The sequence below is a fragment of the Bradyrhizobium sp. SSBR45G genome (assembly GCF_030159255.1).
In the GTDB taxonomy this organism is placed as follows: domain Bacteria; phylum Pseudomonadota; class Alphaproteobacteria; order Rhizobiales; family Xanthobacteraceae; genus Bradyrhizobium.
This window is the reverse complement of record NZ_BSCT01000021.1, coordinates 1-113,633: the sequence shown is the minus strand read 5'-3', so window position 1 is coordinate 113,633 and position 113,633 is coordinate 1. Positions and strand designations below refer to the sequence as shown.

The 113,633-nt window shown below is 66.5% G+C and carries 101 protein-coding genes (1 of these 101 running past the window's edge); 34 read left to right on the top strand and 67 right to left on the bottom strand.

Going from position 1 to position 113,633, the window contains the following annotated elements:
* From QQL87_RS22840 to QQL87_RS22830, 3 genes are all read right to left on the bottom strand, one after another.
* Positions 1-889, bottom strand: partial view of a sensor histidine kinase gene (locus tag QQL87_RS22840; protein ID WP_284420881.1) — the 5' portion only. Its footprint begins 1,223 nt before the window's first position; the window shows 889 of its 2,112 coding nt (coding positions 1-889); it begins with the start codon at positions 887-889; the stop codon falls past the left edge of the window.
* A 343-nt stretch (positions 890-1,232) separates the two neighbouring features.
* On the bottom strand, positions 1,233-1,598 hold the full coding sequence (gene dksA, locus QQL87_RS22835) for an RNA polymerase-binding protein DksA (RefSeq protein ID WP_170323279.1): 366 nt from the start codon (positions 1,596-1,598) through the stop codon (positions 1,233-1,235).
* A 229-nt stretch (positions 1,599-1,827) separates the two neighbouring features.
* Entirely contained in the window at positions 1,828-2,439 is a 612-nt protein-coding gene (locus QQL87_RS22830; protein WP_284420882.1) for an NAD(P)-dependent oxidoreductase, read from the bottom strand.
* A gap of 145 nt (positions 2,440-2,584) precedes the next feature.
* On the opposite strand from QQL87_RS22830, the gene QQL87_RS22825 reads away from it, so the two are divergent.
* Entirely contained in the window at positions 2,585-2,959 is a 375-nt protein-coding gene (locus QQL87_RS22825) for a winged helix-turn-helix transcriptional regulator (RefSeq protein WP_284420883.1), read from the top strand.
* A gap of 66 nt (positions 2,960-3,025) precedes the next feature.
* Here the strand turns inward: QQL87_RS22825 and QQL87_RS22820 are convergent, their stop codons facing one another.
* Positions 3,026-3,439, bottom strand: a complete 414-nt coding sequence (locus tag QQL87_RS22820) for a flagellar assembly protein FliX (RefSeq protein ID WP_284420884.1) — start codon at positions 3,437-3,439, stop codon at positions 3,026-3,028.
* Positions 3,440-3,709: 270 nt separating this feature from the next.
* On the opposite strand from QQL87_RS22820, the gene QQL87_RS22815 reads away from it, so the two are divergent.
* The 4 genes from QQL87_RS22815 to QQL87_RS22800 all read left to right on the top strand — a co-directional run bounded on the left by QQL87_RS22815 (position 3,710) and on the right by QQL87_RS22800 (position 6,391).
* Positions 3,710-4,834, top strand: coding sequence for a flagellar basal body P-ring protein FlgI (locus QQL87_RS22815; protein WP_284420885.1), 1,125 nt, complete (start codon positions 3,710-3,712; stop codon positions 4,832-4,834).
* Positions 4,834-5,250, top strand: a complete 417-nt coding sequence (flgJ, locus tag QQL87_RS22810) for a flagellar assembly peptidoglycan hydrolase FlgJ (protein ID WP_284420887.1) — start codon at positions 4,834-4,836, stop codon at positions 5,248-5,250. The genes QQL87_RS22815 and flgJ overlap by 1 nt, the downstream gene beginning before the upstream one ends.
* A gap of 51 nt (positions 5,251-5,301) precedes the next feature.
* Entirely contained in the window at positions 5,302-5,787 is a 486-nt protein-coding gene (locus tag QQL87_RS22805; RefSeq protein ID WP_284420889.1) for a hypothetical protein, read from the top strand.
* Between the two features lie 217 nt (positions 5,788-6,004).
* A complete protein-coding gene (locus tag QQL87_RS22800) occupies positions 6,005-6,391 on the top strand; it encodes a hypothetical protein (RefSeq protein WP_284420890.1) in 387 nt (128 codons plus the stop codon).
* A gap of 74 nt (positions 6,392-6,465) precedes the next feature.
* On the opposite strand, the gene QQL87_RS22795 is transcribed toward QQL87_RS22800, so the two are convergent.
* The 4 genes from QQL87_RS22795 to QQL87_RS22780 all read right to left on the bottom strand — a co-directional run bounded on the left by QQL87_RS22795 (position 6,466) and on the right by QQL87_RS22780 (position 10,962).
* A complete protein-coding gene (locus tag QQL87_RS22795; RefSeq protein WP_284420891.1) occupies positions 6,466-6,834 on the bottom strand; it encodes a hypothetical protein in 369 nt (122 codons plus the stop codon).
* Positions 6,835-6,863: 29 nt separating this feature from the next.
* Positions 6,864-7,229: a flagellar biosynthesis regulator FlaF gene (flaF, locus tag QQL87_RS22790; RefSeq protein ID WP_284420892.1), complete on the bottom strand. Its 366-nt coding sequence runs from the start codon at positions 7,227-7,229 to the stop codon at positions 6,864-6,866.
* A 384-nt stretch (positions 7,230-7,613) separates the two neighbouring features.
* Positions 7,614-9,185 (bottom strand): DUF1522 domain-containing protein, encoded by a 1,572-nt coding sequence (locus tag QQL87_RS22785; protein WP_284420894.1) that lies wholly within the window; start codon positions 9,183-9,185, stop codon positions 7,614-7,616.
* A gap of 232 nt (positions 9,186-9,417) precedes the next feature.
* Positions 9,418-10,962, bottom strand: a complete 1,545-nt coding sequence (locus QQL87_RS22780; protein ID WP_284420895.1) for a flagellin N-terminal helical domain-containing protein — start codon at positions 10,960-10,962, stop codon at positions 9,418-9,420.
* Between the two features lie 386 nt (positions 10,963-11,348).
* Between QQL87_RS22780 and flbT the strand changes: the two genes are divergently transcribed.
* On the top strand, positions 11,349-11,810 hold the full coding sequence (flbT, locus tag QQL87_RS22775) for a flagellar biosynthesis repressor FlbT (protein ID WP_284420896.1): 462 nt from the start codon (positions 11,349-11,351) through the stop codon (positions 11,808-11,810).
* Between the two features lie 200 nt (positions 11,811-12,010).
* Here flbT and QQL87_RS22770 read toward each other — a convergent pair whose 3' ends face one another.
* The 10 genes from QQL87_RS22770 to QQL87_RS22725 form a co-directional block, all read right to left on the bottom strand.
* The gene (locus QQL87_RS22770; protein WP_284420897.1) at positions 12,011-13,558 is read right to left on the bottom strand and encodes a flagellin N-terminal helical domain-containing protein; all 1,548 of its coding nucleotides are present in this window, start codon (positions 13,556-13,558) and stop codon (positions 12,011-12,013) included.
* Between the two features lie 332 nt (positions 13,559-13,890).
* Positions 13,891-15,399 (bottom strand): pyridoxal phosphate-dependent decarboxylase family protein, encoded by a 1,509-nt coding sequence (locus QQL87_RS22765; protein WP_284420898.1) that lies wholly within the window; start codon positions 15,397-15,399, stop codon positions 13,891-13,893.
* Positions 15,396-16,586 carry an ATP-grasp domain-containing protein gene (locus QQL87_RS22760; RefSeq protein ID WP_284420985.1) on the bottom strand — a complete coding sequence of 397 codons (1,191 nt, stop codon included), beginning with the start codon at positions 16,584-16,586 and terminating at the stop codon, positions 15,396-15,398. The genes QQL87_RS22765 and QQL87_RS22760 overlap by 4 nt, the downstream gene beginning before the upstream one ends.
* 52 nt (positions 16,587-16,638) lie before the next feature.
* Entirely contained in the window at positions 16,639-18,267 is a 1,629-nt protein-coding gene (locus QQL87_RS22755) for a hypothetical protein (protein WP_284420899.1), read from the bottom strand.
* A gap of 10 nt (positions 18,268-18,277) precedes the next feature.
* On the bottom strand, positions 18,278-19,081 hold the full coding sequence (locus QQL87_RS22750) for a hypothetical protein (RefSeq protein WP_284420900.1): 804 nt from the start codon (positions 19,079-19,081) through the stop codon (positions 18,278-18,280).
* Between the two features lie 92 nt (positions 19,082-19,173).
* Entirely contained in the window at positions 19,174-21,045 is a 1,872-nt protein-coding gene (locus QQL87_RS22745) for a flagellar protein (RefSeq protein WP_284420901.1), read from the bottom strand.
* A 15-nt stretch (positions 21,046-21,060) separates the two neighbouring features.
* Positions 21,061-22,923: a flagellar hook-associated protein FlgK gene (flgK, locus tag QQL87_RS22740; protein WP_284420902.1), complete on the bottom strand. Its 1,863-nt coding sequence runs from the start codon at positions 22,921-22,923 to the stop codon at positions 21,061-21,063.
* Positions 22,924-22,967: 44 nt separating this feature from the next.
* On the bottom strand, positions 22,968-24,770 hold the full coding sequence (locus QQL87_RS22735) for a flagellar hook-basal body complex protein (RefSeq protein WP_284420903.1): 1,803 nt from the start codon (positions 24,768-24,770) through the stop codon (positions 22,968-22,970).
* A 297-nt stretch (positions 24,771-25,067) separates the two neighbouring features.
* Complete coding sequence (gene msrB / locus QQL87_RS22730; RefSeq protein WP_284420904.1) at positions 25,068-25,571, bottom strand: peptide-methionine (R)-S-oxide reductase MsrB; 504 nt, start codon at positions 25,569-25,571, stop codon at positions 25,068-25,070.
* 93 nt (positions 25,572-25,664) lie between these two features.
* Positions 25,665-27,092, bottom strand: a complete 1,428-nt coding sequence (locus QQL87_RS22725) for an NAD(P)/FAD-dependent oxidoreductase (RefSeq protein ID WP_284420905.1) — start codon at positions 27,090-27,092, stop codon at positions 25,665-25,667.
* A 105-nt stretch (positions 27,093-27,197) separates the two neighbouring features.
* Between QQL87_RS22725 and QQL87_RS22720 the strand changes: the two genes are divergently transcribed.
* Both QQL87_RS22720 and QQL87_RS22715 read left to right on the top strand, forming a co-directional pair.
* Positions 27,198-27,737 carry a SixA phosphatase family protein gene (locus QQL87_RS22720; protein ID WP_284420906.1) on the top strand — a complete coding sequence of 180 codons (540 nt, stop codon included), beginning with the start codon at positions 27,198-27,200 and terminating at the stop codon, positions 27,735-27,737.
* A 51-nt stretch (positions 27,738-27,788) separates the two neighbouring features.
* Positions 27,789-28,214 (top strand): universal stress protein, encoded by a 426-nt coding sequence (locus QQL87_RS22715; RefSeq protein ID WP_284420907.1) that lies wholly within the window; start codon positions 27,789-27,791, stop codon positions 28,212-28,214.
* Between the two features lie 310 nt (positions 28,215-28,524).
* On the opposite strand, the gene QQL87_RS22710 is transcribed toward QQL87_RS22715, so the two are convergent.
* Both QQL87_RS22710 and QQL87_RS22705 read right to left on the bottom strand, forming a co-directional pair.
* Positions 28,525-29,112: a YdcF family protein gene (locus QQL87_RS22710; protein ID WP_284420908.1), complete on the bottom strand. Its 588-nt coding sequence runs from the start codon at positions 29,110-29,112 to the stop codon at positions 28,525-28,527.
* A gap of 86 nt (positions 29,113-29,198) precedes the next feature.
* Positions 29,199-29,789, bottom strand: coding sequence for a hypothetical protein (locus QQL87_RS22705; RefSeq protein WP_284420986.1), 591 nt, complete (start codon positions 29,787-29,789; stop codon positions 29,199-29,201).
* Positions 29,790-29,837: 48 nt separating this feature from the next.
* Here QQL87_RS22705 and QQL87_RS22700 point away from each other — a divergent pair, with 48 nt between their 5' ends.
* Positions 29,838-30,278 carry a hypothetical protein gene (locus QQL87_RS22700; protein WP_284420909.1) on the top strand — a complete coding sequence of 147 codons (441 nt, stop codon included), beginning with the start codon at positions 29,838-29,840 and terminating at the stop codon, positions 30,276-30,278.
* A 71-nt stretch (positions 30,279-30,349) separates the two neighbouring features.
* Here QQL87_RS22700 and QQL87_RS22695 read toward each other — a convergent pair whose 3' ends face one another.
* Positions 30,350-30,856, bottom strand: a complete 507-nt coding sequence (locus tag QQL87_RS22695) for a YciE/YciF ferroxidase family protein (protein WP_284420910.1) — start codon at positions 30,854-30,856, stop codon at positions 30,350-30,352.
* 399 nt (positions 30,857-31,255) lie between these two features.
* Here QQL87_RS22695 and QQL87_RS22690 point away from each other — a divergent pair, with 399 nt between their 5' ends.
* Together QQL87_RS22690 and QQL87_RS22685 are read left to right on the top strand one after the other, a co-directional pair.
* Complete coding sequence (locus tag QQL87_RS22690) at positions 31,256-32,347, top strand: lysylphosphatidylglycerol synthase transmembrane domain-containing protein (protein WP_284420911.1); 1,092 nt, start codon at positions 31,256-31,258, stop codon at positions 32,345-32,347.
* Between the two features lie 107 nt (positions 32,348-32,454).
* Complete coding sequence (locus tag QQL87_RS22685) at positions 32,455-34,404, top strand: SGNH/GDSL hydrolase family protein (protein WP_284420912.1); 1,950 nt, start codon at positions 32,455-32,457, stop codon at positions 34,402-34,404.
* Positions 34,405-35,090: 686 nt separating this feature from the next.
* Here QQL87_RS22685 and QQL87_RS22680 read toward each other — a convergent pair.
* Positions 35,091-35,696 (bottom strand): DUF2147 domain-containing protein, encoded by a 606-nt coding sequence (locus tag QQL87_RS22680; protein ID WP_284420987.1) that lies wholly within the window; start codon positions 35,694-35,696, stop codon positions 35,091-35,093.
* A gap of 171 nt (positions 35,697-35,867) precedes the next feature.
* Entirely contained in the window at positions 35,868-36,896 is a 1,029-nt protein-coding gene (locus tag QQL87_RS22675) for an NAD(P)/FAD-dependent oxidoreductase (protein WP_284420913.1), read from the bottom strand.
* A gap of 176 nt (positions 36,897-37,072) precedes the next feature.
* Here QQL87_RS22675 and QQL87_RS22670 point away from each other — a divergent pair, with 176 nt between their 5' ends.
* Positions 37,073-37,540 (top strand): acyl-CoA thioesterase, encoded by a 468-nt coding sequence (locus QQL87_RS22670; protein WP_284420914.1) that lies wholly within the window; start codon positions 37,073-37,075, stop codon positions 37,538-37,540.
* Positions 37,541-37,586: 46 nt separating this feature from the next.
* Here QQL87_RS22670 and QQL87_RS22665 read toward each other — a convergent pair whose 3' ends face one another.
* Together QQL87_RS22665 and QQL87_RS22660 are read right to left on the bottom strand one after the other, a co-directional pair.
* Positions 37,587-37,907, bottom strand: a complete 321-nt coding sequence (locus tag QQL87_RS22665; protein ID WP_284420915.1) for a 2Fe-2S iron-sulfur cluster-binding protein — start codon at positions 37,905-37,907, stop codon at positions 37,587-37,589.
* An 84-nt stretch (positions 37,908-37,991) separates the two neighbouring features.
* Positions 37,992-38,336 (bottom strand): Hpt domain-containing protein, encoded by a 345-nt coding sequence (locus QQL87_RS22660; RefSeq protein WP_502871205.1) that lies wholly within the window; start codon positions 38,334-38,336, stop codon positions 37,992-37,994.
* Between the two features lie 409 nt (positions 38,337-38,745).
* Here QQL87_RS22660 and QQL87_RS22655 point away from each other — a divergent pair, with 409 nt between their 5' ends.
* Positions 38,746-44,514, top strand: a complete 5,769-nt coding sequence (locus QQL87_RS22655) for an apolipoprotein A-IV repeat region-like domain-containing protein (RefSeq protein WP_284420917.1) — start codon at positions 38,746-38,748, stop codon at positions 44,512-44,514.
* Positions 44,515-45,128: 614 nt separating this feature from the next.
* Here the strand turns inward: QQL87_RS22655 and QQL87_RS22650 are convergent.
* From QQL87_RS22650 to QQL87_RS22640, 3 genes are all read right to left on the bottom strand, one after another.
* Positions 45,129-46,007, bottom strand: a complete 879-nt coding sequence (locus QQL87_RS22650) for an MlaD family protein (protein ID WP_284420918.1) — start codon at positions 46,005-46,007, stop codon at positions 45,129-45,131.
* A gap of 153 nt (positions 46,008-46,160) precedes the next feature.
* The gene (locus QQL87_RS22645; protein ID WP_284420919.1) at positions 46,161-46,931 is read right to left on the bottom strand and encodes an ABC transporter ATP-binding protein; all 771 of its coding nucleotides are present in this window, start codon (positions 46,929-46,931) and stop codon (positions 46,161-46,163) included.
* Position 46,932: 1 nt separating this feature from the next.
* The gene (locus QQL87_RS22640; RefSeq protein WP_284420920.1) at positions 46,933-48,066 is read right to left on the bottom strand and encodes an ABC transporter permease; all 1,134 of its coding nucleotides are present in this window, start codon (positions 48,064-48,066) and stop codon (positions 46,933-46,935) included.
* Positions 48,067-48,224: 158 nt separating this feature from the next.
* On the opposite strand from QQL87_RS22640, the gene dgcA reads away from it, so the two are divergent.
* On the top strand, positions 48,225-49,220 hold the full coding sequence (gene dgcA, locus QQL87_RS22635) for an N-acetyl-D-Glu racemase DgcA (protein ID WP_284420921.1): 996 nt from the start codon (positions 48,225-48,227) through the stop codon (positions 49,218-49,220).
* Here the strand turns inward: dgcA and QQL87_RS22630 are convergent.
* Entirely contained in the window at positions 49,202-50,389 is a 1,188-nt protein-coding gene (locus tag QQL87_RS22630; RefSeq protein WP_284420922.1) for an MFS transporter, read from the bottom strand. The two genes, dgcA and QQL87_RS22630, sit on opposite strands and share 19 nt — an antisense overlap.
* Positions 50,390-50,464: 75 nt before the next feature.
* On the opposite strand from QQL87_RS22630, the gene QQL87_RS22625 reads away from it, so the two are divergent.
* Positions 50,465-52,060, top strand: a complete 1,596-nt coding sequence (locus tag QQL87_RS22625; protein WP_284420923.1) for a hypothetical protein — start codon at positions 50,465-50,467, stop codon at positions 52,058-52,060.
* A 159-nt stretch (positions 52,061-52,219) separates the two neighbouring features.
* On the top strand, positions 52,220-53,941 hold the full coding sequence (locus QQL87_RS22620) for a caspase family protein (protein ID WP_284424123.1): 1,722 nt from the start codon (positions 52,220-52,222) through the stop codon (positions 53,939-53,941).
* A gap of 10 nt (positions 53,942-53,951) precedes the next feature.
* Here the strand turns inward: QQL87_RS22620 and QQL87_RS22615 are convergent, their stop codons facing one another.
* The 5 genes from QQL87_RS22615 to QQL87_RS22595 form a co-directional block, all read right to left on the bottom strand.
* Positions 53,952-54,941, bottom strand: a complete 990-nt coding sequence (locus tag QQL87_RS22615) for a threonine ammonia-lyase (protein ID WP_284420925.1) — start codon at positions 54,939-54,941, stop codon at positions 53,952-53,954.
* 46 nt (positions 54,942-54,987) lie between these two features.
* Positions 54,988-55,800 carry a UDP-2,3-diacylglucosamine diphosphatase gene (locus QQL87_RS22610; protein WP_284420926.1) on the bottom strand — a complete coding sequence of 271 codons (813 nt, stop codon included), beginning with the start codon at positions 55,798-55,800 and terminating at the stop codon, positions 54,988-54,990.
* Positions 55,801-55,992: 192 nt separating this feature from the next.
* Positions 55,993-57,411 carry a pyruvate kinase gene (gene pyk, locus QQL87_RS22605; protein WP_284420927.1) on the bottom strand — a complete coding sequence of 473 codons (1,419 nt, stop codon included), beginning with the start codon at positions 57,409-57,411 and terminating at the stop codon, positions 55,993-55,995.
* 156 nt (positions 57,412-57,567) lie between these two features.
* Positions 57,568-58,641 carry a tartrate dehydrogenase gene (locus QQL87_RS22600; RefSeq protein ID WP_284420928.1) on the bottom strand — a complete coding sequence of 358 codons (1,074 nt, stop codon included), beginning with the start codon at positions 58,639-58,641 and terminating at the stop codon, positions 57,568-57,570.
* A gap of 21 nt (positions 58,642-58,662) precedes the next feature.
* Positions 58,663-59,958, bottom strand: coding sequence for an MFS transporter (locus tag QQL87_RS22595; protein WP_284420929.1), 1,296 nt, complete (start codon positions 59,956-59,958; stop codon positions 58,663-58,665).
* Positions 59,959-60,081: 123 nt separating this feature from the next.
* Here QQL87_RS22595 and QQL87_RS22590 point away from each other — a divergent pair, with 123 nt between their 5' ends.
* Positions 60,082-60,999, top strand: a complete 918-nt coding sequence (locus tag QQL87_RS22590; RefSeq protein WP_284420930.1) for a LysR family transcriptional regulator — start codon at positions 60,082-60,084, stop codon at positions 60,997-60,999.
* Between the two features lie 240 nt (positions 61,000-61,239).
* Here QQL87_RS22590 and glgX read toward each other — a convergent pair whose 3' ends face one another.
* The 3 genes from glgX to QQL87_RS22575 form a co-directional block, all read right to left on the bottom strand.
* Positions 61,240-63,477, bottom strand: a complete 2,238-nt coding sequence (glgX, locus tag QQL87_RS22585) for a glycogen debranching protein GlgX (protein ID WP_284420931.1) — start codon at positions 63,475-63,477, stop codon at positions 61,240-61,242.
* A 76-nt stretch (positions 63,478-63,553) separates the two neighbouring features.
* On the bottom strand, positions 63,554-63,829 hold the full coding sequence (locus QQL87_RS22580; RefSeq protein WP_284420932.1) for a DUF3606 domain-containing protein: 276 nt from the start codon (positions 63,827-63,829) through the stop codon (positions 63,554-63,556).
* 797 nt (positions 63,830-64,626) lie between these two features.
* Complete coding sequence (locus QQL87_RS22575) at positions 64,627-64,875, bottom strand: DUF3551 domain-containing protein (protein WP_284420988.1); 249 nt, start codon at positions 64,873-64,875, stop codon at positions 64,627-64,629.
* A 241-nt stretch (positions 64,876-65,116) separates the two neighbouring features.
* Here QQL87_RS22575 and QQL87_RS22570 point away from each other — a divergent pair, with 241 nt between their 5' ends.
* Entirely contained in the window at positions 65,117-65,668 is a 552-nt protein-coding gene (locus tag QQL87_RS22570; RefSeq protein ID WP_284420933.1) for a hypothetical protein, read from the top strand.
* Here the strand turns inward: QQL87_RS22570 and QQL87_RS22565 are convergent.
* From QQL87_RS22565 to QQL87_RS22550, 4 genes are all read right to left on the bottom strand, one after another.
* A complete protein-coding gene (locus tag QQL87_RS22565) occupies positions 65,617-66,165 on the bottom strand; it encodes a cytochrome b (protein ID WP_284420934.1) in 549 nt (182 codons plus the stop codon). The two genes, QQL87_RS22570 and QQL87_RS22565, sit on opposite strands and share 52 nt — an antisense overlap.
* Positions 66,166-66,268: 103 nt before the next feature.
* Positions 66,269-67,693, bottom strand: a complete 1,425-nt coding sequence (locus QQL87_RS22560; protein WP_284420935.1) for a sensor histidine kinase — start codon at positions 67,691-67,693, stop codon at positions 66,269-66,271.
* Positions 67,690-68,355 carry a response regulator transcription factor gene (locus tag QQL87_RS22555; protein ID WP_284420936.1) on the bottom strand — a complete coding sequence of 222 codons (666 nt, stop codon included), beginning with the start codon at positions 68,353-68,355 and terminating at the stop codon, positions 67,690-67,692. Before QQL87_RS22555 ends, QQL87_RS22560 begins: the two co-directional genes overlap by 4 nt.
* Positions 68,356-68,661 carry a PepSY domain-containing protein gene (locus QQL87_RS22550; RefSeq protein WP_284420937.1) on the bottom strand — a complete coding sequence of 102 codons (306 nt, stop codon included), beginning with the start codon at positions 68,659-68,661 and terminating at the stop codon, positions 68,356-68,358.
* 337 nt (positions 68,662-68,998) lie between these two features.
* Between QQL87_RS22550 and QQL87_RS22545 the strand changes: the two genes are divergently transcribed.
* The gene (locus QQL87_RS22545; protein ID WP_284420938.1) at positions 68,999-69,232 is read left to right on the top strand and encodes a hypothetical protein; all 234 of its coding nucleotides are present in this window, start codon (positions 68,999-69,001) and stop codon (positions 69,230-69,232) included.
* Positions 69,233-69,267: 35 nt separating this feature from the next.
* On the opposite strand, the gene arsB is transcribed toward QQL87_RS22545, so the two are convergent.
* Genes arsB through QQL87_RS22530 form a run of 3 tightly spaced genes read right to left on the bottom strand, consistent with a single transcriptional unit; the run spans position 69,268 to position 71,183 of the window.
* Positions 69,268-70,296: an ACR3 family arsenite efflux transporter gene (gene arsB / locus QQL87_RS22540; protein WP_284420939.1), complete on the bottom strand. Its 1,029-nt coding sequence runs from the start codon at positions 70,294-70,296 to the stop codon at positions 69,268-69,270.
* A gap of 4 nt (positions 70,297-70,300) precedes the next feature.
* Complete coding sequence (locus QQL87_RS22535; protein WP_284420940.1) at positions 70,301-70,828, bottom strand: arsenate reductase ArsC; 528 nt, start codon at positions 70,826-70,828, stop codon at positions 70,301-70,303.
* A complete protein-coding gene (locus tag QQL87_RS22530) occupies positions 70,821-71,183 on the bottom strand; it encodes an ArsR/SmtB family transcription factor (protein WP_284420941.1) in 363 nt (120 codons plus the stop codon). The genes QQL87_RS22535 and QQL87_RS22530 overlap by 8 nt, the downstream gene beginning before the upstream one ends.
* Before the next feature lie 152 nt (positions 71,184-71,335).
* Here QQL87_RS22530 and QQL87_RS22525 point away from each other — a divergent pair, with 152 nt between their 5' ends.
* The 4 genes from QQL87_RS22525 to QQL87_RS22510 all read left to right on the top strand — a co-directional run bounded on the left by QQL87_RS22525 (position 71,336) and on the right by QQL87_RS22510 (position 76,035).
* Positions 71,336-71,653: an ArsR/SmtB family transcription factor gene (locus tag QQL87_RS22525; RefSeq protein WP_284420942.1), complete on the top strand. Its 318-nt coding sequence runs from the start codon at positions 71,336-71,338 to the stop codon at positions 71,651-71,653.
* A gap of 64 nt (positions 71,654-71,717) precedes the next feature.
* Entirely contained in the window at positions 71,718-73,076 is a 1,359-nt protein-coding gene (locus QQL87_RS22520) for an FAD-dependent oxidoreductase (protein WP_284420943.1), read from the top strand.
* 27 nt (positions 73,077-73,103) lie between these two features.
* Positions 73,104-74,291 (top strand): MFS transporter, encoded by a 1,188-nt coding sequence (locus QQL87_RS22515; protein ID WP_284420944.1) that lies wholly within the window; start codon positions 73,104-73,106, stop codon positions 74,289-74,291.
* Positions 74,292-74,460: 169 nt separating this feature from the next.
* Positions 74,461-76,035: an EAL domain-containing protein gene (locus tag QQL87_RS22510; RefSeq protein ID WP_284420945.1), complete on the top strand. Its 1,575-nt coding sequence runs from the start codon at positions 74,461-74,463 to the stop codon at positions 76,033-76,035.
* A 31-nt stretch (positions 76,036-76,066) separates the two neighbouring features.
* Here the strand turns inward: QQL87_RS22510 and QQL87_RS22505 are convergent, their stop codons facing one another.
* Positions 76,067-76,486, bottom strand: coding sequence for a CHRD domain-containing protein (locus QQL87_RS22505; protein WP_284420946.1), 420 nt, complete (start codon positions 76,484-76,486; stop codon positions 76,067-76,069).
* A 168-nt stretch (positions 76,487-76,654) separates the two neighbouring features.
* Here QQL87_RS22505 and QQL87_RS22500 point away from each other — a divergent pair, with 168 nt between their 5' ends.
* Positions 76,655-77,311, top strand: coding sequence for a TetR/AcrR family transcriptional regulator (locus QQL87_RS22500; protein WP_284420947.1), 657 nt, complete (start codon positions 76,655-76,657; stop codon positions 77,309-77,311).
* Between the two features lie 3 nt (positions 77,312-77,314).
* On the opposite strand, the gene QQL87_RS22495 is transcribed toward QQL87_RS22500, so the two are convergent.
* Complete coding sequence (locus QQL87_RS22495; protein WP_284420948.1) at positions 77,315-78,040, bottom strand: GntR family transcriptional regulator; 726 nt, start codon at positions 78,038-78,040, stop codon at positions 77,315-77,317.
* A 194-nt stretch (positions 78,041-78,234) separates the two neighbouring features.
* Between QQL87_RS22495 and QQL87_RS22490 the strand changes: the two genes are divergently transcribed.
* The 4 genes from QQL87_RS22490 to QQL87_RS22475 are packed head-to-tail and all read left to right on the top strand — an operon-like array spanning position 78,235 to position 82,954.
* The gene (locus QQL87_RS22490) at positions 78,235-79,125 is read left to right on the top strand and encodes a VOC family protein (protein WP_284420949.1); all 891 of its coding nucleotides are present in this window, start codon (positions 78,235-78,237) and stop codon (positions 79,123-79,125) included.
* A gap of 35 nt (positions 79,126-79,160) precedes the next feature.
* Positions 79,161-80,711: a bifunctional 3-(3-hydroxy-phenyl)propionate/3-hydroxycinnamic acid hydroxylase MhpA gene (gene mhpA, locus QQL87_RS22485; protein ID WP_284420950.1), complete on the top strand. Its 1,551-nt coding sequence runs from the start codon at positions 79,161-79,163 to the stop codon at positions 80,709-80,711.
* A gap of 34 nt (positions 80,712-80,745) precedes the next feature.
* The gene (locus QQL87_RS22480; RefSeq protein ID WP_284420951.1) at positions 80,746-82,071 is read left to right on the top strand and encodes an MFS transporter; all 1,326 of its coding nucleotides are present in this window, start codon (positions 80,746-80,748) and stop codon (positions 82,069-82,071) included.
* Positions 82,072-82,102: 31 nt separating this feature from the next.
* The gene (locus tag QQL87_RS22475; RefSeq protein WP_284420952.1) at positions 82,103-82,954 is read left to right on the top strand and encodes a fumarylacetoacetate hydrolase family protein; all 852 of its coding nucleotides are present in this window, start codon (positions 82,103-82,105) and stop codon (positions 82,952-82,954) included.
* A 176-nt stretch (positions 82,955-83,130) separates the two neighbouring features.
* Here the strand turns inward: QQL87_RS22475 and QQL87_RS22470 are convergent, their stop codons facing one another.
* The 11 genes from QQL87_RS22470 to QQL87_RS22420 form a co-directional block, all read right to left on the bottom strand.
* Entirely contained in the window at positions 83,131-84,714 is a 1,584-nt protein-coding gene (locus QQL87_RS22470) for a DHA2 family efflux MFS transporter permease subunit (protein WP_284420953.1), read from the bottom strand.
* A complete protein-coding gene (locus QQL87_RS22465) occupies positions 84,711-85,982 on the bottom strand; it encodes an HlyD family secretion protein (protein WP_284420954.1) in 1,272 nt (423 codons plus the stop codon). Before QQL87_RS22465 ends, QQL87_RS22470 begins: the two co-directional genes overlap by 4 nt.
* A gap of 172 nt (positions 85,983-86,154) precedes the next feature.
* Entirely contained in the window at positions 86,155-86,844 is a 690-nt protein-coding gene (locus QQL87_RS22460; RefSeq protein ID WP_284420955.1) for a YoaK family protein, read from the bottom strand.
* Between the two features lie 18 nt (positions 86,845-86,862).
* Positions 86,863-88,281: an alginate export family protein gene (locus QQL87_RS22455; RefSeq protein WP_284420957.1), complete on the bottom strand. Its 1,419-nt coding sequence runs from the start codon at positions 88,279-88,281 to the stop codon at positions 86,863-86,865.
* A 14-nt stretch (positions 88,282-88,295) separates the two neighbouring features.
* The gene (locus QQL87_RS22450; RefSeq protein ID WP_284420959.1) at positions 88,296-89,186 is read right to left on the bottom strand and encodes a glyoxalase; all 891 of its coding nucleotides are present in this window, start codon (positions 89,184-89,186) and stop codon (positions 88,296-88,298) included.
* Positions 89,187-89,212: 26 nt separating this feature from the next.
* Complete coding sequence (locus tag QQL87_RS22445; protein WP_284420960.1) at positions 89,213-89,638, bottom strand: DoxX family protein; 426 nt, start codon at positions 89,636-89,638, stop codon at positions 89,213-89,215.
* A 1-nt stretch (position 89,639) separates the two neighbouring features.
* On the bottom strand, positions 89,640-91,517 hold the full coding sequence (locus QQL87_RS22440) for an amidohydrolase (protein ID WP_284420962.1): 1,878 nt from the start codon (positions 91,515-91,517) through the stop codon (positions 89,640-89,642).
* Positions 91,514-91,801 (bottom strand): XapX domain-containing protein, encoded by a 288-nt coding sequence (locus QQL87_RS22435; protein WP_284420963.1) that lies wholly within the window; start codon positions 91,799-91,801, stop codon positions 91,514-91,516. The genes QQL87_RS22440 and QQL87_RS22435 overlap by 4 nt, the downstream gene beginning before the upstream one ends.
* A 12-nt stretch (positions 91,802-91,813) precedes the next feature.
* Positions 91,814-92,458: a hydrolase gene (locus QQL87_RS22430; protein ID WP_284420965.1), complete on the bottom strand. Its 645-nt coding sequence runs from the start codon at positions 92,456-92,458 to the stop codon at positions 91,814-91,816.
* A gap of 35 nt (positions 92,459-92,493) precedes the next feature.
* Positions 92,494-93,006: a hypothetical protein gene (locus QQL87_RS22425; RefSeq protein ID WP_284420966.1), complete on the bottom strand. Its 513-nt coding sequence runs from the start codon at positions 93,004-93,006 to the stop codon at positions 92,494-92,496.
* Positions 93,007-93,021: 15 nt separating this feature from the next.
* Positions 93,022-93,846, bottom strand: a complete 825-nt coding sequence (locus QQL87_RS22420) for an alpha/beta fold hydrolase (protein WP_284420967.1) — start codon at positions 93,844-93,846, stop codon at positions 93,022-93,024.
* Positions 93,847-93,987: 141 nt separating this feature from the next.
* On the opposite strand from QQL87_RS22420, the gene QQL87_RS22415 reads away from it, so the two are divergent.
* A complete protein-coding gene (locus QQL87_RS22415; protein WP_284420968.1) occupies positions 93,988-95,037 on the top strand; it encodes an AraC family transcriptional regulator in 1,050 nt (349 codons plus the stop codon).
* Positions 95,038-95,065: 28 nt separating this feature from the next.
* Here QQL87_RS22415 and QQL87_RS22410 read toward each other — a convergent pair whose 3' ends face one another.
* Positions 95,066-95,521 (bottom strand): nuclear transport factor 2 family protein, encoded by a 456-nt coding sequence (locus tag QQL87_RS22410; protein ID WP_284420969.1) that lies wholly within the window; start codon positions 95,519-95,521, stop codon positions 95,066-95,068.
* 41 nt (positions 95,522-95,562) lie between these two features.
* Positions 95,563-96,363, bottom strand: a complete 801-nt coding sequence (thiD, locus tag QQL87_RS22405) for a bifunctional hydroxymethylpyrimidine kinase/phosphomethylpyrimidine kinase (RefSeq protein ID WP_284420970.1) — start codon at positions 96,361-96,363, stop codon at positions 95,563-95,565.
* Between the two features lie 121 nt (positions 96,364-96,484).
* Between thiD and QQL87_RS22400 the strand changes: the two genes are divergently transcribed.
* Positions 96,485-96,730 carry an Lrp/AsnC ligand binding domain-containing protein gene (locus QQL87_RS22400; RefSeq protein WP_284420971.1) on the top strand — a complete coding sequence of 82 codons (246 nt, stop codon included), beginning with the start codon at positions 96,485-96,487 and terminating at the stop codon, positions 96,728-96,730.
* Between the two features lie 350 nt (positions 96,731-97,080).
* The gene (locus tag QQL87_RS22395; RefSeq protein ID WP_502871203.1) at positions 97,081-98,148 is read left to right on the top strand and encodes a helix-turn-helix domain-containing protein; all 1,068 of its coding nucleotides are present in this window, start codon (positions 97,081-97,083) and stop codon (positions 98,146-98,148) included.
* On the opposite strand, the gene QQL87_RS22390 is transcribed toward QQL87_RS22395, so the two are convergent.
* Positions 98,102-100,609: a bifunctional diguanylate cyclase/phosphodiesterase gene (locus QQL87_RS22390; protein ID WP_284420972.1), complete on the bottom strand. Its 2,508-nt coding sequence runs from the start codon at positions 100,607-100,609 to the stop codon at positions 98,102-98,104. The genes QQL87_RS22395 and QQL87_RS22390 overlap by 47 nt on opposite strands.
* A gap of 237 nt (positions 100,610-100,846) precedes the next feature.
* Here QQL87_RS22390 and QQL87_RS22385 point away from each other — a divergent pair, with 237 nt between their 5' ends.
* Complete coding sequence (locus QQL87_RS22385) at positions 100,847-102,007, top strand: ABC transporter substrate-binding protein (RefSeq protein WP_284420973.1); 1,161 nt, start codon at positions 100,847-100,849, stop codon at positions 102,005-102,007.
* A 21-nt stretch (positions 102,008-102,028) separates the two neighbouring features.
* Here QQL87_RS22385 and QQL87_RS22380 read toward each other — a convergent pair whose 3' ends face one another.
* The 7 genes from QQL87_RS22380 to murJ all read right to left on the bottom strand — a co-directional run bounded on the left by QQL87_RS22380 (position 102,029) and on the right by murJ (position 111,484).
* Positions 102,029-102,949 (bottom strand): c-type cytochrome, encoded by a 921-nt coding sequence (locus QQL87_RS22380; RefSeq protein WP_284420974.1) that lies wholly within the window; start codon positions 102,947-102,949, stop codon positions 102,029-102,031.
* Between the two features lie 179 nt (positions 102,950-103,128).
* A complete protein-coding gene (locus QQL87_RS22375; RefSeq protein WP_284420975.1) occupies positions 103,129-103,578 on the bottom strand; it encodes a c-type cytochrome in 450 nt (149 codons plus the stop codon).
* 130 nt (positions 103,579-103,708) lie between these two features.
* The gene (locus tag QQL87_RS22370) at positions 103,709-106,018 is read right to left on the bottom strand and encodes a xanthine dehydrogenase family protein molybdopterin-binding subunit (RefSeq protein ID WP_284420976.1); all 2,310 of its coding nucleotides are present in this window, start codon (positions 106,016-106,018) and stop codon (positions 103,709-103,711) included.
* A 192-nt stretch (positions 106,019-106,210) separates the two neighbouring features.
* Entirely contained in the window at positions 106,211-107,176 is a 966-nt protein-coding gene (locus QQL87_RS22365) for a DUF1775 domain-containing protein (protein ID WP_284420977.1), read from the bottom strand.
* Between the two features lie 59 nt (positions 107,177-107,235).
* Entirely contained in the window at positions 107,236-109,410 is a 2,175-nt protein-coding gene (locus QQL87_RS22360; protein WP_284420978.1) for a TonB-dependent receptor family protein, read from the bottom strand.
* A 41-nt stretch (positions 109,411-109,451) separates the two neighbouring features.
* Entirely contained in the window at positions 109,452-109,838 is a 387-nt protein-coding gene (locus tag QQL87_RS22355) for a DUF2946 family protein (protein ID WP_284420979.1), read from the bottom strand.
* A gap of 116 nt (positions 109,839-109,954) precedes the next feature.
* On the bottom strand, positions 109,955-111,484 hold the full coding sequence (gene murJ, locus QQL87_RS22350; RefSeq protein WP_284420980.1) for a murein biosynthesis integral membrane protein MurJ: 1,530 nt from the start codon (positions 111,482-111,484) through the stop codon (positions 109,955-109,957).
* Positions 111,485-111,730: 246 nt separating this feature from the next.
* Here murJ and QQL87_RS22345 point away from each other — a divergent pair, with 246 nt between their 5' ends.
* Complete coding sequence (locus QQL87_RS22345; protein ID WP_284420981.1) at positions 111,731-111,955, top strand: hypothetical protein; 225 nt, start codon at positions 111,731-111,733, stop codon at positions 111,953-111,955.
* A gap of 423 nt (positions 111,956-112,378) precedes the next feature.
* Complete coding sequence (locus QQL87_RS22340) at positions 112,379-112,651, top strand: hypothetical protein (RefSeq protein ID WP_284420982.1); 273 nt, start codon at positions 112,379-112,381, stop codon at positions 112,649-112,651.
* Positions 112,652-113,633: the final 982 nt, after the last annotated feature.

Here is a 113,633-nt window from a genome sequence, read left to right as displayed (position 1 = left end):
TGACCGTCGAGGAGATCGCTTGCGCGAACACGCCCTGCTTGATGCCGACGCCGACCGTCCAGTCGCTGAGCTGCGGATGCGCATTGGCGTTGATGACGCGATCGCCCTCGATCGAGGGAAACTCGGTGATGCCGGCCGCCTTGGCATTGGCCCGCCAGCCCGCCGACGCCGGCTGGCCGGTGGTGGTCGCATTCTTGGGGATGCGCGAGACGTAGCGCCCGCTGCCATCAATGATGCCGACCAGCCAGTCGGCCGGCAGCTCCTGCTGGGCGAGCAGCCGCGTATAGTTCGAGGCCGGCATCGAGATCGACAGGCAACGGAACGGCTGGCCATCCTTGAACACCGGAACGTCCACGGTCGCGACCCACTCGCCCGAGTTCGGCCCGGTGAACACGTCCGAGACTGACGGACGCCCCGATTGGAACGCGCGGTCCTGCGAGCGCTGGCCTTCCGCGGTGCGCGTGCCGAGCGGCGTGCCGGGCACGGCCAATGTATTGAGCAGCAGGCGGCCATTGGCGTCCGCCACGATGATCCAGGCGTCGCCGCTCACCAGCCCGACCCTGCGCGCCTCCGCCTCGAACGCGGTCAGGTCATCGGCGCTGAGATCGGGTGATTTGGCCAGCACCTCCGCCAGCGCGACGTGGCGCCGCAACTCGGCGTCGACTGCGCCGGAGATGGTCTGGGCGGCATAGACGAGGCCGCGCCGGATCGACGCATCTGCGGACTGCGCCATCGAGGCGATGACATAGGCGATCAGCCCGACGCAGGGCAGGAACAGGATGCCGGCCAGCAGCAGCAGGCGCCCCTTGATGCTCAGCGCGCCATAGGAGCGCTGCAGCGTTGCCAGCGCGCCGCCGAGCAGGCTCCTCTGTGTCTCCAGCTCGCGCATGATCCCCCACGGCGCTGTTCCCCATGGGAACAGCGACCAATTCCGCAGGCGAAAAAAAGTTCCGGCCTATCGAAAATGGCGGCGCCGGGTGTGGCTGTCGCAACGCACCGGGGCCGGCCGCTCAAGACCGGCGCGTTGCGATCGCGGGCGCGGACACCGGCGCAATCGAGGCCTCATCCGGCAGACGAACTCTCATCCGGGAGACATGGCGGCCCTCGCCGGACATGCGACGTCCGGCTCAGCTTGCGCTGCGCGAGCCATGAGGCGTTCAGCCGACATGGGAATGTGCGGCCGCACCCGGCGAGCGGCCGCAGTTTTCCGCTCATCTGGTCAGCGCCGCGACCTACTCGTCGCGATAGACCTTTTCACGCTTTTCGTGGCGTTCCTGCGCCTCGACCGACAGCGTCGCGATCGGACGGGCTTCGAGCCGCTTCAGCGAAATCGGCTCGCCCGTCTCTTCACAATAGCCGTAGGTGTTGTCCTCGATGCGCTGGAGCGCGGCGTCGATCTTGGAGATCAGCTTGCGCTGGCGGTCCCGGGCACGAAGCTCGATCGCCCGGTCGGTCTCCGACGACGCACGGTCGGCGAGGTCGGGGTGGTTCACGTTCTCCTCCTGCAGAGCCTGCAGGGTGAGCTTCGATTCGCGCAGAATCTCCTCCTTCCATGCCAGCAGCTTGGCGCGAAAATAGTCGCGCTGGCGTTCGTTCATGAAAGGCTCTTTTTCGGAAGGTTTGTAGTTCTTCAACTTTTCCAAGGTCAGCCCATCTGTACGTGCTGGCGCCGGTCTCGGCACCGGCGGACGGAATACGCCCGTTCGCGGGCGCGTTATATAGCGGGCTCTTGTGACAGACAATATTTCCATCGAGACGGGCGTCCCGCCGCCTGGGCCGTTGCACAGGCAATTTTGGCCTGGAACGGCGGAACGCTGCGGGCTGGGGTCAGTAGCCGACCGTGAAACGGGCCCGCCGGTGTGCCGGACGCTCGATTTCGTCGGCCATCGCAACCGCGAAGTCCTCGAAGGTGATGAAGCTCCTGCCGTCGGCATCGACCAGCAGCTGGTCGGTTCCGAGCCGGAACTTGCCCGTTCGGGCGCCGAAATCGATCATCGCGGAGGGGGACAGGAAGGTCCAGTCGAGCTCCTTCTCCTGGCTGAGACGGTCCAGGAACGCCGCGCCCTTCTCCGCTTCGGCCTTGTAGATGGCGGGAAAGCCCGGCGTGGTCACCAGGCGGACGCCCGGCGCGACCTCGAGCGACCCGGCGCCGCCGACCACGAGGTAACGCGATACGCCGGAGTCCTTGGCCGCCCCGATCAGGGTTTCGACATCGCTGGCCGAGAAATGGATCGAGCTGATCGCGACGTCGTGGCCGGACCAGAGCCTGGCCAGCGCGGCGCGGTCGTTGGCATCGCCCTGCACCGCGGTGACGTTGGCGTGCTTTTCGATCTTGTCGGGGTTTCGCGCGATCCCGGTAACCTGGTGGCCGCGGCTGGCCAGCTCGGCGGTAATGCGGGATCCGGCACGGCCGGATGCACCAGCGACGGCGATCTTCATGGGGAAGCTCCTTGGTTCGAGATCATTCATTCGGACAGCGGGCCCTGGACGGCACCCTCCTGGTATCCGATAGTGACTAGATAGCTGAGGGAATGCTGGTGTTAAGAGCGCACTTTGAGATCACCAGGTCACGCCGGAGTAACCCATGAGAGCTGGCAACGTCTATTCGGCCGCGTGCCCCACGCGTCAGATCCTCGACCGTGTCGGCGACAAATGGGCCGTGCTGATCCTGATCCTGCTGCGCAACGAGCCGTTGCGCTTCAATCAGTTGCGTCGTGCCATTGAAGGCATCTCGCAGAAGATGCTGTCACAGGTGTTGAAGAGTCTCGAGCGCGACGGGCTGGTGCGGCGGCGCGCGATCGCCACCGTGCCGGTGACGGTCGAATATTCGATCACGCCGCTCGGGCTGACGCTGGCCGCGGCCGTCGATCCCTTGCGCGACTGGGCGGAGCAGCATCTGAAGGAGGTCGCTGCCGCACAGCGGCGCTACGATGCGCAGCAGACCTCGAAGGCGGCGTAGCCGGCTCTATCTTTGCCCGCGCACGATCCTTTGGGAAAACCGGTGTCCACCGCTCCGGATCATACGTCAGCCCTGACCGGCCTTGGCGAGCTCGACCTCGACGCGCAGCTCGATCTCCGACAGGATCGCATCGAGCCCGGGATCGCCGGACGTCTGCTTCATGTCGGCTGCGGCGTCGCGCAATCGCAGCGCCATGGTGGCGTCGAGCTTGCCGGACAACAGCGAGATCTTGAGATCATCCAGAACGTCCAGCGCGCGCTTGCCGCGCTGGACCGAGCGCTTGCGGCGCTCGGCCGGCTCCTCCTCGATGCCCTGCAGCGCGAGCAGCGCGTCGATGTTGGCCGTCTGCTTCGGTGCGAGCGTCGCGCGGGTGTCCTGGGTGGTGCCGACATCGGGCAGCTTGAAGCCGCCCGACGAGGTCTTCCGCGTGGAGCTGGTCGACGTGTTCAACGTCGTGCCGTTCGGTCCTGAGATGCGCATCGGTGGCTCCCCGCAAGCTTTGCGTGTCGGTGCGGAGATTGGCCGCGTCGTGGTTAACGGTGCGTAAATGGCCCGGCAAATTCTGCCGGGGCGGCAGCTTCGTTCCTCCGGAGTAACCCCGGATCGCAACAAGGCTCGTGATTGATTTCACACTCTTTCAACGAGTTAGCCAGGAGCATCGCCCTGGCACGGCCCTCGCATAGTTAATGCCGATCATACGGTCATGGGAGTGGCCGAGTGATCTCTTGAAGAGTTCGAGGGGAGCATAGGATGCGACGCGTCCGACTTACGCGCCTGTTTCAGGTCGCCTGCGCCGCCATGCTGGCGCTGGCCTCTACTGCCATGTCCGCGCATGCGACCTCGCGGATCAAGGATCTCGCCAATATCGAGGGCGTGCGCCAGAACCAGCTGATCGGCTACGGCCTTGTGGTCGGCCTCAACGGCACCGGCGATACGCTGAACAACATCCCGTTCACCAAGCAGTCGCTGCAGGCGATGCTCGAGCGCATGGGCGTCAACATCCGCGGCGCCACGATCCGCACCGGCAACGTCGCCGCCGTGATGGTGACCGGCAACCTGCCGCCCTTCGCCACCCAGGGCACGCGCATGGACGTGACGGTGTCGGCGCTCGGCGACGCCAAGAATCTGCAGGGCGGCACCCTGCTCGTCACCCCGCTGCTCGGCGCCGACGGCAACGTCTATGCGGTGGCGCAGGGCTCGCTCGCGATCTCCGGCTTCCAGGCCGAAGGCGAGGCCGCCAAGATCGTGCGCGGCGTGCCGACGGTCGGCCGCATCGCCAACGGCGCCATCATCGAGCGCGAGATCGAGTTCGCGCTGAACCGGCTGCCGAACGTGCGGCTCGCGCTCCGCAATGCCGATTTCACCACCGCCAAGCGCATCGCGGCGGCCGTCAACGACTTCCTCGGCGTCAAGACCGCCGAGCCGATCGACCCGTCGACGGTGCAGCTCAGCATTCCGCCGGAATTCAAGGGCAACGTCGTCGCCTTCCTGACGGAGATCGAGCAGTTGCAGGTCGATCCGGATCTCGCCGCCAAGATCGTCATCGACGAACGCTCCGGCATCATCGTGATGGGCCGCGACGTCCGCGTCGCCACCGTCGCCGTGGCGCAGGGCAATCTCACCGTCACGATCTCCGAGAGCCCGCAGGTCAGCCAGCCCAATCCGCTGTCGCGGGGACGGACCGTGGTCACGCCGCGCACCAGCGTCGGCGTCACCGAGGACGGCAAGAAGTTCGCGATCGTCAAGGACGGCGTGTCGCTGCAGCAGCTGGTCGACGGCCTCAACGGGCTCGGCATCGGCCCGCGCGACCTGATCAGCATCCTGCAGGCGATCAAGGCCGCCGGCGCGATCGAAGCCGACATCGAGGTGATGTGATGGCCACCTCTTTCGTCGACTCCTACAACGGCCGCGTCGCGCTCAGCATGCCCCACGCGGCCGCCGTGACCGCGCCGCGCGCCGATCTCGATCTCGCCGACGCGCTGACCAAGGTCTCGCCGAAGGCGCAGGCCAAGGCCAAGGCCACGGCGACCGATTTCGAGGCCATGTTCCTCAACTCGATGTTCTCGCAGATGATGAGCGGGGTGAAAGGCGACGGTCCGTTCGGCGATACGCCCGGCACTGGCGTCTGGCGCTCGATGCTGACCGAGCAATATTCCAAGAACTTCGCCAAGGCGGGCGGCGTCGGCATCTCCAACGACGTCTTCCGCACGCTGATCCTGCAGCAGGCCAAGAGCAGCAGTTCGAGCAGCAGTTCCAGCACCAGCCAAGCATCAACGCAGGCAGCACCGTAAGCGTAGGCATCGCGGGGGTCCGTACCGCCCCACGCTGAGAGGAGTTTCGAAATGACCGCACAGGGCCAGGCGAAGAGAACGACATATGCGGCCGCCGCGAGCGCCGCGGAGGCGCGCGCGCTTGCCGACGAGATGGTCAAGGTCATGAGCGAGCTGATCGCCGTCATCGAGCAGGAGACCGAACTGGTCCGCGCCGGCAAGCTCAGCGAAGGCATGGCGTTCGGACCGAAGAAGACCGAGCTGTCGCGGCACTACGTCAACACGGTGGGCCGCCTCAAGGCCAGCCAGGCGTTCATGAAGCAGACCGCGCCGGAGCTGCTCGCCACCCTGCACCGTCACCACGACACGTTCCGGGCGCTGCTGCAGGTCAACCTGACCGTCCTGGCGACGGCGCATGCGATCTCGGAGAAGATCGTGCGCGGCGTCAATGCCGAGGTCCAGCGCAAGAACGTCCCAAGCACCTATACGGCCGGCGGACGCCGCGCCGCGCCCGGCGCGCGCCACCTGACACCGCTCGCGGTCAGCCGGACTCTCTGACCCGGCCCCTCTGACCCCGACGCCTCCGACCCCGACGCCGCGCAGCCTCCGGAAGGCTGCGCGGCTCTCGGCGTTTAACGATCGGATAAGCTTAAAAGGCCGGCGCGAATCACAACCTGCCGTTCATCGTACTTCCTAACATAACGTTGATTGGTGATCGGCATAGTTGCAAGCGGGATGGGTTGGGAATTGACTCGATGGCCATGAGGAGGCTGCCATGAGTTCCGATTTCAGCGTGAGGCCGGTAGGGACACCTGTGTCCGCTCCGATCATACAGCCGTCGAACCAGGCGGTGGCGAACGCTGTTCCGACGGACCTTCCTCCGAGTCAGACCGTCACGGCGGCCGATGCCGGCACGCCGGTGCGCAACGACGTCCAGTTCAATGTCGCGAACGATCTGTCGGTCTCGCACCAGGCCTATTACGACCGCGCCGCCGCGGCGCTGGTGTTCCAGGTCGTGAACCGGAAGACCGATCAGGTCGTGAATCAATATCCGGACGAGGCCGTGCTGCGCCGCCGCGCCTACTTCAACACGCTCGATCTGCAGAAGGACCTGCAGAGGGAAGATGCGCATCGCGTCGCGGCTACCGACCGTACGGCCTGATCGCAACGCAGGCCTTCGGCAGACATTCAGCCGCCCCGGCAGGTCGCCGGGGGCGGCTGTTGCCGTTGGGCAGATCAGTTGCTCTGGGTGGCGTAGGCGGTGTCGAGATAGGTCTGACCGGAGGCCGCGTCGGTGACCACGTTCTTGATCTGGGCCTTGCCCTTGGCCGTCAGCGTGAACTTGGTATCGCCGACCCTGAACGAATTGTCCTTGATCAGCACGTCCTGATACTTGCTCACGCCCTCGCTCTGGTAGCGAACCTTCGCGCGAAAGCCCTCGACGTTGGAAACCGACACCGTGAAGGACTTGCCGTTGGCGTATTGCCCGCTCCAATTGCCCTGATAGCGGGTCGGATCGACCGCAACGTACTTGCTGTTGCTGCGCGCCGTGCTCAGCACGTTCGATTTGTAGGACGCTGACAGGATGCTGGTGATATCGGCCATGGCGATGTCTCTCCTGCCTGCGCGGCCGATCAGCTGCGTCCGGACAGGCCGGCAGCGATGTGGCAGTTGATGTCGATCAGCGACTTCAACTTCGCCGGATCCGGATCCATCTGCATCTCGATCGTCTGCTTCATCACGAACACGCCGATATTGGCGATGTTCTGCCGGATATCGAGCGGATTGGGATTATCTTCCATCTCCATCGCGCTCATGAAGATCGTCCAGAGGCGGCGATTGAACAGCAGCGCCTTGTACATGCTGCGATCGGGGCCGTTCCAATTGGCCTGGACTTCCTGCAGCTGCCGAGCCGCTTTCAGCAATGCTTGCGCTTCGATCTCCCGTGGTGATGCCGTCGTTTGCGACGTGCGTGCATAGGCTTGAGCGGCATATGACATCAAGTACTCCGGACTGACGCTGGGACACCAACAGACTGCAGAGGATTTTTACGTTGCGTGCCTTTAAAATATGGTTAGCAGCTGTTAGCGGATTTCGCCTCTTGATATCGGCGGATGACCGAAAACAACCGTGCCTGCGATAGGTCTTAATACGGTCCGAACGCGACCGCTCAAATTGTCGGAAAAATTTCGAGCCTGCATCGGCCGAAACGGCAAGACACGCGGCACACCCGCTCTTTGCAACGTCGAAATCCGCAAACCAACGGCGTTTGGCGCCGTGCGCGTGGACGGCAACGGAGCGGAAACCAAGAAAGCACGACGCAAAGCAGAAGCGGCGGGCCACGCCCGCCGCTTCGCAAAAGTCCGATTCGAGAGCGATCGCGCTCAGCGCAGCAGCTGCAGCACGCTCGCCTGCGACTGGTTGGCCAGCGCCAGGGCCGAGACCGCAATCGACTGCCGGGTCGACAGCGCCTGGCTGTTGGCCGCCTCCTCGTTGGTGTCGGCCAGGGTCAGGTTCGACGAACCGGTCTGCAGCACGTTGATCAGGTTCTTGTTGAAGTCCTGACGGATCTGCACGATCGACAGGTTCGAGCCGAGCGACGACGCTTCGGAACGGATCGCCGTCGATGCGCTGTTCAAGGTCGTCAGCACCCTGTTGGCCGAGTTGCTGTCGAGGAAGTCGGTTCCGACCACCAGGGAGGACAGGCCGAGACCGGTGCTGTTGAAGGTCACGCCGGTGATGTTCAGCGTGGAGCGGCCGGTTTCGTTGAACGTCAGCTTCAGCGTATCGCCATTGAGCAGATTGATGCCGTTGAAGGAGGCGTCCTGCGCCGTCGTGTCGATCTGGGCGAGCACGTTGTTGTACTGCGCGATCAGTCCGGCACGGGTTGTCTGCGAGTTCGTATCGGCCACCGGCGTCGATGCCGTCACGCCGTTGAAGGCCTGGCTGGCTGCGGTCGAGGAGCCGGCGACCGCGCCGATCGTCGACGACGCGGATTCGTTGGTGGTGAGGATCGTCAGCTGGCCCGTCGTGCTCAGGCTGGCCTGCAGATTGTTGGTCGCGAGCGCCGTGTTGAGCTGCGCCAGGGTCGATATCTGCGAAGCACCTGTGCCGAACGTTATGTTCGTGGCGACACCCCCGCCTGTCGACGCAATTGTCAGTGTCTGTCCTGACAATGCCGGCGGACTGCGTGTCGTGGTGGCGCCCGTCAGTCCGAGCTTTGCCAAAGCGGTGCCGGATATTGTCAGATCCTGCGCTGTGCCGGTTGCGATGGAGATCTTGCCGCCGCTCACGGTGGACGGCGTCGCAGTCGCGCCGGTGACCGAATCGATCGCGGCAAGCAGATTGCTGACGGTGTCGCCGACGCCGATGTTGGTGCCGGCCGAGACGGAACCGGCCACGAAGGTGAACACCACGCCGTTGACGACCAGCGTATCGCCGGTCGTGACGCTGCTGGTCAGGTCGTTCGATGTCGAGCTCGCCGTGCCCGACAGCCTGGTCGAGCCGGTGATGGCGACGGCCGAGCTCAGATTGTCGTTGTTGACCGCGCTGCCGGTCACGAAATTGTTCGACGAGCTGCCGAGCAGATTGTTGGCCGTCGCGCCGGAGATGACCGCGGAGGTGATGCTCGATTTGGTGGTGTAGCCCGTGGGCGCCTGGAGCACCTGGCTCGCGATCGACTTGGCGCTGTCGACCAGCTTCTGGAGCGAGGTGAGACCGGTATTCGCGGCCTGGAGAACCTGGACACCGTTACCGATGCTGTCGAGCAGATTCGCGATGTCGCTCGCCCGGTTGTTGAGCGATTGCGCGGTGAAGAATTCGGTGGGGTTATCGAGCGCCGTGTTGACCTTGTTGCCGGTGGCCAGGTTGTTTTGAGTGGTGGCCAGCAGCGATGCGGTATTTTGCAGCGCCAGCAGGTTTTGGCGAACCGAAGCCGAAAGAACGATACCGGACATGTTTGTGAAACCTTCCTAGTTATTCACCAGGAGGTTCTAGTCCACGCACTTTTAAAACATGGTTAATGGCGCTTTAAATTTGTTGCTTAACGTCAGGTTACTGCCGCCCCTCGCCCTCCACCCCGCGTCCTGGACCAGTAGTGATACGGACGGCCGCGCCGAACCAGGCGCAAAAAAAGCGGCGGGGTTTCCCCCGCCGCCTTCGATCTCGAGATGGTGTGCTGGCCGCGGATCAGCGCAGCAGCTGCAGCACGCTCGCCTGCGACTGGTTGGCGAGCGACAGCGCGGAGACCGCGATCGACTGGCGGGTCGACAGCGCCTGGCTGTTGGCCGCTTCCTCGTTGGTGTCGGCCAGGGTCAGGTTCGACGAACCGGTCTGCAGCACGTTGATCAGGTTCTTGTTGAAGTCCTGACGGATCTGCACGACCGAGAGGTTCGAACCCAGCGTCGAGGCCTCCGACCGAAGCGTGGAGCTGGCGGAGTTGAGCACGGTGATCACCTTGTTCGCCGAGTTGTTGTCGAGGAAGTCGGTGCCCGAGGTCAGGGTCGAAAGACCCAGGCCGCCGGTGTTGAAGGTCACACCGGTGATCGACAGCGTCGACTTGCCGTTCTCGTTGAAGGTCAGCTTCAGCGTGTCGCCGTTCAGCAGGTTGACACCGTTGAACGATGCGTCCGCCGCCGTCGTGTTGATCTGCGCCAGCACGTTGTTGTACTGCGAGACCAGGCTCGAACGCTGCGTCTGAGCGGTCGAATCCGCGACCGGAGCCGCTGCCGTCAGGCCGTTGAACGCCTGGCTGGAGGCCGCCGCCGTGCCACCGATCGCGCCGATCGTGGCCGAGGCCGCGTCGTTGGTGGTGGTGAGGGTGATCTTGCCGCTCGTATCGATCGAGGCCTGCAGGTTGTTCGCTGCGAGCTTCGCGTTGAGATCGTTCAGCGACTTGACCTGTCCTGTGCCTAGACCAAACGTGATACTCGTCGCTGTGCCACCTCCTGTGGCACCAACCGTCAACGTCTGTCCCGACAGGCCGTCGCCGACCGCGCTGAGACCGAGCTTGGCCAAGGTGCCGCTGCTGCCCGAAAGCGTCAATCCTGCCGCTGGCGGCGTCAGGGTGATCGCACCGGCGGTGATCGACGAGGTGACGCCGGTCGCCGTCTGGATCGCCGACAGCAGGTTGGTGACGCTGTCGCCGATGCCGATGCTGGTGCCGGTCGAGGACGTGCCGGTGACGAAGCTGAAGGTGGTGCCGTTGACGACCAGCGTTTCGCCCGAGGTGATGCCGGTGGCCAGGTCGTTCGACGAGGTGCCCGACGTACCCGACAGCTTGGTCGAGCCGGTGATCGCCACCGCCGTGGTGTTGTCGTTCAGCACGACCGAACCGGTGACAGCCGTCGTGCTGGACGCCAGCAGATCGGTCGCAGTGGCACCGGTCAGCGCGGTCGACGTCACGTTCGACTTGGTGGAGTAGCCGACGGAGCTCTGCAGCACCTGGTTGGCGATCGACTTGGCGCTGTCGACGAGCTTCTGCAGCGAGGTGATGCCGGTGTTGGCGGCCTGCAGCACCTGCACGCCGTTGCCGATGCCATCGAGCAGATTGGAGATGTCGGACGCGCGGTTGTCGAGGCCCTGGGCGGTGAAGAAGTTGGTCGGATTGTCGAGCGCCGAGTTGACCTTCTTGCCCGTAGAGAGGTTGTTCTGGGTGGTGGCGAGGAGCTGTGCCGTCGACTGAAGCGAGAGCAGATTCTGGCGCACCGACGCCGAGAGAACAATACCTGACATTTCTCATACCTTTCTGGTGTGAAACAAACGGCCCGACCCTTCAGGATCAAGGCGAAGCCCGTGGTGGACTGACCACCGGGCGACGTCGATCAAGGTAAATGCGAGTGGCTAACGAACGGTGAATCGGCGGCTGCGGATCCCCTGCGCGAGGCAAGCCAGACGTGCGCCGGCCGGTCGCGATTCGCGGCGATCGCGTTGAAAACACCTGATATTTACCAAGCGCGCGGGCCATTTACCGTCCGTTAACCATGTTCGGAAAGGATTGCTGCGCGCCGACCGATCGAGCGCGCAGACTCACCCGTGCGATCGAGACAGACGGCCGGACCGGTCAACGGCTCGCCGGATCAGGTTCGGCGTCGCGCCGATCGCGGCAACGGAGGACAAGAATGGCCCTGAAAGTCGAACTGAAGCCGCATGAGCGCATCATCATCGGCTCGTGCGTGATCACCAATACCGACCAGCGGGCCCGGCTGCTGATCGACGGCGAGAACATTCCGATCCTGCGCGAGAAGGACATCCTGACGCCAGAGACCGCCGACACCCCGGCCAAGCTCGTCTATCTCGCCGTCCAGCTGATGTACATCTCGCCCGGCGCGGATGCGGATCACGGCACCTATTTCAACCTGCTGCGCGACATCATCACGACGGTCCCGAGCGCCTGGCCGATCATCGAGGCCATCAACGGCCACATCCTCAACGGCGATCTCTATCAGGCGCTGAAGGAAGCCAAGAAGCTGGTCGCCTTCGAGAAGAGGCTGCTCGATCAGGTCCAGGCCGAACAACAGGCCGAGCAGCAAGCCGGACTGCAGGCAGAGCAGCAGGCGAAAGCGGTCAGCTCCGCCGCCTGATCGCCGCAGCGTGAGCCTCAACGAAGAGCCCGGTTCTGCCGATGCAGAGCCGGGCTCTTCGTTTCACGGCACAACACCCTATCGCCGCGAGACGACGGACGCCGGCAGCGCCGCCTGCGGCCGCATGCCCTGCCCCCGGACGCGAAAACGGCGGGGTTTCCCCCGCCGCTCTTCGATGTCGAGATGGTGCTGGCCGTGGATCAGCGCAGCAGCTGAAGCACGCTCGCCTGCGACTGGTTGGCGAGCGACAGCGCGGACACCGCGATCGACTGGCGGGTCGACAGCGCCTGGCTGTTGGCCGCTTCCTCGTTGGTGTCGGCCAAGGTCAGGTTCGACGAGCCGGTCTGCAGCACGTTGATCAGGTTCTTGTTGAAGTCCTGACGGACCTGCACGACCGACAGGTTCGAACCCAGCGTCGACGCCTCGTTGCGCAGCGTGGAGCTCGCCGTGGTGAGCACGCCGATCACCTTGTTCGCCGAGTTGTTGTCGAGGAAGTCGGTGCCCGAGGTCAGGGTGGTGAGCCCGAGACCCGCCGAGTTGAACGTGACACCCGTGATCGACAGCGTCGACTTGCCGTTCTCGTTGAACGTCAGCTTCAGCGTATCGCCGTTCAGCAGGTTGACGCCGTTGAACGAGGCATCCGACGCGGTCAGATTGATCTGCGTCAGCACGTTGTTGTACTGCGAGACCAGGTTCGCCCGCTGCGTCTGCGCAGTGGTGTCCGCAACCGGAGCCGCTGCCGTCAGACCATTGAACGCGTTGCTGGACGCCGCCGCGGTGCCACCGATCGTGCCGATCGTGGCGGACGCAGCATCGTTGGTCGTCGAGATCGTGATCTTGCCGGTGGACGAGTCGATCGAAGCCTGCAGGTTGTTGGCTGCGAGCGCCGTGTTCAGATCGTTCAGCGATTTGACCTGCCCTGTCCCGAGACCGAAGGTGATACTCGTCGCTGTGCCACCTCCTGTGGCACCCACCGTCAGCGTCTTTCCTGACAGGCCGTCGCCGACCGCGGTGAGACCAAGCTTGGCCAAGGTGCCGCTGCTGCCCGAAAGCGTCAATCCTGCCGCTGGCGGCGTCAGGGTGATCGCACCGGCGGTGATCGACGAGGTGACGCCGGTCGCCGTTTGAATCGCCGACAGCAGGTTGGTGACGCTGTCGCCGATGCCGATGCTGGTGCCGGTCGAGGACGTGCCGGTGACGAAGCTGAACGTCGTGCCGTTGACGACCAGCGTCTCGCCCGAAGTGATGCCGGTGGCAAGGTTGTTCGAGGAGGTGCCGGACGTACCCGACAGCTTGGTCGAGCCGGTGATCGCCACCGCCGTGGTGTTGTCGTTCAGCACGGCCGAGCCGGTGACGGCAGTCGTGCTGGACGCCAGCAGATCGGTCGCAGTGGCACCGGTCAGCGCGGTCGACGTGACGTTCGACTTGGTGGAGTAGCCGACGGCGCTCTGCAGCACCTGGTTGGCGATCGACTTGGCGCTGTCGACGAGCTTCTGCAGCGAGGTGATGCCAGTGTTGGCGGCCTGCAGCACCTGCACGCCGTTGCCGATGCCATCGAGCAGATTGTTGATGTCGGAAGCGCGGTTGTCGAGACCCTGCGCGGTGAAGAAGTTGGTCGGATTGTCGAGCGCCGAGTTGACCTTCTTGCCCGTGGAGAGGTTGTTCTGGGTGGTGGCGAGGAGCTGAGCTGTCGACTGAAGCGACAGCAAATTCTGGCGCACTGACGCCGAGAGAACGATACCTGACATTTTCATACCCTTCTGGTGTGAAATAAACGCCTGATCCCTTCGAGATCAGCGTGAAGTCCGGGTCGACTTCGCGACCTGGACAACGGGCGTCACGGTGAATGGCAGTGGCTAACAAACGCTGAAGCGGTTGTGGCACCGTCCGGATTCAATCGCTCCGTCAGGAGCGCGCAGGTTGTAGCGATGCGCGAAGCGGTGAACGCCCTCGTTGTAAACACAGGCAGATTCATTCACGCGGGCGCATCTTCACCACGCGTCAACCAACTTCGGAAAGGTTCGCGCCGCCGTCGCGGCTCGCCTGCGCGGTGGTAACATCGACCCGGGGCCGTTTACGATCAGGGCGCGAGCGGCGGCGCCTCGACATCGATCAGCGGCGCAAGACCGGCCGCGCGCCGGCGGCCGAACATCAGGACCGCCGCCATCATCCGATCGACGTCATCCGTCTCGGTCCGGTGGTTGACGATCGCCGCGCGGATCGCCAGCCGGCCGTCGAGCATCGTGGTCGACGGTGCGGCGATGCCGGCCTCATGGATGTCGGCGACGATCGCGCCATTGATCGCATCGGCATCTTCGCACCGATAGCGGAAGCAGACGATGTTGAGATTGACCGGGGCGAGCAGTTCGAGTTCGGGCTCGGCACGCACAGCAGCTTCGAGATGCCGCGCCAGCTCGCAGCTCCGCGCGATCATGCGCCCGAGCCGGTCGGTGCCGAACGTCCGCAGCGTGAACCAGGTCTTCAGCGCCCGGAAGCCGCGCGACAGATCGGGACCGAGATCGCAGGGCCATTCGGTGCCGGCCGCGAGGCCGCGCGTCTCGCGGCGCAGATAGGCCGCCGGCGACGCGAACGCATCACGATGCCGCTCGCCATCGCGCACCAGCAGGAATCCCGCGTCGTAGGGCACCTGCCCCCATTTGTGGAAATCGAGCGCGATCGAATCCGCCTGCGCGATGCCGGCAAGCTTCGGCGCGAGCTCCGGCGACAGCATCGCCAGCGCGCCGAAGGCGCCGTCGACGTGAAACCACAGGCCTTCGGTGCGGCAGAGCGCGGCGACAGCGGCCAGATCGTCGATCGCGCCAATGTCGACGGTCCCGGCGGAGGCGACGACGAGAAACGGATGCAGGCCCGCAGCACGGTCGGCCGTCACGGCGGCACGGAGCGCGGCGATGTCGATGCGATGCGCCGCGTCGACCGCAACGCTGCGCAGCGCATCGCTGCCCAGCCCGCAGATGTCCATCGCCTTGGCGATGCAGCCATGCGCGGCTTTCGAGGTGTAGGCGCGCAATTGCCGGCCGGCGTCGCCGAGGCCAGCGCTGCGGACGGACGCGCCGAGCGCGGCCCGGCGGGCAACCAGCACGGCCATCAGATTGGCCATCGACGTACCGGTGACGAAGATGCCGCTGGCGCCGTGCGGAAAGCCGAACAGCTGCCGCGTCCAGTCGACCACCTGGCGCTCGACCTCGATCGGCGCGTGATCGCGGCCGCCGAGATTGGCGTTCAATCCGGCCGCCAGCATCTCGGCGAGCATGCCGACGACCGTGCCGCCGCCATGCACCCAGCCCATGAAGCCGGGATGCACGTTGCCGGTGGCGTGGGGAACGACGAGCTCGCTGAAGTCGCGATAGACCTCGGCAAGGTCGGTCGGCGCGTGCGGCAGCTCGCTGCGAAAGCGCTGCCGCGTGTCTTGCGACATCGGCTGCCAGACCGGACGGTCGCGGATGCCTGCGACGTAGTCGAACATGTCATCGAGCATGCGATGACCCTGCGCGCGCACCTCGCCCCAGTCCTGCGGATCGAGCGTCTCGGCAGGCTGCAACGACGAATCGCTGCGCAGGTCCGCGGTCACGCCGCCTGCTCCGCACGTGATGCGGCGCGCTTCGCAATCAACTCAGCGAAGGCCGCGAAGATCTTCTGCATCTGCGGCGGCTTGTAGGGAAACAGATCCGGCGGATCCATGTTGTGCACGACCGCGGTGTTGTCGGCCTCGAACACCAGCAGCGCACCGTCTCTGGTCTCGGCACAGTCGATGATGAAGTAGTCCAGGCCGATCCGCTCGGCGATCGCGGCGAGCACGCTGCGGTGTCGCCGACCGAAGCCGATGTCGAAGGTCTGCATGAAGGTCGCCTCTTCGAGGCGCTTGCTCTCGCTGGCCGCCATGCCGGCGTTGAGGTACCAGATGTCCCAGCGCCGCGCGATCGCCATGTGGCAGGCATAGGCGACACCGTCGACGAACACGATGCGGTACTTGCGGAACTGGCCGTCCTCGCTGGCATAGTCGACGAAGCGCGAGACGAAGAACTCCTGCTCGTCGCGCTCGTCGAGATAGAGCGAAAGCTCGATCGGCTCCTCGATCTTCTCGAGTCCCACGCCGGCATGCGAGCCGCGCGGCCGGACGATGATCGGAAAGCCGAGCGCGTCGTGGATATCGCCGATCCATGCGCGCTCGTCCGCGACCTCGACCAGGCGCTCGCGGTCGGCCGGGATCGTCGCCGGAATCGACAGCCCCTCGACGCCGGCGAGCAGCGCGTGCAGCTTGTCGCGGTCGAGATGCCAGATCCGCTGCGGCGGGTTGAGCAGCGGCCGCGGCCAGCGCGCGGCGACGGCGTCGATCTCGTGCAGCGCGTGCTGGCAATCCTCGGAATCAGAGGCGATGACGATGGCCACGTCATGCGCCGGCAGCGGCGCCGGCAGCTCCGCGCCCGGGACGACGTAGAGCAGCATCAGCTCGATGTCGCTGTCCTCGACCAGGAACTCGATCGGCGTATTGCTGCCCATGTCGGTCGACGCCGCCAGCGCGAGCAGGCGCAGCCGCGGCGCCGGGTTGCAGCCGGCGACGCGGTAGAGCTGCTGCGACTGCAGCACGTCGTGCTGGATCGCGAGGCCGGACGACTTCTCTCCAATCAGTTGCGCCACCAGTGCGAGATCGAGCCCCTCGCCCGGCGTGGCGGTGCCCTCCAGCAGCTTGCCGAGCAACGCGGCCCAGAGTGGCTTCAAGTCCTCGCCGTCGAAGGCGGCCTTGGCGATCTTGGCCATGCCGGTCCGCTCGGCACATCCTGCGTTGGCGGCATCGGCCAGTGCGAGCAGATCAGTTGGCATGGCAGACGTCCCTGAGATCCTGGCTGCTCAGACCCGACACGAGCAGCTCTGTCTTGGCGACCACATCGGCGATGCGATCGATGTCGGATTCGAGATTGACGCGCGCAGCGGTGATGTCGTCGCACCATGCGTCCGTGACGTCGCGCGCACCGATGCATAGCCGTAGCGCGGCGGCCGGCGCCTCGCCGTCACGCTCGATGCGCACCGGCTGGCCGATCAGGCATTGGCGCGCGGCCACCGCAGCGGTCCGGCCGCTGAAGCGGCTGCCGAGATCGTGCTGGAGCGCACGATACACCGCCTGCGTCTCGCCCAGATCCAGCAGGCGGCCGTCGCGCTGGAGCGTGAACGGAAAGATCGTGGGGAAGCCGAATTCATCCCCGGCCTCATCGACCGCGGCCGCACCGGTCGCGACCGGACGCAGCACCGGCGATAGAAGCAGCAGGCTGCCGATCGCTTCCCCGAGCTGGCGGATGGCCATGCGGCGGAACGTTTCGGGCACCGCGTGATAGGCAGCAATCTCCTCCAGCGCGGCTTCCCAGCGCAGCCATTGTCCGATGTTGGCGCGCGGCGCCGAGCGGGCCCGCAGGTCGGTCCAGGCCAGCGGCCAATCGCTGCGGTTGACGTAGTCGAACAATCCGGGCGCGATCGCATGGCCGCGACGCACGGCCGACGCGACTGCGCGCGGCACGAGCAACGCGCCGCTGAAGGCCGGTCCGCCAAAGAACTTGGAGCCGGACATCAGCACGAGATGCCCGCGATCGAGATGCGCGCGCAGCCGAGTCGCGCCGAGCCGCGTCTGGCAGGCATCGACGACGACCTGGACGCGGCCCGGCCAGCGCCGGGCCACCTCGTCCAGACACGCCATGCCGGGCGCGCGCCAGCCGAGCTTGGAGGCGTCCATGACCTGGAGCAGGACGTTGCGCCCGGCGCGCATGAGGGCCTCGACCGTATCGAGCACCGCGGCATCGGCACCGCGGCGCGGCTGCATCGCTGCTCCGTCGAGCAGCGGGAGGAACACCGCCTCGCCCGCGAGGCCCGCGATGGGCGCGTCCCTGGTCACGGCAACACCGCTGGCCGTCCGCGCGCTGAAATGACGTCCGCGGGCGCTCGCGGCGGTGCCGCTGCCGGTCTGATCGCTGCCGACGACCACGCTCGTGACGCTGTCGCCGAGCACCGCGCGGACCAGCGCCAGCGCGTGAAGCTGCGCGTCGGTGCCCGATGGCGAAAACACGATGTCGACGTCGTCGGCGAGGCCGAGATGGCCGCGCAATTCGCAACGCATCCCCTCGGTGCGGCGGTCGAGCGCCTCGTCGACGCCGAGCGAGATCGCCGCATGCATCAACTGCTCGCGCGCCATTTCGACGCGCGCATAGGCGCGCTCGGAGATCGGCGAGGCTGTGCTCGAGGAGAGGCAGACGAGATCCGGCACCGGCGATGGCGGGCAGCCATAGGGATTGCGGCCCCAGGGGCGATCGAGCACGAGACGGCTGTCGCCGCCGTCGATCAGGAGATCGCCGAGCAAGGCGAAGAGATCGCGCAGGCCGGTCGGCGCGCCCTGCGCGCGCCGGTCGGCGCCGGACGATGTCGTGAGCTCCGGCCGGGTCGCAGGCGTCGTCATGGGGCGATCGTCAGGCTGCGTCTGCAGCGGCGGTGGGAACCGCCACAGCCGACGCGAATTGCGAGGCCACGTTGCCGTGGAAGACCGAGGGACCGACGTGATCGAGCCGGCTGTCGAGATCAGCCCAGATCTCGCCGCCGATGTCGGTCCATCGCCTGCAGAACGCGAAATCCTCGCTGAGATAGGTGCCGGTGTCCGGATCGATCATGCATTCGAACAGCGCAAAGCGGTTTGGGTTGCCGGCCAGCGCATCTTGCGAATGCTCGCGGAAGAACTGCAGCGGCGCATAGGCGGGATGCGCGATCATCGCCTCGAGGGCGCGGCGGCGGATCATCAGGAAGCCGGTGCCGGCATAACGCACCCGCGTGAAGCCGTTGACCACCACGACCTGATCGGGATTGTCGATCTCCAGCACGTAATCGAGCGACGCCGCCGGCACGTCCATGCGGTTGGCGTTGATGGCGCGGCGGGCCTTCTGCCAGTTGACCTTCTTGATCGGATAGACGCCGGCGACAATGTCGCCGCCGGACTCGATCAGCCGGAACACCTGCCTGGGCGTGAAGCCGATGTCGGCATCGACGAACAGAAAATGCGTCGCGGTCGGATCATCGAGGAACAACGTGACGAGATTGGCCCTGGCCCGCGTGATCAGCGCGTCACCATCGCGCATGTGGACGGTGAGATCGACGTTGGACGTCGCGCGCAGTTCGCGCTGCAAGGCGAAGATCGAGCTTGCATAGATGCTCGACACCTGGCCGCCGAAGCATGGCGTTGCGATCACCAGGTGAATTCGCTCGTCGGTTCCGTCACTCACGTCGGCCTCCAGAACACGAGGCTCTCGCCCCAAACCTGAACAAAACCTAAAGAGACGTGGTTAACGAAAACCTAACCCCCGGCCCCGTTGTTTTACAGGAACTTCACCAGCGTCAGCTGGGCCAGCATCGCGGTCGTCTGATAGGACGCCTGCAGATTGGTCTGCAGCTGCAGAATCTGGCTCGCCACATCCTGCTGCGAGATGCCCTCGGTCTGGTCGACGAGGCTCTGCATCGCGGCCTTGGCCTGGGTCTGGCGGGCCGTGGCGTCCTTCATGGTGATCTGGGCATTGGCGAAGTCGGTCTGGATGTCCGAGATCGCCTGCTGGCCGAGCTGGGGCGTGAGGTTGGCCGCGATGCGCTCGCTGAGCGCGCCGATCTGCTGACCGGCATTGGCTCCCGCCGGTGGCGTGTTCACGGCGGCGTAGACCGCGGTCTGCTGCATCAGATTGCGGATCGCAGCCTCGTTGGCCTGGGCACCGAACTGGATGCTCTGCGCGGTGTCGATGCGGATGGTGGCGCTCGATCGCGCCGTGCCCGTGCTGCTGTTGCCGGTGTACCAGGCGACCGTGGTGGTCGAGCCGTTGACGAGGCTGGTCGCCGATCCCAGCGGCGTGCCGGAGACCCGCAAGGGAGGCGCTGCCGCCGTCACCGTCCCCGAGAAGCCGAGTGCTGACAGGGCGCCCGCGTTCGAGCTGCTCAGCGAAAAGCTCGCAGCGTTGTCGGTACGCAGGGTGATGACGCCGCCGCTCACCGTCGAGGCCTTCGACGTGCCGCTGAGTGCGTCGATCTTCGAGAGCAGCGTCTGCACGCTGTCGCCGACGTTGATCTGATTGTTGCCGTTCGCCCCTGAAGCGACGAAGGTGATGGTCTGGCCGCTCACCGTGATGGTGTCGCCAGTGGCGAAGTTGGTCACGATGGAGTCCGTGCCGCCGCCGCCCGACAGCAGCGTCGCGCCGGTGATCGGCACCGGCGTCGCGGCCTTGTTGTTGACCACCGTTCCCGACACCGCGCTTGCGGTGTTGAAGAAATTGTCGCCGGCCGTCACGGCCGAGGCGGCGACGAGCGAGGTGTTGGCCAGGGTCGTCAGCGCCGTATTCAGCGCCGCGTTGAGGTTGGCCGAGGTCGCCGCCGGCGTGGCGCCGATCGCGAACGTGTTGGCGGGCGCCGGCGTCGTCGTCGAGGCCGTCAGCTTGATCGAATCCGACGTGCCGTCAGGCAGCTTGAAGCTGAAACTGATCTGGTCACCGGCATTGGGATTGCCGGCGGTGAGATCGACCGAGATGCCGGCCGGCGAGCCTGACGGCCCGGTCACGGTGGCATTGGTCAGCGACGATGTCACCGCGCCGAGCTTGAAGCCGAACGGCGAGCCGGCGACGTCCTCCGCCAAGGTGATCGGCACGGTGGCCGACGCCGACAGGTTGAGGCGGCCGAGACCGTTGAGCCCGAGATCGGCCTGCTGCCGCTCGGCGATGACCTGCTTCAGCCCGGCCTGGGTGCTGGTGCCGTTGAGGATATCGTCGGAGGGGGCGACCGCCGGCCGGTCGGTGGCGCTGCCGGAAAAGATGAAGCGGTCGCCGACCTGCGTGTTGAGGATGCCGACGATCGCCGACAGGTTCGACGACGCCGTCTGCTGCCCCGTGGTCTGGCCGGTGCTGGTCAGGTTCTGCGGCGTCGCCGAGGCGCCGCTCTGGACCTGGTCGCCGATCTTGGACAGCGACTGCAGCGACGTGTTCATGGCGCCGATGACCGTGTTGACGTGGGTCATCGTGAGCGTGAACGCCGAGATGTTCGACAACTGCGCCCGCGCCGCGATCGCAAAGCCCTCGTCGGGACCCATGCCGGCATATTGGTTCGACTTGACCCCGCTCGACAGCTGGGTCGAGAGGTCCGCGAGCTGGTTGGAGATGTTCCGCACGGACAGGCCGAGCAGAGAACTTCCGTAATTGACACTGCTGATCGTCATCTTACACGCGCCTCACTAAAATGCCTGAAGCAGACTCTGCATCATGCTTTGTACGACCGACATGATATGGGCATTGGCCGAGTAGGTGTTCTGGACCTGGATCAGGTTGGACATCTCGCTGTCCATGTTGACCCCGGCGGTCGCGTTGAACTTCTCTTTCAGCGTGCTGACGACCACGCTCTGCCCCTGGCTGAGCTGTGTGGCGAGCGTCGACGCGCTACCCTGCTGGCTGACGAACTGCTGCAGATAGCCGGACACCGTGCCTTGGAACGGCTGCGCCGCCGAGCCGAGGCCGGTCGTCGGCGAGTAGCTGAAGGTCGCCGAGGTCAGCTGCGCGAAGATGAAGTCCGGCCGCGTCGAGTCGCCGGCCGCGGTCTGCGGCGAGGTCGAATAGGTCGACAGCTTGGTCGCATCGTTGATCAGCGCCGGATTGACGTTGAGCCGGCCGGCGAGCCCGGTCATCTGCGAGCCGGTCGAGGTGATCGCGCCGGTGTAGAGCGCGCCGCCATCGGTGAACAGCGGCAGCTGCGCATTGCCGCTGGCCAGCGTCTGCACCGTGGTCGTGGCCGAGGCCGCCTTGACCGTGGCCTGGCTGGTGCCGTCGTCGGTGATGCGCAGATTCGTGCCTGAGGGATTGGCGAACTGCAGATGCGCTGACCCGAGCGCGGTGTTGAGCTGCGACACCACCGAGGCCATGCCGAGCGAGAAGTCGACGCCGACATAGGACGGGTTGGCGCCGGTGGCATTCTGCAGCGGCAGCGCCGCGGGATCGTTGACGTTGACGATCTTGACCTGGCGCTGGACGTTGCTCGAATCCGTGTAGGTCAGGTTGATCGTGTTGCCGGCCAGCAGCCCCGTGGTCGAGACGTCGAAACCAGCCGGCGGACCGGTCACCGCGGTGCCGGCCGTGGTCTTGTCCGACAGCGCCGACGACATCGTGGCCGCGAGCTGGTCGACCTGGGTCTGCGCCTGCACCAGGGTCTGGTCGCGCAGCTTGAGGTCGGCCGCGATCTGGCCGGAGTTCAGGAGATTGTTGGCAACGACGTCGAGCGAGACGCCGTTGGACAGCTTGATGTTGAGCTGGCCGACGCCGTTCTTGGTCGGATTGCTGTTGTATTGCGAGGTGGCGTCGAGGGTCCCGGGCGACGAGAAGGTGAACTCGGAGCTGAGCCCCGCGCCGACCAGCTGAACGCCAGAATTGGTGAACACGCTGGTGCCGTTGGTCGGGTCTGACACGACGCGGATGTCGACATATTTGGCGAGCGTGTTGATCGCGTTGTCGCGCTGATCCTGCAGGGTCGCGGCCAGCGGGTCCGAGCTGTTCATGCCCTGCAGCTGCGTGTTGAGCGTGGCGATCTGCTGGATCGCCGCATTGGCCTGCGTGACCGAGTTGCCGATATCCTGCTCGACATTGCTGCGCAGGGTCTGGATGCCCTTGGTGGTCGAGTTGAGCTGCTGCGCCAGCCCCTGCGCGGCCGACAGCGCCACCGATTGCGCCGACTGGTTGCTGGGATTGTTCGACAGCGACTGCAGCGCGGTCGTGAAATTGTTGAGCGCCGTCTCGAGCGTGCCGCTGCCGCCGGGCGTGCCGTACACGGTCTGCAGCTGACTCAGAATATTCGCCATCTGATTGGCGTAGGTCCCGCCCGAGGTCTCGGTGCGAAGCTGGTTCTGCACGAACAGATCGAGCTGACGGTTGACGCCCGTCGTCGTCACCGACGAGCCGAAGCCGCCGCTGGCGATCTCGATCTGGTTCGGGTTCTGCGCGACGTAGCCGGGCGTGTTGGCGTTGGCGACGTTCGACGAGATGATCGAGAGCGCCGCCTGCGTCGAGCGCAGGCCGGACATCGCGGTGGCGAGGGCGGAACTCAAACCCATGTTCGTTTGCCTTGTGTCAATTCAACCGCCACGTGCCAGCGCGATCAGCGCAGCACGTTCAGAAGATCCTGCACCATCGAATTGGCGGTGGTGATCACCTTGGTGTTCGCCGAATAGGCCTGCTGGGTCACGATCAGCTTGGTGAACTCGTCGGCGATGTCGGTGTTGGAGCCTTCCAGCGAGCCGCCCGAGATCTTGCCGGACGCGCCGATGATGGCCTGGCCGGACTGGTCGGTCGCCTCATAGGCGCCGCCGTCGAGCGCCTTCAGGTAGTTGGTGCCGTTGAAGTGCGACAGCGTGACCTGCGCCAGGCTGATGGTCTGCCCGTTCGAGAAGGTGCCAGTGACGATGCCGCTGTTGTTCACCGCGACCGACTGCAGCTGGCCGGCGGCGAAGCCGTTCTGCGAGATCTGGTTGATGGTCGCCGAGCCGACCGTGCTGGCATATTGCGTCAGCGCGCCCGAGGAGATGTTGAGGCTGACCGTGCCGAGCGAGGTGCCGTCGACCACGACGTTGGGGATCGAGATCGACGAGGTCGTCGGCGAGGTCAGCGAGCCGTCGGAGGCGAACACGAAATTCGTGCCGGTGTTCTGCCACGCCACCGTCGAGCCGGTCGCGGTGGAATCGGTCTGGTAGAACAGGTTCCAGACGTCCTTGTGCCCGGTGCCGAGCGTCGAGCTGTCGGTCTTGGCCCAGCGCAGCTGCACGTTCACCGGCGTACCGGCCGCGTTGTAGGTGGTGACGGCGCCGCCCGAGATCGTCTCGTTGTTGAAGTTGGTCAAGTCGTTGCCGACCACGATGCCGGTGCCCGCGCTCGCCGTTCGCGTCAGCGCCACCGGCGACGTGAAGCCAAGCGCCGTCAAGCCCGGCGAGGCACTGCTCAAGGACCAGTCTTCGCCGCTGCCGGAGTGCAAGGTAATCTTGCCCGCCGTGACGGTCGGCTGCACGCCGGTCACCGCCGCGATCTTGGCCAGCAATGTGCCAACGGAATCGCCGACGTTGATCTGGGTGCCCGAGGCGCCGGAGGCGACGAAGCTGAAGGTGACGACGTCGCCGGCGCTGCCGGTCAGCGTGATGGTGTCGCCCGAGGTGAAGTTGCTGCTGATCGAGTCGCCCGAGGCGCCGCTCAACAATGTCGCGGTGGTGATATTCGCCGGGACCTTGTTGACCGCCGTGCCGCCGGTGACCGTCGCGTCGGCGTAGAAATTGGTGCCGACGGGCAGCGGCACGTTCGACAGGTCGGCCGAGTTGAGGCCGCCGGCCGCGACCAGCGTGCCGGTCGCCGCGTTGCCGCTGGCGCCGGTCTTCGGCTGGGTCGGCAGGTTGGCGGCGTATTGAATGGCGGTGGTCGCCTGCGCCGGCACGAAATTATTGGCGAACTGCAGCACCGTCGGCACGTTGCCGGTGGCGTTGCCGGTCTTGGCGTCGACCGCGACGCCCATCAGATAGTAGCCGGCGCCGTTGATCAGATTGCCGTTGGCATTGAGCTGGAAGTCGCCGCGGCGGGTGTAGTCGGTGACGCCGGTGAAGACCGGCACGTTGTCGACGACCGATGTCGCCTTCTGCACGTTGAAGAAGCCGTCGCCATTGATCGCCATGTTGGTTGCGACCGAGGACGTCGACACAGTACCCTGGGTGGTGATGGTCGCCTTGGCGAAGGCGGTGACGCCGCCGGCATTCTGCCGGGTCGGGTTGGTGGCGTTGGGGATGAGGTCTTCGAAGCTGGTGCCGATGCCCTTGTAGCCGACGGTCGAGGCGTTCGCGATGTTACCGGAAATGTTCTGCAGCGCGAATGATTGAGCAGACAGGCCGCTCACCGAGGTGTTCATCGCGTCGAAGATACCCATACCATTCTCTCCACTGTGGTCCCGGCGGCGGGGTCGGTCCGCACCGCGTTTCGTGGAGAGCTGTCGCAATCGCTGTGCCAGACACGGAAAGACTGCGATTTCAATGAGTTGGGAAACAACAACGTCAAAAAACCGGCATCAAAAGTGGTGAACAATTGCCGAGCCGGCAGTTCTTGCCGGGCCGGACGCGTCAAATCGCGCTCCGACCTGGCTGCGTGTCACAGCCTGCCGGCGCGTCGTCAGACCCGCTCTTGAGGTCTTGAACGGACGTGCCGGCAAATCCAGGCGCAGTTTTTTTCAGGTCGACGACGAGCTCGCCGGGTGGAACACCAGCGACAATCCGTCCATGCAGTAGCGCAGGCCGGTCGGCTTCGGGCCGTCGTCGAAGACGTGGCCGAGATGGCCGCCGCAGCGGCGGCAATGCGCCTCGGTCCGGATCATGCCGTAGGTCTTGTCCTGGCGGGTGGCGACCGCGTTGTCGAGCGCCTTGAAGAAGCTCGGCCAGCCGGTGCCGCTGTCGAACTTGGTGTCCGAGGCGAACAGCGGCAGGTCGCAGCCGGCGCAGGCGAAGGTGCCCTTGCGGTGCTCCTTGAGCAACGGGCTGGTCCAGGGCCGCTCGGTGCCCTCCTTGCGCAGGATGTCGAACTGCTCCGGCGTCAGCTGGGCGCGCCACTCGGCCTCGGTCTTCTCGATCTCGAACGTCTCGGCGGCGCGCGCCGGTGCGGAGCCGCCGAGCCAGCGCAGGGCGGCAAATCCGAACAGTCCGGCGGTTGTCGTGAGCATCATGCGGCGGTCGATCATGGTTGTCTCCGTACGGCGGTGGTTACCGGATCTACGGATGAGAATCCGCTAAGTTACGTCGGGCGCAGCTTCAAGGCCTCACTTTGTCGCGAGCTACCCGCCCTCCCCGGCATCGGGACGGCGGGTCAGGTCCGATGGCTGCGGCCGCAGCGGCAGGCGCGAGCCGGGACGCTGCGCCGCCTGGCGGCGGGCTTCGGTCGCGCGCGCCTCGCGGACGCGCTCCTGCACCCGCGCCCGCTCGCGATGCCGTGCCAGGGTACCGGCAGCCGCCGCGCGGCCGCGGACCCAGAGATTGACGACGTGACCGGCCACCCGACCGCTGACCCCCCCGGCCCAGACCAGCTCGAACGGCGAGAATAGCTTCCAGCGGTCGTCGCCGGCGAACATGCCCTGCGCGATCAGCTGCCCGGCCATGGCCGAGGTGTTCATCCCCTGCCGGCCGAAGCCGCTGGCGACCCACAGGCCTTTGCGCAACTGCCCGATCTGCGGCATGCCGTGCACGGTCTGGCCGGTGACGCCGCCGAAGGTGTCCGTGATCTCGACCCGGCCGAGCTGCGGAAACACGGTGCGGATCCGGCGCTGCAGCGCCGCGGCGAAGCCGCTCGGCCGCGCATCCCAGGTCGTCTCCGGGCTCGCCCACATCAGCCGGTCGCCGTCGACGACGCGGAAATGATCGATGCCGTCGGTGTCGCTGACCGAACCCTTGAAGGCGATCGCCTCCGCCAGGGCCGCGCCAAGCGGCGCGGTGACGCCGCCATAGCGCCACACCGGCAGCAAGGTATCCGACAGCTTCTGCAGCGGCGCGCCGAGATGAATGTTGCCGGCCAGCACGATGTGCGAGGCCCGCATCCGCGCCGACGGCGTCACGATGCGCTTGCGCACGCCCGACGCATCGATGCTGACCACCGGCGTGTCCTCGAAGATCCGCGCGCCGGCCTTGTGTGCTAGCCGCGCCAGCGCATGGACATAGGCGCGACCGTCGAGCTGAAACGCCTTGGGGAAGAACACGCCATGGAAATAGCGGCCGGTCTTGAGCTCGGTCCGGACCCGCTCGACCTGCCAGCCCTCGACCTCGGTGTCGAAATCCTCGTGCAGCATCTGCAGCCGGCGGATGAGGGCATCGCCGGCATCGACGTTGGAGACCTCGAGCGCGCCCTCGCTGAGCCCAATGCCCGGCATCGCGGCCGCCTGGGTGCGGATGAACTCGGCGCCGGTCCCCGACAGCGCCCACAGCGCGCGCGCCCGCTCCAGCCCGACGCGCTCGATCAGGTCCGGCAGCGCCAGGTCGAACCCGGGCAGCACGGTGCCGATCATGTGGCCGGATGCGTTCCAACCGACGTGGCGGCCTTCCAGCACCGCGACGCTGGCGCCCTGCCGGGCGGCGCAGAGCGCCGTGGTCAGCCCGGCCAGCCCCGCCCCGACCACGCAGACATCGACGTCGAGGTCGAAATTCAGCCGGGTCCGGGCCACCGCACCTGCGGCATCGGCGTCATCGATCGCGCTTGTGAAAGTCTCGCTCATGGCGTTTTCTTAGCGAACCCTGTGCCGGACGTCATGACGCTTTTAATGGCGATAAAGAGACGTGGTACAGCCTGATCCAGCCTGACCGATTCGAGACCGGAATCCATGCGCCGACTGATGCTGCTGCGCCACGCCAAGACCGAGACTGACGCGCCGTCGGGCCGTGACCAGGACCGCCGTCTCGACGAGCGCGGGCACCAGGATGCCGCCATGATCGGCGATTTCATCGCCAGCCATCCACCGGTGCCGCAACTCGTGCTGGTCTCGACCGCGGTGCGGGCGCAGCAGACCTGGGAGTTCGCCTTCGCGGCGATGCAGGATCGGATCACCGCGCCGCAGGTCGAATCCGTGCCGGACCTGTACGCCGCCGAGCCGGTGCAGATCCTGCATCAGATCCGCCTCGCCGCCGTGCCCGATCCGGAGCAGCTGTTGATCGTCGGCCACAATCCCGGCATTCACGAATTGGCGCTGGCGCTGACCGGCCAGGGCGATGCCGACGCCCGCCAGGAGCTGATGCGCAACATGCCGACCGCAGGGCTCGCGGTGCTCGATTTCGACACCGACGATTGGGGCGATGTCAGCTTCACGCGCGGCAATCTCCTGACGTTCGTCACGCCGAAGCTGCTCAAGCAGGGCTCGGATTGACACGCCGGTCAGGCCGGGCGCGTAATGCCGGCGGACAGAGGAGGCGCTTCGATGTTCAATTCGATTCTGGTTCCGATCGATCTGGCCGATACCGACCTCGCCAAGCCCGCCATCGCCACCGCCGCGACCCTGGCGCAGACCTGGAGCGGCACGGTGCATCTCCTGAACGTGATGCCGATGACGCCGGTGATGCTCGCCGAATACGTGCCCGCGGATTTCGACGCGCAGCAGCGCGAGACCGCCGAGGAAGCGCTCTCGATCGTGGCCCGCGAATCCGGCATCCCGGCCGAGCGCATCAGCTACACCGTGCGCCAGGGCGGCATCTATCACGAGATCCTCGAGGAGGCGGCCAAGGTCAAGGCCGACCTCATCGTCATGACCTCGCACCGCCCGGCCATGCGCACCTACTTTCTGGGCAGCAACGCCGGCCATGTCGTGCGCTACGCGAAATGCTCGGTGCTGGTGGTGAGGCCGTGAGACACGGAGAACCGCGGCGCAGCCTCTCTGCGTAGGGTGGGCAAAGGCGCGCCCGAGAAAATTTGTTTGTCCGCGCTATCTGAGCGCGCCGTGCCCACCGTCTTGCGCGGAAAGATGCTTGGTGGGCACGACATCGCGTGGCTCGCGCCACACGATGTCTTTGCCCACCCTACGGACTAATAGTGACCGCCGCCGTCATTGCGAGCGCAGCGAAGCAATCCAGGGCCGCACGACGATTCTGGATTGCTTCGTCGCTTCGCTCCTCGCAATGACGGAGCTTGTTGCTGACATTCGCGCGTCGCTCCTGAGATCAAGGCCATTCCGCAATAAACCCCTTCGCCTTGTACGGCTCGATCTTGTCCCATTCGCTGAGCACGCGGCGGCGGAAATCGGGATGGGTGTGCCAGAGGTGGCGCGGCACGCCGAAGCCATCGACCGTCAGCAGCATCTTCTCGACCTCGGGCCAGTGCCGCTGCACCGTCATGGCGTAGCGCCGCGCGGTCCAGCTGTTGCCGAGGCAGATCAGGGTGCGAACATTGGCGAGACCGAGCGCGGCGTCGATCACCGGCAGCGAGAACAGAACGTTCTCGCCGGTGTTCATCGCGCGGTGCTCCTCGAGGATGCGCTCGGCCGGAATGCCGCGCCTGACCATGGCGGCCTTGATCAGCGCGCATTCGGACGCGTCAGCGCCCGGCGTGATGCCGCCGCTGACGAGGGCATGGCGAAAATAGCCCTGCTGCCACAGCACGGCCGCCGTCTCCGCGCGAAGCTCCTCGTCGACGCGGGTGCCGAACACGAACAGGAGATCCGCCGGCCGCAGCGGGGTGTCGGCGAAATGCCGCGCATTGATCGCGGCAATCTCGGTGGCGTCGGGCAAGCGCAGCGCGCGATCCTGCATCGTCTTTCTCCGGGCGCCTGCCCATCCTGACATGGCGCGCCGGTGCCGCGTGGTCACATTCGATCACCTGATATGACGCCGCGTGATCACGGCAGCAGCACGGCTGGAATGTCGGCGAAGGAGTAGCTGCGCGGCTGGTTGCGGCTGATGAAGCCGCCGACATACCAGGCGAACATCGCGGCAAAGCCGACCAGGAACAGCGCCGCCGACCACTCGCCGATGACCAGCGCCCGCAGCAGCAGGCCGGCCATCGCGACGGCGAGAATCGCGATCGTGGCGAGCGCCGCGCCATAGGTGAAGCGGCCGAGGCCTGCGGTCAGCTGCGCGGTGCTGCCGCAGGCGGCGAGCCGCGCATGAAGGCCGACGATGAAGGCGCGATAGGCCTCGCTCTGCGGCGCCATCAGCGTGGCGGTCTGCCAGGAGACCGAGATGACGCTGAGGCGGCGACCGGCCCGGTCGACGATGTCGGCGCGGAAGCGCCTGGCCTGCATCGACACCGGCCGGTAGGACAGCCGGATCGCGGCGATCTCAGCATAAGGCCACAGGCCGGTGCGGCCGGCGAACCGCCACGCCAGGCCCTGCCCGGTCAGCTCGAACTGCTGCGCGGCGCCGATCAGCGACGCCTTGTAGGCGTAGCGGATGACGTCATCAGCTGCTGTGGTGGTGTGCTCGGAAATGGATCGGTCCTGTTGCGTTGCCCGCGCGCCTTATCCTACAAACGGAGGATGAGCGAAACGATGCATTTTCCCCGCCACCTGATCCTGGCCGGTGCGATGGCCGCCGGCGTGCTGCTGGCGCTGGCGGTGCACATTCTCGTCGCCCAATATGGGCTCGATCTCGGCGGCCTCTGGCAGACCCAAGGGCAAGGCGACGGCTTCATGCCGGCGGGCTCGGCGATCGCCTGGTGGCTGATCGCGACCGTCGGCTTCTCCTCCGGCTATTTCATCGCCAGCATCCTGCACAGCGCGGTCGCCGGCGAGATCCCGCAGCGCCTGCGCAATTTTCTGGTCGTGGCCGGCGTGCTGATGCTCGCCGGCATCGGCCAGGCGCTCTCGGGGTCCAGCCCGGTGCCGTCGGTCTCCGGCGTGCTGGCCGGTCTCGCCGCGCTGTGTCTCGGCGCCCTGATGGCCTTCTGCGGCGCCAATTTCGCGCTGCGCAAGACCTGACCCGCGACATCCGGATGTGACGACGCCGCGCGGGAGACCCGCGCGGCGTTTTGTCTCATCAGGTCGCTCGATCAGCTGGCGGCTCGCAGATTGACGGTGGTCTCGGCGAGCTTGGTCAGCTTCTGGTCGGTCGCCTTCTCCTCGTCGAGCGTCTTCTGCAGCACGGCGGCGCAGTCGGTGCGTCCGAGCTGCTTGGACCATGCCACGAGGCTGCCGTAGCGCGTGATCTCGTAATGCTCGGCCGCCTGGGCGGCGTTGATCAGGGCTGCGTCCAGCACGGCCTTGTCGTCGACCTCGCCTGCGACCTCCTCGGCCTCCTCGATGATGCCGTCGATGGCCGGACAATCGACCGCCTTGGGAGCGATGCCGTGCATCTTGAACACCTGCTCGAGGCGCGTCACATGCGTCTTGGTTTCGTCGAGATGGGTCAGAAAGCCCTGCTTGAGCTGCTTGTCGGTGGCCTTCTCGGCCATCTTGGGCAGCGCCTTGATGAGCTGGTTCTCGGCGTAATAGATGTCCTGCAGCTGATGCACGAACAGATCGTTCATCGTCTTGATGTCTTTGGTGAAGAGTCCCATTTACCACCTTGTCCTGTGTTGGTTCGGAACACGGCTCGTCCCGCCCGACTGATCTCGGCCGTGTTCGCTTGCACCCCGCGGGCGGCTAACCGGGTGATGCGGCCGTTGTTCCTGGCCGGTGACTGGCGGGTGATACTTGCCGTAGGAACCCGATCTCGCGGCAGGTTTGCGTGAACCTGGCCGGTAACCATTGGGACCGAACTGAGGCGGACGGCGCGTTCCGAGCTATGTGACCGGAGTGTGACAGACCCGCAAAGCGAAGTCGGAGCTGCGCTGTGTCAAGGACTGCACAAGGCGCGCGTTTTAGCTTAAGGAACAGGCGGTCAAGAATTGCCCGCCACGTCGATCAATGGTTTCGCCCGTTTTCCAAGATTTAGTGCCGCCCCGCCGGGAGGATGAATGCAGCGCCTGCTGACCACGCTGTCGCGTGGCTTCAAGAAATGGATCGGCTGGAAGCGGCTGGGGATTGCAGCGAGCCTGGCGATCATCGCCTTCGCGATCACCACGCTCGTCCGCACGCTGAAGGGCGTCGACGGCGGCGTGATCCTGACCGCATTGACCGAGATCCCGCCCGGTCACATCGCGCTCGCGGCCTTGTGTGTGGTCGGCGCGTTCTGCACGCTGACGTTCTACGACTATTTTGCGCTGCGAACGATCGGCAAGAAGCACGTGCCCTATCGCATCGCCGCGATGAGCGCCTTCACCAGCTATTCGATCGGCCACAACATCGGCGCCACCGTGTTCACCGGCGGCGCCATCCGCTTCCGGATCTATTCGGACTATGGCCTGTCCGCCATCGACGTCGCCAAGATCTGCTTCCTGTCGGGACTGACCTTCTGGCTCGGCAATCTGTTCGTGCTCGGCATCGGCATGACCTTGCATCCCGCCGCCGCCACCTCCATGGACCAGCTGCCGCCGGCGGTGAACCAGCTGATCGCGGTCGGGATCATCCTGGCGATCTTCGCCTATCTCGGCTGGCTGGCCGTCGGCAAGAACCGCCGCCAACTCGGCCAGAACGGCTGGAAGGTGGTGCTGCCCTCGGCCCAGCTGACGCTCGTGCAGATCCTGATCGGCGTCGTCGATCTCGGCTTCTGCGCGCTGGCGATGTACCTGCTGGTGCCGTCGAACCCGCCGATCGACTTCCTGTCGCTGTCGGTGGTGTTCATCCTCGCCACCCTGCTCGGCTTTGCCAGCCATGCGCCGGGCAGCATCGGGGTGTTCGATGCCGCGATGCTGGTGGCGCTGCCGCAGTTCGGCCGCGAGCAGCTGCTGGCCACCCTGCTGGTGTTCCGGGTGCTGTATTTCGTGATCCCGTTCGCCTCGGCGATCTCGATCATGGGCATCCGGGAACTCTGGCTCAATGTCGTCAAGCCGTGGCAGGAACGGCGCCGGCTGCAATCGGCGGTCTCCGACGAGATCGCCGCCAAGCGCGTGTCGGCGACCGCGACCGCCGCGGTTCCGCAGCGGATCAAGCGCCACTCTCAGGGATGAATTGCCAAGGCTGACGTGTCGCTTCGAGCGAGAGTTGACAGCGGCTCGGTTGACGTTATCAGCCGCCCTCTTACTTCCGCCCCATCGCTCACGTGAATCCTCAGCAGATGATCCGCATGTCCCTTCGTCCGACGCTCGCCGGCTGCGTCCTCGCCGGCCTGCTCGCCGCTCTGGCGGTCACCGAGGCCGCCGCGCAGTTCGGCGCGGCACCGCCGCTGCAGATCAGCTGGGAGGTGCGCAACCGCTTCCGGCTGTTCCGCGAGGAGCGCGACTTCCTGCTGCACGTCGAGAGCACGCGCGACCGCTCCATTCTCGCCGCCGAGCAGGGCCTGGGCATCCAGAGCGACGGCCGCGGCTGGGCCCGCAACGTCGTCAACCGGCTGTGCATCGACCTCGCCGGCCGGGTCAACGAGCCCTGCACCCGCGACAACGTCAAAGAAAGCTACCTCACGCCGATCGATCATCCGGTCACCGCGCGCCTCACCGGCCCGGTTCCGGTCGGCGCCACCTGTGCCTGGTCGTTCGATGACGGCGACGGGCCGCAGACCTCGACCTTCGACTGCGCCGAGCCGGTCAATCTGCGCGTCCGCTACGGCCGGCAGACCGTCGCCAGCGTCGATGTCACGAGCCCCGACGGCACGCGGCAGGTCTCGACCGGGATCCAGGTGCGCGACGTCTTCATCGCCGGTCTCGGCGACAGCATCGCCGCCGGCGAAGGCAACCCGGACCGTCCGGTCGCGCTGGCCGACGACGGCTTCTGCTTCCGCTCCTATCTCGGCGGCCCGACCGCGCAATATTACCGGCCGAGCCGGGCCGGCTTCAAAGGCGGCCGCGCCTGCGAGGCGCCGGACACGCTGCAGAACTGGCAGAAATACGGCGCAGTGTGGTTCAACGCCGCCTGCCACCGCTCGCTTTACAGCTACCAGACCCGCACGGCGCTGGCGCTCGCGGTGCGCTACCCGCACGTCGCGGTGACCTATCTGCCGCTCGCCTGCACCGGCGCCACCATCGCCGACGGCCTGTTCGGCAGCCAGCGCGCGCGCGAATGCGTCCCGGGCCGCTCGGTCGCGACCTGCGCCGGCGGCGTCAACGGCCAGCTCGGCGAGCTGCGCGAGGCGCTGACCGCGGCCAAACGCCGCCAGCCGGACCGCCGGCTCGATCTCGTGCTGCTGTCGATCGGCGCCAACGACATCAACTTCTCCGGTCTCGTCGCCGACGTCATCGTCGACACGCCGACCGAGCGCACCCTGTTCAAGCGCTCCGGCGTGATCGGCTCGGTCGAGGAATCGCGCAGCGAGCTGGCGCGCGACCTGCCGCAGGGCTTTGCCAAGCTGCGCGAGGCGCTGAAGCCGCTGGTCGGCGATCTCTCGCACGTCATCTACACCTCCTACGGCAACCCGGCGCTGAGTGGCCCGGGCACGCCCTGCCCCGGCGGTCCGGCCGGCTTCGAGGTGCATCCCTCGTTCAATGCCAATCCGCAGCGGCTCGCCAATGTCGCGGGCTTCGTCGAGAACGAGTTCCTCCCCGCTTTGCGCGGACTCGCGCAATGCACCGCCGGCGTGCTGTGCCGCGACCCGCGCAGCGAGCGCATGAGCTTCGTCGACACGCACCAGCCGGCGTTCGCCCAGCACGGCTTCTGCGCGCGCTCGCCGCAGGATCCGCCGTTCGACCGTGAATGCTTCTCAGCCAATGGCGACAGCTTCGATCCGAACATCGTCAGCGCCGCCAACGAGCCGCTGTCGTGCGGCCGCGGCGCCAGCGAGTATCGGCCCTATCTGCCGCGCGCGCGCTGGATCCGCGACGCCAATGACAGCTACTTCTCGGCAATGACCTATCCGCAGGGATTGCCGGCGGCGATGCAGCCGTCAGACATCCACGATGCGAGCTGGGGCGTGCTGTCGGCCGTCTATGGCGGCGCCGTGCATCCGACCGCCGAAGGCCACGCCGCAATGGCCGACGCCGCGTTTCCGGCCGCTGCCGAGGTGCTCAACCTCGATGCGGCCGAGCCCAGCATCTCGAGCCAGCCGCTGCCGCCTGCGGGGGCAGTGCGAGAGTAGCTGCGCTCACCAGGGCGCAGCGAGCGAGTCGCCCGACGGGCCGTCGCCGGACGCGACCGATCGAGCTGCCGGCGCTGCCGGACCGCGTTCGCAAAACGCGAAATTCGGCAGCGCGGCCAGAGGGATCGCGCCACACGGCTCCGCGGCCGGAATTTTCCGGTTTCTTTTTTACAGAAATCATGCTCTCTTGACGCATCCCGTGCTCATGAGAGGGGCGGTTCGCGGTCGTCACGAGCGTGGAGCATGGGGATGCGGTGGGCGCCGTTGGTCGCAGCGTGATCTGATCATGCCGACGAACGACCGTGGCGCACGGTGAAGTCGTATGGTCCTGGCACCCCGACGCTGGTGCCAAGCGGGCGGTGATGATGATCCGCCCGTGACGGGGGCAATCAAGCCCGGTCCCCGGGGAGAGTACGTATAAGCCGTCAAACCATCGCGCAGGGAATGCCGGGATGTCTCGGCTGAACCTGTGGTGACTGCCGCCTGCTTTTCTTTCTGCAGGCGGGCCATGGGTGCGGCCAGCGCCCGGCATTCCCTGCGCCCTCTCACGATGGAGGGCCTTCTGACGATGCATCACTCGGGCGCCAGGCGCCGCGAGACCGCGACGGCATGTCGTCACGGACACCATGTCACAACGGACCTGACGTCATCACGGATGACGACGCGCAGGCGCGGATGTGGACGAACTACTTCGCCGGCGCCGGCTTCTTCATCATCGGCGCCTGCTTCGGCGCCGGAGCGGTGGCGGTCGTCGCCTGGGCCGGCAGGTACTTCGCGATGATCGCAGGGTCGATCTGCGCCATGTTGGTATCCGGCAGACGGGTCCAGGTCTCGTCCTTGCCGAACAGCGAGATGCCGAGGTAGCCGTGCAGGATCAGCGACTGCCCATCCGGAGTGACCCGCATATTGGCCTTCCAGATGTTGCCATCGCGCGGGTTGAGCACGTTGCCGCCCTCGTATTTCAGGCCCTCGCGCTTCATGTCGCGCACGAAGGAGATGCCGAGCACCGGCGCGTTCTTGCGATCGTCGGCGCACTTGGCACAGACCTCGTTGGGATCGTCGCCGGGACGCGGAAACGTCTTGGCGATCACGCCTTCGAACACGCCGTCATGATCGATGAACAGGAACCAGCCGACCGGCCTGCCGTCCTCGACCTTCTGCCACAGCCCGGCCGCGGTCGGTTCCGCCGCCAGCGCAGGCCGCGTCAGCAGCGCACCGGCCACGACGAGCGCGCCGATCGCGAGCTTCGTTACGGCAGGCATCAGCCGATGTCGGGGAAACGCATTCAGCATCATCATCTCACCTTGACCAAGTCACAAAATGAATGGCCGCACAGTACGGCCGTTTCGTGCATCGTTCCAGCCCATAACAGGTCTGGCGCGCCGGTGAAACCGGCACGCGCAGGAAACATTTCTTCACATTTGAGTTGGTCCGGCGGTGCCCGGTTCCATGGCACGAACGAATTAGTTGACGCCGAGCTTCTTCTGCAGGCTCGACGACGACGTCGTGTACTGGAACACCAGCCGCTTCTCCGGATACACGTAGCGGTGCGCCTTCTGCGCCATCAACGCCCCCTCGTGGAATCCGCACAGGATCAGCTTGATCTTGCCGGGATAGGTGTTGATGTCGCCGATGGCGAAGATGCCGGGCACGCTGGTCTCGAACGCCGAGGTCTCGACCGGAATGAGATTGTTCTCGAGCTTGATGTTCCAGTCGGCAACCGGGCCGAGCTTCATCGTCAGTCCGAAGAACGGCAGCATCATCTCGCAGGGCACGGTCTCGAGCGCGTTGTCGTTGCCCTTGATAGTCGCGGCGGAGAGCACGCCATTGGCGCCCTCCAGCGCGCTGACCTGGCCGATCCGCAGATCCATCTTGCCGGAGGCCACCAGCGCGCGCATCTGCTCGACGCTGTGGGGCGCGGCGCGGAAGTCGTCGCGCCGATGCACCAGCGTGATGCGCTTGGCGATCGGATGCAGGTTGAGCGTCCAGTCGAGCGCGGAATCGCCGCCGCCGACGATCATGACGTGCTTGTCGCGGAACTGCTCCATCTTGCGCACGGCGTAGTACACCGAGGTGCCTTCATAGGCCTCGATGCCGGGCACCGGCGGACGCTTCGGCTGGAACGAGCCGCCGCCGGCGGCGATCACGACGACCTTGCACTCGAACACCTTGCCGGCGTCGGTGGTGACGCGGAAACCGGGATCGCCGATCTTCTCCACGCTCGAGACCATCTCGCCGAGATGGAAGGTCGGGCTGAACGGCTTGATCTGCTCCATCAGCTGATCGGTCAGGCCCTGCCCCGTCACCATCGGCACGCCCGGAATGTCGTAGATCGGCTTCTCCGGATACAGCTCGGCGCACTGGCCGCCGGCCTTGTCGAGGATGTCGATCAGATGCGCCTTGATGTCGAGCAGCCCCAGCTCGAACACGGCAAACAGCCCGCAGGGCCCCGCGCCAATGATCAGCACATCGGTCTTGATCGCTTCGCTCATGTCGCTCTTCTCGTTGGGAGGCGCCGCTCGGAGATGGCGGCAGGTGGCGGTTCCGAATTTGTAGCCAACGAGGCGGTCACAGGGAAGGCACAAAAGCCAGGCCCCGCTCGCGCCCGCGGCTTGCAGCGGCGGGCTTAGCGAGGTTTGAAGGGAGCATGAATGATGGAGATCAATCGGTGACAGAGACGGCCCGCCGCGACCAGACGCCACGCCTGGAGGACTTCCCCTACCGCCTGACGGACAATGTCCGGTTCGGCGACCTCGACCCCAACCAGCACGTCAACAACGCGGTTTATGCGACCTATTTCGAGACCGGCCGGGTGACGCTGATGAAGGACCCGCGCTACGGCCTGACCCAGCCGGGGCTGGCCTGGATCATGGTGCGGCTCGACATGCATTTCCGCGCCGAGCTGCGCTGGCCGGGCACGATCGAGCTCGGCCTAGGGGTGGTGAAGCTGGGGCGAACGTCGGTGACCTGTGAGCAGGTCGTGTTCTCGGACGGCCGCTGCGTGGCCTCGGCGACCGCAGTCATGGTGCTGATCGACGAGGTGACGCGCAAGCCCGCGCCCCTGCCCCCTCAGCTCATCGAAGCGCTGCAGCCCTGGGTCCGCCGCGGCGTGACCATCGTACCGCCGGCGGCATAGGCCGGCGGAAATGGGGCGCGGCGGGATGAGGGCAGAAGGTGAAGGATCAGGCCTGGCGCTCGGGCGTCGCCACGACGAGGCCGTCGAGCTCGTCGGAGACCTTGATCTGGCAGGCGAGACGGGAGTTCGGCCGGACCTCGTAGCCGAAATCGAGCATGTCCTCTTCCATCGGGGTCGGCGGGCCGACCTTCTCGCGCCAGGCTTCGTCGACATAGACATGGCAGGTCGCGCAGGCGCAGGCGCCGCCACATTCGGCCTCGATGCCCGGGATGGCATTGCGAATTGCCGCTTCCATCACGGTCGCGCCGTTCTCGATATCAACGGTTCGGGATTCGCCGGTATGGTCGACAAAGGTGATCTTGGCCATGTGTGCTCGTGCTGCGCAGGAAATGAGGTCGGGCTGTCCTATAACGGACCGCTCCGCTCCGCGCTAGTGCTGCGGATGGCCGCTTCAGGCCGCGCCCAGCATGTCCGAAATCGCCGCGCGCGCCTGCGCCACGGAGGTCGCCAGCCAGGCCAGCGCATCGGCCGGATCGCCCTGCCGGAGCGCGACCTCGAGCCCTTCGGCCGCATCGGCGACGTCGAGCGCGCCGATGGCCCGGGCGGAGCCCTTCAGGGTATGGGCGACCGAGGCGGCATCCTCGGGGAGGACCTGCAGCCGCTCCAGCAGATGGACCGCCTGGGTCGAGAACATCGCGAGCACTTCCCGCTCCAGCGCGGTGTCGCCGAGCGTCATGCGCCTGAGCAGGTCGAGGCTGATCGGCCCGTCATCGGGAACCAGCGGGGGCGAGGGCATCCATTCGATCCGTGACAGGTCGGGAATCATGGCAGTCATCCGGTCCGGCGGGCGCGTCGCGCCCCTGTGGTCACCCAAGCACGACAATGGTTAATGCATTATTACCGGCACAATTGCCGCGGGTTTGCCGCGATTCCGGCCCGGCTCCGCCCCAATCACGGCCGAAACCGGAATTCGCAGAACTTGTAGGGTGTTAACGGCGGCGGTTGTTAACGATGATTAAGAATCTCTTAACCACGACCATTTCTTTCAACAGGCACAGCCAATAGGATGATCCCCGGATGGAGTGGGTCGCCTGGCGGAATTAGCCACCCCTGGTGCCTGCGAGGGATGCGTCCGGTTCGAGCGCTACGAGGCTACTCGTACGCGGCTCGCCGGATCGAAATTAAGACGAGGGCTCGGACTCAACATGGCGAACACCCCCAAAAAGGTCAAAGACCCGACTGAAGTTGCGCTGTCCGCCATTCAGGAGGCTTTGAACATCAGCGATACGTCCGCGCCCCAGGACCCATCGGGCTCGGTCCACGCTGACGGGGCGCCGCCGGTCATGCCGACCGGCGGATCCGCGTTCGATTCGTTCGACACCCGTCCGGGAGTCGACAACCGTAGCCTCGACGACATCGAACCGCCGCCGCTGGCGGTCCGCCGTCCCGCCAATGACGATCGCGAGACCATCGGCCAGCTGCTGCAGGCGATCCAGAAGGGCCGCCCGTCGCGTGGGGTCTATACGCTGGCAACCGCCTTTGCAGGCATCTGGATCGTCGGCTGCGTGCTGCTCACGATCGGCTTCCTGCCGTCGCTGCAGGCCCTGATCGGCCAGAGCGGCGGCGTGCTGGTGATGGCAGGCCTCGCCGCGGTCTTCTTCGCCCCGGTTCTGCTGTTCTATTTCCTCGCGAGCCTCGCCTGGCGCGGCCAGGAGCTGCGCATGATCGCGCAGTCGATGGCGCAGGTCGCGATCCGCTTCTCCGAGCCGGAGGGCGCGGTCAGCGATTCGATCGTGACCGTCGGCCAGGCCATCCGCCGCGAAGTCGCTGCGATGGGCGACGGCGTCGAGCGCGCGATCGCGCGCGCCGGCGAGCTCGAGATGCTGGTCGCCAACGAGGTCGCCGCGCTCGAGCGCGCCTACAGCGACAACGAGGTGCGCATCCGCGCCCTGCTCCAGGACATCGCCCATCAGCGCGACAACCTGGTCGGCCAGGCCGAGCAGGTCCGCAGCGCCATTTCCGGCGTGCAGATCGACCTCCGTCACGACATCGCGCTGATCTCGGACGCGATCGCCTCGCGCGTCGACGAGGTCGCCAAGAGCATCACCGGCGCGCTCGAAGAGCGCGGCGCCCACATCACGGCTGCGCTCGGCAATGCCGGCGACAACATGATCCTCGCGCTCGGCGAGCGCGGCGGCGACCTGCTCGACCGTCTCGAAGAGGCCAGTTCCGAGACCACCCGCGCCGTGCTCGACGCGTCCGAGCGGCTGACGACCAGCCTGAACTTCAAGACCGGCCACGTCCACGACGAGTTCGCCGATCTGTCCGACCGCGTCCACGAGATGCTCAACGAGCGCATCGACCGCATCACCAGCGAGTTCGAACAGCGCACGGCGGCGATCGTCGACGGCATCTCGGTGCGCACCGAGCAGGTCCACGATCAGCTCAAGGCCTCCGGCGAATCGCTGCTGCTGGAACTGGAGCTGCGCAGCGGTGACCTCGTCACCAAGATCGACGAGGCGAGCCAGCGCATGTCCGGCCACATCGTCACGTCAGGCGAGAAGGCGAGCGAGTCGCTCGACGCGACCGTCAATTCGCTGGTCGCCAAGGTCGTCAGCCAGACCGAGAGCACGCACGACACGCTGTCGCTGCAGATCAGCGCGTTCGACGAGCTGGTGAAGAACCAGGGCACCGAGCTCGCCGAGCGCTTCGCGCGCGACAGCTCGACCTTGGGCGCCCTGATCACCCGGCACATCACCGAGTTCGACCGCACCGTGAAGACCTATGGCGGCGAGATCGTCGAGCGCATGGGCCAGCGGACCCAGGAGATCTCCGACAATCTGAAGACCTATGTCGACACGTTCGACACCCGCCTGTCGTCCAACAGCGGAGAGATCACGGCGACGCTGGACCAGCGGCTGGGCCAGTTCGAGACCAATCTGCAGGCGCGCATCACCAATTTCGATTCCTCGCTCGATTCGAAGATCAAGACCTTCGACGACACCGTCGGGGGCCGTCTGAAGACGCTGGAGGAGAACTTCGACAACCGCGCGACCTCGGTCACCTCGACCATCGAGGGCCGCCTCGGCACGCTCTCGAACTCGCTGACCGATGGCGCGGCGCAGGTGCTGCACGCCATCGACTCGCGGCTGACGGTGCTGACCTCCTCGCTGACCGACGGCTCGGCGCAGGCGATCCAGTCGATCGATTCCCGCCTCAACATCCTGACCTCCTCGCTGACCGATGGCACCGACAAGGCGCTGGAAGCGATCGACCAGCGCATCGTCAGCCTCTCGAACATCATCGACGGCCGCAGCTACGAGCTGACCGAAGCCGTGACCGCGCGCTTCCAGGACATCCACCAGGGCATCGAGACCCGGGTCGGCTCGATCGCCAGCGAGATCGACCACCGCGTCTCGCAGTTCGAGGACCTCCTGGGCTCGCGCGTCGAGGCCGTGGCCGGCCGCATCGAAAGCAGCGGCCGCCAGGCGAGCGACGAGCTGATGACCCGGGCCGAGCTGCTGTCGGCCAGCATCAAGTCGCATGTCGAGGACGCCGAGCGCTCGCTGACCAATCTCGTGGTCAACACCAGCGAGACCATTCAGACCGGCGCGCGGTCGGCGCAGCAGGCGCTGCTCAACGTCTCGACCGACGTCGGCTCGCAGCTGAAGACCACGTCCGCCGAGGTCGAGCGCGCCCTCACCGACGCCGGCAGCAATGCGGCCAATGCCATCCTGACCAGCGCCCGCGAAGCCCAGTCCACGCTGGTCACGGCGTCGGGCGAAACCGCCGAGCAGATCAAGTCGCTGTCGGCCGATGTCGAGCGCACGCTGACGGCGGCAGGCTCGACCACCACCGCCTCGATCCTGGCCGGAGCCCGCGAGGTCCAGAATACGCTGGTCGCAGCCTCGGCCGATGCCGCGAGCCACGTGAAGTCGCTCGCCACCGACGTCGAGCAGGCGCTGACGGCGGCCGGTTCGGCCACGGCAGCCTCGATCCTCGCCGGCGCCCGCGAGGTTCAGAACACGCTGGTGTCGGCGTCCTCCAACGCCGCCGAGCACGTGAAGTCGCTCGCCGCCGACGTGCAGCGCTCGCTGACCGACGCCGGTACCGAGACCTCCGAGACCATCACGGCCGGTGCACGCGAGGCCCAGAGCGCCCTGCTCGCCGCTTCGCAGGAGGCCGCGGATCAGGTCAAGGCGCTCACGGTGGATGTGCAGCGCTCGCTCTCGATCGCGGGGACCACCACCGCGGAGACCATCACCAGCGGCGCCCGCGAGGCCCAGAGCACGCTGATCGGCGCGTCGTCGGAGGCAGCCAACCACGTCAAGTCGCTGGCGGCCGACGTGGAGCGCACGCTCGCCGCGGTCGGCACCAACACCGCCGCAACCATCGTCGGCAGCGCGCGCGACGCACAGTCCAAACTTGTGACCGCCTCGAGCGAGGCTGCCGACCACGTCAAGTCGCTGGCGATCGACGTCGAGCGGACGCTGGCCGCCGTCGGCACCACCACGGCCACGGTGATCATCGACAGCGCCCGCGAGGTGCAGTCCAAGCTGATCTCGGCCTCGACCGACGCGGCCGAGCAGGTCAAGTCGCTCGCTGTCGACGTCGAGCGGACCCTGTCGTCCGTGGGCGCCGATACGGCGACCTCGATCCTCAACAGCGCCCGCCAGGCCCAGATGTCGCTGACGGCAACGTCGGCCGACACCTCGGCCAGCCTGGTCGGCAGCGCCCGCGAAGCCCAGGCGGTGCTGACCACCACCACGACCGAGACGGTCGCCGTGATCGTCGCCGGCGCGCGCGAGGCGCAGAGCGTCTTGACGGCGACCTCGACCGATACGGCGGGCCAGCTCAAGGCGATCTCGACGGAGATCGAACGGTCGATCAACACGGTCGCAGCCAACACCACGGATGCGATCCAGAGCAGCGCGCTGAGCGCCCAGAGCGCGCTGGTCGCGGCCTCCAACGAGGTCTCGACCCGCGTGAAATCGACCTCGACCGAGATCGAGCGCTCCGTGCTCGCGGCCGGCAACTCGTTCGGCTCGGCCATGACCGGCAAGACCGACGAGATCGTCACCTATGTGCAGCAACAGAGCGAGCGGCTGTCGCAGATCCTCGACGGCAAGCGCGGCACCCTGGTCGAAACGCTCAACTCGAAGACCAACCAGCTCACGATCGAGATCGATCGCGTCACCACCGACGCCTTGAAGCAGATCGAGATGCGCGGCCAGGCGTTCGCCCAGACCGTCAACGGCAACGGCTCGGAGGTCGCCCGCACCATCACGTCCGCCGGCGAGCTCGCGACCACGGCGATCACCAAGTCGCTGAAGGATCTGGAGCAGGCCTCGCGTGCCGCGATCGAGCAGTCGCGCCAGGTCTCGGTCGCCGCGGTCACCGAGATGCAGGAGACGAGCAAGATCCTGCGCACCGACACCGTCGCCCTGTTCGAGCGTCTGCGCGAAGGCAACATCCTGCTGCAGGAGGTTCTCACCGGCGCGCACGACAACCTCAATTCGCTCGAGCGTGCCCTGGTCGCCCGCGTGGCCGATTTCGTCACCGCGATGAACGACGTCACGTCGCGCAACGGAACGGCGACGCAGACGCTCGAGGACCAGCTCAACGTCTTCAACTCGAAGACCTCGCGGGCGCTGCAGGATCTCAATTCGCTGTCCAGCCAGTTCGACGCCCATGGCAAGGCCCTGATCGAGGCTGCAGCCATCGTCGAGCAGAGCAACCGCGATGCGACGGTCTCGATTTCCGATCGCAAGACGACGCTGGAATCGCTGGTCACCACCATCGACCTGCGCACGGCCGATCTCGATCAGCGCCTGACCCGCTTCACCACCCTGCTCGACGAGTCGCTCGCCGCCGCCGAGGAGCGGGCGCGCGACATCGCCCGGGTCGTGGCGGAAACGGCCGGCGCCGGCTCCAACGCGCTCAGCCGTCAGTTCGAAGCCATCCGCTCCAATGCGGAAGAGGAACGCCGCCTCACCACGTCGCAGATGCAGGAGATCTACCAGCAGAGCACGCAGGAAGCCGATGCGATGTTCAAGCAGTCGGCGGAGAAGTTCGCCTCGCTGGTGTCCAGCATGAAGCAGATGACGGGAGAGATGCATCGCGAGCTCGAGGCGACGCGCAACGAGCTGCGCCGCGGCGTGCTGGAGATGCCGCAGGAGGCGGCCGAGAGCACGGCGCAGATGCGCAAGGTGATCGTCGACCAGATCGAGGCGTTGGCCGAGCTCAACCGGATCGTCGCCCATCACGGCCGCGGCCTCGACGTGGTCAGCACGTCGCGCCCCGCTGCCGTGGCGCCGCCGGCCGCCGTGATGCGGCAGGAAGAGCCGGTTCCGGTCGTGGCTGCAGCAGCCGTCGGCGGTCGTCCCGACATGCGCCTGCGCGAGCCGGCCGCGACCAGCGTCACCAACCTGCCGCCGCCGGATCTCGGCATGCAGCCGCCGGCCCCGCCGCCGCAGCCGCAACAGCCGCGCCGGGTCGAGGCGCCGCCGATGGGGCCGGCCGCCGATCAGCGCAGCGACAATTGGCTGTCCGACCTGCTCAACCGGGCCGACAACAGCACCGCCGGTCAGGCTCAGCCGCAGGCGCCGCGCGGCCGCGCACCGGCCGCGCAGCCGGGCAACCCGCTGGAGTCGCTGTCGCTCGACATCGCCCGCCTGATGGACCGCACGCTCGCAGCCGAGATGTGGGACCGCTATCAGCGCGGCGAGACCAAGGCGTTCTCCAAGCGGCTGTACACGCCCGCGGGGCAGAAGGCGTTCGACGAGGTCGCCCGCAAATATCGCGCCGACCGCACCTTCAAGCAGACGGTCGACCGCTACATCACCGAGTTCGAGCGGCTGCTCGACGAGGTCGCCCGCGACGACCGCAACCCGCAGGCGCTGCGCGCGCAGCTGACCTCCGAGACGGGCCTGGTCTACACCCTGCTCGCCCATGCCGCGGGACGACTGGCGTAACGGGGCGCGAATAGCGAACGGCCGAGTAGCCAATCAACGATGGACAAACAAACGGAGGCCGCGAGGCCTCCGTTTCGCGTTTGGGGGCGCAATGAAAGCTTCGTCGGCTTCGGCCGAGCCAGCTCAACGCCTGCGCTAAAGCGTGATGCAATTCGGTGGAAAAGGCATCATGCTCCAATCGATGATTGGGATGAGGTTGGGCGGCTGCTCCGTGTGACCGTGGCCACGTCTCCAACGATGACGGCAGGCGCCGCGATCTCCGTCTCACCCTTCCCTGGAGGGGAGGATCGATCGCGGGCGAGCGGGGTGGGGTGAAGCCGAGGAAACCGGTGCAAATGGAGAGATCACCCCCGGCTCGCATGCGCTTCGCGCATCTGAGCCGACCCTGCCCTCCAGGGGAGGGTGACAGCGGAACTCTCCTCCGAGCTGCGCGCTGCGGAATTGCGAACGTGCGCCGGGTGGTTTGATGAGAGCGTGGCTGCCGCGCACGATGCCTACGCCGGTAGACGTCAGAGCGGACGAACCACCATTCTGCCAACAGCCATCGGCGTGCAGCGTGCAGCAGGGCTTGCTCGCCCTACTCGCTACTTCCCCATTCGCTATTCGCGAATGCCTCAGCGCCGTCCGCTCGCGGCGGGCGCCGGTGCCGGGGCCGGCTGCGAAGCCTGGGCGTTGCTCGGGCTGGAATTGCTGGCGCCGAACAGGACCCGGGTCGGGTTGCGGTCGAAATTGTTCACGGCACGGCTGATGTCGGACAGCGTGCGCCGTCCGTCCGCCATCAGCGCGCCGGAGCGCTTGTCGAAATCATCGGCGAGTTCGCGGATCGACTTCACCGTCAGGAACAGCTCGCCGCCATCCTTGCCGCCGGCCAGCGTGTTGAGGCCGAGCATCAGGGTGTCGGCCTTGCCCATGATGCCATCGACGCGGCTCATGACGCCGTCGATGCGCTCGGAGTTGCGCGCCAGCGACTGGGTGAAGACCTCGAGGTTCTTGATCGAGTTCTTCACGGCCTCCTGGTTGTCGGCCACCACCTTGTTGATGTTCTGCAGGGTCGCACGGATCGCCTCGGTGACGTCCTGCAGCCGGGTCGGATCGGCGCGCAGCAACGGCACGCCGTCCTCGTCGAGCGGCGGCGGCGGCGCGGCCTCCTCGCCGCCCTTCAGCGAGATCGCGGCCACGCCGGTGAGCCCCTGGAACTCGAGGCCGACCAGGGTGTCCTTGCGGATCGGCGCATTGTTCTCGACCATCGCCAGCGCCACCACGCGGCGCGGATTGTCGAGCTTGACCGAGATCACCTCGCCGACCCGGATACCGTTGAAGTTGACGCTGCCGCCATTGCGCAGACCTGCGGCCGGCCCTTCGAACACCACCCGCAACGGACTGCGCTGCTTGGTGGTATGCAGGCTCTGGAACCACAGGACGAACCCGACCGCCGCGGCGAATACCGCCAGCGTGAACGATCCGATCAGGACGTAATTCGCCCGCGTTTCCATTACCAACTCCGGTACCGGCACATTGCGGCGGACATCAGTGCCACCGCTCCCGTGCGCTCTCGGTTGGCGCCGGACCGCGGCACCCACCCCATCAGCTTTGTCGCGGGAGTCCCCACTCCCGCTCACAAAAAATCATCCCCGGGGCGCTCTACGCTACCCCATCACGGCGCGTGCACGCTTGCCGTGGAAATACTGCCGGAGCCATGGATGCTCCGAGGCCTGCATGTCGGCCATCGATCCCGCGGCAATGATCTTGCCGTTGCCAAGCACGGCAATGCGGTCGCAGGCCGTGTAGAGGCTGTCGAGATCATGGGTTACCATGAAAACCGTCAGTCCCAAAGTCCGCTGCAGGGTGCGCACGAGCTCGTCGAAATCGCCGGCGCCGATCGGGTCGAGCCCCGAGGTCGGCTCGTCGAGAAACACGAGCTCCGGATCGAGCGCCAGGGCCCGCGCCAGCGCGACGCGCTTGATCATGCCGCCGGACAGCTCGCTCGGGAAACGATCCGCAACATCAGGCCGCAATCCGACCATCACCAGCTTGGCGACCATGATCTCGTCGAGCAGCCGCTGCGAGACCTTGAGATATTCCCGCACCGGGAACTGGATGTTCTGCCGCACCGTGAGCGAGGAGAACAGCGCCCCCTGCTGGAACAGCACGCCCCAGCGCCGCTCCACGGCGCGGCGGCCGGCCCGATCGGCGGCATCGAGATTGACGCCGAACACCTCGATATTTCCCGACAGCTTCGGCACGAGTCCGATGATGGTACGGGTCAGCACCGACTTGCCGGCGCCGGAGGGACCGACGAAGCCGAGGATCTCGCCGCGCTTGACGTCGAGATCGAGGCCATCGAGCACGCGCGTCTTGCCGAACTGCACGGTAACGTCGCGCACGCGGATGATCGGATCGGAGATCTCCTGCGTCATGTCACATCCCGACCGCCGCGAAGAAGATCGCGAACACGCCGTCCATCACGATGACGAAGAAGATGCCCTTCACGACCGACGACGTGGTGTGGCGCCCCAGCGATTCCGCGCTGCCCTGCACAGCGAGGCCTTCGACGCAGGCCACGATCCCGATCACGGCCGCCATGACCGGCGCCTTGAGCAGGCCGACGGTGAAATGGTCGATCGAGATCGCATCGCGCAGCCGCAGCAGGAAGGCTTCGGGATCGACGCCGCCGTAGAACCAGGCGACCAGCCCGCCGCCATAGAGCGCGGCGATGTCGCCGAGAAAGGCCAGGATCGGCAGCGCGATCACCAGCGCCAGCATGCGCGGCAGGATCAGGACCTCGATCGGGTCGAAGCCCATGGTGCGCAGCGCATCGATCTCCTCGCGCATCTTCATCGAGCCGAGCTCGGCCGTATAGGCGCTGCCCGAGCGGCCGGCGATCATGATCGCGACCAGCAGCACGCCGATCTCGCGCAGCACCAGCACGCCGAGCATGTCGACGACAAAGATGTCGGCGCCGAACCTGCGGAAATGGAAGATGCCCTGCTGGGCGATGATGCAGCCGATCAGGAAGGTGATCAGCACGACGATCGGCACCGCGCGCCAGCACACCTGCTCGAGATGGTGGATGGTCGAGGTCAGCCGGAAGCTGCGGGGGTGAATGAGCACGCGGCCGCTGGCGACGATGACCGCGCCGAGCATGTCGATCAGCGCGGCGACGGTGCCCAAGATGCCGGCGACGCTGAGGCCGATCTGCCCCAGCATGCCGGTGATGGTCACCGTGGTCGCATCGCCGTCGGGCGCCATGCTGACGCGGCGGACCTCATCGACCAGACTGGCGTAGTTGGCCGACAGGCCGTCGATCCTGGCCTCGACGGTTGCCGTGGTGAAGCTGCGGCGCAGTCGCTCGATCAGCCATGCACCGAACGTATCGAGTTTGGAGACCTGCGAGACGTCGATCGAGACGTCTTTGGTCTTGCCGGCGAGCTTCTCGGCGTCGGCGACCAGCCGTTCGAGCGACGGTGCAAAGCGCGCAGTCCAGGCGCCCGTCGCACGCAGCGACAGCGCATTGCCCTCGCCGCTTCGTTGCAGATCAGGGCTGCCCGTCACGACGACCAACCTTGCGGCTGCCGATATCCGCTCCTTGACGAGAAAAATCCCACCGCGTCGCCACCACCTTGCCGGAGACCCCCATCAACAGCCATAGTCGATCCCATCGCGCAAGTCCCAAGCGCCTCATTCCGGTTCACAAATCGCCAGACTTTCAAATGACTTCCAACGGTTTTCCAATACTGGACGCTCACATCGGCCACTGGCCGATCGCCGGCAGCTTCACGATCAGCCGCGGCTCGAAGGCCGAAGCCGTCACGGTGATCGCGGAGCTGCGACACGGCGACATCGTGGGCCGCGGCGAATGCGTGCCCTATCCGCGTTATGGCGAGACGCCGGAAGCCGCGCAGGGCGCCCTGCTCGCGATGCGCGACGCCATCGCCTCCGGCCTCGATCGCGACGCGCTGCAGGCGGCGATGCCGCCGGGCGCCGCGCGCAACGCGCTCGATTGCGCGCTGCTCGATCTCGCAGCCAAGCGCAGCGGCCGCCGCATCTGGGACCTGCTCGGACGCCGCGCGCCGCAGCCCTGCGTGACCGCCTACACGATCTCGCTCGGCGCGCCCGACTTCATGGCCAAGGCCGCCGCCAAGGCGGCGCACCGTCCGCTGCTCAAGATCAAGCTCGGCGGTGACGGCGATCCGGCGCGGATCACAGCGGTGCGGACGGCAGCGCCGCAGTCGCAGCTGATCGTCGATGCCAACGAATCCTGGACCGAGGCCAACCTCGAAACCAATCTCGCCGCCTGCGCCGCTGCCGGTGTCACCCTGGTCGAACAACCCCTGCCCGCAGGCAAGGACGAGGTCCTCGGCCGCATCTCGCGCCCGATCGCGGTCTGCGCCGACGAAAGCGTTCATGACCGGAACTCGCTCGACCCGCTTCGCGGGCGCTACGATGCCGTCAACATCAAGCTCGACAAGACCGGAGGGCTGACCGAGGCGCTGGCCATGGCGGACGCGGCCCGGACGCTCGGCTTCGACATCATGGTCGGCTGCATGGTCGGAACATCGCTCTCCATGGCGCCGGCCATGCTGCTGACGCCGCTCGCCCGCTATGTCGATCTGGACGGTCCGCTGCTGCTGGCCGAGGATTGCGCGCACGGGCTGCACTACGAGGATAGCGTGGTTTATCCGCCCGATCAGGCCTTGTGGGGCTGAATCGACAGACCGACGCGCGCGAACCACATCAGCGCGCCGCCGAGGCCGGCCATCACAGCCATCGCGTAGTAGACGCCCGGTCCATAAGCCGCGTAGAGCGGTCCCGACAGGATCGACGCCGCCGAGCCGACGACACCGCTGGCGGCGGCGTAGTAGCCCTGCCCGCGCGCCGTCAGATGCGCCGGCACCTCACGCACCAGAAGCCCCATCGTACCGACCAGCGTCAGCCCGAAGGTGAAGCCGTGGCTGATCTGGACCGCCGCGAGGCCGGCCGCGTGCGGCTCCTGGGCCGTCAGCGTCCAGCGCAGCACGGCGGCGACCGCGCCGATGATGACCAGGCTGACGGGCGACAGCGTGAACCGCGGCGACAGGGCAAACACCACGATTTCGGCCAGCACGCCCATGCTCCAGAGCCAGCCGATGGTGAGCCCGCTGAGCCCCTGCGCCGTCCACTCGATCGCCGAGAACGTGTAATAGGCCGCGTGGCTGCCCTGGATCAGCGCCGAGGAGGCGATGATGCAGAGGAAGCGCGGGCTGCCGAGCGGGCTGCGCCCGTCCTGCACCGGACCCGTGCTGCGCGGCAACGGCGGCAGCCCCTGCAGAAGCACGCTGCTCGCAGCCCCGCACAGCGCGACCGAGACGATGATCCAGATCAGCTCAGGCGCGGGCACGATGTCGGCCAATCCGCCGCATAGCAGCGTCCCGACGATGAACGCCGCTGATCCCCACAGCCGCAACCGTCCGTAGTTGAGGCCATAGCTCATGACGCCGCGAAGAGCGTAGGCGTCCGTCAACGGGACGACGGGAGTCCACAGGCTGCACAGCCCCGCATAGACGACAAAGACGAGCCAGGGCTGGTGTTGAACGGCGAGAACGGCAAAGCCCGACGCAGTTGCGAAAGTCGTCAGCCGCAACGCGGCGCGCAAGGCTTGGCGGCGCTCGGCGAGCGCGGTGATCAGTGGCAGGACCGTGAAGCGTGTGACGGCTGGAACCGCGATGATGATGCCGATCCAGGAGGCGTCCAGCCCGATCGCCCGTAGCCACACGGGAAAAAACGGCAGGTGCGTTCCCGACAGCGCGAACACCGCGCCATAGAACAGCCCCAACCTTCCCGCGAATCGGCGCGACAATACCGGCGATGTGGTGGAGATTTGTCGGGACAGTGGCATCAATTCAATTGCGATTCGATCAATATCATGGTGATCGTTATGCCAACGCGCAGCAATTTGCGCGATGGGTCTGTCATGGTCGATGAAGTCTTCGCCCTCTCGCCGATATCCGCCCGTGCGGCTCAGCCGAACGAGACCGATTACGAGGCGATCCGCGATGCCTTCATGGAGACGGCGCGCGGCCGCTGGTTCCTCGGCGAATACGCCAAGCGCAACCGCAACGCCGACACCAGCATGGTGCTCGACGCGGTGGCGCGCATCGAGCATGCGCTGGCGTCTCAACGTGAACAGCAACAGGACCTCGAGCAGGCCGACAGCAAGGCGCTGCCGGAAGCGCTGGCCGCGATCCGCGCCGCGGTCGAGGATGCCGCGCTCGCTGCCGCCTCTGCGGTCGACCGCATGGCGCTCGAGCAGAACCTGGCGCCCGTGCGTAAGGGCACCCGGATCATCAAGGAGATCTCCTGGCGCTGGCGCGAGATCGGCGCCGATTCCCGGATCTGCGACCTGATCGATTCGCAGGTGACCTCGATCGAGGCCGCTTGCGACCAGCTCGCGAGCGTCGACCCGAAGGCTGCGCTGCTCGCAGCGTTCGAGATCATCAAGACGCGACTGAAGGAGCTCGACGAGGGACAGGCAACGGCCTCGCTTGCGCCCGAGGAAACCGTGCCCGCGGCGTCTGCCGCGCCGTCATCGACCTTAGCGTCAGCCCCCATGGCCGAGGCCCCGCTGCCCATGGCGGAGGACATCGCCCGGGAGCCGGCGCCCGAGCCGGCCGCCCCGCCCGTGGTGGCGGCAAACAGTCCGCTCGTGGAAGCTGTGGCCGCGATCGAGGCAATCGGGACGCCCGCCGCGACGGCTGCCGTCATGGTCGCAGAGATGGCGGTCGAAAACCCCGCGACGGACCCCGAAACCGCAGCCGTCGCGATGCCACTCAGCCCCATCGCCCTGGCGGAGATCGTGGCCGAGCCCTCGATTGCCGAAGCTCTGGTCGAGATCGAGCAGCAGAGCCCCGGCGAGACCGAGGATGCGGCAGCCGCGGAGGCGCAGGACGAGGCCATCCTTGACCTGGTCGCGGCCGCGATGGGAGCGCCCGATCCGATCGAGGAAGAGGAGTTCAATCGTTCGCGAACCCTGGGCTTCGACATCGCGGAGCCGACCTCGATCGACGACGACATCGTCGCCAGCTTCGGCGAGCCTCCGTCAACGGAGCCTCCGTCATCGGAGCGTGCGCCATCGGCACCTCCGTCATTTGAGCCTCCATCATTGGAGCCTGAGCTTGCGCCGACGACGGCGAAAGCTCCCGCAGCGAGCACGGCGGCACCAGCAGCTCATGAACCGGCGGCCGCTCCCCCGATCGCCCTGGCTCCGCTTCCAAGCCCCCCAGTAGCGGCAACGCAGCTCCCGGAATCGATTGCGGCCGAAACCCTGGCTGCCGTCGCCGCAGCCGTGGCGCCCCAGGCCGAGATCGCATCGCCCCGGCATGTCCCTCATGCCCCCGTTGCGCCTCAGAGCACGACCACCTACCCGATGCTGAAGCCGGCCTACGAGCCGTCACTGGGCTCGACCCTGCTGACGAACGGCCTTCTGCAGCGTTCGCAGGCACCGGCCAACGATCCGTTGTCGCCGATCCGGCGCATGAGCCAGCCCGAGAAGATCGCGTTCTTCTCCTGAACAACGCCACCACGTCCCCGCGCTGGTCGCTCACACGTCCCTCCTCAACTCAGCTCGTCTCCGATCTCGGATGGGTGAGGCGGATCACTTACGCCGGTCATCGATCCACCTAGCCTGCTCCTCGAGCCATTCGCTTTGCGCATGCACGAGGAGAAGCCCGTGTCCGTTCGACGATTTCACGTTCCCAGAGCCGCCTGGACGTCTCTGCTGACATCAGCGCTGCTGGGTCTCATCACCTGTCTCGGCCCGAGCCCGGGCTGGGCCGCCAGCAGTGACATCGACAGCCTGCAGACGCCGCCGCGCGCGCTGGCTGCCCCCTTGCCGCCGCAGGCGGACAGTGCGCCCGCCGCGCCCCAGCAAGGAGCCGAGCCCCGCGTCGCGCTCGTGATCGGCAATTCGAGCTACCAGAATGCGCCGCCGCTGGAGAACCCCGACAACGATGCCCACGCGGTGGCGAAATTGTTGAACTCAGCAGGCTTCGAGGTGATCACGGCGACCGACCTGACGCAGAACGAGATGCTCAAGGTCGTGCAGGATTTTTCGAGCCGCGTCGCCGCGCACGGGCCGAATGCCGTCGCGATGGTCTACTACGCAGGCCACGGGGTTCAGCTCGCGGGCGAGAACTACCTTATCCCGATCGACGCCCGCATCGTCGCGCCCTCCGATCTCACGACCAGCACGGTCCGGCTGGTCGATCTGATGGCTACGCTCGATGCCATTCCGAGCCGGATGCGGATCGTCGTGCTCGACGCCTGCCGCAACAATCCGTTCCCTTCGATCAACGATGCCGGACGCGGGCTGGCCATTGTCGACGCGCCGAACGGCTCGATCGTCGGCTATTCGACCTCGCCCGGCGAGGAGGCGCTCGACGGCCGTGGCGAGCACAGTCCCTATACGCAGGCGTTCCTGAATCTGGCTCGGCAGCCGAACCTGCCGATCGAGCAGTTGTTCAAGCGCGTTCGTCTGCAGGTGAACCAGACGACGGATGGACGGCAAACGCCGTGGGAGAGCTCATCGCTGACCAGCGATTTCACCTTCTTCGGCGATACGCTGGTCGCAGCAGCACGCCCAGCCGAAAATGCGCCGGTGATCCAGATGGCGGCCAACCTGCCCAGCCGGTCCGTGCGGCAGGCCTATGACTACGTGCTGTCGGAGAACCGTCCGCAATATTATCGCGAGTTCATCGAGATGTATCCGCGCGATCCGCTCGCCGAGCGCATCCGTGCCCTGCTCTCCGGCCTCGTGCAGGCCGCCGCGTGGCACCAGACGGTGCTGGCGAACTCGCCGGCGGCCTATAAGAGCTTCAGCGACTCCTATGCCGACAGCCCCTATGCGCCCGTCGCGCTGCGGCTGCAGGTTCAGCCGCGGCCCATCCCGGTGCTGCAGCCGAGCCGGCTGATGGTGCCGCCGCAGCTGACCCCCGTCATGCGGCCGCTTAACCCGGGCGCTCAGATGCAGGGCCGCCCCGACGTGCTGCCGAAGCAGCCGACCGGCAACCTGCCGCTGCGTCAGCCGCTGCCGCCCACGGTCGTCACCAAGAACATCGGCATCAACACCGGCGTGAACAAGGTCATCGATGCGCGGCCAATCGGTCCGAACAAGATGGGCGACAAGATCGCGCCGCCGTCGAACCCGCCACTGGCTACGAAGATCCAGCGCGATCCGCTGCAGCGCGGTCCGGGCCGTCCGTTCGAGACCCACGAGGCCCGACGCCCCTTCCCCGGCAACTCCGGATCGTTCAAGCCGCATCCGCCGATGGCACGCGGCCGGGGAGGAATGCTGGGCGGGCCAATGCGCGGTTCCAGCACGCCGCGCGTCGCGCAGTCCGGCCCGCGCATGGACGGCGGAGGATTTGCGAAGAGCGGCCACAGCTTCCGCTGAGGCCTGGCGCTCAGGCGATCAGCCTGGCGTAGAGATCGGCATCGACATTGCCGCCGGAGAGAACGATCACCACCGTCTTTCCCGCAACGTCGAGCCGACCGGCCAGCAAGGCTGCGAGGCCGACCGAACCGCCGGGCTCGACCACGAGCTTGAGCTCACGGAAAGCAACGCCGACCGCGCGGCCGACCTCATCATCCGAGGCCTCGACCGCCGCCGACAGCAGCCGGCTGTTGATGGCGAAGGTGATCTCGCCGGGAATCGCCGCCATCAGCGCATCACAGATGGTGCGCCCCTTGGCCTCATGCGCCTCGCGGTGACCCGCCCGCAGCGAGCGCGCATGGTCGTCGAAGCCCTTGGGTTCGGCGACGATCATCTGCGTCTCGGGGAAGCGCGCCTTCACCGCCGTCGACACGCCGGCGAGCAATCCGCCGCCACTGGCCGGCACGATCACCATGTCGGGTGACAGGCCCAGCGCAGTCAGATCCTCGGCAATCTCACGGCCGACCGTGCCCTGCCCCGCGATGACATAGGGATCATCATAGGGCGGCACCACCGTCGACCCACGCTTGCCGGCAATGTCGCACGCGATCGCCTCGCGGTCCTCACGGTCGCGATCGTAGAGCACGACGGTGGCGCCGAACGCCTTGGTGCGCTCGCGCTTCGCCACTGGCGCATCCGAGGGCATCACGATCGTGGCGTCCATGCCGAGCAGCGTCGCCGCATGGGCGACGCCCTGGGCGTGGTTGCCGGACGAGAATGCAACGACGCCATTGGCGCGCGCGTCTTGCGGGATCGACGCGAGCTTGTTGTAGGCGCCGCGGAACTTGAAGGAGCCGGTCCGTTGCAGCACTTCCGGCTTCACGAACACGTTGGCCTTGAACTGCGCGCTGAGCACGGGGGCCGGCAGCAGCGGCGTCCGCACCGCCACGGGTGCGAGCGTGGCCGCCGCGGCATCGATGTCGGCGGCGGTCACGGGCAGGATCGGGGAATGAGCTGTCATCCCCTATTTTACCGCGCCCGATCGCCGGGAGGCAAGGGAGCTGGCGTCAGGCGGCGCGGGCGGCCAGTTGCGGAACCGGCGCCGCCTGCTTCAGCGGATCGGTCCAGGTCAGGATCTCGAAGCGGCCGTCCTCGTGCTCGACCAGCGCCGTGCAGCTCTCGACCCAGTCGCCGCAATTCATGTAGCGGATGCCGTCCTGGTCGCGGATGACGGCACAGTGGATGTGACCGCAGATCACGCCATCGGCGCCATGCCGCCGCGCCTCGGAGGCCAGCGCGGTCTCGAACGCGCCGATGTAGTTCACCGCGTTCTTGACCTTCTGCTTGGCCCATTGCGAGAGCGACCAATAGGGCACGCCGAACATGCGGCGGAAGAAGTTGACCAGACGATTCATCTGGATCGCGAAGTCGTAGGCCTTGTCGCCGAGATGGGCGAGCCAGCGGGCGTTCTGGACGACGAGATCGAAAATGTCGCCGTGAATGACCAGATAGCGCTGGCCGTCGGCGCCGGTGTGGACGATGTGCTCGACGACGTCGATGCCGCCAAAATGCGTGCCGTAATAGCCGCGCAGGAACTCGTCGTGATTGCCGGGCACGTAGACGATCTTGGCGCCCTTGCGGGCCTTGCGCAGCATCTTCTGCACGAGGTCGTTGTGCGACTGCGGCCAGTGCCAGCTCGATTTGAGCGCCCAGCCGTCGATGATGTCGCCGACCAGGTAGATCGTGTCGGCATCATGGTGGCGCAGGAAATCCACGAGGAGATTGGCCTGCGAGCCGCGGGCTCCGAGATGAACGTCGGAGATGAACAACGTCCGAAAGCGCTTCGTCGGGCTTTCTTCACCGGCAGTCTCAAGTCCCATGCGCGCCCACCTAACAGTCCCTGATGACACTGCGATGACGACCGGCCGCATTGGCAGAACCCATCCTGCCGGACCGCTGCTGACACCGTCGGATGACGACTCGCGATGTCCCCGTCACAGCCCCGCGATACCAGCGGGGTGCGACAATCAGGCGACACGCCGGCGGCCCGCACAGGGAATTTCGGCTGCCTCCTATCTGGGCACGGTGACGACGCGCAAATTGTTGGTGGTGCCGGCCTGCGCGAATGGAATGCCGGCGACGACGACGAGCAGATCGGTCGCTTGCGCGAACTCCTCCTGGACCGCGAAGGACGTCGCGCGCTCGACCATCTCCTCATAGCTCTGCACATCCTGCGACAGCACGCTGTGCGCGCCCCACAACAGGCACATCCGGCGCGAGGTGTCCTCGTTCGGGGTGATCGCGAGGATCGGCAGGCTCGGCCGCTTGCGCGCGACGCGCGAGGCGGACGTGCCGCTCGACGTGTAGGCCACGATCGCCTTGGCATGGATGGCCGAGGCGAGATCGGCCGCGGCGGTCGCCACCGCATGCGGCGCGGTCTGCTCCTCGTCGGGCTGCGTCGCCTGGATGATCGAGCCGTACATCTTGTGCTTCTCGGTCGCCTTGATGATGCTGTCCATCATCGCCACCGCCTCGCGCGGATATTGCCCGCTGGCCGATTCTGCCGACAGCATCACCGCATCGGCACCGTCATAGATGGCGGTCGCGACGTCCGAGACTTCGGCGCGCGTCGGCGTCGGCGTCGCCACCATCGAGTCCAGCATCTGCGTCGCGACGATCACCGGCTTCACGGCGAGCCGGCAGGCCCGCACCAGCTCCTTCTGCTTGCCCGGCACGTCCTCGTTCGGAATCTCGACGCCGAGATCACCACGCGCGACCATGATCGCATCCGAGAGCTGGATGATGTCGTCGATCCGCTCCAGCGCCGCGGGCTTCTCGATCTTGGACATGATGCCGGCGCGGCCGCCGATGAGGCCCCTCGCCTCGATCACGTCGGACGGCTTCTGCACGAAGGAGAGCGCGACCCAGTCGACGCCGAGGTCGAGGCCGAAAGCGAGATCGGAGCGATCCTTCGGCGTCAGCGGCGACAGCCCGAGAATGGTACCGGGCAGATTGACACCCTTGTGATTGGAGATCGCGCCGCTGACGATCACCTTGGCCTCGATCCAGTCGTCACCGAGGCCGGTGACGCGCACGCGCACGCGGCCGTCATCGATCAGAAGATCGTGACCGGGCGCGACCGCTGCAAAGATCTCCGGGTGCGGCAACGGAATCGAATCCTTGTCGCCCTCGGTGCCGTTCAACACGAACCGGATGGACTCGCCGGCTACGACCTGAATCTTCTTGTCGCGCAAGGTGCCGACGCGAATCTTCGGTCCCTGCAGATCCATCAGGATGCCGATCGGACGCTGCACGTCCTTCTCCAGCGCGCGGATGGAGGCATGCACCCTGGCGTGATCGGCCTGCGTGCCGTGGCTGAAGTTGAGGCGGAAGGTGTCGACACCGGCGAGGAACAGCGCCTTCAGCATCTCAGGTGAGTTGCTGGCAGGGCCGACGGTCGCAACGATCTTGGCTCGACGGTGACGACGCATGATGTGTCCTTTCTCCCCTAGCCCGCGTTTCACGTCTTGATGACGCGCATGTGATTGTCATGCGCAGACGCGGCGGAAGCGCTGGTATACGCCCCGCAGCGTCCATTGCAAGTGTGACGCGGAACACGCCGAAATTGTGCGTGGGAGCAGCACCCGTCAGACGTTGGAGCCGTGGATCGCATCGATGACGGCGTCGGTCACCTCCTTGGTCGTGGCCTTGCCGCCGACATCCGGCGTCAGGATTCCGGCTGCACACACCTTCTCCACGGCCGCCATCAGTCTGATAGCAGCGTCCTTCTCGCCGAGATGTTCGAGCATCTGCACGGCGGTCCAGAACGTCGCCACGGGGTTGGCGATGCCCTTGCCGGTGATGTCGAAGGCCGAGCCGTGGATCGGCTCGAACATCGACGGGAAGCGCCGCTCCGGATCGATGTTGCCGGTCGGCGCGACGCCGAGGCTGCCGGCCAGAGCGCCGGCGAGATCGGACAGAATGTCGGCATGCAGATTGGTCGCGACGATGGTGTCGAGGCTCTTCGGCTGCAGGGTCATGCGCACGGTCATCGCGTCGACCAGCATCTTGTCCCAGGTCACGTCGGGGAATTCGCGCGCGACTTCCGCAGCGATCTCGTCCCACATCACCATGCCGTGGCGCTGCGCATTCGACTTGGTGACGACGGTGAGAAACTTGCGCGGCCGCGACTGCGCCAGCTTGAACGCGAAGCGCATGATGCGGGTGACGCCGACGCGGGTGAAGACCGCAACCTCCGTTCCGACCTCCTCCGGCAGGCCGCGATGCGCGCGTCCACCCATGCCGGCATATTCGCCTTCGGAGTTCTCGCGCACGATCACCCAGTCGAGATCGCCGACACCGACATTGCGCAACGGCGACGCGACGCCGGGCAGAATCTTGGTCGGCCGCACATTGGCGTACTGATCGAAGCCCTGGCAGATCGGCAGCCGCAGGCCCCACAGCGTGATGTGGTCAGGCACATCGGGCGCACCGACCGCGCCGAAATAGATCGCGTCAAATGACTTGAGCTCGGCGAGGCCGTCGGCCGGCATCATCACGCCGTGCTTCTTGTAGTAGTCCGAGCCCCAGTCGAAGGTCTTGACGTTGAAGCTGATGTCGCCGGCGCGCTTGGCCAGCGCCTGGAGAACACGGACGCCTTCGGAGATGACCTCGGGGCCGATGCCGTCGGCGGGGATGGCGGCGATGGAATGAGTGCGCATGAAGGAGTTCCTTGTGAGGGGTCAGGATTGCGTGGCCGCTTCGGCCTTCGCGCGTTGTGAACGTGACAGCAACAGGGTCAGGACCGCCGATACCACCAGCAGGCCGGCGACGAAATAGAGCCCGCCGTCGAAGCTTCCGGTCTGGTCCTTGATCCAGCCGATCATGGCGGGACCGACGAAGCCACCGAGATTGCCGATCGAGTTGATGGTCGCGATGCCGGCCGCGGCTGCCGAGCCGGACAGGAACATGGTCGGCATGCTCCACAGCGGCGGCTTCGACGAGGAGATGCCGACATTGACCAAGGTGAGCGCGGCGAGCACCGCGGCGACGCTGGTCGAGAGTCCCGCCAGCCAGAGGCCGACGGCCGCCACCACGCAGGCCAGCACGACGTGCCAGGTTCGCTCGGCCGTGCGGTCCGAATGCCGCGCCCACAGGATCATCACGACGACGGCGACCGTCGGCGGCACCGCGTTGAGGAAGCCGACCGCGACCGACGACAGGCCGAACTGCTTGATGATCTGCGGCGCCCAGACGCCGAGCGTATAGAGACCTGCCGAGGTGCCGAAATAGACCAGCGCGAGCGCCAGCACGCGGATGTCGGCAAGGCCGCGCCAGATGCTGTGGCTGGCCGTCGCCGCCTTGCTCGCGAGCTCGGCGTTCATGGTCCGCACCAGCCAGTCGCGCTCGTCGTCGGCGAGCCAGCGCGCCTGCTCCGGGCGGTCGGTCATGTAGCCGAGCACGACGAAGCCGAGCAGCACCGCCGGTAGCGCCTCGATCAGGAACAGCCACTGCCAGCCCTTCATGCCGAGAAGGCCGTCCATCTCCAGCAGCGCGCCGGAGACCGGCGATCCGAGCACGGTCGACAATGGCGCGGCAGCCATGAACAGGGCGGTGACGGCGGCGCGCTGGCGGGCCGGAAACCAGTAGGAGAGATAGAGGATGATGCCGGGGAAGAAGCCTGCTTCGGCGGCGCCGAGCAGGAAGCGCAGCACGTAGAAGCTCGTCAGCCCCTGCACGAAGGCCATCGCGCCCGATACCAGCCCCCAGGTGATCATCACCCGGGCGATCCAGATCCTGGCGCCGAATTTGTCGAGGGCGAGGTTGGACGGAACCTCGAACAGGAAATAGCCCCAGAAGAAGATGCCGGCGCCGAAGCCATAGGCCGAGGCCGACAGGCCGATGTCCTTGTTCATGGTCAGCGCCGCGAAGCCGACATTGACGCGGTCGATGAAGGCCACGAAGTAGAGCAGCATGATGAAGGGAACGATGCGTATCGTGATCTTGCGCAGCACGCGCACTTCCAGCTCTCCGGCCATCGTCACCTCCCTGTCGCCATGTTGTCGTTGATCTGACGACCGTAGGCGGCGAAAGGGACTGGCTTCAATGCCGGCGGCATTATACAAAAAAATGATATAATCGCGCGCCTCCGGATCCCTCGCATGGAATTGCACCAGCTTCGCTGCTTCGTGGCCGCCGCCGAGGAGCTGCATTTCGGAAAGGCCGCGCAGCGGCTGCAGATGCTGCCGTCGGCGCTCGGACGCCAGATCAAGCTGCTGGAAGAGGACCTCGCGACGCCGCTGTTTGCCCGCACCACGCGCGCGGTGTCGCTGACCGAGCACGGCACGGCGCTGCTGCGCGATGCCCGCGCCATCCTGGCCCGTGTCGAGGCGGTCGAGACCGGCTTCCGTCGCCGCGCCCGCGGCACCAAAGCGCAGAGGCTGCGCGTCGGCGCCATCGACAGCGCGGCCGCCGGACTGCTGCCGCAGCTGCTGCATGATTTTCGAGAAAGACATCCCGAGATCGCGGTACAACTGATGGAGGAGAAGACGATCCGGCTGCTGCCGAAGATCCTCTCCGGCGCGCTCGATCTTGCCTTCGTCCGGCCGCCGGAGCGCACCGATGTCAGGCTCGAATTCCGCGCCCTGCTCAGCGAAAGCGCGGTGGTCGCGCTGCCGCAGCGGCATCCGCTGGCCTCGCGCGCCTCGGTCTCGCTGGCTGATATCGCCGACCAGCCGCTGATCGTGCCGGACCGCAGATCGCGGCCGCACAGCCACGACCTCACCATGAAGCTGTTCGCCCAGGCCGGGCTGTCGCCTGATGTCGTGCAGTTCGCCGACGAGAAGCAGACCATCGTCCATCTCGTCGGCGCCCGCCTGGGTATCGCCATCGTACCGCGCTGGACCGCACGGCTCGCGGTGTCCGGCGTGCGCTTCGTGCCGCTGCGGCTGAAGCGCGGCAGCAGCGCTGGCCGCCTGCCGCTGGCCGCCGCATGGCTGCGCGGCTCGCGCGACCCCGCGCGCGACGCCATGCTCGACGTGCTCCAGGCGCGGCTCGCGAAATATGCGCGGGGGGCCTGAGGCGCGACGACCTCACGAGACACGATCATGCCACGGCCTGTCGGCCTCATGGTTCGAGACGCGCGCCAAGCGGCGCGCTCCTCACCATGAGGGTTGAGAGCATTCGTCTCGTCACGCCCCCTGGTGCCGCGCTCATCGCCCTCGTCCTGAGGAGCGCGCCAGTTGGCGCGCGTCTCGAAGGACGGCCACAGGCGAGCTTGTCCCCTCACCGAGCTCGTTTGCGATCCCCCCACGACGCCCCTACTCCTGCAGCGGCGCCTCCGCGATGTCGAGCAGGGCGCCGAGGCCGTGGCGCAGGCTGCGCATTGGCTGCTGCTCCGACGACAGGCCGAGCGCGAGCAAGGAGCGGCCGGTCACGGAATAGACATGGCCGAACGGAAACGACTGCAGCTGCGCATCCGGCTGGTTGGTGTCGAGCAGCGCCAGCCAATTGTGCCCCTCGGGCACGGACGGCAGCGTGAAGTTCACGACGTCGTAATGCGCGTTGTAGATCAGCAGCAGCGTCGCGTCGGAGCCGCGCCGCTTGACGCCGGTCTCCTGGGCACGGCCGTCGAGCAGCATGCCGAAGCAGCGCGCATTGGCGTCGGTCCACTGCTCCGTCGTCATCTCCTCGCCTGACGGGTCGAGCCAGGTCACGTCGTTGACGCCGAGATCCTCATTGTGCGAGCCGACGAGAAAACGGCTGCGATACAGGATCGGGAACGCCTTGCGCATCGCGATCAGCTTGCGCGTGAATTCGCGCAGGCGCCTGCCCTGCGGCGTGATGCCCATCCACGCGAGCCAGGTGGTCTCGTTGTCCTGCGCATAGGCATTGTTGGTGCCGTTCTGGGTGTGGCCGAACTCGTCCCCGGCAAGCAGCATCGGCGTGCCGTGCGACAGCAGCATCGTCGCCAGCAGGTTGCGCTTCTGCCGCTCGCGCAGCGCGATGATCTCGGGATCGTCGGTCGGACCCTCGACGCCGCAATTCCAGGAATGATTGTTGCTGTGGCCGTCGCGATTGTCCTCGCCGTTCGCCTCATTGTGCTTGTCGTTGTAGGAAACGAGGTCGTTGAGGTTGAAGCCGTCATGGGCGGTGACGAAGTTCACGCTCGCCCACGGACGGCGGCCGCGCTTGTTGAACAAATCGCCCGAGCCTGAAATGCGCTTGGCAAAATCGGCGAGCGTGCCGCCATCGCCCTTCCAGAATGCGCGGGCGGTGTCGCGAAACTTGTCGTTCCATTCGGCCCAGCCCGGCGGAAACTGCCCGACCTGGTAGCCGCCCGGGCCGATGTCCCAGGGCTCGGCGATCAGCTTGACGCTGTTGAGCACCGGATCCTGCCGGCAGGCATCGAGGAAGCTGCCGCCTTCATCAAAGCCATAGGGCTCGCGCGCCAGGATGGTGGCGAGATCGAAGCGGAAGCCGTCGACCCGCATCTCGGTCGCCCAGTAGCGCAATGAGTCGGCGACGAGCTGCAGCACGCGCTGATGCGACAGGTTCACGGTGTTGCCGGTGCCGGTGTCGTTGATGTAGTAGCGCCGCTGGTCCGGCATCAGCCGGTAGTAGCTGGCATTGTCGATGCCCTTGAACGACAGCGTCGGGCCGAGCTCGTTGCCCTCGGCGGTGTGGTTGTAGACCACGTCGAGGATCACCTCGATGCCGTTGGCATGGAACTGGTTGACCATGGTCTTGAATTCGGTCGCGAACGGCGTCTTCAGGTAACGCGGCTCCGGCGCGAAGAAGGCGATCGAATTGTAGCCCCAATAGTTGCGCAAGCCCTTCTCGACCAGATAGCTGTCGTCGATGAAGGCATGGATCGGCAGCAGCTCGGCCGAGGTGATGCCGAGCGAGCGCAGATAGGCCGGAATGTCCTGGTGCGCGAGGCCGGCAAAGGTGCCGCGATCGGCCTCGGGCACCAGCGGATGCAGCTTGGTGAACCCCTTGACGTGCATCTCGTAGAAGATCGTCCGCTCCCACGGAATTTCCGGCTTGCGCGAGGTGCCCCAGGTGAAGGCGGGGTCGATGACCCGGCACTTCAGCATCAGCGGGGCGCTGTCACGGTCGTCGAAGGAAAGATCCTTGTCGGCGTGGTCCAGCTTGTAGCCGAACAGCTCGGGGCCCCAGCGCAGCTCGCCGACAAGCTGCCTGGCGTAGGGGTCGATCACGAGCTTGTTGGGATTGAAGCGGTGACCGGCGTCCGGCTCATACGGTCCATGCACGCGGTAGCCATAGACGGTGCCCGGACGCGCCGCCGGAAGATAGCCGTGCCAGACCTCGTCGGTATATTCCGGCAGCTCGATGCGCTCGAGCTCGGTCTCACCTCGCTCGTCGAACAGGCACAGCTCGACCTTGGTCGCGTTCGCGGAAAAGAGCGCAAAATTGACGCCGAGCCCGTCCCATGTAGCGCCCAACGGAAACGGCCGGCCTTCGCTGATCTTGGTCTTGCGCAGGCCGAATGCCGCGCGCGTCAACGCGTCACCCTGATCGGTGCGCTGATCCATCCTCTGCCCCCTCTATCCAAAAGTCCGAACGCAATTGTCAGGTGTCGTCAGGTGTCGATTGCAAAATTGATAGATGTCAGGTGGCCGGCGGCGTGTCGTCCGGCATGATCACTTCAGCCTTGGTCTCGGTCACGGTCACCGAGGCGATCACCGCGCCGGCCGGCGCTGCGAGCTTCGCGGCACGCTGCTGCGCAACCTCCTTGTTGATCGCGGTGATGGAGTTGCCGATGCGTCCGACCATCTCGGCCAGCTCGGCGGGCGACATCTTGAGCCGCTTGGTCACGACGCGGACCTGAGCCTCGTCGGTCATGTCGAGCTTGTTGCGTGTCGGCGTGATCTTGGCGCGGCGCATCGGAGTCCTCCTGCACACGACCTAACCATGGCTGCGGAATTTGGTTCCCCGGCAGCGATCGGCCGCAGCCTCGACCTCGCGCTGGAGGCGCTGGCGACACGGCGCATCGCTCTCGCGGCGTGATCCACCCGAGTCATGTCATCGATGTTGCCCTCCGATCCGACAGAGGGCACGGGGAATGCCGGGAGCTGGCCGCCCCCATGGCCCGCCTGCAGAAAAAAAGCAGGCGGCAGTCACCACAGGTTCAGCCGAGACATCCCGGCATTCCCCGCGCGATGGTTTTCACGCTTACTTCGCGATCTCCCCGGTGTCCGGCCTGTTAGCCACCGTCGCACCCGGGATCATCATCCCCCGAGAACTTGACGCCAGCATCGGGGCGCCAGGACCACGCGACTTCGCGTCCGCAAGCCTGCCGTTCGTCCGCGAGCCCAAGGCCCGCTGCAGCACGCAAGCAGCCACCGCATCCCGCGCCCGACGTTCCGTGACGATCGCGAAGCGCCCCTCTCGAGGAGCACGGGATGGCGCATCATAAACATGAATTCTGAAAAATAGCAATAGGTTTATTTTTCGGAGAAGTGCCGCCTCGCCTCTCTCGGCCGTCATTCCGGGGCGCGCGTCAGCGCGAGCCCGGAATCCATACTCACGATATCCATGAGGTTCGAGATGGTGGTGGCGAGCGCTCGCGCTCCACCACCGCGCGTGGTTATGGATTCCGGGCTCATCGCTTCGCGATGCCCCGGAATGACGCGGGGAGAGATATTGGCTGCCGTGGGGACGGCCCGAACAGCCAGCGGTGCCTACCGACGCGGCGGACGACGGCCGGGTTCAGACGGTCGCAGGACATACGGGTTCGTCAGGCACGTGGCGGGGAGGCCCGCAGCCGCCGCCTTGCACGCCTCCCACGATCGATACTGGCACGAAATCGTGCTGGAGCCGCCCCACTCCCATATCTGCAGGCATACCGGATCGTTGCCGTCGAACCGTTGAGCCGCGGCTGGAACGGTTGCCAGCAAGGTGATCGAAGCCATGACGAGGAGAGCGCGCATCATGGCCCATCTTGGCACGAGGATGTCGAATCCGAAAGGGGCCGAGGGGAGCGGCGGCCTCCGCGCGGAGCTCTGCCAGGCGATCATCCCGCGCGCCAGCCTGCTACCAATGACCTGCCGTCTGCCCATGGCACGAACGTGTCATGGCGACATTCACCCGCGCGGACGAAGATCAGACGAAGAGCAGCGCCGACCATGAGCCCCCGCTGCTTGGAACATGCACGCAACACGGAGATGGGAGATGACCGACAAAGTCCTCTGGTCAGCCATACGTCGCAGATCGGTCACCGCAGCTGCGGTGCTCGGGGCCGTCGCCAACGTGCTTTGCATCATGCTCACATGCCACAGGGATTCCCTGACGACCCATGAATTCAATCATGGGTTCTACGCAGCCGTATGGTTGGCGGTGCTCTTCGGCATCCCTCTGCTGACCCCGAGCCTCGCGCTGTTCGTTTTCCGTCGCTCTGCGCCAGTCGTGGTCCTGTTGACCATCGTGCTCCTCTTGGTCCTGAAGATGAATATCGATGAGCTCCTCCGGTATTGGGAGATCGGCGTCTTCGCGCCGGTCCGCAAATGGGACTCGCCCGGGATTGCCCTGGTCTTTCTCAGCATGTTTTCGGCCGCGATGATCGTGGTGCGAGCCATCATCCGACTGATCGACCGGCTTCAGGGTACGATCCCGACACGTCCGCCCCATGATCCCGCAGAGATTGCGCGGATCATGCCGGGGTCGCGACGCCATCACCGCAGGCCCGGCATCATCCGCTTCAAGGTGCGGTCGTGCAGCCAGTAGTGATGCAGCAAGGCGGCTGCGACGTGCAGGCCGATCAGGATCATCAGGCCGTTGGCCAGCGCCTCGTGCATCTCCTTCATGTCATGGGCGAGGCCGCGGTCGCCGCTCCAGGGCGAGGCGATCTCGAACAGGCCGAACACCGGCAGCGCCTCGCCACTGGCGAACTGAGTGAGGATGCCGAGCGCCGGGATCGCGAACATGATGCCGTAGATCAGCAGATGTGCGATTTCGCCGGCACGAACCGTCCAGGCGCCGAGCCGCGTCGGCTCGGGGACCGGCGGCGGATCAGCGAGGCGCCAGCCGAGCCGCGCCAGCGCGAAGCCGAGCATCGCCAGTCCGAGCGAGACGTGCGCGAACAGCGCCATCTCCTCGGAGCTGTGCGACAACTCCTCGCCGAGGTGACCGGAGATCCACGCCGCCGGCACCAGCACGGCGACGATCCAATGCAGGCCGATGGCGACGGAGCCATAGGTCTTGGCGGAATTTCGAATACGCATCTTGCATCATCCTCGATCAGTGCTTGGACGCCTGCGCGCGCGGCGCAGGCGGGCATGACCGAGGCGTAGCTCAGCGCAGGCGTCGCGGCGCTGACGCCCGGTGTCAGCCCGCTGTCAGGATGGAATGCATTTCATTCGCAGCATTCGCGCGGGCAGGTGCAAGCCGGCCCCCGAGCGCCGAGGCGAGCGCCGGCGCGATCGTGATCCGGGCGCCGCCGAGCTCGGAGCGGCCGATCTGCAGCCGCCAGCCATAGGCCTCGAGCACGTCCTGCACGATCGCGAGTCCAAGCCCGCTGCCGGGCCCCTGCTCATCGAGCCGGCCGCCGCGCTCCAGCACGCGGCCGATCTGCGCGTCGGGAATTCCCGGACCGTCGTCCTCCACGGTCACCACGAGCGGGCTCGCGCTGGCTGCGATGCGCACCGTGCTCGCGGCGTGGCGCGCGGCGTTCTCCAGCAGATTGCCGAGCACCTCGGCGAGATCGGTGCGGTCCATCGCCACGCGCAGGCCCGCGGCGACCTCGCCATCGAAGCTGACATGGGCGGCGGCCGGCGTGCGGCCGAGCGTGCCGAGCAGCGCCTCCACCAGCGGCGCCAGCTCGGTCGCCGCGGCCGGCTCGCCGCGGGCCTTGCCGCGCAGCCGCGCCAGCGCCAGCTCGCGATCGACCTGGCGGCTCATCGCCTCGGCGACGTCCTCGACGTTGCGCGCCAGCTCGAGCTGGCCGAGCTCCTTCAGCCGCGCCGCATCCGCCGCCAGCGCGGCGAGCGGCGTCTTGAAGCCATGCGCGAGATCCGCCGCACGGCTGCGCGAGCGCAGGATCTCGCGGCTCTGCGCATCGAGCAGCGCGTTGACCTCCTCGACCAGCGGCGCCACCTCGGTCGGCACCTGCACCGGAAGATGGCGGCGCTGGCCGCTGCGGATCTCTGCCACGCCATGGCGCAGCACCGCGAGCGGACGCAGGCCGAGACTGACCTGGACGGAGGTGCCGACCGCGAGGATGACGGCGAGCACGGCAAGCGCGATCGACAGATCCTTGGCGAAGGTGCGCACCGCGCTGGTGGCGCCGTCGAGATCGTAGGCCACGGCGGCGCGCACCCGGCTCTGGCGCTCCGGATTCATCAGGATGCCGCGCTCGGCGACCAGCACGCGGGCGCCGTCAGGACCCGCCAGATCGTGCTGGTGCACATCGCTTGGTCCGGGCTCGTCGATCGGCAGCGGCAGGATCGTGTCCCACAGCGAGCGCGACCGCAGCAGCTGGCCGCGATCGTCGGAGATCTGCCAGTACAGCCCCGACAGCGGCACGGCGAAGCGCGGATCGGCCGGCGGGCGCGACACGATGAGGCGGCCCTCCGCGTCGACCTCGAGACCGTTCAGCAGCTGGCGCAGGTGCACGTCGAGATCGGCGGCAAGCGTGCGCGCGACGTGGCGCTGGAACAGCACCACCATGCCGAAGCCGGCCACGCCGAGCGCGACCAGGATGGCGATGGTGCCCGCCGCCACCAGCCGCAGCCGCAGCGAGCCCAATCTCATTCCGCCGTCTCCGGGATCATGTAGCCGAAGCCGCGGCGGGTCTCGATGATCTCGGCGCCGAGCTTCTTGCGCACGCGGCGGACCAGCACCTCCAGCGCGTTGGAATCGTGATCATGGCCGAGGCCGTAGACGTTCTCTTCGAGCTCGTGCTGCGGCACGACGCGGCCGCTCTGCCGCAGCAGATAGGCAATCAGGCGATACTCGAGCTGCGACAGCGCCACCGGCACGCCGGACAGACTGACCTTCATCTGCCGCTCGTCCAATGTCAGGTCGCCGGACGACAGCACCGGGGCGGCATGGCCGGCGGAGCGCCTGACGATCGCGCGCAGCCGCGCCAGCAGCTCCTCGTTGCGGAACGGCTTCGGCAGATAGTCGTCGGCGCCGGCATCGATGCCGTCGACCCGCTCGGCCCAGCTCGCGCGCGCCGTGAGGATCAGCACCGGCATGTGCCGGCCGGCGCCGCGCCAGCGCTTGAGCACCGACAGGCCGTCCATCCCCGGCAGGCCGAGATCGAGCACGACGGCGCCATAGTCCTCGGTGTCGCCGAGAAACCAGGCCTGCTCGCCGTCCCCCGCGGTCTCGACCAGATATCCCGCCGCCTGCAGCGTCCGTGTCAGATCGGACGCCAGCCGCGGATCGTCCTCGACCAGCAGCACCCGCATCTACTTTTCCTCGACCCGCTCGATCTCGCCGCTGCGCGCATCGACATAGACCTCGCGCATGCGCCCGTCGCGACCGATCACCCGAAACTCATAGCGCCAGCGGCCGCGCTGGCGCTCGATGTCGATGCCCATGACGTCGCCGGCGATGCGGCCGCGCAAGCGCGGCAGGATCTGCGACAGCGGCAGGACATCGCCGGCCTCCACGGCGTGACGCACCGCGTCCCGGCGCTCCCGGTCATCCTCACGCGCATCCGTGGCTGCGGACGCGGCCGTGGAGATCAGCATCGCCAGCGTGGTGATGCGCATGAACCGTCCAATTTGAGGCAAATGCATGATCGTCCTGGAGCCCGGCGCCGTGATTGTCGAAGCAGTCGTTCATTCGTTCTGCCCACGGCCGTCCGATCTGGGATTGCGGAGCGTTCGCAAAGGCTAGGGAAAAAGTGCAGGTTTTAGTTTGGAGGTCCGGTGTCGGAATTGCGCTCAGGTCGATGCGGGGGGTGGAGGCTCGCACATGGACAGCACCCTGCCCGAGACAAGCTGACAATTCGCTGACGCGGCGCGACAGGATGTCGTCAGCGCAGCACCGGCATGATCCGCATCGAACGGCCGAGCGATGGCTCGTGCGGTGATCAGGAGAGTCGTCTTGCATAGGATATTGACCCTCGCTGCCCTGGTGGCGGGACTTGCCGGCGTTCTGGCCTTCGGCCAGGCCAGCGCGGATACGGTAACGGCTCTCGAGGCCGTCGCCTACATCCAACAGGGCGGACCGGCGGCCGCCGCGCAGCCCGCGCGGGCCGAGGCCCACGAGCTGCAATACGAGCCGAGCAAGCGTGATCGCGAGGGTGACGACGACGATGAGGACGAGCCGCGGCGCTGACGCCGCGCCGTCAAGACACCGGCATGGGAGCCCCTCTATGCCGGCATCCCCGCCTCGTACCAGCCGCGCGTCGATTTCACGATGCGCACGACTGACAGCATCACGGGAACCTCGACCAGAACACCGACGACGGTCGCAAGAGCAGCCCCCGACTCGAGCCCGAACAGGCTGATCGCGGCGGCGACCGCCAGCTCGAAGAAATTGCTGGCGCCGATCAGGGCGGCGGGAGCCGCCACGCACCAGGCGACGCCGAGCCGGCGGCTGAGCCAATAGGCGATGCCGGCATTCAGATAGACCTGGATCAGGATCGGCACGGCGAGGATTGCGATCACCACCGGCTGCTTGAGAATCTGCTCACCCTGGAAGCCGAACAGCAGCACCAGCGTGGCCAGCAGCGCCACCAGCGAGACCGGCTGCAGCACGCGCAACGTCCGCTCGAGGCTTCCGTCCCCGGTCCGCAGCAAGGCCCGGCGCCACAGTTGCGAGATGATGACGGGCACCACGATGTAGAGCAGCACCGAGAGCAGCAGCGTCGTCCAGGGCACCGAGATCGAGGCGACGCCGAGCAGCAGACCGACCAGCGGCGCGAACAGGAAAACCATGATGACGTCGTTGAGCGCGACCTGGCTCAGCGTGTAGTGCGGCTCGCCCTCGCAGAGGTTGGACCATACGAACACCATCGCCGTGCACGGCGCCGCCGCCAGCAGTATCAGACCTGCGACGTAGGACGACAGCTGCGCTGCGGGGAGCATCGGCGCGAACACATGGCCGATGAAGATGGTGCCGAGCAGCGCCATCGAGAACGGCTTGATCGCCCAGTTGACGAACAAGGTCACGCCGATGCCGCGCCAGTGTTCCCTGACGCCGCCGAGCGCGGCGAAATCGATCTTCAGCAGCATCGGGATGATCATCAGCCAGATCAGGGCTGCGACCGGCAGGTTGACCCGGGCAATCTCGGCGGACGCCACGATGGCGAAAAAGCCGGGGATCAGATGGCCGAGGCCGATTCCTGCGATGATGCAGAGCAGCACCCAGACCGTCAGATAGCGCTCGAAGGTGGTCATCGGATCATGCCACGTCGGAGCGGAAGGACGTCGTGCCCTCGCCTGCCCCGATCTCGCGCAGCCGCGTGCCGAGCGAGAGCGCATCGATGCGGCCGAGCGGCAGGTTGATGAACGCGCCGATCCGGTTCTTCAGAAACCGGAAGGCGGTCGTGAATGCCGCCAGCTTCTCCAGCTCGGTGCCTTCGGCGGCGGCCGGATCCTCGATGCCCCAATGCGCGGTCATCGGCTGCCCCGGCCAGACCGGACAGGCCTCGCCGGCGGCGTTGTCGCAGACGGTGAAGACGAAATCCATCACCGGCGCGCCCGCCATGGCGAACTCGCTCCAGCTCTTCGAGCGCAGATCCTCGGTCGGATAGTCCATGCGCGCGAGCAGCGCGATCGCCAGCGGATGCACCGCGCCCTTCGGCGTGCTGCCGGCCGAGAAGGCGCGGAAGCGGCCGGCGCCGTCCTTGCGCAGAATCGACTCGGCGAGGATCGAGCGCGCGGAATTCCCGGTACAGAGAAACAGAACGTTGTTGATGCGGTCAGGCACGGGTCTTCTCCTTGCGCTTCGGCGGACAACAGGGCGTGAGGCTCGCGACGACCGGCGCGCAGACCTCCGGCCGGCCGCCACAGCAATCCTGCAGCAGGAACAGCGCGACGGCCTGAAATTGCGTGAGATCGGCGCGGTAGACGATCGAGCGGCTGTGCCTGATCGAGCTGACGAGGCCGGCGCGCGCCAGCACGGCGAGATGCGACGACAGCGTGTTCTGCGGCACGTCGAGCAGGCGCGCGAGCTCACCCGCCGGCAGGCCCTCGGGCTCGTGCTGCACCAGGGTGCGGAACGCCTGCAGCCGCGTCGGTTGCGCCAGCGCGGCCAACGCCAGGACAGCTTGTTCGTTTTCCATATATCCAGAATTATCGATATGATGGGCCGTGTCAAGCCGTGGCCCTGGGAGCGACGGCGCGGCGGGTACACCGCTAGCTCCAACGCTCCATACTTCCATCATTCTAGAAATATCGTTTGACTCGGGGTCCTGTCGGCGGCATCTTTTGCGGCATGAAACTCGACGAGATTGCCGCCCGCCTCGAAGCCCTCGGCAACACCACGCGCCTGAAGATCTACCGCACACTGGTGCGGGCCGGCCATGCAGGGCTGCCGGTCGGACGGCTGCAGGAGCGGTTGAAGATTCCGGCCTCGACGCTGTCGCACCACGTCAAGACGCTGGTCGCGGTGGGCCTGATCTCGCAACGGCGCGACGGCACGACCCTGGTCTGCCATGCCGAATACGACGTGATGCGAGGCCTAGTCGGCTTCCTCGTTTCCGAATGCTGTGCCGAGGAGCGCGGCTGCAGTGCCGCCAAGCCTGCGGCGTGAGCCTGCCGCCCGCTCGAACGCCTGCCTCATTATTCGATTATTCTAGAAGTATAGGAGGACTGTGATGGACGGAGCCAAGACGGTCGCGATCATCGGTGCAGGCCCGGTCGGGCTCGCGGCGGCGGCGCATGCGCTGGAACGCGGGCTCAAGCCGATCGTGCTCGAGGCAGGCCCGGAAGCAGCGCATGCGGTGCGGCAGTGGCAGCACGTGCAGCTGTTCTCGCCGTGGCGCTACAACATCGACAAGGCCGCGGCGCAGCTGCTGGCAACGACGGGATGGAATTCGCCCGACCCCGAGGTCTATCCCACCGGGCACGAGCTGATCGACTCCTATCTGGCGCCGCTGGCGACCCGCACGGCGCTGCGCGACGTCATCAGGACATCGCATCGCGTCACCGCAATCAGCCGTCTCGGTTTCGACAAGGCCAAATCGAAGGGCCGCGAACACGCGCCGTTCGAGATCCGCTATCTCAACGGCAACGGCGATGCAGCGCTGCAGGCCGATGCCGTGATCGACGTCTCCGGCACCTGGTTCTCGCCCAATCCCGCCGGTGGCAACGGCCTGCCCGCGATCGGCGAGGCCGAGCATGGCACATGCATCGCCTATGGCATGCCCGATGTCCTGAAAGCCCAGCGCAGCCGCTATGCCGGCAGGACCGTCGCCGTGCTCGGCGCCGGCCATTCGGCGATCGGCACCCTGATCGATCTCGCGGCTCTCGCCGATGAAGCGCCGGGCACGCAGGCGATCTGGCTGCTGCGCAGCGACGATCCGGCGAAAGCGTTCGGCGGCGGCAGCGCCGACCAGTTCGCGGCCCGCGGCGCGCTCGGCATGGCCTTCGCCGCTCTGGTGCGCTCGGGGCGCATCCGGGTCGAGACTGGCTTCCATGTCGCACGGATTGGCGATGAGGGAGGCCGGCTCTCGATCGTCGCGAGCGGCGGCCACAGCCTCGGTGCGGACGAGCTGATCGTCGCCACCGGCTTCCGGCCCGATCTGTCGCTGCTGTCGGAGCTGCGGCTGCGGCTCGATCCCGCGATTGAGGCACCGGTCGCGCTGGCGCCCCTGATCGATCCGAACGAGCATTCCTGCGGCACGGTGCGCCCCCACGGCGCGCGCGAGCTGGCGCAGGCCGACGAGCCCGGACTGTATCTCGCGGGCATGAAGAGCTACGGCCGTGCGCCGACGTTCCTGATGATGACCGGCTACGAGCAGGTGCGCTCGATCACGGCTGACATCGCCGGCGACAAGACGGCGGCCGCGCGCGTCGAGCTTCAGCTGCCCGAGACCGGCGTGTGCACGCGCGGCGGACTGGAGAGCATTGCTGCCCTGTCCGGCTGCTGTGGCGGACCCGCTCCGTCCGGCGTAGACAGTTGTTGCGCCGATGACGCCAAGGCCAAGTCTGCGAGACGCACCGGCTGCGCGTGACGCTGAGCCAATGAGAGGTTTTGGGGAATGCAGGCACGACGGCTGGGCGTGGTCATCGCTCTCGGCACCGCCCAGACGCTGGCCTGGGGATCGAGCTACTATCTGCCGGCGATCCTCGCCGACCCGATCGCCAGGGATCTCGGCCTGTCCAACAACTGGTTCTTCGCCGCCTTCTCGGCGTCGCTGATCATCTCCGGCCTGCTCGGCCCGCGCATCGGCCGGCAGATCGACCGCGTCGGCGGCCGCCAGGTGCTGTGCGCCTCGAACATCGTGCTGGCGATCGGGCTCGCTTTGCTCGGCCTGTCGCATTCGCTGTGGGTGATGGCGATCGCGTGGCTGTGGCTCGGCGTCGGCATGGGTCTCGGGCTCTACGACGCGGCGTTCGGGACGCTCGGGCGCATCTACGGCAAGGACGCGCGCGGCGCGATCACCGGCATCACCCTGATCGCGGGCTTCGCCTCGACCGTCGGCTGGCCGCTGAGCACCTGGGGGCTTGCGACGATCGGCTGGCGCGAGACCTGCTTCGCCTGGGCGATCGCGCATCTCGTCATCGGCCTGCCGCTGAACTTCTCGCTGCCGCGCGCGACCCAGATGGCGCCCGGCGAGACCCAGACCGGCAAGCCGAGCATCCCGCTCGACCGTCCGATGGTGCTGATCGCCTTCGCGATGGCGGCGGCCTGGACCGTGACCGCGGCGATGGCGGTGCATCTGCCGCGGCTGATGCAGGCGTTCGGCGCGACGCCGGCGCAGGCGCTGTTCGCCGGCATGATGATCGGACCGGCGCAGGTCGCCGCGCGCGTGTTCGAGGCCGGCTTCCTCAGCCGCTTCCATCCGCTTGCCTCGGCGCGGCTCGCCTGCATCACTCACCCGCTCGGCGCCTTGACGATCGGATTGTTCGGCGGCGGCGCGGCCGCGGCCTTTGCGCTGCTGCACGGCTCCGGCAACGGCATCCTGACGATTGCCCGCGGCACGCTGCCGCTCGCGATCTTCGGTCCGACCAACTACGCCTACCGGCTCGGCCTGATCGGCGCGCCGTCGCGGATCTGCCAGGCCTTCGCGCCGCTGCTGTTCGGACTGCTGATCGACGGGCTCGGCCGCGGCGTGCTGATCGTCTCGGCGAGCCTCAGCCTGTCGGCGCTCGCCGCCTTGATGCTGCTCTCGGCCGACCCTGCCGAGACAACCGTTCCGCGCAGCGCGCCCGACAGGGCCGCCTGAGCCGCCTCTGGTAGCACTTCCTTAACCAGCTTTCGGCCCCCGCGGCACTCCGCGCCGCCAATGCGAGGCATGTCGACGCGCATATACGGAAAGTTGAAGGTTGGACGAAACGATGCTCCGTGGTCATACGGGGGCGTTCACGGACACGATGGCATTGCAACGACAACACATGCTTCGTGTCGGAGCGGTGGTCGCCTGCGTCGGGGTGTTCCTGGCCGGCGCCGATCTCGCCGTGACCGCGCTGATCGGCGACCAGACCGCGCGGCAGCTCAGCGAGCTCAGCAAGGTGGCCTTGCGCCGCTCCGAGGCCGCGATCGACTCGGCGGGCGCGATCCTCAACCGTCTGGTCGCCAAAGGGCCGATGGATTGCAGCGCCAATGCGCTGCAGGCGCTGCGCCTTCACGTCTATCAGGGCACCATCATCAAGGACATCCGCACCGTCGACCGCGAAGGATCGGTCAAGTGCGCGGCCTATTCCGAGACGCTCGAATTCGACAATGGCTGGGCGCGACGCGACGAGATGTTCCAATCGGCCGACGGCGAGCTGCGGCTGTTCCGGGTCGAACAGTTCACCGGCGCCGCGTTCGGGGTGCTGCACGACATCGACGCGCAACGGTCGCTGGCGGCGATCCTGCGCATCGACGGCAATCTGCTCGACGTGATGCCGGTCGGCCTCCGGGGCGAGAGCCACGTCACCCTGACGCTGCCCAATGGCGAGGAAGTGGCCAGCTATCATCCCGACGCCCCGTCAAAGCCGCCGGCGCAGACCGTCGCCTTCACCACGACCTCCGACCGCTATCCGCTGCAGGCCACGATCCACGTCCGGCCGCAGAGCCTGAGCGCCCGTCACGAGATGGCCTATCAGCTGACCATGCTCGCCGCAGGCTGGCTGGGCGCCGTGTTCGGCCTGCTCCTGGCGAGCTATCTGAACCGGCCGGTCGATCCGGTCGCCGAGCTCGACCGTGCGCTGGCGGCCAACGAGTTCAAGCCCTATGTGCAGCCGACCTTCCGATTGAAGACCGGCGACATCGTCGGCTGCGAGATCCTGGCGCGCTGGGAGAAGCCCGACGGCCGGCTGATCCCGCCGATGAGCTTCATCCCGCTCGCCGAAAGCTCCGGCCGCATCGAGAAGCTGACCTGGCAGCTGCTCAGGACCGCATTGCGCGAGCTGCAGCCCGAGATGAAGCAGGACAAGCTGTTCAAGCTGTCGGTCAACGTCACGCCGCGCCATCTGCTCGGCGACGGCTTCGTCGACGATCTGCGCAAGGTGGTCGCGTCCTCATCGGTGTCGACCCGGCAGGTCGTGCTCGAGGTCACCGAGCGCGAGGAGCTCGCCGACCTCGAGAAGGCGACCGACGTGGTGAAGGAGCTCGGCGAGTTCGGCTTCCGCATCGCACTCGACGATGTCGGCATCGGCCACAGCGGCCTGTCCTATATCCAGCGGCTCGGCGCCCGCATCCTGAAGATCGACAAGTTCTTCGTCGATGCCATCACGCGCGACCAGTCTGCCGTCGTGGTGGTGCAGATGCTGGTGGCGCTGGCGCGCGAGCTCGAGATGTCCGTGGTTGCCGAGGGCATCGAGCACCAGGAGCAGGTCGATGCGCTGATCGCCTGCGGTGTCGAGGAAGGCCAGGGCTATCTGGTGGCGCCACCGCTGTCGATCGACCGCTTCAAGCAGTTCCTCGACGTGCGCCGCGCTGCGGTCGGCGCAAAGCGGACTGCCAAGCCGGAGCTCGCGGCCTGACGGGCGAGCCCGCCCGGCCGCGCTGCTGCTCTCACTGCTTGGCCATCTGCCCGCGAATCTCGCCGCCCGGATTGGCCTGGGTGTGGATGTTGGCGTACCATTTGCCGGCGAGCAGATCGGCCGCCTGCGCATCGGTGAGCACGGAAGACCCCTTGATCGGCGGCTCCGGGCTCTTGAACGGCAGCACGATGCCGGCATTCTTGCCGGGCTCACTCGGGCCATGGAAATGCGCGCCGATCGGCGGGCCGCTCAGACCGGAGAACGAGATCGTCCAGCTCAGCGTTTTGGTCGCGGTGTCGAAGCTCGCTTCGGCCGTGCCGGACGCGGTGCTTGCATTGGGCGGAACCTCATTGGCCGCCTTGAGATCGGATTTCAGGATGACGGTCTCGGCGTGAGCCGGTGACGCAGCCACCGCCATGGCGAGCAACGCGAGGCCAAACGTCCGATGCATGGTTTCCCCCAATGGTTTTCCGCAGTCTGGAGACTGAGGACCCCGGAAGCAAGCTGATATTCCGCAGCCGCGACTTCGGCGCCTTGATTGAACTCTCGCGCCCGCTATGCCAAACAGGGCAAGAACGAACAAGTTTCATAAGCTCGACAGAAAGCGATGGCGGATCGGATGGCGGCTCCCAAGACGGCGCGCGGGAAGGTCGGGCGCCCCTCGCTCGAACGCGCCGGCGAGGTCGAAGAACGCATCCTGGATGCTGCCAAGACGGTGTTCCTCGCTCACGGCTTCGAGGGCGCAAGCGTTGACGAGATCGCGCAGACCGCGCGCGCCGGCAAGCCCACCATCTATGCGCGCTTCCCGAGCAAGGCGGCCCTGTTCGCAGCCGTGATCTGCCGCCAGGCGGCGAACAACACGCAATATGAGAACCTGGTCCCGCAGGGGCGCAGCTTTCGCACCCGCCTGGTCAACCTCGCACTCACGCTCATCGAGCGCGCCTTCGTCGGGGAGACCATCGGTCTGATGCGCACCGCCATCGCCGAGAACCCGCGCTTTCCCGAGCTGACGCTCGAGATCCAGGATTCGGCGCGCCAGCGCGCCACGCGCAATGTCAGTCACATCCTCGCCGAATTGGCCCGCGCCGAAGGGCTCTACGGCAAGGGCGCGTTCGCAGCCGACAAGCTCGAGGAGACGTCGAAGGTCTTCATCGATCTCGTGGTGTTCTCGATGCTGTTTCGCGCCCTGCTCGGCGAGGACATCCGCGCACTGAAGAAGGAAGCGCAGGCCTATGTCGAAGCGCGCGTCGAGTTCTTCCTGTCCGCGGCGACGTGAGCGTCATCCGGCCTCATCCTGGCGAGCAGCGCGCAGCTCCGGAAAGATCGTCTCGTCCTGCAGGATCACGTCGGCCGTGCGCTGGTAGTGCGCCATCAGCAGCGCGACCGCGCCTTCGGTGTCGGCGTTCAGCACCGCATTGACGATGGCGGCGTGCTCGTCGCCGACGGCGCGTGACGGAAACGCCTTGCGGATCGAAAGTCTCCGGTAGCGATAGAGCTGGTCGGCGAGCTGGCCGCAGAATGAGAGCAGCGATTGCGAGCCGCAATTCGCGATCAGGACGCGATGATAGATCCGGTGCAGTCTCTCCCACTCCGGATTGTCCTCGAAGGTCGTCGCGCTCAGCGAGCGCGGCGCCCGGCTCAGCCGATGCTGCGCCAGCACCAGCTGCTCCTCCCATTGCGGCGTCGCCGCGGCCATCGACTCGCGCAGCGCCAGCGCCTCGACCCAGCAGCGCGTCTTGGTCAGCTCCGCGAGCTCGGCGCGGCTGATGTCCTTGACGTAGAAGCCGCGCTGCTCGCGCACCTCGACGAGGCCGTCGGCGGTGAGGCGGTTGAGTGCCTCGCGCAGCGGCGTCTGCCCGGTCTGATAGGTCTCGGTCAGGAACCGCATCTGCAGCTTGCGCGACGGCGCCAGCCGCCCGGACAGCAGGTCCTCGCGCAGCCGGTCATACACATGGCTTGCCTGGGTCGACGGGCCCTGCCCTTCCGCCTCGATTACCGCATCCACGGCGGATCTCCTCTGAATCGTCCCGTAAATATAGAGCATGGCCCAAAAACATAAAATTTATAAATTCTGATTGATTTCGAATTTTTATGTAATAGAAAGATCCCGGCCGGCTTGCCGGCGACGGCACAAGACCACGACAAGAAAACGGCTCGCCTCCACGCACTGAGGATGACGGGCGGCAAGAGGACACGCTCATGACCCGGTTTCCGGTCACGGCTCTGCGCAGCGTCGATCTGGGCACGCCCGATCTGGCGCGTTCGGAAGACTTCTATCGCCAGACCTGGGGACTGGAGCGCGTCGCGGCGACCGATGGCGCCGTCTATCTGCGCGCGACCGGAAGCGACCATCACGTCGTCGCGCTGCACCGGAGCGATCGCACCGAGCTGAAGGCGGTGACCTTTCGGCTTGCGGTATCAGACGATTTCGAAGCCATCGCGGGCAACGCCGTCCGCGCGGGCGCGGCGCTACTCTCGGCCCCCGCTCCCAACCCGGCGCCCGATGGCGGCGAGATCATGAGCCTGCGCGGCCCCGAAGGCGGCGTGCTGCGTTTCGTGCACGGCGACATCAGGCACGAGGCGAAGCCGCCGCGACCGGAGCTCCCCGAACGGCTCGCCCACGTCAATCTCAACAGCACCGATGTCGACCGCACCGCCGCGTTCTACGAGAAGGCGCTCGGCTTCAAGCTGACCGACCGCTCGGCGGCGATGGCCTTCGTCCGCTGCAACAGCGATCACCACGCGGTGGTCATCGCCGCGGCCAAGGTCAACGGGCTCAACCACGTCGCCTTCCTGATGCCGACCTGGGAAGGGGTGATGCGCGGCGCCGGCCGCATGATAGATGCCGGCTATCCGATCGCCTGGGGCGTCGGACGCCATGGCCCCGGCGACAACGTGTTCGCCTACTTCATCGATCCGGTCGGCACGGTCATCGAATACACGGCCGAGGTGCTGCAGGTCGACGACGACTACGTCGTGCGCGGCCCGGAGCATTGGGTCTGGCCGCCCGGCCGCACCGATCAATGGGGCATCGCGCCCCCTAAGGCCGAGCACGTCAAGGCCGCGCAGCTCGCGGTCGGCTACGCCTGATCAATCACCCCATCGATTTCCGAGCAGAGCCGGCCATGTCCCGCACCCACCATGCGAACGATTTCGAGGTCGTGATCGTCGGCTTCGGTCCGACCGGCGCCATCGCGGCAAGCCTGCTGGGCTCGGAAGGCATCACCACGCTGGCGATCGACCGCGCGCGCGAGATCTACGACAAGCCGCGCGCGATCGCGCTCGATCACGAGATCATGCGGCTGTTCGACAATCTCGGCATCGCCGAACACGTCAGCCGCTATGTTGCGCCGTTTCCGGCGTCCGAGCATTTCGGCGCGCAAGGCCAGCTGATCCGCCGCATCGACATGGTCGGCGAGCCCTACCCGCTCGGCTACACGCCGACCATGGTGTTCACCCAGCCGCCGGTCGAGCAGGTGATGCGCGATCGCGTCGGCCGCTGCCCATCCGTGACGGTCGAGCTTGGCACGACGCTGGTCGACATCCGCCAGGACAGTTCTGCGGCGACGGTCGTGCTGAAGCGCGAGGATGGCACGACGCGCGAGGTCAGCGCCGACTACGTGATCGCCTGCGACGGCGCCTCGAGCACCGTGCGCCAGAAGCTCGGCATCCGCTTCGACGATCTCGACTTCGACGAGCCCTGGCTGGTGGTCGATATCCGCGTCAACGACAGCGGCGTCGGCAGGCTGCCGAAGACAGCCGCTCAGTTCTGCAATCCGGCGCGGCCGACCACCTACATCATTGGTCCCGGCAACCATCGCCGCTTCGAGATCATGCTGCGGCCGGGCGAGGACCGACATGCGATGGAGCAGCCGGAGAAGGTCTGGCAATTGCTCTCGCCCTGGCTCTCTCCCGACGATGGCGAGCTGTGGCGCGCGGCGAGCTACCGCTTCCACGCGCTGGTCGCAAGCCGCTGGCGCCAGGGCCGCGTCCTGCTCGCCGGTGATGCCGCGCATCAGCAGCCGCCCTTCATCGGCCAGGGCATGTGCCAGGGCCTGCGCGACGCCGCCAATCTCTGCTGGAAGCTCGGCCGCGTGCTGCGCCGACAATCGGGAGATGCGCTGCTCGACAGCTACGAGGCCGAGCGCAGCACGCATGTGCGCGAGCTCACCACCCGCATCAAGGCGATCGGCCGCGTGATCTGCGAGCAGGACCCGGAGGCCGCCGCGGCGCGCGACGCGCGCATCCTGGCCGAAGGCGGCGGCGCGCCGCGCACCATCACCCGCCAGGAGATCGTGCCGCCGCTGACGCAGGGCCTGCTCGCGACAAGGGCGAGCGCCGCCAACGGCACGCTGTTTCCGCAGCCCTGGATCGTCGACGAGAGCGGGCGCGCTTTGCTCGACGGCGTCGCCGGCACCGGATGGCGGCTCATTCTCGACGGCCGCGGCGCGCTGGATTCGAGCACGATCGACGCTGCGACCCGCGCCGCCGGCATCAGGACGATCACCATCGGAGGCTCGGGATTGGCCGAGGAAAGCGGCGTGGTGGCGCGCTGGTTCGAGCGCCATGGCTGCAGCGCCGCGCTGGTGCGGCCCGACCACTACGTCTACGGCACGGCCCGCGACGCACCGGAGCTTGCGGCGCTGCTGAGCGAGTTCAACGAACGACTGAACTGATCACAACAATAAAATGCAAAACGGGGAAAACGCCATGACGACATCAACGGAGACGACGAGCGGATCGGTCGGAGGGCGCGCGATCGCGGTCCTCATCATGCTGTTCCTGTTCCAGACGCTGAACTTCTTCGACAAGCTGGTGTTCGGCCTCTCGGCCGTGCCGATGATGAAGGAGCTGGGCCTGAGCCCGAAGGAGTTCGGCCTGGTCGGCAGCAGCTTCTTCCTGCTGTTCTCGCTGTCCGGCATGGCGGTCGGGATGTTCGTGGTCGGCCGCTTCCCGGTGAAATGGCTGCTGCTGATCATGGCCGGCGTCTGGTCGGCGACACAGATCCCGATCTTCTTCTCCGGCTCGATCGCGGTGCTCGTGGTCTGCCGCATCATCCTCGGCGCCGGCGAAGGGCCCGGCCTGCCGACCGCGCTGCACGCCTGCTACAACTGGTTTCCGGCCGACCGGCGCAGCGTGCCGAGCGCGGTGGTGCTGCAGGGCATCAGCGTCGGTCTTCTCGCCGGCGGCCCGATCCTGACCTATGTCATCGTCACCTACGGCTGGCGCACCGGCTTCCTGTTCTGCGGCCTGCTCGGCCTGGCCTGGATGGCGGGCTGGTTCTTCGTCGGCGGCGAAGGCCCCTACTCCGCCGCGCATTCACCCGACACGACAGTCGCAAAGGACAAGGCGCTGCCGGCGCGCGTGCTGTGGGCCGATCCGACGGTGATCGGCGTCATCATCATGTCGACCGCGTCGTACTGGATCGTCGGCATGTCCGCGACCTGGCTGCCGCCGTTTCTGCAGCTCGGGCTCGGCTACAAGCAGGTCGATGTCGGCTGGATCATCTCCGGCATCTATCTGTTCCAGTCGCCGCTGCTGCTCGGCGGCTCCTGGCTGACGCAAGTTCTGCAGCGCAAGGGCTTCAGCCTGCGCGCCTGCCTCGGCCACGCCTCCGGCCTCGCGCTGCTCGCCGCCGGCTGTGCGCTGCTGCTCAGCATCGTGACGACGGGTCCGCTGCAGCTCGCCTGCGTCGCCATCGCCTTCGCCGCCCCCAGCCTCACCACGATCTTCGGCCCCGTCGCGCTCGGTGCGATTGCGCCTGCGGTGCAGCGGGGACGGCTGATCGTCGTGATCTACTCCGGCAACGCCGCGTCCGCGCTGGTCTCCAACGCCCTCACCGGCTGGATCGTCGGCGAGGCCGGCAGCAACGTGCCGCTCGGCTACGCCCACGCCATGACCTTCACCGCCGGCGTGCTGATTGTCGGCGCCATCTCGGCCTTCGCCATGATCTTCCCGGAGCGCAGCATGGCGCGCTTCGCGAAATCGGCGCAAGACCAGGCTTCTCCTTCCGCCATGCCGGCGGTCTCGACCTGATCCGCCGGCGCTTCCTGCTCGAGGATATCAGATGAAATTTGCAAGCTTCACGATTCAGAACACGCCGTCCTGGGGACTGGTGGAGGGCGACACCATCGCCGACCTCGGCGCCGCCCTGCGCGACCGCTTTCCCGACCTCAAATCGGCGATCGCGGCCGATGCGCTGCCGGAGGCGGCGGCCGCCGCCTCCGGCGCCAGGCGGCATCCGCTGTCCGCGATCACGTACCTGCCGGTGATCCCCAATCCCGACAAGATCCTCTGCATCGGGTTGAACTACGAGACCCACCGCAAGGAGACCGGCCGCTCCGAGGTCGAGAACCCCACGGTGTTCGGCCGCTTCGCCAACAGCCAGACCGGGCACCTCACCAACATCATCCGGCCCCGGGTCTCGACCGATCTCGATTTCGAGGGCGAACTCGCCGTGATCATCGGCAAGCCCGGCCGCTACATCCCGCGCAGCGAGGCTTTCAAGCACATCATCGGCTATGCCTGCTACAATGAGGGCAGCGTGCGCGACTTTCAGCGCCATACCCATCAGTTTACGCCGGGCAAGAACTTTCCCGACACCGGCGCCTTCGGTCCGTGGCTGGTCACAGCAGACGAGATCGACGATCTCGGCCCGCTCAAGCTGCAGACGCGGCTCAACGGCGAGGTGGTGCAGGAGGCCACGATCAGCCAGATGATCTTCGACATCCCGCGCCAGATCGAATATTGCTCGTCGTTCACCCGGCTCGAGCCCGGCGACGTGATCGCCACCGGCACCCCCGGCGGCGTCGGCTCCCGCCGCACACCGCCATTGTGGATGAAGCCCGGTGACGTCGTCGAGGTCGAGATCGACCGCATCGGGCTGTTGCGGAATGGGATCGCGGACGAACAGGTCTGACGTCATCCTGTAGGGTGGGCAAAGCCGCCGCCGTCAGGCGGCAGCGTGCCCACCGTCGATCAGCGCGCGCCGCTGCAAGATGGTGGGCACGGCGCCACCACGATCTCGGTCGCCGACGCAGCGCGGCAGCGCCTTTGCCCACCCTACAAAGCGCGAGCGCCGTTTGTTGATGCTCCTCAATGCGCCATCGATGGTCCGCCGCCGAGCTTGACCTTGCGCAGGGTCAGCGCCAGCGGGATCGCCGACAACGAGATCAGCATCAGCACCCAGTAGACGTCGACATAGGCAAGCAGCGACGACTGCATCTGCACGGTCTGGCCGATCCACGCCACCGCCTGCTGCTGCGCCTGGAGCAGCGAGCTGCCATGCGCCGTGAAGTAGTTGGTGAGCTGATGCAGCGTATCCTGATAGGCCGGGTTCGACGGAATCGCGCCCTCCACCAGCCGGCTCTGGTGGAACTGCGCGCGATGCGACAGCACGTTGGCGGCGAGCGAGACGCCGATCGAGCCGCCGGTGTTGCGCGCCGCGTTGATCAGCGCCGAGGCCTGGTCGGTTCGCTCGGGCGGGATGCCGTTGTAGGATGCGGTGGTGATCGACAGGAAGATCAGCGGCAGGCCGACGCCGATCAGCATGCGGGATTCGGCGAAGAACCAGAAGCCGACATCGGCATAGACCCGCGTCAGGTCATACATCGCGAACGCCACGATGGTGGCGCCGGTCATGATCATGTATTTCGGCTGGACCTTGCCCGAGAGCCGCCCGACCACGAACATCATCGCCATCGTGACCAGGCCGCCCGGGGACAGGACGAGGCCGGCCCAGGTGGCGGTGTAGCCGAAATCCTGCTGCACCATCTGCGGCAGCATCTGCGTGGTCCCGAGCAGGATCGCGCCGGTCGCCAGCATCACCAGGAAGCACGCCCCGAACTGGCGCGAGGCTAGCATGCGCACGTCGACCGTGGGATTCTTGTGGTTCATCTCCCACGGGATCATCGCAATGAAGGCGGCGGCGCAGACCGCGGCGGTGAGCAGGATGAAGCGCGAGTCGAACCAGTCGTCCTCCAGGCCGCGGTCGAGCATCAGCTCGAGCGCGCCAAGGAACGTCGCCACCAGCAGGAAGCCGACGACGTCGAACCCCTGGCTCGGCTGGTTGCGACGCCCCGCGGTCGCTGCGGCGGGCTCCTGCAGGATCAGCGCGATCAGCACCATCGCTGCGATTCCGACCGGACCATTGATCAGGAAGCACCAGTGCCAGGACGCGTTGTCGGCGAGATAGCCGCCGAGCGTCGGACCGACCACCGGCGCGACGACGACGGCGACGCCGAACAGCGCGAAGGCCTGGCCGCGCTTGGCGGGCGGAAACGAGCTCGCCAGGATCGATTGCGCGACGGGCACCATGCCGCCGCCGCCGAGGCCCTGCAGGATGCGGAAGAACAACAGCACCTGAAGATTCCACGCCAAGCCGCACAGCACCGAGCTCGTGGTGAACAGGCCGAGGCACAGCAGGAAGAACGCCTTGCGGCCGAAGCGCCTGGCGAGATAGCTCGAAGCCGTCAGGCTGATCGCATTGGAGACGAGATAGGTCGTCACCACCCAGGAGGATTCATCCTGGCTGACGCCCATGCCGCCGGCGATATAGGGCAGCGCGACATTGGCGATGGTGGTGTCGAGCACCTCCATGAAGGTCGCGAGCGCCACCAGCACCGCGATGATCCACGGACTGCCGGCGCGCGGCGCGGAGAGAGCAGCAGCGTCACTCATAGCCTGGCTTTCAACCGCTCATAGAGCGTCGGCGTGGGATCGACGCGCACGGTCGGCACCACCGACATGCCCGGCCCGAGCGCGACATCCGCCGGCGGATCGTCCATTTCGATCTTGACCGGCACGCGCTGCACGATCTTGACGTAGTTGCCGGTCGCGTTCTGCGGCGGCAGCAGCGAGAACGCCGGGCCCGAGCCGGACTGGACGCTGGCGACATGGCCGCGGATCTCGCGCTCGGGATAGGCGTCGATCTGCAGGGTCACCGGCTGGCCGGGACGCATGTGATCGAGCTGGGTCTCCTTGAAATTGGCGGTGACCCAGACGTCGTCGGGCACGAACATCGTCAGCGCCGTGCCCTGGGCGGCGAACTGCCCGTCGGCCGCGCTGAGATTGACGATGCGGCCGGGCTGCGCCGCGGTGACCGTCGTATAGGACAGGTTGAGCTGCGCCTGGTCGCGCTGCGCCTCCGCCTGGGCGAGATTGGCTTGTGCGCTCTCGCGCTGGGCCTTCAGCGACTCCAGCTGGCGCTGCGCCACCTGCAGATTGGCCTGCGCCGAGCTCAGCGCCGCCTTCTGCTGCCGGAGCTGCGAATTGTACTGCTGCTCGTTCTGCACCGTGCCGGAGCCGGTGCGAGCCAGGTCCTGGTAGCGCTGCGCCTGCTGCTCGGCGAAGGTGAGGCTTGCCTGCGCCTGCTCGACCTGGGCCTGGCCAGCCGTGATCTGCGCCTGCTGCACGTCGATCTGGGCGTCGATATTGTGGATCGCGGCCTCGGCCGATCTCACCTGGGCGGCGGCCTGCGCCAGCGCGGTCCTGTAGTCGCGATCGTCGATGCGCGCGATGACGTCGCCGGCCTTGACGCGCTGGTTGTCGGTGACCGGCACCGACGTGATGTAGCCGGAAATCTTCGGCGCGATCGAGAACTGGCGGGCGGCGATGAAGGCGTCGTCTGTGGTCTCGTCATGGCTGGCCGCGTCGAAATAGACATAGCCGCCGGTCGCGGCAGCCAGCAGCAGGACGAGGCCGACCGCCGCCCCTATGGGATGCCGCCGCAGCAGGCCGCGACGCGGCTTATCGCCCTGTTCGCTTTGTCCTTCCGGAGCGGTCGCAGGCTGATCCGGCTGCGGCGCTTCCCTGTCGGCCTCGCGGCGCAGCTCCTTCACGGCATCGCCGCGCCATTGCTTGAGCGCGCGCTCGCGTGCCGGGACGGTCTGATCAACGGGTTTGGACGGGGGCGTGGACTCGGTGGTGGACGACGACTGCACGGCCATTCGGCGCTCCGAAAAGAACGATACTGTTTCGTTCTAAACTAGGGGACGGTTCACAACAGGCAAGCCCTCAGGGCCGCTTTCGGATCGATAACTTTTCGTGAGCCGGACCTAAAATTTCTGTCATCTGACCGTGGGCACGATCGGATGGCTTGGCACGCTGATCGCCGGGAACTCAGCGCGCAGGCTGCGGACCAGCGATGCGCGCGACGAGGGTCAGCGCGGCAACGATCGGCGGGATGACGAAGCACCAGCTGCCGAGCCTGACGAACAGCAGCGCCGCCGCGCCACAGCCGAGCGCGAACGCCGCGACGTTGACCGCCATCTGCACCAGCCGCCCTGGCGGCGGCGCCTGGCCCTTGTCGCCGACATAGATCCTGTCGGCGAGATCGATCATCACCTGCGTCGTGGTGCCGGTCATTAGCGTCGAGGGCGGCGCGGTCGGCAGATGGATGCGATGCACGGCGTTCTGGATCGCCATCGCCGCGACCAGCACCATGCCGGTGAGGATCGCCTCGTGGCTATCGCCATTGTGGAACGGGCCGAAATGGATGGCGAGCGCGGCGCCGAGCACGAGCAGCACCAGCTTGACGGCAATCAGGATCTCGAACGCGCGCGACCCGCGCCGTGACAGCAAGGTGCCGGCGAGCCGCGTGGCGATCACGACGACGCAGAACACCGGCAGCGCCAGCAGCTTGGCGATCGCGCCGGACGTGCCCAGCGCCAGCGCCGCACCGAAGGTGACGAAGTTGCCGGTGACATGCGCGGTGAACAGGCCCTGTAGTGCCAGGAACCCGGCGGTGTCGACATAGCCGGCGTTGACGCTGAGCAGCAGCGGGACGATGCGCGAGTCGGTCGTGGCCATGGATCCTGCCTTCGTTGATCAGAGCGCGTATTTCAGCTCGACGCCGATGTAGTCGGAGTCGTGCCCGCCGGCACGGCGCAGCGTGTCTCCGATGTCATAATGCACGGCTTCGAGCGCGCCGGTGAGATTGGCGTTGAAGCGATAGTCGGCGCGCAGCTGCGCATAGGCGCCGGACCAGAGACTGCCCTGCCCGGCCGTGCCGGCGACCGCGACATTGGGCTGGACGTAGATCGCGTCCGCCGTCGTCGCGCGCCATTGCAGCCCGATCGCGGCCATGAAGGATAGCGCGGCGGTGGGCTTCACCGTCAACGACGGCTTGAGATGAATCAGGTTGGTGTAGCCGGTGAAGCCGGCGAGCGAGAAATAGTAGCCGTTCGGAAACAGCGGATTGAAGGTCTCGATCCGGCCGTCGCCGGGATGGCGGTCGCCGGAGGCGCCGTCGAGCTGGAAGCCGATGCGCGGCTGCCAGGCGACGTCCGCAAAGGTGTAGCCGGCGCGCGCGCCGGCGCCCCAGGCGCGGATCTGCTTGGCCCCGACCGAGCCCGCCTGCCCCATCGCCTCGAGATCCCAGTCAAAGCCCGCGAGCTTGCCGGCGAAGCGGATGTCGAGAACGTGGCGCTGCTCGAGGCCTATGGCGTCGAGGAAGCGCGCATTGTCGCGCTGATAGTAGGAATAATACGACGATAGCTCGTTGCTGCCGAGCACCTGGCGCTCGACGCGCAGGGTGTGAAACTGGAACTGGCCGTTGGACGTATCGTCGAACGGACGCACCAGTCCGTATTGCACCGGCTGGCTGACGAAGCCGATGAATCGCCACGGGCCGCTCTCCCAATCCGCCCACAGCGCATCGAACGATTGGCGCACGTTCGGGCCGTCACGCGACGAGACGAAGCGCTGCAGGTCGAAGTCGAAATCCTGCCGGCCGACGCGCGCCTTGAACGTGCCCCGCTCGGTCGTATTGACGTAAGCCAGGAAGGCGAGCCGGAGATCGAGCGGGTTCTGGTCGGCGGAGGTGACGCTGGCCTTGCCGAAGGCTCTGGCGTCCTCGAGCTGGACGAACAATTGCCAGTGCTCGTCGAGATGCGCATCGGCGTGAATCTGCAGCCGCTGCAGCAGATGCGAGTCGGGCTTGCCCCCGCCGATGCCGAAGCTCGCCGCGTCCAGGCTCTCGAACCGCTCGCGCAGGGTCATTCCGAACGAGACATAGCTCTGCGGCGAGCCCGGCTGCAGCGGGATGTACTTGATCGGGTCGAAGGGCGCAGTGCGCCGCGCCGGGTTCGCCAGGGACGACCAGTCTTCCTGCCAGCGATTGGTGCGGATGACGGGACGCGCGGCCTCGTCCGCGGCGTGAACCGATGTGGCACACAGCGCCGCCAGCAGCGCAGCAGCGGCTGTCGTCCTTGTCAAAGCGCCTGCCATCCGCGACGTCGCCAACATCTGCCCGGCAGCTCCTACTTCACGACGGCATGGATCTCCGCGACATAGCCGCCGGGAAACTGCACCACCGCCTGCTCGCGCCTGTCCGAGGCGAACGGCGCGACGAGCACAATCGCGCCTGTTGCCTTCGCCTTGTCCAGGGCGGCCTTGAGGTCGGCAACCTCATAGCCCGTCATCTCGCGACCGAACGGATACGGCAGCTGCCCATCCGTGACCAACACCGCCATTTTGCCGAACGCAGACTCGATGCGGATGCGCCGATAATGGTCGTTGGCGCGCCCGATCTCTATGCCCGGCGCCTTGGGGTCGTCGGACACCACCTTGCCGTTCGAAAAGCGCAGGAAGGCGCGCGTGAAGGCTTCGGCACGCCCAGGCGAGACATAGACGCGGTTCTCAGGAACGGTCTGGAACGCAGCATAGGACGGCTTGGTCGTGTGCCAGTACAGCTGCATGTTGACGCCGCCCGGCCATTGGATCACGGCATCGCGCCCGATCGGATCGGGAAACGGCGCAACCACCACGTCGGCGCCGGCGGCTTTCGCCGCCTTGATCGCCGCGTCCAGGTCGGTGACGAGATAGCCGGTGCGCTCGGCGCCGAACGGATATGGGATTCCCGTCTTGAAGCCGAACAGCGACACGGTGCCGACCGGCGTCTGCAGCAGCTGCGAGGTCGTGCTGCTCGGCGCCGGCGTCACCGTGGCGACCACCTGCTTCGTGCTCTGGCCGCCGAAGGTGGCGAGAAAGCTCGCCGCAAATTTTTCGACGTCGTCGGGCGCAACGTAGACATGCGTCGTATCGTATTGCGGGCCGACGCCGATCTGCGGCGCGGACTCCCTGGCGAGTGCCGGTGCAGCCAGCAGCGTGGTGACGACGACGGCGCTGAGCAGATGACGCGAGCGGAGCATGACGACCTCAATTGAGCAGATGCGGATCAGGCGCGGCGCGCGCGCCAGGACATGACGGAGACGAGCACGAGGCCGGCGATCAGGCCGAGATGCTCGAAGAAGGCGTTCAGCGCCATGAAGCGATCATGGCCGGCCATGTGCCAGAAATCATTGGCGGTGAGCATGGCGACTGATGTCAGCACCCCGAGCGCACCGGCGCCAAGCCAGACCAGGCGATTGACGACGACCAGCACCGAGCCGATCAGCTCGACGGCGATCGCGGCCACCGCCCACAGCCAGGCCGGCTGCAGGCCGAAATGGGCCTGCTCGGCGATGGCGCCAGAGAAGTCGGTGAGCTTCTGGACGCCGCCGATCAGATAGGCCGAGACCAGCGCGAGCCGGGCCAGCGGCCATAGCCAGCGCCAATCCAGCACCGCGGCGATAGGCCGTGGCGTGTCGGACTTCGCTGCCATCTCACACCGCCCAGCAGGCGCAACCGAGCGCGCCCCAGAAGCTCTTGAGATCGGCTGCCGGGATCTTGCCCGACCAGGCGCGCGCGTGGTCATGGCCGTGCACGCCGCAGGCGCTGGCGCAGCCGCAGGTCTGTATGGCCTGGGCGCGAACGGCGCCATGATCGTCCTTCTCCAGCCAGGCGCCATAGCCGCCGAAGCGGCGCACCGGTGACCACTCCGGCATCGCCGGTGGCGGCGCGGCGTCGTCCAGCGGCTTGAAGTCGGACGCGGCGTAGACCACGCGGCCGCCGACCATGGTGAGCTCGCTCGTGATGTCGGCGATCTCGGACTCGGCACACGAGAAGAAATCACGATCCGGCACGATCAGGTCGGCGAATTGCCCGACGGCGATGCGGCCCTTCCGGCCCTCCTCGTTGGAGAACCAGGTGACGTTCTCGGTCCACATCCGCAGAGCGGTTTCGCGATCGAGGCAGTTGCGCTGCGGATACAGCCGCAGGCCGCCGACGGTGCGGCCGGTGACGAGCCAGGACAGCGAGACCCAGGGATTGTAGGACGCGACACGGGTGGCATCGGTGCCGGCGGAGACCTTGACGCCCTTGTCGAGGATCTTCTTCACCGGCGGCGTCGCCTCCGCCGCGCCGAAGCCGTAGCGCTCGACGAAGTATTCGCCCTGATAGGCCATGCGGTGCTGCACGGCGATGCCGCCGCCGAGCGTGGCGATGCGGTCGATCGACTGATCCGAGATCGTTTCGGCGTGATCAAAGAACCAGTGCAGGCCGTCGAGCGGCGTATCCTGGTTGACCTTCTCGAACACGTCGAGCGCACGCGAGATGGTCTCGTCATAGGTCGCGTGCAGCCGCCACGGCCATCTGTTCTGCACCAGGATGCGCACGACCTCCTCGAGCTCGCCCTCCATCTCCGGCGCCATGTCCGGCCGCGGCACGCGGAAATCCTCGAAATCGGCGGCGGAGAACACCAGCATCTCGCCGGCACCGTTGTGGCGGAAGTAGTCGTTGCCCTGCTTGTAGGTCGAGTTCTGCGTCCAGCGCAGGAAATCGTCCTTCTCGCCCTTCGGCTTCTGCGTGAACAGATTGTAGGCGAGCCGGATCGTGAGCTGGCCGTCATCGGCGAGCTGCTGGATCACGGCGTAGTCATCGGGATAGTTCTGGAAGCCGCCGCCGGCATCGATCGCACCGGTGACGCCGAGCCGGTTCAGCTCGCGCATGAAATGGCGCGTCGAGTTGAGCTGATAGTCGAACGGCAGTTTCGGCCCCTTGGCCAGCGTTGCATACAGGATCGCGGCGTTCGGCTTGGCGAGCAGCAATCCGGTCGGATGACCCTGGGCATCACGCATGATCTCGCCGCCCGGCGGCTGCGGCGTGTCCTTGTCGTAGCCCACGGCACGCAGCGCGGCGCCGTTCAGGATGGCGCGATCGTACAGATGCAGCAGGAACACGGGGGTATCCGGCGCCACGGCGTTGAGCTCGTCGATCGTCGGCAGCCGCTTCTCGGCAAACTGATGCTCGGTGAAGCCGCCGACCACACGCACCCATTGCGGCGGCGGCGTGATCGCGACCTGCGCCTTCAGCATGGCCATCGCATCGGCGAGCGAGCGGACGCCGTCCCAGCGCAGCTCCATGTTGAAGTTGAGCCCGCCGCGGATGATGTGCAGGTGATTGTCGATCAGGCCGGGCAGCACGCGCCGGCCCTTGAGGTCGATCAGGTTCGTCCGCGGACCGGCGAGCTTCATCACGTCCTGCTCATGGCCGACGGCGGTGAACACACCATCCTTGATCGCAACCGAATTCGCCTGCGGATTGCCGCGGTCGAGCGTCGTGAACAGGCCGCGATGCAGGATCAGATCGGGATGATCGCTCATGAGGCCTTCTCGCCTTGGGAAGGAGGATTGGTGGTCTCTGCCCGGCCGTGATGACCGGGCAAGAGGCCGAAGATGTGCGTGGCGCAGGCCGCCTTCTGCCACGCTGCCGAGAGGCTGGTGCCGCTCAGGAGCTGCCGGCCCACGGGGATCACCTGCTCGCCGACGAGGATGCCGAGCAGGCCGACCAGCGCCACAAGCGGCGGCGCCGGCGAGCGGACCTGAAGCAGGCTGTAGATCACGCCGACCAGCAGCCCCGCCCCGAGCGAGAACAGATAGATCTTCATTGAATGCTCCGGCTACTTCGTGCCGCCCTCGGAGGCATGCTCGCCGAGCGCCCATTTGGAGAAGCGGATCTGGATGCCGTAGGGCGAATGCGCCTTCAGGATCTCCATCATGCCGTCATAGGTCTCGGCGCGCGCCCAGTCCTGCTGCAGCTCGAAGGCGAACTGGCACGAGGTGATCGGCACCGCGCCGGCCTGCACCGCGCGATCCATCGCGCGGTTGTGCGCTTCCAGCGACAGGTCGCCGCAGGCGTCGGCCGGGATGTAGATCTCATAGCCCTCGCGCAGCATGTCGAGCGTCGGGAACAGCACGCAGGCCTCGGTCCACAGCCCCGCGATGATGAACTTCTTGCGCCCCGTCGCTGCGACCTGCTTGCGGAAGCCGGCATCGAGCCACGAGTTCATCGCCGTACGGTCGACGATGTCGTGGCTCGGAAACAGCTCGGTGACCTCCGGCATGAAAGGACCGGAGAAGGAGTCCTTGGCGACCGTGGTGAGCACGGTCGGAATCTTGAACAGTTTTGCAGCCTTGGCGACGATCTGGATGTTGTTGAACACGCCGAGACGGTCGTGCGACTGCACACCCTGATACATCGCGGGCTGGTAGTCGATCAGCGCGACAGCGCAGTTCTGCGGCGTCAGCATTTCGAGCTTCGACATGGACATCTCCTGGGAAAGCGTTGGGATAAAGAGGATCAAGCGAGCGAGGCGCGCGGCTTGGCGCCGCCGCGGGCAAACCGCCGCCACGCGAAAATGCCGAGAGCGAGGAAGAGCGCGAGCGTGACGAGTTGCGCGACCGCGAACGGCGGCTCGCTCTGTGTCGGCGCCAGCGCATTGAGCGGACCAATTTTCTGGAACGACTGCACGATGGCGACGAAGACGTTGAGATAGAGCGAAACCAGCGCCGTGATGACATAGACCGAGCGCCACCACCCCGACAGCGCGAACACGTAGAGCGCGGCGGTAGCCGCCGCGAGCAGCGCGAGCAGGAGGATGCCGATGATGCGCGGCGGATCGAGACCGAACGGCGGCAGCGGAAACCCGGTCACGCCCGTGAGAACGGTCGTGGCCAGGAACAGCGCCGCCCAGGCCGCCAGATGGCGGCCCGTGAGCATGCCGGCGAGCATGACGAGCCCGGTCGCAATTCCGATCAGGCTCAGCACCACGTGGATCTGCAGAAACAGCGGCGTGGGAATACCCCAGGTCATGCGTGCCTCCCCTGCTCAGCTCTTGATGAAGGCCAGGAGGTCGGCGTTGATCGTCTCGGCCTCGGTGGTCGGCATGCCGTGCGGGAATCCCTTGTAGGTCTTCAGCGTGCCGTTCTTGAGCAGCTTGGCCGAGAGCGGCGCGGAATCCGCATAGGGCACGATCTGATCGTCCTCGCTGTGCATGACCAGCACCGGCAGCGAGATCTTCTTGAGGTCCTCGGTGAAGTCGGTCTGCGAGAACGCGACGACGCCGTCGTAATGCGCTTTCGCGCTGCCCATCATGCCCTGCCGCCACCAGTTCTGGATCACTGCCTCGGACGGCTTGGCGCCGGGCTTGTTAAAGCCATAGAACGGCCCGGCTGCGACGTCGCGGTAGAACTCCGCGCGGCGGGTTGCGACCTGGGTCTGGAAATCGTCGAACACCGATTTCGGCAGGCCGCCCGGATTGGCCGCCGTCTGCACCATCAAGGGCGGCACCGCGGCGATGATCGCAGCCTTGGCCGCGCGGCTTTCGCCATGGCGCGCGAGATAGTGCACCACCTCGCCGCCGCCGGTCGAATGGCCGACATGGACAGCGTTCTTCAGATCGAGATGCGCCGTCAGCGCCGCGAGATCGTCGGCGTAATGGTCCATGTCGTGACCATCGGCGACCTGGGCCGAGCGGCCGTGGCCGCGGCGGTCATGCGCGACGACACGGAACCCGTGATTGAGGAAGAACATCAGCTGTGCGTCCCAATCGTCTGACGACAGCGGCCAGCCATGGCTGAACACGATCGGCTGCCCGGAGCCCCAATCCTTGTAGTAAATCTCTGTGCCGTCGTTGGTTTTCAGAACAGGCATGCTTCTCTCCTGGGCTGCGGTGACGCAGGCGCTCCGACGAATTTCGTATCGCGATCGCCGATCCCTGATGCTATGCAATCTCATGTGCACCTGCACAATGATCCGAGGACGCCAAAGCACTGGCTCCAGAAGGCCAAGGGGATGGCTCAGCAACAGCGAACCACATCGTCGGCATGGATGCGCGGCGTCGCAACGACGCTGCAGGAGCAAGGCCTCGATGCAGCCGCGCTGTTCGCCGAGGTCGGCCTGTCGATCGAGGATCTCGATGATTGCGATCGCCGCTGGCCGACGGAGGCGCTGAGCCGATTGTGGGCGCTGGCGGCGGAGCGCTCGGGCAATCCGGACATCGGGCTCGCAAAACGCGACGCGCCGCGGCCCGACCACTACGGCGTTGCGGGCTATGCGATGATGTCCAGCCCCGATCTGCAGACCGGGCTGGCTCGCCTGATCCGCTACATGTGTCTCGTCAGCGACGCCGTGACCATCACGCTCGAACCCGGTCAGGGCGGCCGCTGGGTGCGCACCGACGTGTTCGGCGGCGAATGTCCGATTCCACGGCAGCGCTATGACTATGGTGTCGTCAATCTGCTGAATCTCTGCCGCTGGATGCTCGACCGGCGGCTGACGCCCCTCTCCACCCGCTTCACGCATGCGGTGCCGCTCTCGATCGCGGCCTACAACGCCGCCTTCCAGTCACCGCTCGAGTTCGACGCCCCGTTCAACGGCTTCCTGGTGTCCGATCAGGATCTCGCCTGCAAGCTGACGACCTCCGCGCCCGAGCTCATCGCGATTCACGACCGCATCGCCGACGAGGCGCTGGAGCGGCTGGTCAAGACCGATACCGCGTATCGCGCCCGCGCCGCGATCGCCAAGCTGCTGCCCGATGGCAGCCCGCTGCGCTCAGCCATCGCGGCCGCGCTCGGTCTCAGCGATCGCACGTTCCAGCGCCGGCTTGCCGACGAAGGCCTCTCCTTCAGCGACCTCGTTGACGATGCCAGGCGCGAGCTCGCCCAGCGTCATCTCGCTGATTCCCGCATGACGCTCACCGACATCGGCTATCTGCTCGGCTACGCCGATCAGAGCACGTTCTTCCGCGCCTCCAATCGCTGGTTCGGCGAATCGCCGGGCGAATACCGGTCGCGCATCATGAACGGCCATCAACGCGAGATCGAGGCCGCACATCAGAAGTGAGTGACGACGGGCGGCCCGGAGCGCGACCTCAGAACATGCCGTTTGAATTGGCTGACTGCTCGGGGATCGGCTGCACCGAGTCCCAATGCTCTTCGATCCGGCCGTCCTTCAGGCGGAAGATGTCGACGATCGCATTGCCGCGGGTGCCGGGCTCGCGAATGGCGTGGACGCGCAGGATGACGAAGTCGCCATCGACCAGCACCTTCGTGATCTCGCTATGGGATTGCGGATACTTCGTCTTCAGGAATTCGATGAACTTGCGAAATCCCTCCGGGCCATCCTCGGCGCCCGGATTGTGCTGGATATAGGTCCCGAGATATTTCGAGGCTGCGGCGAAGTCCTTCCGGTTGAGGCCCTGCTCATAGAAGTCGAGCACGATCGCCTTGTTGCGCTCCTCCTCGGGGGAATAAGCGCGCTCGGCCATGGCCGGCGCGGCAAGCGCTCCGACCGCAGCAATCGTCAGGGGGATCAGGAAACGCAGCATGTTTTGGAGTCCTCTGCTGATCGACGAGACATCGCACCGTCTCAATAGAACCGGTACAAATGATGCACCGGGCCGTGGCCGTGTCCGACCGTGAAGCGATCGGCGGCAGCGATGGCGCCGGAGATGAACGCCTTGGCATGGCGCACGGCAGCCTCCAGGTCCTCGCCCTTGGCAAGCCCGGCGGCGACCGCCGACGACAATGAGCAGCCGGTGCCATGGGTGTTGCTGGTGGCGACGCGCGGCGCCGGGAGGGCAAGGGTGATCCCTGACGTGATCAGGTAATCGGTGCTCTCGGCGCCCTGCCCGTGCCCGCCCTTGATCAGCACGGCCGGACAGCCGAGCGCCAGCAGCCGGCGGCCCTGCGCCGCGATCTCCGCGTCCGAGGTCGCGACCGGCTCGTCCAGCAAGGCCGCGGCCTCGGGCAGGTTCGGCGTGATCAGCGACGCCTGCGGGATCAGCCGGCTGCGCAGCGCCGCGATCGCGTCCTCCGGCAGCAGCCGGGCGCCTGAGGTCGCGACCATCACCGGATCGAGCACGACGTGGCCAGGCTGCCGGCGCGCGAGGCTGGCGCTGATGGCGTCGGCGATCGGCGCCTGCGCCACCATGCCGATCTTGACCGCGCCGACCGAGAGATCGTCGAACACGGCATCGATCTGCGCGGTGACGAACGCGGGCGGAACCAGATGAACGCCGGTCACGCCCGTCGTGTTCTGGGCGGTCAGCGCGGTGATGACCGAGGCGCCATAGACGGACAGCGCCGCAAAGGTCTTCAGGTCCGCCTGGATGCCGGCTCCTCCCGAGGAGTCCGATCCGGCGATGGTCAGGGCGACGGGGGTGCTCATCCCCTCTCCTAGCCCGGGCCGGCCACGCCCGGCAAGCAGGCCGGGTCACCTCAGAAAGCGTATCGACTTCGTCCGAAAACGCTATATTGAGGCCCCGAACGCCTTCCGGAGACCGCCCGCAATGGTACCTTTCTTCGTCCAGATCAAGTGCAAGCTCGGCCAGTCCTACGTCGTGGCCAATGCGCTGGCCGAGGCCGAGATCGCATCGGAGATCTATTCCACGGCCGGCAATTTCGACCTGCTGGTGAAGTTCTACGTCGACAAGGACACCGATATCGGCCACTTCGTGAACGAGAAGGTCCAGGTGCTGCCTGGCATCCAGGACACCCACACCATCATCACGTTCAAGGCATTCAGCGCCAGCTAGCGGCCCGCGCGAGAAAGGCGCCCGCCGTTGCCGACGGGCGCCGAGCTTCAAAAATCCAACAAGCATGGTTTCGTCATGAAAGACGGTGGCTGATCGGACGATGCAGAGAGTGATCGCGATCGCCGCGATTCCTCCAGGCTCCCGTCCAATCAGCGCGCGGCAAGGAAAGCCGGACTCCTCGTTCGCGAGGGGCATTGGGGACCGTCGAGGCGCCCGGCTTTCCTCTTTCGCAACTTGGCGATAGACCCTATAGGCGGTGCGGGGCGCGCCGGGTCAAGACGAGCGACCGGGTCGAGACGATCGATCAAGAGGTTGAGACGAAAGCTCAAGACGAGTCTGCGGCGCGTAGCGTGAAGAGTGACATCCAGACTGTTTCGTCCCCGCTGCCGAGCTACGGCTTCTCAGCCGCGCAGATGGACACCGAGACCAACATCGCAGCGTGGCGTGAGGCCACCTCGACGTTCTTCGACGTCGACGAGTTCGCCGCAGACGGCGCCACGCCGTTCTACGCCGATGTCCTGTCCTACGCGCTCGGTTCCGTGCTGCTGGGATCGGCCCGGGCCAGCGGCCAGCGCTTCCGGCGCTCCGCCGAGACGATCGCCCGCAGCGGCGTCGATCACATCATCCTGCAGCTCTACGTGACGGGCGGCTATCAGGGTGTCGCAGGCGACCGCCCGATCCGGGTCGAGGCCGGCGATCTCTGCGTGCTCGACCTGGCGCAGACCCTCGAGACGCGCGCGAGCGCCTTCAAGAACGTCACGATGGTCGTCCCGCGCCCGATGTTCGACGCCCGGCTGCTGCAGGTCGATGATCTGCACGGGCTCGTGCTGCCGCGCGGCGGCGCCATGGCCCCGCTGCTGGCGCGGCATTTCGGCGCACTGCTCGATTGCGCGCCACGCATGAGCTTCGACGAGTGCCAGGCCGTGATCGACGGCACGATTTCGCTGATCTCGGCGTGCCTGCGCGGCGAGCTCGAACGCCGCGATGTCGACCGCAGCACGACGGCGGATGCGTCGCTGCTCCGGATCCGGCGATATATCGAGCAGCAGCTGTCCAGCGCCGAGCTCAGCGCCGACGCCGTGGCGCTGCATTTCGGCCTGTCGCGCGCGTCGCTGTATCGGCTGTTCGCCCCGATCGGCGGCATCGCCGACTACATCCGCAGCCGTCGCCTGCACCGGGCCTTCTTCGACCTGGCCGCGGCCGGATCGCGCAACGTGCGGATCAGCGAGGTGGCGCGGCGCTGGCAGCTCGGCACCGACGCGCATTTCACGCGGCTGTTCAAGGCCGCCTACGGCATCACGCCGAGCGCGGCGCGCGAATCCGCCATGCTCGGCCTGCCGCTCGACTCCGATGCCGAGCCGGCCTCGCCGCTCAGCCGTTGGATGCGAGGGATAGCAGCGCCCCGGACCGGGGAATGAGCGCGACCACCGCGGACGGGCGGGGATCGACGTCCTCCGACGCCTCGGCATCGAGCTCCGCCTGATCCCGCTGCTCCGGCCCCCGCGTGATCTCCAGATGCTTCTCGAGCTGCTCGACCGGCATCGGCCGGCCCAGCAGATAGCCCTGCGCGAAGTTGACCCCGAGCGCGCGCAGCTGGACGAGCTGCTCCTCGGTCTCGACGCCCTCGGCCGTGATCTGGATGCCGAGCCCGCGTGCCAGGGTCACCACCGAGGAGATGACGGCCGCGCTCTCGTTGCGCACGCTCAGATTGGCGACGAAGGATTTGTCGATCTTGATCTTGTTGAACGGGAACGCCGTCAGCGAGCGCAGCGACGAATAGCCGGTGCCGAAATCATCGAGCGCCAGCGAGATGCCGAGGCCCTTCAGCCGGTCGATGAAACTCTCGTTCTCGGCCGCGCGTTCCAGCAGCACGGACTCGGTGATCTCGATCTCGAGACGCTTGGGATCGAGGCCGGAGCGCGACAGCGCCGACTGGATGACGTCGAACAGCTCAGCCTGCTTGAACTGGACCGGAGAGAGATTGACCGCGACCTTGACGTCGTCGGGCCACGCCGTCGCATCGTCGCAGGCCCTGCCGATGATCCACTCGCCGAGCGGCACGATCAGGCCGGTCGATTCCGCCAGCGGGATGAACTTGTCCGGCGGCACCAGCCCCTTGACCGGGTGGCGCCAGCGCACCAGCGCCTCGACGCCGCGGCGCTCGCCGGTGTCGGCGTCGTAGAACGGCTGATAGTGCACTTCGAACTGGCACTGCGCGATGGCGTCGCGCAGATCGCCCTCGAGCGTGTTGCGGGCCTCGAGCTCGGCCGACATCGCATCGTCATAGAGCGTGTAGCAGCTGCGGCCGGCGGATTTCGAGCGATACAGCGCGAGGTCGGCCTTCTTGAGCAGATGCTCCTGGTCGCGGCCGTGTTCCGGCGCGAGCGAGATGCCGATGCTGGTGCCGATCTCGACCCGCTGCCCGCCGAGCTGGAACGGCTCGGCGATCAGCCTGGTGATCCGCTGCGCCAGCTCGATCGCGGCCGCACGCTGGTCGTCGAAGCCGCCCTGGATCAGCGCGAACTCGTCGCCGCCGAGCCGTGCCAGCACGTCCTCGTCGCGCAGCTGCGATCTCAGGCGCTGGGCGACCTGCACCAGGAGCTCGTCGCCGGCGCCATGGCCGAGCGAATCGTTGACGTTCTTGAAGCGGTCGAGATCGAGCAGGAAGACGGTGAAGCGGCCGATCTTATCGTCGTTGATGCGCTCCATCTCCTCGAGGAAGAAGGCGCGGTTGGCGAGCCCGGTCAGCGCATCGGTCTGCGCAAGCTCGAGCACGCGGCGGTTGGCGAGCGCGAGCTGCTGGGCGTTGCGGCTCGACAGCGCGAGATAGACCGCCAGGAAGATCGTCGTCGCCACGCCGGCCGCATACAGCGCCAGCGCGCGGTTATGGCTGGCCATCAGGCCTCCGCCGGCGGGGGCGGCCTGAAACACCCAGTCGGCATCGCCGATGCGCAAGGTTGTCGACCAGATGTTGGGATCGCTCGGCCAGCGCTGCGGGTCCACGCCAGAGGCATTGATGACGCGCTCCGGCGGCAGCAGATTGATCTGAAGCGCGGGACTGTTGGGATTGTTCGCGCGCACCGACTGCAGCAGCATCGGCAGATCGAACACGCCGACGATGAAGCCTGAGAGATTGCGGCGGCGATCGGCGACCGTGGTGCGCGATGTCCCCTTGGCATAGACGGGGATGCCGATCATGACGGCGTTGTTGCGCTCATTCTGATTGATCAGGTTCTGGCGCGTCCGCAGCGCGCCGATCATGTCATAGTCGCGCGACTGCTCCAGCACCGCGCGATGATCGGGGATGCTCCAATAGTCGAGGCCGTAGACCGGCGACGTCTTCGCCTCGGTGGAGAAGTACACCGGATAGTACTCATCACTCTCCGGCGCGACCGTGCCATCCGGATAGGACTTGATGCGGAAGGCGGGGACACCATCGGTGATCGCGGCCGCCTCGTACTCGCCGCGCTCCTTGCGCTTGATCCGCGGCAGCCAGGCGAGCCGCAGCATGCCGCGATGCGCCTCGAACAGGCGCGCGCTGAAGGTCTGGTATTCGCTGCGGGTGATGTCGTCGTTGGCGGATTCAAATCGCGTGCGCAGCGCGGTCAGCCGGCTGACATATTCGTTGACGCCGTTCTGGACCAGGATCGCCTGCGCTTCGGCCACGCCCTCGAAATCGGTGCGCGCCAGCCGGTTTTCCCAGCGGCCGACGGCCACCGTACCGGCGATCGACAGAACGACGCCGACGCATGCGGCGATGATCGCAGGTCGATACAGGCGGTATCGCGATAGCGACGCGCGCAGCCTCTCGCGCCCGCTACCGCTGCGAGCGCCATCATGTTCCTGCAGCGTCGGTGCGCTGTACTCTTCAACCTGCAATATGGCCCCCGCCAAACGGCTGCCCGTCATTACACATGGCCCGATGCTCGACCTCCGAAGTTAAGGACGGTCAAAGATGATCCGTTGTGGAGTACCAGAAACCGAGGCTTGGTTAACGACTGGCTGTTGAAGGCCGCCCAAAACGCGATCAAGCGCGGGATACGTCTTTAGCGAGGTCTTCATTCAACGCGTGTAGGCTGAGTTCTCATCAGGCGTACCCGTGCATCGAAGATCGCAATGAACTGGTTCTCAAGCTTCCGGAAATCCATCGTTCTCATCCTGCTCGCGGGCCTGGTTCCGCTCGCACCGGCTTCGGCCGACGAACTCGGCGTCACCAACGACTCGATCCTGTTCGGCCAGGTTGCGGCGCTGGAAGGTCCATCGGCGGCACTTGGCCAGGCGGCCAGGCAGGGCCTGCTCGCCGCCTTCAACGAGCTCAACGCCAAGGGCGGCGTCTACGGCCGTCGTCTGAAGCTGGCGAGCCGCAACGACGGCTATGACCCAGATCGCTCGGTGGTCGAGACCATCAAGCTGATCTACGAGGACAAGGTGTTCGCGCTGATCGGCGCCGTCGGCACGCCGACCGCGATCGCCACCGCGCCGATCGCAGCCTCGAACGACGTCCCCTTCATCGGTCCGGTCTCCGGCGCCGAATTCCTGCGCGCGCCCGAATTCCAGAACATCGTCAACATCCGCGCGAGCTACGCGGCCGAGGCCGAGGCTTCGATCAAGCATCTCACCGAGGAGCTGCGTCTTACCCGCATCGCGATCTTCTATCAGGATGACTCGTTCGGCCGCGACGTGCTGGCCGGCGTCAAGACCCATCTCGATCGCCGTGGTCTGGAGCTCGCTGCCGAAGGAACGTTCGAGCGCAACACCCGCGCCGTCGGCGCGGCGCTCAAGGTGATCCGGCGCGCCGAGCCCGAAGCCGTCATCCTGGTCGGCACCTATGGTCCGTGCGCCGAGTTCATCAAGATGGCGCATCGCTCGGGCTTCAACCCGACCTTCACGGCGGTGTCCTTCGTCGGCGGCAATGCGCTCGCCAAGGAGCTCGGCTCGGAGGGCCGCGGCGTCATCGTCTCCGAGGTGGTACCGTTCCCTTGGGACACCGACCGCCGCATCGTCGCCGACTACCAGGCCGCGATGAAAGCGCTCGATCCGAGCCAGACGCCCGACTTCATCGGGCTCGAGGGCTACATCACCGGCCGCCTGGTCGCGCGCGCCCTGGCGATGACCGGCCCGAACCCGACGCGCGCCGAGCTGCTGCGCATCATCAACGAGGTCGGCCAGTTCGACATCGGCGGCCTCGTCGTCAGCTTCGGCAGCGCGCGCAAGGACAACCCGCCGCCGGTCTCGCTGACGGTGATCCAGGGCGATGGCAGCTTCAAGCCGATCTAGCGGCTCTCTCAGCTCGCCGGCTTAGCTCGCAGGTTTCTTGGGCTTCGGCGGGCCTTCGACCGGCGGCAGCGATTTCAGATAGATCGCCATCGCCTTGCGATCCTCCGGCGTCAGCTGCGAAGTGTTGCGGATGACGCGCGCCATCGAGCCGCCGGCGCTGTCGCCGTCGGGCAGCTGTCCGGTCTCGAGGAAATAGCTGATATCGCTCTCGCCCCAGTCCGACAGGCCCTTCTGGGTGATGTTCGGCACGAAGCCGTGACCTTCCGGATCGGGCCCGCCGGCAAGGCGCTGCGCCGTCTTGATGCCGCCGAGCAGATTGCGCGGGCTGTGGCACTCGGCGCAGTGCCCGAGCGTATTGACCAGATAGGCGCCGCGATTCCACTCCGCCGGGCGCGACGCGTCGGCAACGAACGGCTTGTCGTCGAAGAACAGCAGCTTCCAGACACCGACGGTGCGGCGGATGTTGAACGGGAACGGCAGATCGTGGGCCCGCGAGGCGCCGGCGACCGGCGGCAAGGTCTTCATGTAGGCGAAGAGATCTCTGACATCATCGACCTTCGCGGCCGCGTAGGAGGTATAGGGAAACGCCGGATAGTAGTGGCTGCCGCCCGGCGACACGCCCTTGACGACCGCATTCACGAACTGGGCCTCGCTCCAGCGCCCGATACCATCGTTCGGATCGGGCGAGATGTTCGGCGCATAGAAGGTCCCGAACGGCGATTCCAGCGGCAGGCCGCCACCGAGCTTGAGGCGATCCGGCTGGTTCGGCACCGCATGGCAGGACGAGCAGCCGCCGATGTTGAACATCTCCTGGCCGTTGGCGAGATCGGGCGCCCGCGTGGCGGCCGCGAGCGTGACCGTCGACGGCTGCGTCAACCACCAGAACACCGCGAGTCCGGCGGCGCCAAGCACACACAGGGCAAGCAGGAGGCGTCGTAGCATGGTGGCTCCGTCACAGCAGGGAGGGACGTATCAGTCCGCAGTCGGCGCGGCGGGATACGATATGACGCCCACGCGGCGCGAACAAACCGGACGCGACCAAAGGGGAGCGAGACGAACGAGGCGAACACGAATGAGGGCGAACGCGACGCCGCGTCCGCCCTCATCGATGTAACGTCGGATCAGCTGTTCTTGAGACGGAAGGTCTCGTGGCAGCCGCCGCACTCCTTGCCGATCCCCGGCGCGGTCGCCTTCAGGCTGTCGAGATCCTTGATCTTCGCCTTGGCCTCGGTGACGACCTTGGCGAAGCTCTCGATCTTGGTCTTGAAGCCGGCCTGGTCTTCCCAGATCTTCGGCGACGGACCGTAGTCGCCTTCGAACTTGGCGCCCTTCAGGCTGGCCGGATACATCGTCGGCAGCTTCTTGGCGGTCTCGTCGAGCTGGGCCAGAGCGGCATTGACGGCGGCCTGGTCATACGGCTTCTCGCCCTTGACCATGGCGATCAGGACACCGCCGAGGTTCTTGGCGTTCGCCTTCATGGTGTCCTGGCTCTGCTTGACCAGATTGTCCTGTGCCATCACGGCGCCGGCCCCCAGCAGCAACGCTGCTGCTACCACGACAGTCCGCTTCATCAATTCGCTCCTTTGTTGTCACAATCCGTCCAGCCCACCTGAACGGGTTGTCTCTGTTCGGTCAACCCCTGTTCCGGCGGGTTATTCCGGAATTGAGGCGGATATCGGAGAGTGCTGCGAGATAGAGTCCTCAGAGACTGTGACGGCGGTGCTGCTCCCGGATCGCGATCCAGACCCGCTCAGGCGTCGCCGGCATGTCGATGTGATCGATCTTGTACTCGCGCCAGAGGGCTTCGACGATCGCGTTGACGACGGCCGGACAAGAGCCGATCGCGCCCGCCTCGCCCGCGCCCTTGACGCCCATCGGATTGGTCTTGCAGGGCACGTTGTGGGTCTCGAAGGTGAAGGACGGCGCGTCGGCCGCGCGCGGCAGCGCATAGTCCATGAAGCTGCCGGTGACGAGCTGCGCATCCGAATTGCTGTAGACCACCTGCTCCATCAGCGCCTGACCGATGCCCTGCACCGCGCCGCCATGGACCTGGCCGGCCAGCAGCAGCGGATTCAACGTCACGCCGAAATCGTCGACGATCACGTAGTTGACGATCTTGATGATGCCGGTGGCCGGATCGAGCTCGATCTCGGCGACATGGGTGCCGTTCGGATAGGTGCCGTCGGCGCTGGCGAAGGTGGCGCTGCCGTTGAGCTTGGCGGGATCGACGCCGGGCCGCTTGGCGAGATCGGCGAACGAGATCGCGCGGTCGGTGCCGGCGACGCGGATCACGCCGTCGGCGATCTCGAGATCGCCCAAGCCCGCCTCGAGCGCTTCGGCCGCAATCTGCTTGAGCTTGTCGCCGAGCTCATGGGTGGCGCGCTGCACGCTGACGCCGCCGGAGGGAATCGAGGCCGAGCCGCCGGTGCCGAGGCCGGTCGCGATTTCGGCGGTGTCGCCCTGATGGATGTGGACGCGCTCCGGCGACAGGCCGAACTGCTCGGCGACGATCTGCGCATAGGCCGTCTGATGGCCCTGCCCGCTCGACTGCGTGCCGATCAGGATGGTGACGTCGCCATTGGGATCGAGCCGCACATTGGCGGTCTCCTCGCCCATCGTGCCGCAGACCTCGACATAGCTCGCCAGCCCGATGCCGCGGATGAGGCCGTCCTTCTTCGCCGCCTTGGCGCGCTTGGAAAAATCCTTCCACTCCGCGATCTCCATCGCGCGCTTGAGATGCGCGTTGAAGTCGCCGGAATCATAGACCTTGCCGGTCGCGGTCTTGTACGGCAGCGCGCGCGGCGCGATGAAGTTCTTGCGCCTGACCGCATCAACGCTGAGGTCGAGCTTGCGCGCGCAGGCATCGACCAGGCGCTCGATGACATAGGCCGCCTCGGGACGGCCCGCGCCGCGATAGGCGTCAACCGGCACGGTGTGGGTGAAGATCGTGCGCACCCGGCAGTGGAAGGCCTGGATGTCGTAGAGGCCGGGCAGCATGCCGGCGCCGCCATGCGGGATGTAGGGCGCGAAGGTCGAGAGATAGGCGCCCATGTCGCCCATCAGGTCGACGTCCATGGCGAGGAACTTGCCGTCCGCGGCCAGCGCCATCTTCGCGGTGGTGACGTTGTCGCGGCCCTGCGCGTCGCCCATGAAATGCTCGGAGCGGTCGGCGGCCCAGCGCACCGATTTGCGCAGCTGCTTGGCTGCGACCGCGAGCAGCGCGTATTCGCGATAGGGAAACAGCTTGGTGCCGAAGCCGCCGCCGACGTCGGGGCAGATCACCCGCATCTTCTCGGTCGGCATCTTCAGGATGTTCTGGCAGAGAATGTCGCGCAGCCGGTGGCTGCCCTGGCTGCCCGCCGTCAAGGTCAGATGGTCGCGCTTGGCGTCGTATTCGCAGACGGCGGCGCGCGTCTCCATGAAGCTCGCCACGACGCGCGGATTGACGATGCGGATCTCGGCGACGGCATGCGCCTTGGCAAAGGCGGCCTCGACCGCGGACTTGTCGCCGATCGCAACGTCGAACAGCACATTGCCCTTGTGCTCGGCCCAGACCTGCGGCGCGTCCGGCTTGATCGCATTCACGACGCCGGTCACCGCCGGCAAGGTCGTCCACTCGACCTTGATCGCCTCCAGCGCATCGCGCGCGTGATCGAGCGTGTCGGCGACGACGAAGGCGACGGCATCGCCGACGTGGCGCACCTCGTCCTTGGCCAGGATCGGATAAACAGGCGCGGTGAACGGATCGGTCTCGAGGTTGAACAGGCACGGCAGGCCGCCGAGTTCCGCGGTATCAGCGGCGGTCAGGATCAGCGCCACGCCCGGCAGCTCCCGCGCCGCGGTGACGTCGATGGTGAATTTGGCATGGGCGTGCGGCGAGCGCAGCACCAGGGCATGCAGGGCGGCCGATGGCGCGAGATCGTCGGTGTAGCGGCCCTTGCCGCGAATCAGCGCGTCATCCTCTTTGCGGAGAACGCTCTGTCCCATGCCGAACTTGATTGGAGCTGCCATTCGTTTCACTTCCCGCTGCATTGTCGCGACTGTTGGTGCCATATTGCAGCGGAACGCGAGCCCGCGCAAACGCCAATGGCGTCGCACGGGACCACGATTGGTCAACTCTCGGCCAGATCAGGATCAACTCATGTTGCGTTGCAATCGGGACGGCCCCGGGCCTCCCGCGGCACCGGCCCCCTTCATCTCCCGTCAATGATGCGCATGCTCCGCGGAGCCGCTGGTGCCCTGCTGGCCACCGGGCGCCTGCGCACCGAGACCGAGCACGTCGAGCAGCACGGCCATCTTGCCGGCCCGCTCGAACTGCAGGGTCACCGCCACCGTCTTGCCCTCGACCAGCGGCGCCTTGAGGCCGGTGAGCATCAGATGGATGCCGCCCGACGACAGTGCGACCGTCTGTCCCGCCGGAATCGCCAGCCCCTCCTCCATCGGCCGCATCACCATGACGCCGTCCCGCGTCGACATCTCATGGATCTCGACCGTCTCGGCCACATCGCTGCTGGCCGCGACCAGCCGGTCCGGCTCGCGGCCGGTATTGGTGACGGCGAAATAGCCGGCGCCGACCTTGGCACCGCCGGGCGTGGCGCGGCTCCAGCCGGTGGACACGGTGATGTCGCCCTTCGACACGCCGCGCGGCGGCTCGGCCGCCGTCAGCCGCAGCAGCGGCGCGGGATATTTGAGCGCGTGCGGATCCTGGCCGGGCGCGGCGATCTCGACCCATTTCGCAGCGCCCGTCTCGCAGTCCTGGATCGCCGGAATCGGAAGCACATCGCCGCCCTTGAAGGTGTCGGCGACGAAGCCCGTGAAGGTGAACTCGTCGTAGAAGCCGTCCTCGAGCCGGCCGCTCCAGCTGATCTCCTTGACGCCGTCGCCGAGCTTGAGGCCGTGCATGAAATCATAGGCGCGCGCGTAAGCGCCCTTCTTGACCTCGATGGTCCAGCCGGGCTTCGGCATCGGCTTCACCGCGATCAGGCCTTCCGGCACCTGCACGGTCAGCCGCACCGTCGCGGCCCCCTCGCAGCCATGCGGCACGGCCAGCACGGCCTTGAAGGTCTTGCCGATGCGCGCCTCTGACTTGTCGAGCACGACATGGGCCTGCGCCTGGACGCAAGAGAGTGCGACGGACAGAGCGGCCAGGCCGAGCAGGATCGATTTCACGACAGAGTTCCTTCCAGTGGTCTGCAGACAAGTTTCATGATTGAGCATCGCGCTGATCCTCACAGTTTGTAGCGGAGGCCGGCGTAGACGCCGCGGCCGTTGCCGGGGTTGAACAGGGTCGACGTCGGCGTGGCGCGATCGATGATGCTGGTGGTCGCGATATAGGCCTTGTTGGCGAGGTTGCGGCCCTCGAGATAGGCCGAGAAATTCTTGCCATCGTCATAGGTCGCCTTCAGGCCCCACAGCAGATAGAGGTCGGTGGACAGCGTGTTGGCGCTGTCGACGAAATAGGCCTGCGGCACCCACTCGATGTTGGGACCGAACGCGACACCACTCGGATGCTTGTACAGCAGCTCCGCGCGCAAAAAATGCGGCGGCGCGCCTGGCAGGCGGTTGTTGCCCCAGGTCGCGTCGTTATCGTAGCGGAAGTCGTTGTAGGTGTAGGCGAGATTGAGCCAGACGCGATCGGGCGTATCGCTCTTCACGGCAAGCCCCTTGAGAAGGCTGACGCCAAGGCCCGCCTCGACACCCTGATGGACGGTCTTGTCGGCATTGGTGACGTTGCAATTGCCGAACGACGAGTAGAAGCACTGCAGCTCGTTTTGGATATCGGCGTGGTACAGCGCGAAGTCCCAGGTGACATCCGGCCGGCGGCCGCGCGTTCCGATCTCGTAGGTGGTCGCGGTCTGCGCCTTGATGTCGTAGAAGCGCGTGGCCGCCCCATTGCCCTCGCCGAAGCTCGGCGCTTCGCCGCTGCGCGAGACGTTGGCGAACACCTGCCAGCCCGGATCGACGTCCCAGAGCACGCCGACCTTGGGGCTGAGCAGATCGTAGGTGGCGCGGCCGGCGACGTCGCCATTGAGCGAGAAGTTGACCTGCTGGCTGCGCACGGCGTGCAGGAATTGCGCGCCGGCGATGAACGAAACGCTCGGCACCACGTACCAGGCGTTCTCGCCATAGAGCGTGTAGTTCTCCGGAGTCTGCACCAGCGAGGACATCTGCATGCCCTTGTTGCCGCCGGTGTTGACGAACTGGTTCGCATCCGTGCTGCCGTTCTGGATGTTCAGCCCGACGGTGAAGCGGTTGCGATGGCCGCCGATCTCGCGATCGTCGACCGCGCGCACGAAGCCGCCATAGTCGTGATAGCGGTAGTCGAGCCATTGGAAGATCGGATGCATCAGATGCCGGTCGACGGCGAACACGCCGAACTCGACATCGGTGCTGTCGAGATGCAGCGTCGACTTGTTGGCGACGCGGACGGTGTCGATGTTGCGCTGCCAGTCGTTGAGGACGTTGTTGGCCGCGGCGGTCTGAGGCGAATTGAGCGCGCTGGTCTTGCTGACCTCGCCCGGAATGCGCTGCCGCACCGAGTTGGCATTCAGATAGAAGCGGGTCTCGAAATCCGGCGAGACCTGGTAGCCGAGATTGGCGCTGCCGCGCTCGGCCGTGCCCCAGCTGTGGTCGCGATAGCCGTCCACGCGCGAGGCCGAGCCGGTGACGAAGTAATCCGCCGCGCCATAGACGCCGCCGGTCGAGGCCTGGCCGCGCAGATAGCCGAAGGCGCCGCCGTCGAGCCGGCTCTCGAAGGCCGAGGCATCACGCCCGGTGGGCGTGACGAAATTGACGGCGCCGCCGAGCGAATTGGCGCCATAGCGCAGCGCATTGGCGCCCTTGTAGACCTCGACATAGCGATAGGCGGTCGGGTCGATCTCCTGGAAGTCGCCATAGCCGTCGGCCGTGTTGATCGGCACACCGTCGAGGGTGAGCTGGGTGCCGCGCAGGTGGAAGTTGCGCGACAGGCCGGAGCCGCGAATCGACAGCCTGGTGTCGTCGCCCCATTTCGGCTGCGCGAACACGCCGGGCACGTAGTCCAGCACATCCTTGATGGTCTGCGCGGGCGCGTTCCTGAACGCGGTGTCGGGCACGACGGCGACCGCGCCGGGCGTCTGCTGGATGCGCTGCGTCGCGGCTTGCGTGGTCGGCGAGGTCCGGCTCGGCGCCGGACCGGCGGGAGCAGCGGCGGCGGTCTGCGGCGCGGCGCCGAATCGAGATGCGCGTGTCCTGGCGGCGGAGCGGTCAGTGCTGGCGGGCTTGGCCGGGCGCGCGGCGGTGCGCTTGGCCGGGTCGACCGTGACCATCGGCAAAGTGGTTTCTTGGCGGGCTTGGGAGAAACAGGGGGAAGACAACGTGACAAGGCACGTCGCCGCGCAAAGCGCGGTTACGGAACGGGACATGATGAACCTCTGGACGAACGAAACCGGACGAAAAACCGACGTCAGGCGTTCGCGGGAGGTCCTTGCGACAGTCGCGGTTCACGGAGGCGGGTATCGCGCGCGGCCCAGGCGGCGAAGCTGGCGAGGCGCAGCGCGCTGGCGCGGCGCACCAGCGTTTCCACAGCCGGCGCCGGCACCGGCGCGGCATGGGCGGCAAAGGCACAGACGGCGCAGAAGTCCTTGTGCAGGAGGGCCGGCTTCGGCGTGCTCGTGCCGTGGGCCGCGCCACCGTCCGATTCGGTGCAGATGATGCCGAGATCGCTGGCGGCCGCGGCCGTCATCTGCGCCGACATCAGACCGGCGAGCACCACCTGCAGCGCGATCAGATAGGCGGCCGCAATGCTGACCGCCTTCCTCGCCCACCCTGCACTGTGCCGCCGTCGTCTCACGCCGATCTCTCCCCGGGCAGACCATATGAGCGGCGCTGCGGCGGCGCAAGGCGTAAACGGCGCACGCGCATGACCTATCAGTTCGCGTGCAGGGCACCGTACAGAACGCCGCCACATCAGCGCCGCACCAGCGCCTTGAGCCAGCGTGGGCCGAACAGCACGAGAATGGCTGCTGCGTAGACCACGGCGCCGACCAGGATCAGCAGGCCGAGCACCACCTCGTCCTGCCCGCGGCCGACGAACGCGAGATGCGTCGACGCCAACGAGGACGTCCCCCACAGCACGGCCGCCAGCACCGCGCCGGTGCTGGCGAATTTGAGGAGTGATCTGGTGAGCCGCCGGTCGAAACGGAGATAGCCCTTGTGCGCGGCGAAGCCGAGCACCAGCAGCAGATTGATCCAGGCGCCGATTGCGGTGGCCAGCGCGAGTCCGACCTGCGCCAGCGAGCCCATCAGCAGCACCTTCAGCACGACGTTGACGGTCAGCCCGGTGAGCGAGGCCTTCACCGGCGTCGCGGTGTCCTTGCGCGCATAGAAGGTCGAGACCGCGCTGCGAATCATCACGAACGGAATGAGGCCGACGGCATAGGCCGCGAGCGTGGCGCCAGCGGCCGCCGCATCGCCCTTGGTGAAGGCGCCGCGCGCGAACATCGCGCGCGTGATGACGTCGGGCACGGCGAGGAAGGCGGCGACGAACGGCACCGAGAACAACAGCGTGAACTCGAAGGCGCGGCGCTGCTGCTCCATGGCCCCGTCATGATCACCAGCGGTCAACCGCCGCGACATCTCCGGCAGCAGCACGGTGCCGATGGCGATGCCGATCACGCCGATCGGCAGCTGGTTGAGACGGTCGGCATAGTACAGCGCCGAGATCGCGCCGGCGGGGAGGAACGTCGCGATGATCGTGTCGGCGAACATCGCGACCTGCGTGCCCATCGAGCCCAACGTCGCCGGCCCCAGCGCCTTGAAGAAGGCGCGGATGTCCTCGTCGAGCTTGAGCGGCGCAAAGCGCGGCAGCCCGCCATGACGGGCGAGATCGCCGGCGAGCAGAAAATACTGCAGGAACCCGGAAATGAGGACGCCCCACGCCGCCGCATGGCCGGCGGTCGGAAAGAACACCACGAGCGCGAGCGTCGCCATCATCGCGATGTTGAGGAAGATCGAGGCGGCCGCGGCGCTGGCAAAGCGCTGCATCACGTTGAGCATGCCGCCATACAGCGTCACCAGCGTGATCAGCAGTAGATAGGGAAAGGTGATCCGCGTCAGCGTGATCGCCAGGTCCCGCTGCGTCGGATCGTCGGTGAAGCCGGGCGCCAGGATCGTCATCGCCTGCGGCATGAAGGCCCAGGCGAGGATCAGCAGCACGATCTGGGAGGCCAAGAGCAGCGTGAAGATCCGGTCGGCAAACAGGCTCGCCGAAGCCGGCCCCTTCTCGCCATGGACATGCGCATAGGCCGGCACGAACGCCGCGTTGAACGCCCCCTCGGCAAAGATCGCCCGGAAATGGTTCGGCAGCCGGAACGCAATGAAAAACGCGTCGGCCACCGGCCCAGCGCCAAGGATCGCCGCCAGCATGATGTCGCGGGCAAAGCCGGTGAGCCGAGACAGCAGCGTATAGCCGCCGACAGTGAAGATACGTCCGAGCATGGGGGGCTTGTAGAGGATCGGGGGGCGGGTTTGAAGCGGGGAACGGGGCGCCATCGCGCTTGGGGCCAAAGTGTGGCGGCCGGCTCTCTGCCAGCCTCGCCCCGCTTGCGGGGCAGGCCTATCGCATATGACCGATCTGAGTTTTTCGCGAATCCGTCTCCACGTCGTCATGCCCGGGCTCCGTCCCGGGCATCCACGTCGTTCTCAGCATGCCGGACGACGTGGATGGCCGGGACAAGCCCGGCCATGACGACGAGGAAGCAGTCGAGTGCAAAATCCTGGTCGTCAAATGCGATAGCCCTGGCTTGCGCGGAGAGACCGGATGGCATCGCAGATGACATCCGGGGCCTTGGTTCTGATGTGGGGCATGGTGCTGGCTCAGGAGGCGAGAGCGGTCAGAAGCCTGGCACCGCAGCAACGTTGAAGAAGATCGCCGACGCGCTGCGGATCACGGTTGATGATTTGATCTAGACTTGTCGAAAGCTCCCGCAAGGCCGCAGGAGGATTGGATCCGTCAGCGTGGCATCATGGTGGATTGCGCTCCACCAATACGCCACCGCGCTGAGCGTTCCGGCACTTGCGCATCGTGCCAACGTCAGACATTTGTGCGCCCTTGCCGTATCGGCAGGTGCCCGGCTCGATTGAACGGAGATTCGAGTGCAGACGGAAGAAGACGCCAGACGGGAACTCGAGAGACCCCTTAAGTCTGCGGGTCTCGTCCGCCGCCCGCGCGCTACGCAGGAAGTGCGAATATGGCGCCAGCCGAGCTTCGACCCCGAAAGCTCTTGGACAATAATTGCTGACCAGGGCGAGTGGTTTGTCCGCCGTGTCGTATATCTCCGACGGTCTGCGGCAGGGGAAATTTGGCACGACACGTTTGCCTCGGAGGCTGGCTTGGCCGAGGCAGTCGTATCGTCGCTGTTGCGCGACCTGAGAGCCATCAGCATTCCACCATTCGTCAAGATCAGCGGCATTGGGCTCGACGGCACCACATACGGAATTGAGGCCGGCGGCTACATGGCTGGTGTAAGGTTATCGTGGTGGGGTGAAGGTCCGGAAGAGTGGGGCGCGCTTCGGCTCTGGTACAAAGTCGCGATAGACGTGCTCGAGTCTCACTTGCCGGCGAGTACAACGCCTATGCAGAGACGCCACCCTTGGGTCGAGTGAAACATTGTCGCATGGCGTGTTTCAGCCCCGCCCCTCCGTGGGTGACGTCAAGCCCGGAAACGACGCGGCAGCGCTCTCAAACTTCCGATAAATATAATCCTCTTGCGCTTTTACGGAAATCATGATTGTATCTGCGCATCCCGCCTCATCGCAGAGGGGCGTTGCGCGCGATCGTCACGACACGCGAGGTGGGGATGCGATGGCCGCGAGAGCTCGCAGCATGTCCTCTGGGCGTGCGGACGAACGGGCTGTCACGGACGGTCAAGTCGCGTGGTCCTGGCCTCCCGACGCTGAGGTCAAGTTGGCGCTGATGCTGATGCACGGCGCTGATGACGGTGGCCAAATAGCCGGTGCACCGGGGAGATCGCGAAGCAGCCGTAAGCCCGTCGCGCAGGGAATGCCGGATTGTCGGCTGCACCTGTGGTACCTGCCGCCTGCATTTTGTTCGCAGGCGGGCCATGGGTGAGGCCTTCACCCGGCATTCCCTGCGCCCTCTGCACTCGTGCGAGGGACGAACTGATCGCAACCCTCGGGCATCATTTGCCGCGAGACTGCGTCCCCATGTCGATCGCTGTTTGAGATGTAAAATCGGACTACGAGCAACGCGGCCGTAGGGTGGGCAAAGCAGCCGCCCGCAGGGCGGTCGCGTGCCCACCGCGCATCGGCGTCAGTGGTGGAAATGGTGGGCACGGCGCGCGCTGCAGCGGAGCAAACAACTCACGGCTCGGCGCGCCTTTGCCCACCCTACAGAACTGAGCTGTTGGGCAAGTGCATCGTCCAACCCACCGCCGTCATCCCGGACAAGCCGGCCGGCGCGAAGCGGCGGCGGGCGCAGATCCGGGATCCATACGCCTTGGCGGACGTGTCGGGCAAAGGGCCAATGACCAGCGTGGCCCAAACCGCTCCCTGGGGGTATGGGTCCCGGCCTTCGCCCATAGGCGCTAAAATAGACTTGCGGCGAAGAATCAGTTGTGATTCCAAC

What these genes read in the sequence shown, in the direction of transcription:
- QQL87_RS22475 (WP_284420952.1), top strand. Translation starts at nt 82,103, where the DNA reads ATGAAATTTGCAAGCTTCACGATTCAGAACACGCCGTCCTGGGGACTG.
- QQL87_RS22815 (WP_284420885.1), top strand. Translation starts at nt 3,710, where the DNA reads ATGCGACGCGTCCGACTTACGCGCCTGTTTCAGGTCGCCTGCGCCGCC.
- QQL87_RS22650 (WP_284420918.1), bottom strand. Translation starts at nt 46,007, where the DNA reads ATGGAAACGCGGGCGAATTACGTCCTGATCGGATCGTTCACGCTGGCG.
- arsB (WP_284420939.1), bottom strand. Translation starts at nt 70,296, where the DNA reads ATGACCACCTTCGAGCGCTATCTGACGGTCTGGGTGCTGCTCTGCATC.
- QQL87_RS22375 (WP_284420975.1), bottom strand. Translation starts at nt 103,578, where the DNA reads ATGAAGCGGACTGTCGTGGTAGCAGCAGCGTTGCTGCTGGGGGCCGGC.
- QQL87_RS22575 (WP_284420988.1), bottom strand. Translation starts at nt 64,875, where the DNA reads ATGCGCGCTCTCCTCGTCATGGCTTCGATCACCTTGCTGGCAACCGTT.
- QQL87_RS22465 (WP_284420954.1), bottom strand. Translation starts at nt 85,982, where the DNA reads ATGGCCGTGCAGTCGTCGTCCACCACCGAGTCCACGCCCCCGTCCAAA.
- QQL87_RS22735 (WP_284420903.1), bottom strand. Translation starts at nt 24,770, where the DNA reads ATGGGTATCTTCGACGCGATGAACACCTCGGTGAGCGGCCTGTCTGCT.
- flgJ (WP_284420887.1), top strand. Translation starts at nt 4,834, where the DNA reads ATGGCCACCTCTTTCGTCGACTCCTACAACGGCCGCGTCGCGCTCAGC.
- QQL87_RS22645 (WP_284420919.1), bottom strand. Translation starts at nt 46,931, where the DNA reads ATGACGCAGGAGATCTCCGATCCGATCATCCGCGTGCGCGACGTTACC.
- QQL87_RS22500 (WP_284420947.1), top strand. Translation starts at nt 76,655, where the DNA reads ATGGCGGCTCCCAAGACGGCGCGCGGGAAGGTCGGGCGCCCCTCGCTC.
- QQL87_RS22410 (WP_284420969.1), bottom strand. Translation starts at nt 95,521, where the DNA reads ATGCTGCGTTTCCTGATCCCCCTGACGATTGCTGCGGTCGGAGCGCTT.
- QQL87_RS22770 (WP_284420897.1), bottom strand. Translation starts at nt 13,558, where the DNA reads ATGTCAGGTATCGTTCTCTCGGCGTCAGTGCGCCAGAATTTGCTGTCG.
- QQL87_RS22745 (WP_284420901.1), bottom strand. Translation starts at nt 21,045, where the DNA reads ATGACGATCAGCAGTGTCAATTACGGAAGTTCTCTGCTCGGCCTGTCC.
- QQL87_RS22420 (WP_284420967.1), bottom strand. Translation starts at nt 93,846, where the DNA reads ATGCCTGTTCTGAAAACCAACGACGGCACAGAGATTTACTACAAGGAT.
- flbT (WP_284420896.1), top strand. Translation starts at nt 11,349, where the DNA reads ATGGCCCTGAAAGTCGAACTGAAGCCGCATGAGCGCATCATCATCGGC.
- QQL87_RS22380 (WP_284420974.1), bottom strand. Translation starts at nt 102,949, where the DNA reads ATGCTACGACGCCTCCTGCTTGCCCTGTGTGTGCTTGGCGCCGCCGGA.
- QQL87_RS22655 (WP_284420917.1), top strand. Translation starts at nt 38,746, where the DNA reads ATGGCGAACACCCCCAAAAAGGTCAAAGACCCGACTGAAGTTGCGCTG.
- QQL87_RS22460 (WP_284420955.1), bottom strand. Translation starts at nt 86,844, where the DNA reads ATGGCCACGACCGACTCGCGCATCGTCCCGCTGCTGCTCAGCGTCAAC.
- QQL87_RS22800 (WP_284420890.1), top strand. Translation starts at nt 6,005, where the DNA reads ATGAGTTCCGATTTCAGCGTGAGGCCGGTAGGGACACCTGTGTCCGCT.
- QQL87_RS22710 (WP_284420908.1), bottom strand. Translation starts at nt 29,112, where the DNA reads ATGCAGGATCGCGCGCTGCGCTTGCCCGACGCCACCGAGATTGCCGCG.
- QQL87_RS22685 (WP_284420912.1), top strand. Translation starts at nt 32,455, where the DNA reads ATGATCCGCATGTCCCTTCGTCCGACGCTCGCCGGCTGCGTCCTCGCC.
- QQL87_RS22490 (WP_284420949.1), top strand. Translation starts at nt 78,235, where the DNA reads ATGACCCGGTTTCCGGTCACGGCTCTGCGCAGCGTCGATCTGGGCACG.
- QQL87_RS22455 (WP_284420957.1), bottom strand. Translation starts at nt 88,281, where the DNA reads ATGTTGGCGACGTCGCGGATGGCAGGCGCTTTGACAAGGACGACAGCC.
- QQL87_RS22425 (WP_284420966.1), bottom strand. Translation starts at nt 93,006, where the DNA reads ATGACCTGGGGTATTCCCACGCCGCTGTTTCTGCAGATCCACGTGGTG.
- QQL87_RS22505 (WP_284420946.1), bottom strand. Translation starts at nt 76,486, where the DNA reads ATGCATCGGACGTTTGGCCTCGCGTTGCTCGCCATGGCGGTGGCTGCG.
- QQL87_RS22510 (WP_284420945.1), top strand. Translation starts at nt 74,461, where the DNA reads ATGCTTCGTGTCGGAGCGGTGGTCGCCTGCGTCGGGGTGTTCCTGGCC.
- QQL87_RS22675 (WP_284420913.1), bottom strand. Translation starts at nt 36,896, where the DNA reads ATGAGCGAAGCGATCAAGACCGATGTGCTGATCATTGGCGCGGGGCCC.
- QQL87_RS22680 (WP_284420987.1), bottom strand. Translation starts at nt 35,696, where the DNA reads ATGCTGAATGCGTTTCCCCGACATCGGCTGATGCCTGCCGTAACGAAG.
- QQL87_RS22720 (WP_284420906.1), top strand. Translation starts at nt 27,198, where the DNA reads ATGCGCCGACTGATGCTGCTGCGCCACGCCAAGACCGAGACTGACGCG.
- mhpA (WP_284420950.1), top strand. Translation starts at nt 79,161, where the DNA reads ATGTCCCGCACCCACCATGCGAACGATTTCGAGGTCGTGATCGTCGGC.
- QQL87_RS22630 (WP_284420922.1), bottom strand. Translation starts at nt 50,389, where the DNA reads ATGCCACTGTCCCGACAAATCTCCACCACATCGCCGGTATTGTCGCGC.
- QQL87_RS22415 (WP_284420968.1), top strand. Translation starts at nt 93,988, where the DNA reads ATGGCTCAGCAACAGCGAACCACATCGTCGGCATGGATGCGCGGCGTC.
- dksA (WP_170323279.1), bottom strand. Translation starts at nt 1,598, where the DNA reads ATGAACGAACGCCAGCGCGACTATTTTCGCGCCAAGCTGCTGGCATGG.
- QQL87_RS22755 (WP_284420899.1), bottom strand. Translation starts at nt 18,267, where the DNA reads ATGACGACGCCTGCGACCCGGCCGGAGCTCACGACATCGTCCGGCGCC.
- QQL87_RS22805 (WP_284420889.1), top strand. Translation starts at nt 5,302, where the DNA reads ATGACCGCACAGGGCCAGGCGAAGAGAACGACATATGCGGCCGCCGCG.
- QQL87_RS22830 (WP_284420882.1), bottom strand. Translation starts at nt 2,439, where the DNA reads ATGAAGATCGCCGTCGCTGGTGCATCCGGCCGTGCCGGATCCCGCATT.
- flaF (WP_284420892.1), bottom strand. Translation starts at nt 7,229, where the DNA reads ATGTCATATGCCGCTCAAGCCTATGCACGCACGTCGCAAACGACGGCA.
- QQL87_RS22785 (WP_284420894.1), bottom strand. Translation starts at nt 9,185, where the DNA reads ATGTCCGGTATCGTTCTTTCGGCTTCGGTTCGCCAAAACCTGCTGGCG.
- QQL87_RS22385 (WP_284420973.1), top strand. Translation starts at nt 100,847, where the DNA reads ATGAACTGGTTCTCAAGCTTCCGGAAATCCATCGTTCTCATCCTGCTC.
- QQL87_RS22565 (WP_284420934.1), bottom strand. Translation starts at nt 66,165, where the DNA reads ATGCGTATTCGAAATTCCGCCAAGACCTATGGCTCCGTCGCCATCGGC.
- QQL87_RS22550 (WP_284420937.1), bottom strand. Translation starts at nt 68,661, where the DNA reads ATGCGCATCACCACGCTGGCGATGCTGATCTCCACGGCCGCGTCCGCA.
- thiD (WP_284420970.1), bottom strand. Translation starts at nt 96,363, where the DNA reads ATGAGCACCCCCGTCGCCCTGACCATCGCCGGATCGGACTCCTCGGGA.
- QQL87_RS22690 (WP_284420911.1), top strand. Translation starts at nt 31,256, where the DNA reads ATGCAGCGCCTGCTGACCACGCTGTCGCGTGGCTTCAAGAAATGGATC.
- QQL87_RS22520 (WP_284420943.1), top strand. Translation starts at nt 71,718, where the DNA reads ATGGACGGAGCCAAGACGGTCGCGATCATCGGTGCAGGCCCGGTCGGG.
- QQL87_RS22440 (WP_284420962.1), bottom strand. Translation starts at nt 91,517, where the DNA reads ATGAGCGATCATCCCGATCTGATCCTGCATCGCGGCCTGTTCACGACG.
- QQL87_RS22560 (WP_284420935.1), bottom strand. Translation starts at nt 67,693, where the DNA reads ATGAGATTGGGCTCGCTGCGGCTGCGGCTGGTGGCGGCGGGCACCATC.
- QQL87_RS22525 (WP_284420942.1), top strand. Translation starts at nt 71,336, where the DNA reads ATGAAACTCGACGAGATTGCCGCCCGCCTCGAAGCCCTCGGCAACACC.
- murJ (WP_284420980.1), bottom strand. Translation starts at nt 111,484, where the DNA reads ATGCTCGGACGTATCTTCACTGTCGGCGGCTATACGCTGCTGTCTCGG.
- QQL87_RS22515 (WP_284420944.1), top strand. Translation starts at nt 73,104, where the DNA reads ATGCAGGCACGACGGCTGGGCGTGGTCATCGCTCTCGGCACCGCCCAG.
- QQL87_RS22820 (WP_284420884.1), bottom strand. Translation starts at nt 3,439, where the DNA reads ATGCGCATCTCAGGACCGAACGGCACGACGTTGAACACGTCGACCAGC.
- QQL87_RS22345 (WP_284420981.1), top strand. Translation starts at nt 111,731, where the DNA reads ATGACGACGAGGAAGCAGTCGAGTGCAAAATCCTGGTCGTCAAATGCG.
- QQL87_RS22610 (WP_284420926.1), bottom strand. Translation starts at nt 55,800, where the DNA reads ATGGGACTTGAGACTGCCGGTGAAGAAAGCCCGACGAAGCGCTTTCGG.
- QQL87_RS22825 (WP_284420883.1), top strand. Translation starts at nt 2,585, where the DNA reads ATGAGAGCTGGCAACGTCTATTCGGCCGCGTGCCCCACGCGTCAGATC.
- QQL87_RS22480 (WP_284420951.1), top strand. Translation starts at nt 80,746, where the DNA reads ATGACGACATCAACGGAGACGACGAGCGGATCGGTCGGAGGGCGCGCG.
- QQL87_RS22795 (WP_284420891.1), bottom strand. Translation starts at nt 6,834, where the DNA reads ATGGCCGATATCACCAGCATCCTGTCAGCGTCCTACAAATCGAACGTG.
- QQL87_RS22590 (WP_284420930.1), top strand. Translation starts at nt 60,082, where the DNA reads ATGGAATTGCACCAGCTTCGCTGCTTCGTGGCCGCCGCCGAGGAGCTG.
- QQL87_RS22665 (WP_284420915.1), bottom strand. Translation starts at nt 37,907, where the DNA reads ATGGCCAAGATCACCTTTGTCGACCATACCGGCGAATCCCGAACCGTT.
- QQL87_RS22760 (WP_284420985.1), bottom strand. Translation starts at nt 16,586, where the DNA reads ATGGCCAAGATCGCCAAGGCCGCCTTCGACGGCGAGGACTTGAAGCCA.
- QQL87_RS22470 (WP_284420953.1), bottom strand. Translation starts at nt 84,714, where the DNA reads ATGAGTGACGCTGCTGCTCTCTCCGCGCCGCGCGCCGGCAGTCCGTGG.
- QQL87_RS22625 (WP_284420923.1), top strand. Translation starts at nt 50,465, where the DNA reads ATGGTCGATGAAGTCTTCGCCCTCTCGCCGATATCCGCCCGTGCGGCT.
- pyk (WP_284420927.1), bottom strand. Translation starts at nt 57,411, where the DNA reads ATGCGTCGTCACCGTCGAGCCAAGATCGTTGCGACCGTCGGCCCTGCC.
- QQL87_RS22595 (WP_284420929.1), bottom strand. Translation starts at nt 59,958, where the DNA reads ATGGCCGGAGAGCTGGAAGTGCGCGTGCTGCGCAAGATCACGATACGC.
- QQL87_RS22370 (WP_284420976.1), bottom strand. Translation starts at nt 106,018, where the DNA reads ATGGCAGCTCCAATCAAGTTCGGCATGGGACAGAGCGTTCTCCGCAAA.
- QQL87_RS22695 (WP_284420910.1), bottom strand. Translation starts at nt 30,856, where the DNA reads ATGGGACTCTTCACCAAAGACATCAAGACGATGAACGATCTGTTCGTG.
- QQL87_RS22555 (WP_284420936.1), bottom strand. Translation starts at nt 68,355, where the DNA reads ATGCGGGTGCTGCTGGTCGAGGACGATCCGCGGCTGGCGTCCGATCTG.
- msrB (WP_284420904.1), bottom strand. Translation starts at nt 25,571, where the DNA reads ATGATCGACCGCCGCATGATGCTCACGACAACCGCCGGACTGTTCGGA.
- QQL87_RS22700 (WP_284420909.1), top strand. Translation starts at nt 29,838, where the DNA reads ATGAGCGAAACGATGCATTTTCCCCGCCACCTGATCCTGGCCGGTGCG.
- QQL87_RS22435 (WP_284420963.1), bottom strand. Translation starts at nt 91,801, where the DNA reads ATGAAGATCTATCTGTTCTCGCTCGGGGCGGGGCTGCTGGTCGGCGTG.
- QQL87_RS22450 (WP_284420959.1), bottom strand. Translation starts at nt 89,186, where the DNA reads ATGCTCCGCTCGCGTCATCTGCTCAGCGCCGTCGTCGTCACCACGCTG.
- QQL87_RS22570 (WP_284420933.1), top strand. Translation starts at nt 65,117, where the DNA reads ATGACCGACAAAGTCCTCTGGTCAGCCATACGTCGCAGATCGGTCACC.
- QQL87_RS22660 (WP_502871205.1), bottom strand. Translation starts at nt 38,336, where the DNA reads ATGCCCTCGCCCCCGCTGGTTCCCGATGACGGGCCGATCAGCCTCGAC.
- flgK (WP_284420902.1), bottom strand. Translation starts at nt 22,923, where the DNA reads ATGGGTTTGAGTTCCGCCCTCGCCACCGCGATGTCCGGCCTGCGCTCG.
- QQL87_RS22530 (WP_284420941.1), bottom strand. Translation starts at nt 71,183, where the DNA reads ATGGAAAACGAACAAGCTGTCCTGGCGTTGGCCGCGCTGGCGCAACCG.
- QQL87_RS22400 (WP_284420971.1), top strand. Translation starts at nt 96,485, where the DNA reads ATGGTACCTTTCTTCGTCCAGATCAAGTGCAAGCTCGGCCAGTCCTAC.
- QQL87_RS22725 (WP_284420905.1), bottom strand. Translation starts at nt 27,092, where the DNA reads ATGAGCGAGACTTTCACAAGCGCGATCGATGACGCCGATGCCGCAGGT.
- dgcA (WP_284420921.1), top strand. Translation starts at nt 48,225, where the DNA reads ATGACTTCCAACGGTTTTCCAATACTGGACGCTCACATCGGCCACTGG.
- QQL87_RS22715 (WP_284420907.1), top strand. Translation starts at nt 27,789, where the DNA reads ATGTTCAATTCGATTCTGGTTCCGATCGATCTGGCCGATACCGACCTC.
- QQL87_RS22600 (WP_284420928.1), bottom strand. Translation starts at nt 58,641, where the DNA reads ATGCGCACTCATTCCATCGCCGCCATCCCCGCCGACGGCATCGGCCCC.
- QQL87_RS22360 (WP_284420978.1), bottom strand. Translation starts at nt 109,410, where the DNA reads ATGTCCCGTTCCGTAACCGCGCTTTGCGCGGCGACGTGCCTTGTCACG.
- QQL87_RS22445 (WP_284420960.1), bottom strand. Translation starts at nt 89,638, where the DNA reads ATGGCAGCGAAGTCCGACACGCCACGGCCTATCGCCGCGGTGCTGGAT.
- QQL87_RS22430 (WP_284420965.1), bottom strand. Translation starts at nt 92,458, where the DNA reads ATGTCGAAGCTCGAAATGCTGACGCCGCAGAACTGCGCTGTCGCGCTG.
- QQL87_RS22780 (WP_284420895.1), bottom strand. Translation starts at nt 10,962, where the DNA reads ATGTCAGGTATTGTTCTCTCGGCGTCGGTGCGCCAGAATCTGCTCTCG.
- QQL87_RS22580 (WP_284420932.1), bottom strand. Translation starts at nt 63,829, where the DNA reads ATGCGCCGCGCCAAGATCACGCCGACACGCAACAAGCTCGACATGACC.
- glgX (WP_284420931.1), bottom strand. Translation starts at nt 63,477, where the DNA reads ATGGATCAGCGCACCGATCAGGGTGACGCGTTGACGCGCGCGGCATTC.
- QQL87_RS22615 (WP_284420925.1), bottom strand. Translation starts at nt 54,941, where the DNA reads ATGACAGCTCATTCCCCGATCCTGCCCGTGACCGCCGCCGACATCGAT.